Here is a 115,343-nt window from a genome sequence, read left to right as displayed (position 1 = left end):
CTTACCTGACAAAGCGCGTATAGTTTTTTATGGGAGTGATAACGATAAGACAGTACATTATTTCAAACAAGAAAGAGATGATAAGACGTGGCAAAAGTACTTTATATTACAGCTCATCCTCACGATGAGTCTCAATCATTCAGTATGGCAACTGGAAAAGCATTTATCGATGCTTACAAAGAGCACAATTCAAGTGACGAAGTTGTACATATTGACCTTTATAAAGAAAATATCCCTCATATTGATGCAGATGTATTTAGCGGCTGGGGCAAACTTCAGTCTGGCTCGGAACTCTCTTCTCATGAACAGGAAAAGGTCAATCGCCTTGCAGAATTGAGCGAACAGTTTGTAGGAGCGGACAAATATGTTTTTGTAACTCCTATGTGGAACTTTTCGTTTCCACCGGTTATGAAAGCTTATTTAGACTCTGTAGCCGTAGCAGGTAAGTCATTTAAATACACGGCCGAAGGTCCGGTTGGACTATTAACGGATAAAAAAGCGCTTCATATTCAAGCGCGCGGAGGCATTTATTCTGAAGGTCCTGCAGCTGATATGGAAATGGGGCATCGCTATATTGGAATTATGATGAATTTCTTTGGAGTCCCTTCGTTAGACGGCATTTTTGTCGAAGGGCATAACGCAATGCCAGATAAAGCTCAGGAAATTAAAGAAAAAGGAATAGCAGAAGCAAAAAAACTTGCCCAAACCTTTTAATATAAAGAGGCTGTAACAAAAATATTTTGATTGAAGGAAGATCCGAACGAGGGCTTGAGACTCTTAATGGAGCATCAACTTTGTTCGGATTTTTCTGTTGGTAAAGTGAACGTAGCTTTCATGCATGGTGGCTGCTTCCAGCAGTTAATTGGAGGGCAAGGCGCAGACTCCTGCGGGAAAAGCGGAACAGATGAGACCCCACAGGCGCGTAAGCGACGAGGAGGCTCATCGTCCGCCCGCGGAAAGCGAAGCCTTGCACGGAAATTAACTGCGATGTAACAAGCCATTCATACTAGATCATTTATCCCGTTTGTTCGTCTTTCGATGGAAGTGATTTCGTTATGTCTAAGTCTCTTTTCTACGCAAAAAAGCTTTCTCTTTCCCTTTCGATCCACCTGTCTATTTCTCGATCACTTTTTTCTACAAGTCTGTTAACGAGGATATCATGCCAAATATAGTTTTCAAGTAAATTAATGTTAACTCCGTTATTGGTATAGTAAGCCATTTCTTTATGACCATAAATCATTTCACTGCTGTCAACAGATATAATAAACCAGTTTTGATTCCCAATATTTTCGGTATAGCTTGTATGGCGGTGCCGGTCAAATTCCTCCATCGCTTCATCTTGTTCAAACACAATTCCTTTTAGTGTGACACTCTTCCTTAGCTGTAATAAAAGAGGCTTCAACTCATTATAAATATCAGGCCAAAGCGAGATGACAATTTTATTTTTTGCTTTTAGCAGCAGCGACTCACAAAAAGCAAGAATGGCTGTTTCTCCTTTCATCGTCATAACCCGGCTTTCTTCTATAGACTCTGCAGCTTCAAGACGTTTAAGCGTTTCGCTAACGTCTTCATACGTTTCGTTCCATTTTTTCTGCAGCGAATGCAAAAAAGCATCGACGGGTAGCGACGTGTACTGGGTGCCATCATTACTCTCTTCTTTTAACACCATGCCTTTTTCCTCTAGTGTTTGTAAAATATCGTATACACGCGCTCTTGGCACACCTGAATGTTTACTAATGCTATAAGCAGTGGAAGATCCTTTTTTGACAAGCGTCACGTATACTTTTGATTCATACTGATTAAATCCAAGCGACTGCAGCTGCTGAATAATATTTTCCATAAAGGAAACCTCCCTGTTTTTTAAGTTATTTGAAATTTTCATCATTTACATATTTACAACTGCTTTTTATATAGTTACTATTTAAGTAGTCACTATATATATATTATGACATGAGGAAGGTGCTTTATGGAAGAATTAAGTTTACAGATTGTTCTTTTGCTTTTACTCTTTGGTTTTTTAGCTGCATTCATTGACTCCGTAGTGGGCGGAGGCGGTTTAATTTCTACACCCGCTCTTTTATTTTTAGGCCTGCCGCCCGCTGCTGCCTTAGCTACAAATAAATTAGCTGGAACGATGGGCGTATTAACGAGTACCATTCGATTTGTCAAATCCGGAAAAGTCGATTTTCGCGTTGTGGGTAAATGGTTTCCTTTTGTATTTATTGGCTCTTTGGGAGGTTCAATCACCGTTCATTTTCTATCCTCTGCTTTTTTGAAACCTGTTATTTTGATTCTCCTTGTTTTAGTTGCTATTTATACAATCTTCAAAAAAAACTGGGGCACCACGTCCACGTATAAGCCGCTGTCTATTAAGAAACTTATTTTCTTTACTGCACTTATTTTTATCATTGGCTTTTACGATGGATTTTTAGGAGCAGGCACAGGTTCATTTATTTTATTTGCTTTTTTATTTATGGGATTTGATTTCCTGCAGTCAGCAGGCAGCGCAAAATTTTTAAATTTCGGCAGTAATTTAGGTGCTTTGCTTGTATTTTTGTATTTTGATTCTGTTGTATTTTCTTACGGATTAATTATGGGGTTTGCGATGATCGTGGGTTCTTTCGTTGGATCAAACGTCGCTTTATCAAAAGGCGTGACGTACGTCCGAACGCTTTTTATTCTTGTCACTTTAAGCCTTATTAGCAAAAACATATTCGACTATGTAAATCAGTACAAATAGATCAATGGTTTCTTTCGAACTATAACAATGAACCTATATATCTATTAGATTAATAAAACCACCTCTTACTATTTTCTTATTTTTGGGTAAATGTGTAAAAAGACACTAAAATTGTTGTATACTGATCGATGTTGTTTTACATAATTAGAAATATTATACAGAGGTGAACGTTTTGTTTAAGAAATTTAGGTTTTTATGGTTTATTTTGCTGATCTTTGCACTTATTTTTGTCAAAAATACGTTCTTTTCTTCTTCAGAGAACGCCGCTGAGACGCTAGCAACGTCAGATGTTCCACAAGCCGCAGCTACTTTCAAAGAGGGAAACAATCAGCAGGACGGAGTCATTATTCAAAAATATCGCAAACAGCTAGATGCAGCACAGAAAAAAAATGACGAAAAAGCTACTAAAGAAATACAAGAAAAAATTTATGAAGACGGAAGACAGGCGGCACTAAACTTTTTACCGCGCAATAAATTTCAAAGAGCTTTTTCTCAGCCTTCGAAAAAATCGGCCGATGACATTTATAACTTTCTAATTGCCCAAGTAGGGTTTGGAGGATATGATTCTCTTTATCAAGAAGCAATAGCCGCAAAAAAAGAAGCAGCTTCTTCTACTGATGAATTAAATATGAGTGGCATTCAAGCTAAAACCGCTGCACTTACATACGGCACACTCGCACAAAGAGAACAGCTGCTTGTTACAAGTCTTGCCTATGACTTAAGCAGCGTAGGCGTCATTTCTTCCGATACAGCTAAAGGTATTGATAAAAAAGCTACTCATATGCTAGAAGTTAGAAAAGAAGGAATAAATGCCGCGATGCAAGAATAAGCGAAACAGCTCTTTTCTTCTTCCTAATAAAAACGTGTCCGCCTGTTTGGCGAACACGTTTTTTTGTTTAATAAATAATAGCCTGTACGCTCATTATTGTAACGGTTAAAATAAGAATCACGTTCCCTATAATTAACCACGGCTTTGCGCTTCCTCTTCTACCTTTAATAGCCGTGATTAGTCCAGCAATGGGCAATAAAGCCATAATGATGACCCAAATTTTACGAAGAATGCTGGAATCCAAATAAAAACCAAACTGCATCATCGCAAATAACACGACTGTAATAAGGAAGAAAAGTGTAGGCACAGCTAAATGAATGCCTCTTGGTCTCATTGAGTAGTACACAACATCACTTTCTTTCTATGTAAAATCTTACGTAAAATAACGTTATCATTTACACAGAGTTTTGACAACTTTTTGAAGGATTTTGTCAACAAATTTTAATAATCCAGAAGAAATCACTTCTCATTCAGCTGCCCGAAGACTGCCGGAAGTGCAGAAATAACGTCACTTGCTAACATATCTATCATTGTATGCCCCTGATCGAGCAGCACATCCGCTGCTTTTCCATGAACATATACCGCATTGCTGATTGCTTCTTGAAGAGAATCATGCTGCATAATAAAAGCGAGGATGATTCCGGTTAACGTGTCACCCGTTCCACCTTTTGCGAGTCCTGCGTTTCCAGTGGTATTTACGTATTGTTTTCCATCCGGCGTTGTAACGATCGTGTTTGGGCCTTTTAATACAAGATACACACCATTTTCCACTGCGTATTGGCTAGATATCGAAAATCGATTTGCTTCTACTTCTGCGATTGTTGTATCCACGAGTCTAGCCATTTCTCCGGGATGAGGTGTTAAAACCGTTGCGTGTTCTCTTTCTTTTACTTCTTTCATCAAATCCGGCAGATGAAAAAGAGCATCTGCGTCGATTACAACAGAAACGGGCTGTTGAAGTACTTGTTCGACAACTTTCTTCGTTTCTTCCGTTCTCCCAAGCCCTGGTCCAACTGCAATTGCATCGTACTTTGCTTCTTCTAAAGGAATCTCGCCTGCAAAAAAGCCATCTTTGCTTGGGCATGGCTTATACATCACTTCTAACATGTGAGCAGCTGCAATCGCATGAATATCATTCGGAAGCGCAAGCGTTAAAAGCCCTGCTCCGCTTGTGAGTGCTGCTTTTGACGTTAGCATCGGCGCTCCGGGTGTTTGAAGTGAACCTCCTATTATGATTCCTTTTCCATGTGTACCTTTATTGGACGAAGCATTCCGAATGGGAAAAGATTTCTTAATATGCTGAGTTGACCATACCTCTTTAAGAGGTGAGCTTTTTTCAATTGCTAGCGGTGGGATACCGATATCTACTACAATCAATTCACCATAGCTTTCTTTACTCGGGTATGTAAATGCCGTGATCTTTGGCTGCTGAAGCGTAATCGTAGCATCTGCATGTACCGTAAGCTCTTGCTTCTGTTCCATTACTCCACTTGGGACATCAATGCTGTATATGTAAGCCTTAGAGTCGTTTATTTTTTTTATAATGTTATCATAAGGAGATTTGATGCTGCCTTTTACGCCTATACCTAATAAACAATCAATAAGGACCGTATACTTTTTCACAGAGAAGTTGTCTCCCGCCGATTGCCACGCCAATCCAGCATTTTCATAGATGATCATGGCTTTTTTAGCTGCGCCTTTTATTTTCTCCCGTGCAGGAACTACCCAGACGTCAACTTCATAGCCTTTTGACTTCAAAGCACGGGCAATAACAAAGCCGTCTCCTCCGTTGTTTCCCGTTCCTATAAGCAGCCCTATTTTTTCATATTTTTCGATTCGCTCACTCAGCGCGTTTGCAGCAGCCTGTCCGGCATTTTCCATAAGGGACTCTTCACTCATCCCAATTGTATTCGTCATATAATCATCTACTTGATACATCTCTTGATTCGTTACAATTCTCATTATGCTGCTCCTTACTGAAACGGAAATGGTTCGTCTGTATTTACCGTTCCTTTTATTTTCGTTATAGTTAATTGTTCTCCTTTCACCCAATCCTCAAACGAGAAAGTAAGAGGTTTTGCTTTTCGTCCAATTCCCACAATGACTTGCAGCGTCTCCGGTACATATGCCACTGTATGAAGCGTTCCAGCAGAATTCCGGTAATCTTCTTTAAAAATACCGTATTCATCCTCATTAAATAAAGAAAAAGCTTCAAGAGGCGATAGCTTTTTTTCAATATGATCTCGAATATGATCGAGCCTTTCCTTTGACTCTACCAAATGATGACGATTTTCTTCGACCAGCTGATTAAAATGGTTCGTACACCCCATCATCGTTCCTCTTTGTACATGAACGCCTCGTCCAGATGCTTCGACTACTGCTCCCTGTCCGCTGCGGTCGTAAATGGAATAATTAAACGCATGACGGTGCGGTGCCCTTTCTAAAATAGCAACAGCCTCTTCTGTTGTTTCACATGTTTCTAAAATAAACCGAGCAAGCGTACAGCAAATAAATCCGTTCGTTTGACGGCGGCGATTAACAAAATGATAGCCAATTGCTAATCCTTTTTCGTTCATTCCATCCATTCGCCCAATCATTCTTGTTCCAAACCCGACGCTTGCATATCCTTCATTTGGCTGAAAAAGCAAAAATCGACCTTCGTACGTTTTCGGATGATAATCGTAGTTCCGCACATACACACCGTGCTGCATAAGAGCAGAACATCCCGTTTTCTTCCACTCTTGCTGATATCCGCTGTACTCATGTATAACGTCTTCAAGAGGCCAATCTAAGCCTTCTGCTAAGCCCAATAGCTCATTCCACAGTCCGGGAGCAAATAAGTCGTAATAATGACGAGCTTCTTTTGCTATCGTTTGATAGCTTCGTAATGAACGTTTTCTTCTTTTTTGATGATTTTCAAACAGCTTTGTTCCTTTATGTAATTCCCCTTGCATTTTACCAAGCTCTCGGTAAGAGCCTCGCCCTTGAATAACTTCTACCTGTATTTCTTTCACTTCTATCACTCCAATTTTCCAGTACCTTTATTGTGCAGCAAGCGCTCTATTCTTTGCAACTTTCTCCTCTCATAGAACGCTCTTCCTTTGAATACAGTTATAAAGAAACAGGTCGAAAGATTGAAAAGCATTATCATAAGAGGTGATCATATTGCTAAAGGAAGTTCAGCTAGAGATTCAGCGAAGAATCGCCTATCTGCGCCCAACACAAAAAAATGACGGGTCATTTCGCTACTGTTTTGAAACAGGCGTTATGCCTGATGCGTTTTTAATTATGCTTCTTCGCACCTTTGATTTAGATAAAGAAGTGTTGATTAAACAATTAACCGAACGGATCGTTTCCCTTCAAAATGAAGATGGTCTTTGGACGTTGTTTGATGATGAAGAACACAACTTATCCGCTACTATTCAAGCTTATACAGCTCTTTTATATTCAGGCTATTACCAAAAAAATGACCGGATTTTGCGAAAAGCAGAAAGATATATTATAGATTCAGGAGGCATTTCTCGCGCTCATTTTCTCACAAGATGGATGCTTTGTGTTAACGGCTTATACGAGTGGCCAAAGCTATTTTACCTCCCGCTTTCTCTTTTGCTCGTGCCTACCTATGTACCGCTTAACTTTTATGAACTAAGCACCTATGCCAGAATTCACTTCGTCCCGATGATGGTAGCTGGAAACAAAAAATTTTCACTTACTTCTAGGCATACACCTTCTCTTTCTCATTTAGATGTAAGAGAGCAGAAACAGGAAGCGGATGAAGCTGCTCAAGAATCACGCGCTTCTATTTTTTTAGTCGACCATTTAAAACAGCTGGCTTCTTTACCTTCTTACATCCACAAGCTTGGTTATCAAGCAGCCGAGCGTTACATGCTAGAAAGACTTGAAAAAGATGGAACACTCTACAGCTACGCAACCTCTACTTTTTTTATGATTTACGGTCTTTTGGCTCTTGGCTATAAAAAAGATTCCTTTGTGGTTCAAAAAGCAATTGACGGTATTTGTTCACTACTTAGTACATGCAGCGGCCACGTGCACGTAGAAAACTCCACGTCAACCGTTTGGGATACCGCCCTGCTATCTTACGCTCTACAAGAAGCAGGTGTACCGCAGCAAGATCCCATGATTAAAGGCACAACTCGTTACTTAAAGAAAAGACAGCATACAAAGCTTGGAGACTGGCAGTTTCATAACCCCAATACAGCGCCTGGAGGCTGGGGATTTTCCGATATTAATACGAATAACCCTGACTTAGACGATACGTCTGCTGCTATTAGAGCTCTTTCTAGAAGAGCGCAAACCGATACAGATTATTTGGAGTCTTGGCAAAGAGGTATTAACTGGCTGTTGTCCATGCAAAACAAAGACGGGGGTTTTGCTGCATTTGAAAAAAATACCGATTCTATTTTATTTACTTATCTGCCGCTTGAAAACGCAAAAGACGCAGCAACGGATCCGGCTACTGCCGATTTAACCGGTCGAGTGCTTGAATGCCTCGGAAACTTTGCCGGTATGAATAAATCCCATCCTTCGATTAAAGCTGCAGTAAAATGGCTGTTTGATCATCAGTTGGATAACGGGAGCTGGTACGGCCGGTGGGGTGTTTGCTACATTTACGGAACGTGGGCCGCTATTACTGGACTCCGTGCTGTAGGAATTTCTGCTTCTGATCCGCGTATCATCAAAGCCATCAATTGGCTCAAAAGCATTCAACAAGAAGACGGCGGATTCGGAGAATCATGCTATAGCGCTTCTTTAAAAAAATATGTGCCTTTACCCTTTAGCACTCCTTCGCAAACGGCTTGGGCTCTCGATGCTTTAATGACAATATGTCCGTTAAAAGATCGAGCCGTTGAAAAAGGAATTAAATTTTTACTGAATCCAAATCTTACCGAGCAGCAAATTCATTATCCCACGGGAATTGGTCTTCCTGGACAATTTTATATTCAGTACCACAGCTACAATGATATTTTTCCTCTTCTTGCACTTGCCCACTACGCAAAAAAACATTCTTCATAAAGGGGTTGAGACATGACGAAATGAATCCAATCTAAAGACGAACATATAGGATACATGAGCTCCTATGGATCGCTTGTGACACGGCAGTTGATTTCCGTGCAAGGCTTCGCTTTCCGCGGGAGTCTTCGCCTTGCCCTCCAATCAACTGCTAGAAAGACTTACACACATGAAACCTATGTTTACCCTAACAAAAAAAACGAACCACGAATCAAACATCTTGATCAATGGTTCGTTTTTCACTTTGTCTAAAATCCTTTTATTCCAGCCTCTTTTTGTACATAAAAGCAGGTTTTTTTAGGAGACAAGTGGAATACCTTTTTAATGTTGGGAAAGAAAGGATGCATCAAATGAATAATGTTTCACCACTTTTAAAAGGAAAAAACGTGATACTAAGAAAACCAAAAGACAGCGATGTACATGACTATCTAGCGTGCAAGCAAACAAAAGAGCTTATTCGTATGTACGGAGGCGATACCCGAAACTTAAAACCTCTTACATTACAAGATGCCAAGCGGCACGTCGAGTACATAAAGTCTCAAAAGCTGAATTGGTGTGTTGAATATCAGCAGCAGTTTGTTGGAGAAGCCCGGCTGACCGTTAACGAGTACGACCGGCGCGCACGGTATGCTATTGGTTTATTCGATTCTTCCGTTTGGAATCAAGGGCTCGGCACTGAAGTTACAAAATTGGTGCTGGCCTACGCATTTGAACACCTTCACTTGCACAGAGTCGATTTACGAGTGCTCGAATACAACCATAGAGCCATTGCTTGTTATGAAAAATGCGGTTTTGTAAAAGAAGGAATAGAGCGTGAAGGTGCTTTTATTGAAGAAGCATTTCAGACAGATATTATCATGAGTATACTCGAACAAGAGTATTATCAGCTTTAGAGGAGAGAATCAGCTGTCATCATCGTACTTCTTTAAAAGTTCGTATAGCCCAAGCCTTTTGTGAATAAAGTAACATAACGATATAACCAAAGGAGCCAACGATGACAGCTTATGATTCCTCTTCTTTTGTATTTGTAACCATTGATAAACATGACATTGCTGCTTTTTTACTCATTGATATTATTTGCAGCACCACTATTTATGTAGCATGTAAACATTATCTCCACAATGAGCTTGTTTCCATTGCAAGCAGCGCTCTTTTTCCCATGGTATGTAAGAAGGTTTCTCGACGCTAGCTCAGCTTTTTACCGGTTCTTTTAATGACAGCCAAGTGCGGTCCTTCTGCTGCTGAATCTCTACGGAGTGATTAAAAAATTTAGAAAGATGCGGCTCAGTGAGCTGGTCTTTCGTTTTTCCAGAAGAAAACACTTCTCCTTGGCGCATACAAAGCGTATGAGTAAAGCAAGGCAAAATTTCTTCTACATGGTGAGTAACATAAATAAGCGTAGGAGCATTTGGCTGCTCTGCCATTTTTGCAATCAGCTGAAGAAGCTGTTCTCGGGCCATTATATCTAGACCTGTACATGGCTCATCAAGTATTAAAAGCTTTGGTGAAGCCATAAGAGCTCGAGCAATTAGCACTCGCTGGCGCTCTCCTTGAGAAAGTGTTCCGTAGGCCTGATTTTGTAAATCTTCGCAATTTAGCAGCTTCATTAATTCTATGGCTTGGTTCATATCTTTTTGCTCCACTTGTTCATATAACCCAATAGATGCAAATTTTCCGCTTAAAATCATTTCTACAACCGTATCGTCATCTCGAAACCGCTGTTGAAGCGAAGAGCTTACCCATCCAATTTCTTTTCTGAGCTCAGACAGATTTGTTTCTCCAAATTTCCTTGAAAGAACTTCTACTTCCCCTTTTGTAGGCCAAATATATCCGTTGATGATATTTAAAAGCGTCGTTTTTCCGGAACCATTTAACCCAAGCAAACACCAATGTTCCCCTTTTTCCACTGACCACGACACGCTTTTTAAAATTTCTTTTTCTCCTCGTTTTACCGAAACGTTGTTAATGTTGATCATGCTAACACTCCTTTACTCTCATTTTTCATTATATATACTATAAAAGAATAATGATTTATCCCATTTGTTAACTTGCTTTTCTTTTTTCATGCCAATTCTTTCAGCCACTTTAATCGATGGAAAATTGTGAGGATCTATCAATGATATAATCTTCTGAAATTTCAGCGTATGAAGACCATAATCTAAACAAGCTTTTGCTGCTTCACTCGCATAGCCTTTTCCCCAGCAGCTGCGTAAAAATAAATAGCCAAGCTCCGGATCTACCTTGCCGTCTACTTTTTGAAGAACCATGCCGCACTGCCCTAGAAACTCTCGATTCTGTTTATCTTCAGCGATCCACATGCTAATGCCATATGTTTGATAATGCTGCTTCATCCATTGAATCCAGCGATATGTGTCTTGTTCATTTTTAGTAGAAGAATAATACTTCATTGCTTCAGCATCTTCAAATATTTTCATTAAATTGCCTGCATCGCTTTCAGCCATAGCTCGCAGCGTCATTCGCTCTGTCTCAATAATCGTATAAATCCTCTCCTTTCTTCCATTCCAACATCTACTATCTTTATTATCCGCTACTATTTTCTTTTCGTAAAGTTTTCCTTTTTTGATTTAAATGAAACAGAAAAAGGCACCAAAAAAGGCTGCTACACACAGCCCTTTAATCTGGATCACACGTTTTCCCGTACCGTAATACGTTATATATAGCACGTCCATCACTTGCAGATGTTTCTGTATATTGAATTGGCAGCAGTGAAAAAATAACATAATAGACTGAAAAATAAACAAATTGATAGCAAAATATATCTTCAGGCAGAATATTAGCCATAATTAATCCATTTATTATAAAAATAGTAAGTAAATTAAACAGTACACCGCCCGCATACACCACTGCATGGGAAAAGCGACTGTCGTTCTTAAGATTTTCATATTTACAAAACGAGTCTAGAAAATAGACTGACTTAATTTTAAACTTCCCCATTTTAAGAATCGTTTTCCCCCGCCCAATAGTAAAATCGACCTTCCCTCCGAAAATAATTGCCATGACGGAATGCCCCAGCTGATGAACAAATGATACAAGTGGCAATACAAGACAGAATGACCACACAAACTTTGGAAGATCATTTAACCCAAACACGTTTATCCCTCCTTTTTGTTTCTTCTCTCTACTTTTCCTCCCCGTTTTTACTTAAAACTACATTTAAATTCTTTTTTTAAAACTCATACGAAATAACTAGCATCCACATCACTTCTTATAACCTAGATAAAACCCAATGTATGTAACTTATGAAAAATACATTTTCCGAAAAACAGTTGGAGTCACGTTTTCTTGTTCTTTGAAGCGCTTGATAAAATAGCTTGGATGTTCATACCCTACTTGTCTTGCTATATCTTGTACAGAGATTTGGTTGTTTTTAAGCAGCAGTTTCTTTGCTTTTTGAATTCGGACGCGCGTTACGTATTCAAACGGCCGGATACCAAGAGATTGTTGAAAAAGCAAACACGTATACTGCTCTGTTACGTTGAGCTGCTTCGCCAGTACTTCTAGCGTTAACGGCTGATGATAATATTCCTCAATATAGCGAAGGACTGGGTTTAGCTGAGTAATTTGCTGCAGGCGACTTTTGCTTTCTATATATACGCTGTCTTGGCGCAGTTTCAAAATGACGCTATATAGTAGTTCAGAGCACTTCATGGTGCTAGAGGTATGATTTTCTTCTAACAAATTCATTAGCTCTTGCAGCATCCTATAAAGGCTTTCAGCATGTGTAAGGACGATTTTTCCGGAATTAATAAATTGAAGAGAAAGCATGATATCATCAATTACACTTCCATTAAAAGAAACCCAGCATACTTGCCATTCGCTTGTAATGGGGTAGTATTCGTGCGGAACATGCGGCGTCAGAAACATTCCTTCATTTTCTTTTATAATATAAACCTCGTCGTTTACACGAAGCTCACCTCTTCCTTTTATACATTGAATCCATTGATAATCAGGAAACTCTCCCTGACGTTTAATATGCGTTTGATGTCTCCAGCTTCCAGCGCTTGTAACATAGAATGGCAGTTTCATATCTTCATCTGAAAGAGCCGGAAAGTACATACGGTCCACATTACTTCCTCCTTTTTATGTGAATATAGTTATATTATCATGAAAATAATTAGATTGATAAGGTTCTCAGAAAACGTTATCATTTTCATATAAACTAATAACCTAGTAATCTAGAAATGAGGGATCGACATGTTAAAAACCGGCAAAAAATTTAATTATACAGCACCTGCAAACGGATACCCTGAATGGAATAACAACCCTGAAATTTTTCAATTGAACCGTTCGAAAGCACACGCTTTACTAATGCCTTATCAAACGGTCGAAGAGGCCTTAAAAAATGATAGAAAATCTTCTGTTTACTACCAAAGCTTAAATGGAAGCTGGTACTTTCATTTTGCTGAAAATGCGGATGGTCGCGTCAAAAACTTTTTCGCTCCTGAATTTTCATATAAGAAATGGGACTCTATTTCAGTTCCTTCACACTGGCAGCTGCAAGGATATGACTATCCTCAATATACAAACGTGACATACCCTTGGGTTGAAAACGAAAACCTCGAACCTCCTTTTGCACCGACTAAATATAACCCTGTCGGTCAGTACGTCCGTACTTTTACACCTAAATCAGAATGGGAAAATCAGCCGGTGTACGTCAGCTTCCAAGGCGTCGAATCTGCTTTTTACGTCTGGGTTAACGGTGAGTTTGTTGGATACAGCGAAGACAGCTTTACTCCAGCTGAATTTGATATAACTTCTTATCTTCAAGATGGTGAAAATACAATAGCAGTAGAAGTATATCGCTGGAGTGACGCAAGCTGGCTTGAAGACCAAGATTTTTGGCGAATGAGCGGCATCTTCCGAGATGTGTATCTGTACTCTACTCCACCGGTTCACATCTATGACTTTAGCGTTCGTTCGTCGCTTGATAACAACTACGAAGATGGTGAACTTAGCGTTTCAGCTGATATTTTAAATTACTTTCAGCACGATACTCAAGATCTAACATTTGAAGTCATGCTGTATGACGCGAATGGCCATGAAGTACTACAAGCTCCGCTGCAAACAAATGTAAGTGTGAGCGATCAATATACAGCGTCCTTACGTACACACATTAAAAGCCCTGCAAAATGGAGCGCAGAAAGTCCTAATTTGTATACCCTTGTACTCAGCTTAAAGAATGCTGCTGGTTCTATTATCGAAACGGAAAGCTGTAAAGTCGGCTTCCGTACGTTTGAACTAAAGAATGGCCTTATGACAATCAACGGCAAGCGTATTGTACTTCGAGGAGTAAATCGCCACGAATTTGATTCAGTAAAAGGCCGTGCAGGCATCACACGCGAAGACATGATTCACGATATTTTGCTGATGAAACAGCATAATATTAACGCGGTGCGTACATCCCATTACCCTAACGATTCAGTATGGTATGAGCTGTGTGATGAATACGGACTGTACGTGATTGATGAAACCAATTTAGAAACGCACGGAACGTGGACTTATTTACAAGAAGGCGAACAAAAAGCCGTTCCAGGAAGCAAGCCAGAATGGAAAGAAAACGTACTAGATCGCTGTCGTTCGATGTACGAACGTGACAAAAACCACCCTTCTATTATTATTTGGTCGCTTGGCAATGAATCATTTGGCGGAGAAAACTTTCAGCATATGTATACTTTTTTTAAAGAGAAAGATTCCACGAGACTTGTTCATTATGAAGGAATCTTCCATCACCGCGACTATGATGCTTCTGATATAGAAAGCACGATGTACATTAAGCCAGCAGATGTAGAGCGCTATGCTTTAATGAATCCGAAAAAACCTTATATTCTGTGTGAATACAGTCATGCGATGGGTAATTCTTGTGGAAATCTATACAAATACTGGGAGCTGTTCGATCAATATCCAATCTTGCAAGGCGGTTTTATATGGGACTGGAAAGATCAAGCTCTTCAAACAACAGCAGTAGACGGTACTTCTTACTTAGCTTACGGCGGAGATTTTGGTGATACGCCTAACGACGGCAACTTCTGCGGAAACGGCTTAATCTTTGCTGATGGGACAGCTAGCCCGAAAATTGCAGAAGTAAAAAAATGCTATCAGCCTGTAAAGTGGACAGCAGTAGACGCTTCTAAAGGAAAATTTGCCGTTCAAAACAAACACCTGTTTACAAACTTGAACGCCTATGATTTTGCTTGGACTGTTGAAAAAAACGGTGAACTACTTGAAAAACATGCGTCTCTTTTAAATGTAGCTCCTGATAGTACAGACGAACTGACGCTTTCTTATCCTCTTTACGAGCAAGAAAACGAAACTGATGAATTTGTTTTAACTCTTTCTATCAGATTATCCAAAGATACAGTTTGGGCTTCAGCTGGATATGAAGTGGCGTACGAACAGTTTGTACTGCCTGCCAAAACCGCTGTACCCTCAGTAAAAGCTGTTTATCCTGCTTTATCAGTTGACCAAAACGAACAAACGCTGACGGTTACAGGAACTAACTTCACGGCTATTTTTGACAAGCAAAAAGGGCAGTTTATCTCTTACAACTATGAGCATACCGAGCTGCTTGCATCGGGTTTCCGTCCGAACTTTTGGCGGGCAGTCACCGATAATGACCTCGGCAATAAATTGCATGAAAGATGTCAAACGTGGCGTCAAGCAAGTTTAGAGCAGCACGTGAAAAAAGTAAGTGTTCAACCGCAAATTGACTTTGTTATCATTTCGGTTGAGCTAGCTTTAGACATCTCTCTTGCTTCTTGCTATGTAACGTATACGCTATATAACGATGGTGAAATGAAGATTGAACAATCTTTAGCACCTTCTGAGGCAATGCCTGAAATTCCTGAAATTGGGATGCTGTTTACGATGGATGCGGCTTTTGATTCTTTAACATGGTACGGCAGAGGCCCTCATGAAAATTATTGGGATCGTAAAACTGGCGCTAAGCTTGGCCTTCATAAAGGCAGTGTAAAAGAGCAAGTTACACCGTATTTACGCCCTCAAGAATGCGGAAACAAAACGGACGTTAGATGGGCAACTATTACAAACGATCAAGGACGCGGCTTTTTACTAAAAGGTTTGCCAACAGTCGAGCTGAATGCTTTACCTTACTCACCTTTTGAACTGGAGGCTTACGATCATTTTTACAAATTGCCGTTAAGCGATTCCGTAACCGTGCGGGTTAACTACAAGCAAATGGGCGTTGGAGGAGACGACAGCTGGGGAGCAAAAACACATCCTGATTACACACTATACGCCAACCGCTCGTATACAAACACGTTTACGCTAAAACCTCTATAAAAATAAAAAGGACTTTCATTTGAAAGTCCTTTTTACTTATGATGTCACCTCTGGCTTTCGCTGAGAAAGCAAAAATACCGTAGCGATAATAAGAATTGTACCTAGCCACTCCGTCCACCCAAAAGTCACATGAAGCCATAGAACAGATAGCGCGGCTGCTGACAAAGGCTCTGCTGACGCAAGAACAATGGCTTCAGAAGCGCTAATGTGCTTCAAACTTTCCAAGTAGCAATAAAAGGCAATGAGCGTTCCAAAGATAATCACAAATAGCACCGCACACAGCGACAATAGCGACCACTCACCGGCTATATGCCACGGCGGATGAATAAATGAAAAACTTACGCCGCCTATTACCATTCCCCAGCCTACTACTTCAACTGAGCTCCATTTTGCAAGAAGACGTTTAGGCTGAAGCGTATAAAAAGCAGACGTCACAGCTGCTCCAATCCCCCAAAACAACCCCCATCCTGTAATAGACAGCTCGTTAAAGTTTCCGCTTGTTGCAAGAAAAAATGTCCCCGTTATGACGAGCGCAACAGAAATCATTTCTACTTTCACCGGCCACTTTCTTGCTTGCACGGCTAAATAGCCAATAATAAATATTGGCGACGTATATTGAAGCACTGTAGCTGTAGCAGCGTTTCCTGCTTCAATAGCTGCAAAGTATGTATACTGCACGCCGAGCATACCGATTACACCAAACAAAAGCAGCGAAGTCCTCTCTTCTTTTGTTTTCCAAATTGCAAAAATATTGCGCTGCTTAGAGGCTATTGCCAAAAGCAGCAATCCAGATACTAACATACGAACGACGACCAGCCACTCTGCGTTAAAACTCTTATGCTGAAATAAATATTGAGCTACCGTGCCAGACACTCCCCACATCGTGGCACCAATGATTACAAGCAGCAGCCCCCACGCTCTTTTAGATGAAGTTTGAACTCCTTCCACTTACCATTCCTTCTCTCTTTTTCATATATATTTAACTTACCTCCCTCCGCATTAACGGTCAATAGCAAAAAAAGTCGAAGCAATATGCTTCGACTTTTTTAAATGCTTTTATGAAGTAGTTTCTTGAGTAAAGGAAATAGCACATCGGGAAGTTCTTCGATGTTTGGTACTAGAATACTATATTTCCCGTACATATTTTGAATGGTTTTCTTCTGTCCTTCATCAATTTCCCCGTTGGATAAAAAGACGTTGATGACTTCAATTCCGTGCTTGCGTGCTTCTAATACCGCTTCGTGCGTATCTACAATACCATTTTGTTCATATCCCATAGCGGCTGGTTCACCGTCTGAAAACACAAGTAAAAACTTTTGCTGCTCAGAACGCTGAAGCAAGCGACGTGTCATATGGCGAATGGCAAATCCATCACGGTTGTCTTCTTCAGGCTCAAGCTGCATAATTTCAGGACCGCTTTTACGCTTTAATGATGCTTGAAAGTCCATCACCGTCTGCAGGTAGTTAGGCTGGCTTGTTTCAGTAGCATCATTTGTATCTTCCCAAAATCCAACAATTTGATGAGGCACCATAACAGACTTTAACGCTTCATGAAATAGCGTAATCCCGAGCTTCGTTTCATCCATTTTGTCGTACATCGATGCCGAACAGTCAACTAGAAGAGAAAACACAGCATCAATTTGGGCAGAATCTTCATCTTTTTTATAAAACAAACGAGGATTATCATCCGTCCATAGTTTTAGAAGTTTTTTATTTAATCGGCCAAAGTGCAGCTCGCTTCTAGGGAGCGTTTTTTTATGTTCAAGCGTTTTTTCAATCATTTGCTTTAATTTTTTTTGATACGATGCAATGATTTTTTTATTCTCATCATACTGAACAACGTGATCGTCGCTTGGAAGTTTAGAATCTACAAACACAGCATAGGCATGCTTATTTTCTTTCCCATACTCATAATCCGCTTCCCCGTCTTTTTCCGGATGCGTTTGCTCCATGGCTTCGATTTGAGAATAATCGTTCCGTGATGTTTTTTGAGAAGATCCTTGCACCATGCCCATTGCTTGATCTCCATCGTCGCCTTCACGAACACCATCGCCTAGCATGTCTGTTTTTGAACCTTGATCCATATCAAACTGTAGAAAACTTTGCGTCGCTTCGCTTGTCTCTCGATGCCACATTTCCATTTTCTCTTCGTGAATGTCTTCATCTCCGTCTTTTTCATGCTCTAAAATATCATCGTTCACTAATGAATCTTTGCGTTTTAAATCTTCAAATGTTAACCCTTCTTCTAACTGATCATACTGAAGTTCAGCCAAGAAGAAATAAGTATTAAGCATATCTTTTTCGATAATATCATCAAAAACATCTACGAGTTCAAGGCAGATGCGCGATACGTCTTTTGTTGTTTTCGCTTCATATACATTTGTTAGCTGTCTGCGAATAAAAGGCATCGCTAAGTTAATCGATTCACTCATTGAAGGAATTTCTTCAAACGGATTTTCAGCCGTTAATAGCAAGTAAATGCCGTTAAAAAGTGCATCCGTGTACACGCTTTTTGTTAAATTTGCGCTCATTTGTGTAGCAAAATATTTTCTATAGAGCTGCCTTCTGACGGCGAAGGCTTTTTTCGTTCCAGGACGTTCGCGTTTGCATACTTCTTCTAAACGAATATCTTCAAACAGCATAAACAGCTGCTTAGCTAAGCTAGGTACCGACGTTTTATTTATTTTCTTTAAATATGCATTAATTTCTTTGAAGTTTGAATGCTTATAGCTTCCAATACTTCTTAAAAATACATCACTTTTTAAGCCGTACACTTTGTCTTCTTCTGGACGGTTATCCCAAAAGTGACTGAGATAAATAATGCCGTGTACAGGATCATAATAAGATGAAACGCGATACTCTACTTCAATTTCATCATTTTTTGTTAATGTTTTCGTTAAATCTGCCAGCTCCATATAGAGAAAGGAATCTACATTTTTGTCGTTAAATTTAATAAATCGCATAGCGCCACTCCTTACTCAAATAATGTTTCAGCAATATTTTGAATGGCGGCTTTTTCCCTTTCATCTTCTAGCTTTTCAATAATACCGCGTTTAATCGCGCGAAGAGGCGGCATATAAAGAGCTAAATCACACGTATCGATAAGCGCACGAATGGACGCAGCTTCTTCTGATACATGGCCGCTTTGAACTTGAGTAATTAAATCTGCGGAGAGCGTGACAAATTTATCAATTAATTTTTCGTCTTTTAACTGAGACTGAGACATTAGAACTTGCTTTAAGCTGCTCCCTTGAATATATGGCACTTCAATAACAACAAAACGATTTTTTAACGCTTCGTTTAATGGAACAGTCCCAACATACCCTTCGTTAATAGCCGCTACTACGCCGAATGTTTGCTGACCGCGCACTACATCTCCAGTGAATGGGTTTGTAATCATTTTTCGGTAATCAAGTACTCCGTTTAAAATAGGAAGCGTTTCAGGTTTCGCCATGTTAATTTCATCAATATATAATAAATGGCCTTTTTTCATTGCCTGAATAACAGGTCCTTCTACAAACTCGATACCTGTTTTCCCTTCTTGTTCAGAAATTGTTTTAAAGCCAAGCAGCGCTTCTGCATCTAAATCAACCGAGCAGTTAACGCTATGCATCGGCTGAGAAAATAAATGCGACAGCGTTTCAGCAAGCTTTGTTTTACCTGAACCTGTTGGCCCTTTTAAAAGTACGTTTTTCCCTAGTGATAAGGCAATAATGGCATCTTCTAAAATATCTGCTTCTTCTGCTGTATAGCCGCCTTTTCCGATTAATAGCTGATCAGCATGAGACAGATTTTCATATTTACGATTCGCTAAAAGCGAAAGAACCTCTTTTGGTAATGATAATTGTGATAATTGAATTGACATAACAAAAAATCCTTTCTTTCTACATACTTTCTATAGTTTACTAAAAAACATTCTTCTTCTCAAAGAATTGCTTTACCTATGCGTTTCTCTAAAGTTTCCGGTAGAAAAATCGCCGTCTTTAAACATATATTCAGTAAAAAAAAGTAGGTTATTCACCTACTTTTTTACGATTTTATAGTTTTTATGATTAACGACTGTTTTCATGGATTCGCCTGTTTCAGCATCTTTTCCAAAATCTACGATAACCGAATTGTCTCGCACTACCATAACAATTCCTTTAAATCCTTTATAGTCGCCTTTTTTAGGCTGAATCGTATCGCCAACTTTAGCTGCCTTGACTTTAGGTGCTTGTTCTTCTGTACCTTGTGTATTTTCTACGTCCATCATGACCCCACCTTTTCCAATTTACCGTGTTTTTTATAAGTGAAAACACAATTTAATTTACTTTTTGTTGAAAATACTTAGTTTATTTTCCCACAAACATCCATGGTTAAACACCATATGTTTGTCCATTTTCATTCTGCAAACAAACGCTGTATTTTTTATTATGTATGTAGCTGTTTTTTGTAAGAGCACATCCTTGTTCTATCATAACATTTTCTGTTTCCTTCGAACACCAATTACCCTTTAGTTTTTTAAAAAAATGACAAATTACACGGAATTATGTCGAATTTCATATGATTTTCTTTTTAGTATGATAAGCTATATATCGTATTTTAAGCATCTTTTATCTATTACATACGATTTTTGATAAAAAAACCGAAACTTTTATCCACAAATTGCGTTGATTAAATGAAAGGGGGAGAAAATGGCACAACAGCATAACTTTGAACACATTTATAAACAGCACATGCATGATTTGCTGCGCTATCTTCTCTCTCTTACTCGCAGAAAAGAATCAGCGGAAGATTTAATGCAGGAGACCTTTTACCGGGCACTTTTACACTTAGAAACGTATAAAGGCGAGGAAGTAAAGCCTTGGCTGTTCAAAATTGCTTATCACGCCTTTATTGACTGGTATCGAAAAGAAAAAAAACGCCCTACTGTCGAAATAGAAGAATGGCACTTTACTCCTCAGCCAAGTGCTGAAGAACAAGTGATGATTCAAAGTGAAATCGACGGCTGGCTTTCTGATGTATCTGCTTTGCCTCCGGCTAAGCAGAATATTGTACTGTTACGAGATTATCATGGCTTCACATATGAAGAGATTGCAGAAATGACTGGCTTTACTCTGTCAAAAGTGAAAATGGACTTGTATCGTGGTCGTCAACAATTGAAAAAAAGAAAGGAAGAGGACGGATGAGCTGTCAAGATATGAAGCATCAATGGGAAAAATATAAAAACGGCACTTTGACAGACAAAGAAGCAGAAACACTTGAACAACATACGGAAAATTGTGAAGCATGCTCAGCTCATTTAGAGCACTTGCTAACTGAAGATGAACCGTTATCGCCAACTCCATCAACTACTTCACTAAATGACGATACGATGTTGGATAATAAAAAAGTGAAAAAGTCCATTTATATGGCCAAATGGAAGCAGCGCCTTTCAAATGTGACAACTGTCATTAGCTCTGTCGTTCTGCTATGGATGATTGGCAGCTTTTTATCCATTGTATATTATCATCAATCAAAAACCGAATACATAAACAGCGTCAATCAAGCAGCTATCGAATCTGCTTTTCCGAACGTTCATATACGTGAAACCACTTCTGATACACAGTCCTTTTTCCGAATGCAGTCGCAAATGGAAGCTTATAAGCAAATTGGACGTGAAGAGCAGGCCATTGGGACGTTTACATTTCATCAGCTGTTTGATAAAACGAGCGGTGTAGAAAAAGAATTTTCTGGTGGTAAATACGACCTTAACCTTTCCTTTGTCTATCCTGATCCAAAAAAACTAAAGCTGCATGCAAAAGAGTATAAGGAATGGACGAATGAAACATGGAATGCATTAGAAAACCTACCAAAAGGAACGGTAAGCGAAGTGGCTATTTCTTTTGATAATACGTATTCGCTAAAAGAAGTTCAGCAAAAAATGAACGCCATCGACAGCCGTGATTTTTCTACCTCTTGGTATGCGCTTAATACAGGGAACGAACAAAAAACAAGCACAAAAGATGAGCCCTTAATTGACTTAACATCAACATTTGGTTTTCCAGAGTTTTTAGACTTGCCTTACGAGCACAAAGGAAATCAAACGCACTCTACTAGCAAGTCGAACGTTTTAAATATGATGAAACTATTAGCCGATAATGAAGAAACAGTCCAAAAAGTTCGTCAGCTAGACCATTCCGATTTGTTGCTAAAGCAGCGATATTCTTATGTAAAGAAACATGGAGTCGGTGTGTACGGCGTTGTGATTACAGGACCTACCAAAAAGCTGCTGAAATTAAAAAATGATCCGTCTATCACCTACGCGTCACTTGGAGATGTAGAGCTATGGAATTGGTTCAACCGCCCTTCATCCGGCACGTTAATGAATCAGTAACAAGCACTTGAAAACAAGTGCTTGTTTTTATTTCTTCGTTAATTCTTCAAACCTTTCTACAGCTTCGCTTTTATCAAATGAACTAAACCATCGATAGTCTTGGTCATCTAAAATACGATAGTGCTGACTAATCATATTTTGCTGCAGACGAAAAGAACCTTCTTTTTGAATCTCTTTCCACCATACTCTTCCTCCGAGCGTTTTATCTTTTGGAGAAGATACGCCGTTATGAGCAATGATTTCTACTACTTCTAAGGGGACGTCTCCTAAAACCGATTGAAGGATTTCACTGTCACGAAACAAACCGCATACTGCAACAGTGGTCGTCCACCCTGCTTCCGTGCGCCCTTTTTCAATTTGAACCAATGTTTTTTTTGAAATACCAATAACTTCAGCCATTCTGTCTTGTGAATAGTTTCTTTCTAAACGAATTAATCGTATTTTATCCGATACGGATTTAATCACTTCTTGTTTATCCATTTTTACAGCCCTTTCTTTCTATACACGCACATGTCTTTAGTGTAATATTACACCTAATTAAAGAAGAGTTTCAAGCGTTTCCCTTCATCACAAAACGGGGAAATATACTGAAATGGTTTTTGTATACTAAAACAATTAAAAGGAGTTGAGAATATGTACATCATTGTATGGACTATGCTTGTACTATACGCCTTTTTGCTAGCTCCGGGAGCAAGCGCCGCTGATGATATGCTGTTTAAAAACCTTGTCACAGGAAATTTTCAACAGGTAGATCCGCTCGTAGTTATGGTATTCTCTTTTTTAGGGCTTTTCCCAGTATTGTTCATGGTAATGATTTGTAAAAAAGATACGTACAAACTGCCTGGATGGCCATTTTCTCTCCTATCATTTGCGCTTGGAGCTTTTTCTCTTTTGTTCTATTATCATTGGAAAGGGCAAAAAGTTCGAACACGTTCGCGTATTCCTTCACGTTTCATTGCCATCATTTCTTCTCGTCTATGGATTGGACTATGCTTAGCACTCACGATTGCTGGTTACGTATACGGACTATCCATAGGTTCAATAAGAGCTTATGAAGATGCTTTTATGCAGTCACAGCTTGTTAGCGTGATGACCGCTGATTTTTTTGTTTTAACGTGGCTTTCTTATTCCGTTATGACAAAAGAAAAGATAGCATCCCGGCCTTACCTTCTCTTATGTTTCATTCCAGTTGCGGGCCCTTTTTTTATTTTGTTACGGCATAACCGCCAAGATGTTAGAGAAGAAAAACTTTAAATAAAAGTCTTGCGTTCCATTCATTATTCCGTTATAATCATTTCTTGTACGATGAAAGTTGATTAATTAGAAAACATTTATATATCGGCATTTTATTTACATTTGTTATACATACCTGCGCTGTGCGTATACTCATGTTGTCTTAAACCTTTGAGTGTTAAAAGGGAGCTCAAAATTTAGCTGCAGATAGCACGCCCTTCTTGGGACGCTAAACCCGGCTATGAGGGCACCCACCTAGTAGATCTGGGTATTTAAGACACTTAGGGTTACGGCAGTGCGGGCTTATTTTTTAGTTAGCTGTAGCTAGCTTTTTTTATTTTTTTATTTATTAGTTTACATAATTATTTTATTGTTAACTTATATTTTTTTTAGACATGTATGTTTTATTTATCTTCGATTGAGGAACATAAAAAGTAATAAAGGAGATGGATAAAATGAATGAACAAAAAATTGCTAAAAAAGTAAATGAAGTATTAGAAGGAAATCGTGTAGGAACATTAGCCACAGTTGTAAACAACAAACCCCACTCTCGCTATATGACATTTTTCAGCGATGAAGATGGTATCGCTCTTTACACACCAACAAATATCAATACACATAAGGCAGAAGAAATCGAAGCCAATCCGAACGTGCACGTACTATTAGGCTACAGCGGCGAAGGATATGGCGATCAATACTTAGAATTATCCGGGACAGCTGTTCTTCGTACCGGTGATCAATTAAAAGGACGTATATGGAACGATCACATGAAAGAATGGTTTGACGGTCCAAATGACCCTGAGTATGTTGTTCTGGAAATTACACCAAACGAAATTCGCTTTATGAATGAAGGCGAAGAAACTCCTCAAACCGTTCAGCTATAATAAAAAAGCGCACACTGTGCGCTTTTTTTATTTTCCTACCGCTTCTTTCAATTGAGCTGCTTTTTCTTTTGGAGACGCTGCTAAGCTAATCGCGGTAATAATAGAAACACCATCTGCACCTGCTTCTACTACTTGTTTGGCATTTTCAGGCGTGATGCCACCGATTCCTACAATTGGAAAGTCAATATTCTGGTTTCGCACTTCTTCAATTAATTTTGTACCTTGCACTGCTTTTGCGTCTTTTTTTGTAGAAGTAGGAAAAACAGGTCCCATTCCTACATAATCCGCTCCGTCTTTTATGGCTTGCTGCAGCTCTTGTATATTATGAACAGAGACGCCCACAATTCCTTTTCCTATTTTTTCTCGAACAATATGAGCTTTTTCATCTTCTTGTCCAATATGAACGCCATCCGCTTGTAAACGGATCGCTAAGTCAAGGTCATCATTCACAACAAAAGGAACGTTGTACTGCTGACAAATTTGCTGAAGTTCCTTCGCCAGCTGATATTTCGCTTCTCCTTTTAGTGCACCTTCGCCTTTTTCACGGAATTGAAACACGGTAACGCCGCCTTCAATTGCTTCTTTCAACACTTCTTTCGGATCTTTTGTACAGTTATTGCTGCCCATTATAAAATAAACTTGCAGCAGCTTTTTAATTTCTTCGTTTGTCATTTTCCCGCTCCTTTTAACGTTGATGTACTCTTGCATATGATTCAATATCCTGTCCAGATAAAAGATGAAGCTGATTTAACAGCTCAATTTGAAAGCTCCCCGGCCCTTCTTCACCTTTTTTCGCTGCGGCGATTTCACCTGCCACTCCGTAAAAACTTAAAGCAGCAACGCTTGCCTCGACATATTCTTTTTCTACAGCCGCGAAAGCTCCTATAATTGATGTCAGCAGACATCCAGTACCCGTCACCTTCGTAAATAACGGGTGACCGTTGTCTACTGTATACGTTGTGTTTCCATCGGTGATCACATCTTGTTTCCCCGTAATAACAATCACTGTATCTAATTTGTTCGCTGCTTTCTCAGCAAGTTCAATGACGTCTCCTTGCCCTTCTAATGAATCAACGCCTTTAATGAGCCATGACTCGCCTACTACATTCGCAACTTCAGCAGCGTTACCGCGAATAACGGCAATATTTAATTCTTCTACAAGCTGACGTGCCACTTCTGTACGAAACGGTGTCGCTCCGGCTCCTACAGGATCGAAAATAACCGGCACGCCGTTTTCATTTGCTGATTTTCCTGCTATTCTCATCGCTTCTACTTCTTGAGCCGTCAGTGTACCCATATTTAAGACAAGCGCTCCGGCGATTCGAGCCATGTCAGCCACTTCTTCCTTCGCATAAGCCATAACAGGTGACGCTCCTAGGGCAAGCAGTCCATTTGCTGTAAAATTGGTTACCACAACATTCGTAATATTATGAACAAGCGGACTTGTATCTCTTACTTTTTCTAATTGAGCTGAAATTTTACTAATATCCATGTTCTCTCACTCTTTTCATTTAGTTTTAACACTGCAAAAAAAAGACAAAAAAGCACCTTGCATGCGCAAAGTGCTTTGGTATGTACTCACATTCCCTGCGCTGGCATTATCCAACAGGTTCAAATGGTCAACAGGCGCCCCTGTACTCTCAGCCTGCCCCGCGCAAGCTCCCATACTATTCTTGTTACGTTTAAAGTTTACTATTAACCTTTTTTATTTGCAACCATTTCACTGTTTTGCCCATAAAATAAAGCTTCGCTATAGGCTGAGTGGTGTTGTAAATCTTACAGCTTTACTAAAAGCATCATTAAAAGACCTCCAGTAAACTACTGGAGGTCTTCTATCCCCTAAAAATTCTATCATTTCTCTTGAATCGCTTGATTTCTCACAGCTGTTTTTCGGTCCTTTCCTGCTCTTAAAGATAAAAGAAAACAAAGCAGCAGTACAAGTGCAGCTGATACGTACGGATAATTAATGTTTATATCAAAGAGAAAGCCTGCGACAACGGGTCCAATAATATTCCCAAGACTTGTATAAGCAGAATTTAGTCCGGCTACATACCCTTGGTCGTCTTGTGCCATCATCGACATTTGCGTGCTGATTGCCGGACGTAAAATATCTGTTGCTAAAAAGACGATAAATGTTACAACAATAATAAGCCAGTACGTGTGCACAAATAGCGTAAGTAAAACAAAAAGTCCCGTCATCATCAAGCAAAACGAAATCACTCTTTTTTCACCGAATTTATTTAAAATCCAGCCAAAAATCGTAACCTGCACAACAGCCCCTGCAATAGAGCCAAACGTAATAACAAACGCAATATCTTTTGGCGTAAAGCTAAATTTATGATCAACAAATAGTGAAAAGATCGTTTCATAATTGGATAATCCAAACGATGTCACAAAAACGATAATTAAACTTAAAAAATAAGGTTCTTTGTAGGAATTCATAAGCTGCAGTAGCAGCCGATCTTCTTTTGGATTCTCATTGTTTGAAACAGCATGACCTTGTACAGGACGAGACTCCGGCAAAACAAAAAGCGTAATCACTGCAGCCAAGCCTCCTGCTACTGCGGCCATGTAAAATGGCACGCGCATGCCGTATTCAGCTAAAAAGCCTCCAATACCGGGCCCGATAATAAATCCTGTTGTAATCGCTGCCGTCACATAGCCCATTCCTTTAGCGCGTTCTTTAGCAGACGTCACGTCCGCTGTATAGGCCATAACAGCAGGCATAATAAGCGCGGCCCCGACCCCACCTAGCATTCTGGATACAAATAATAAAAGAGGTGTACTCACTGAACCAAAGAACCATTCAGACAGGGCAAAAACAATCATTCCCGCTACAATAATTTTCTTTCTCCCTAACGAATCTGATAATCGCCCCGCCAAAGGCGAAAACAGAAATTGAGTTAGTGAAAACACCGCTACTAAAAGCCCCATCACGCTGCCGTTGATATGAAGCTCCGTCATATAGGTTGGCATAATTGGAATAACGAGACCGATTCCCGTAAAGATAATAAAAATATTTAGCATGAGCAGCAAAATCGCCGCCCGATTTCTTAACAATAATGACATATAAACCTCCTGATTACAAAAATACTGAACGTTCGGTCTATAAAAATACAAAATAATGAGGGATTACTCATTGCCGCAATAAGCATCCCCGCTTATTTAAGAAGACCTTGCTATAATTCCGTTTAAAAATACATCGATTGCTGAATGGTAAAGCTGCAGGGCATTTTCCGTACTCGTTTTTCGAGACATGCGGCTCATTCCAACAAACAACCCTTCTAAAATTACTGCAAGTTGCTCTGCATTTTTATGAGAAAACTCGCCTTCATCGATGCCCTGTTGCAAAAGTTCCCGGTTAAACTCCACGTGTCGTTTCACCATCTCATCAATTCGCTCTTCGATGTCGCTGCCCTTCTCCTCGTTGTTAAAAAACTCATCCGCAGCTTTCGTAAGAGGATGATTCAAATCATCTAAAATGATTTGCTCCGCTATTCCAAAAAGCTTATCTCTTGTTGTTTTGTAAAGAGACTCTCTTTCTTTCCAGTTTCGTTCCCACTCAAGATCCCATTCGTCTATTAAATAAAGAAAAAGCCCTTCTTTACTTTTAAAGTGATAATAAATATTCCCTTTACTGCTTCCCGTAGCTTCTACAATTTCCTCAATAGATGTAGCTTTATAGCCTTTTTGAGAAAACAATGCTTTAGCGGCATCTGCCACCTTTCTTTTGGTTTGTTCACTTTGAAGCTTTTTTTTATTCAAGCTATTTCCACCGCCCCGTACATTTATTATTTATACTGAACATTCGTTTTGTATTATCTGACACCTATACTACATAGGAAAAACCTTTTTGTCTAGTGAGAAAACCTAGTTTATACCTTTTTATATGAATCATGACCAAAACAAAGCCTCCTAAAAAGGCTTTGCCTAAAAAGCTTACTTGCTAACAGGATAAATGACAGCTGCTTGCCCGCACAGTTTGCATACAAATAAACAAATCATCTGCGCCTTCTTTCCTGTCTTTTACTCATTCAATTTCTTTGTCATAAACACACTGTATGGATCTTCTTTGTAGGTAGAAAACGGTTCGCACTCGTAAAATCCAAAACTGGCGTATAGCTTTCTAGCCGGTTCAAAAGCGGGTGCGGATCCTGTTTCTAAGCTTAAGCGTCGGTACCCTCGTTTTTGCGCTTCATTTATTATGTACTGCAGCAGCTCTCTAGCAATTCCTTTCCGCAAATGAGCGGTAGCTGTTCGCATCGATTTAATTTCTCCGTGGTGCTCATCTAACTCTTTTACAGCTCCGCACCCTGCTAGCTGACTTCCTTCCCACACGCTCCAAAACGTAATATTACGTTGTTTTAAACTTTCAATATCTAGAGCATGAATACTTTCAGGGGGGGAATGTAAGTTCATTCCTTGAAGGTGAGAACTTACTAGCTCAATAACTTCATTGTTCGTTAAGTGGTCTCTTTTTATTTTAATCATCTTCTCTTCCTTCCTGCTACTAAAGGGTGGTCAACTACAAACCAACTTATGAATACATTCACTGTCGACCTTTAAAAATCCTTTTATACACTCCCTTCTTTTTCTCCAGTTATTAAAAAAGACTTTGCCAAGCAGATGTTTCATACATTGTTAAACGGAGGTGAAATTCGTTGAAGAAAGTTTTATTTTGTCTTGTCCCTCTTTTGTTTTTATTATCCGCCTGCTTTAGTGATCCTGTTCAAGATGATTTAATCGATTATAACAATCAAGATTTAAAGAAAGCCGCTCAGCTTGAAAAAGAGGCGATTGACGCATACGATTCCGTTACAGGCGCTAACTACACAAGTGACGCTGTTATGTACGATACGATGACGAGTGAAGTCATTCCTACCTATCGTAAATTTGTTGACGAACTGGAAAACATCGATGTAGAAACCGACGATCTTCGAAAGGTTCATGAAGGCTATATAAAGGCTGCCAATACCCAGTATAATGCTTTTATTAAAATTGTCAGTGCTTTGGAAAAGCAGGACCGCAACCTTATTGCTGAGGCAAACGCTATGCTTGATGAAGCACGAAAAGGTATACGCGATTACAATGCAGCTATTAAAAAGCTGGCTAAAGAACATGATGTGAAAATTGAAGAACCAAAAACACAGCGCGAAAACAGCCTATAGTTCCCATGCAAAAAGAAGGTCTCTAAAAACAGTAAGAGACCTTCTTTCGTATGATGTTTCAATTTCTCCACGTTCGTTCAATAAATGAAAAAGAATATCAGGAAATATTGCTTAACGATGCATAATAAGAGGCAATAATTTCTTCATCTGAATGCGGAATTTCGTTTCCTTTTACAAGCTGAGCGCCGTTAATACAGCCGCTTGTAAGTAAAATAATATCATTCGCCTTTCCTAAAGAAAGCGACTTTAATACTCCTTCTGTTCGAGTAGGGGCGCGGTGAATATTGCTTGCGCTCGGATTCGAAAAACCTGTCATCACTTGATCTACAATTACGTTAGGATCATGATAACCTGGGTGATCAACCGTTACGATAATTTCATCAGCTTTTCCTTCAATGGTACGCGCCATTTTAGGCATTTTATTAAAATCTCGAATGCCGATCCCTGCAATCATGACAATCAGCTGGTTATACTCCATCTTTTTTACTTCTTCTACCAAACGCGTAAGGGCAACAGGCGTATGGGCATAGTCTAAAATCACTTTTTGGTTATTAGGACCTTCTATCACCTGAAATCGCCCTTCTGGACTTTCCAATTGAGGAAGCACGCTAATAATATCTTCAATGTGGTATTCAAAGTGAAGAGCTGTACCAATGGCCGCTAGCACGTTAGCAATGTTGTAATCACCATATACAGGCACTGCTACTTTGTATGACTGTCCTTTATAAAGTAAATCAAAGAAAGAGCCTCCTTCTTTGACGGTGATGTTTGTTGCTTGCAGAGTTGCCTCTTTGTTATTTAATAAACTATACGTGACTTTAGGTCCTTCAAATACCCTGCTTAAGTCTTTGCCCATGTCCTGATCATCTATATTAATAACGGCATGTTTGGCCTGTTGAAATAATTTCATCTTGCATTTTTTATAGTGCTCAAACGTTTTATGATACTCTAAATGTTCTTCCGATAAGTTTGTATGAATGGCTACATCAAAATAAATATTTTCTACTCGTTGCTGATCAATCGCAATCGAAGATACTTCCATCACTGCCGCTTCATCACCTCTTGTATACAAATCATAAAAAATTTTATGCAAGTCTACCGACTCAGGTGTTGTAGGCGTACTTTTTTTATAAACTAACTTCTGCTTTGATGACCAAATGCCGGTCGTTCCAATCGATCCTGTTGGCAATTTTAAAAGAGTTAAAAGCGACCTTACGTAAGCTGCTACGGTTGTTTTGCCATTTGTACCTGTAACGCCAATTGTCTCAATTTTTTCATCCGTATAATCAAAATACATTTTAGAAAAAGACGCCATTACTTTGCGAACGTCGTCAACAGCTAAAAACGTACAGTGAGAATACTGAGTGCTCAAAAGACGAAGCTCCTCGATGCTTGTCCCAAAGACTGCTACGGCTCCTCTAGCTATAGCTTCTTTAATATATTGATGTCCATCTTCATTTTCACCTTTTATACTAAAAAATACGGATCCGTCGTGAACTTGTTTTGAATGATATGTGAGATGGGTGATTGTTTGAGATGCAGGCCCAAAAATATGTTTAATTGATAAATTCGTTAATGTATCAAAGTGGATGTTCATAGCTATTCCTCACAGTGTATAAATTTTATTTTTAATATGTTCTAAAATCCCTTAAATAATCTTTGAAGGATATTTTTTCTTTATCTCCATTTATAAAGAGCTTTCTACAATTCAATCTTTTTATTTTGCTTTCATGTGTAGAACGAAAATAAAGAAAAGACGGATCACTATTTTTAAAAACTAAAAGCATGTAAAATATGGATGAACTGTGTATATCATACCAGTAGCAAAAGCGAAGTATTGTAGTAAAATATTCCCCCTACACGTGCAAAACGAAACCCTTCTTTAAAATAATTTCATAGAGTAAGTTGAATCATGATAAATACTTGAACGTGGGTAAGAAAGATTACTGTATGAATCAGTCCCTCCCTCCCTTTGCAAAATAACAAAGAAAACATCATAATAAAAGATGCGCAATAACAGCGTGAATGACTTTGCTTTGAAAGGATGGACTACAGCAAATGACGCGTTCTCTTTTAGCGATTGAACCACTTCCTCTTTCGTTTTATCAACAGCCTACGCTTGAACTAGCTCAGTCGCTGTTAGGATGTCTTCTTGTTCACGAAACGGCAGAAGGAGCTGCATCTGGTTTTATTGTAGAAACAGAGGCTTATAAAGGGCCTTTCGACCGAGCAGCTCATAGCTTTAACAACCGGCGCACAAAAAGAACAGAGGTAATGTTCGGTCCTCCTGGTCATGCCTATACGCATACAATGCATACACATTGTTTACTCAATGTTGTAAGCAGCGACATCGATTGTCCAGAAGGCGTCCTCATTCGAGCTATTGAGCCATTTAGCGGAAAAAATTTGATGAAAACTAGACGTCGAGGGATGGAAAATGAAATAAATTGGACAAACGGTCCTGGGAAACTAACAAAAGCACTAGGGGTTTCAATGGATTTGTACGGTCATGATTTAACCACCCCTCCTCTTTATATTGCTCGTGGCTTCACTCCTTCAGCGATTTCCGCCGGACCTCGCGTTGGCATTGATAATTCTGGTGAAGCGAAGGATTACCCTTGGCGCTTTTGGGTTACCAATCACCCGTTTGTATCGAAATTCAGGTGAACAAAAGGCAAATAATTTATCATCGAAAATAAAAGAAGCACCTCTTTTTAGAGATGCTTCTTTTTGCTTACGCCCACCACATTTGTGACGGAGTTTCTTCAATTAATACACTTTGTAAGTTTGTAACCGCGCGTTTAAATCCTTCTTCAATCGACATGATTGGATCTTCATGCTCAATGCTGACTACATAATCGTATCCGTATGTGCGAAGGGCACTCATCATATCAGACCACTCTTTTACATCATGTCCGCATCCTACGGATCTAAACGTCCATGCACGCGTTTGGACTTCTCCGTATGGCTGCATATCCGTCAGTCCATACATGTTAATATTATCCTGGTCCAAGTACGTATCCTTTGCATGGAAATGATGAATCGCATTTTCTTTTGCTAAAATTTTAATAGCTCCTACCGGATCAATTCCTTGCCACCATAAATGACTTGGATCAAGGTTAGCGCCAATCGCTGGACTTGTTTTTTCGCGAAGCTTTAGGAGCGTATACGGAGTATGAACTAAAAATCCACCGTGAAGTTCTAAACCAATTTTTACGTTATGCTCCTCCGCTAGTTCTCCAATTTCTTTCCAATAAGGAACAAGCTTATTTTCCCACTGCCAATTCAATACGTCTCCATACTCGTTAGGCCAAGGAGTAACAGGCCAGTTTGGGTACTTCGCTTCTTCGTGATCTCCTGCTGTTCCAGAAAAGCAGTTAACCACTGGAACATCTACTAATGATGCTAGTTGGATGGTCTTGCGAAGCGTTTCGTCAGATTCTTTTGCAAAACTTGCCTCAGGTGAAATAGGATTGCCGTGGCAGCTAAATGCGCTGATTGTAAGTCCGCGGTCTTTTATTTGCTTCATATATGCTTCTCTTTTTCCCTCATCTTCAAGCAGCTCATCTAGCGGACAATGGCTGTTTCCCGGATAGCCTCCCGTTCCGATTTCAACAGCATGAAGACCTGCTGATTTTACTTTATCTAACATCTCTTCAAAAGAAAGATCCGCAAATAAGACCGTGAATACTCCAAGTTTCATTTTAATTTCCCCCTGTGCGATATATTTCATCAATAATAGCTGAGACTTGAAGCGCTTCTTGTGGCTTTACTACTAATTCAGCATTTCCTTTACACGCTTCAACGAAATTTTTAGCCTGACTTAAGCTGTAATCATCTTCTCCATCTATCCAAGATGACGTACTGTTCATGAGCATACCGTTTTTGGACGTGTATAGTTCAAACGGAAACACGCTTAAACCGCCCTCTACCCCTGATATGCTTACGTGCTCTTCATCATCTTCGATATTAGCAGCCCAAGAAGTTTCTAAAAGAAGCGACGCTCCATTTTCAAATTTAATATAGGCCGTTACATGATCATCCACGCTGAATGATTCATGATCAAATGTTCCCCATTGATTTAATTGGTTAGGCGTTTTACTCAGGTCATTATATGTACTTCCCAGTACTTCAGTATGCTTTGGGTTTCCCATTAGCCAAAGCGTTAAATCAAGCAAATGGCAGCCGTAATCAATTAAGCTGCCTCCTCCTTGAAGATCTTTGTTCGTAAATACGCCCCAACCGGGAACCTTTCGGCGACGCATCGCTCTGACACGTGCAACTAATGGACGCCCTACCTCTGTCATCATTTTTTTCGCAGCCTGCGCTTCTTTCATGAATCGGTAGTGATACGCAATCGCTAACTGCTTACCTGATTCTCTAGCAGCAGCAAGCATTTCTTCACCTTGCTCTTTAGACATCGCCATCGGCTTTTCACATAGAACGTGAACGCCTGCTTTTAGCGCTTCTACTGCAAACTCGGCGTGAAATTTATTCGGTGTACAAATACATACAGCATCCACTTCTTTAAACATATCTTTGTAATCAACAAATACGTGAGGGATATTATGTTCATTGGCTACCTCTGTGGCTCTTTCACTATTAATATCGCTAAGCCCCCAAATCACACATTCATCACCCAGTTGTTTGAATGCCGGGATATGCCTGCTTACAGCAATCCCTCCTGCTCCGATTATGCCAATTCTCACGTTTTTCACCTCTTACACGCGCGTAATTTGTTTCGTTTGACTTGATTTTAAAGCTGCTAAAATAACAGCAAGTGATTTTAATCCTTCTTCACCAGGAACCGGAGATTCTTTATCTTCTGCAACTGCATCTACAAATTGTTCAATGACGTGAGAATTACTTTGTCCGCCTTCATCGTTCGACTGGATTTTTCCTAATTCATAGTTCACCACTTCACCCGTTGCATATTGTGCAACTAATGAATACGTCGGATCGTCCTCTAAACGAAGAATCCCTTTCTCGCCGTAAACAATCGTGGAGTTATCTTCTTTTCCATTGTAAGCCCAGCTTGCCGCAAGCGTCCCGATAATCCCGCTTTCCGTTTTTAATACGCACACAGCATTGTCGTCTACATTTGCAAAGTCTTTTGCATTGCTTTCCACGAATGCACCGACTTCTACAATTTCTTCATTTAATATGTAGCGGAGCATATCGGTTTTATGAACGCCTAAATCCCCCATAGCACCAATAAACGCTTCGTCTTTTTTGAAGAACCAGCTTTCTTTTCCGTCCACGCTCCAGCCTTCAGGACCACCGTGGCCAAAAGCCGTACGGAAACTATAAATTTTACCGATTTCCCCTTTTTCAATAAGTTCACGAGCTTTTTGATGAGAAGCTACAAAGCGCTGATTATGTCCGATCATTAGTTTTTTACCGTTTGTTTTTGCTGCTTCAATCATCGCTTTCGCTTCTTCTTCTGATGTTGCCATCGGCTTTTCACACAGAACATGAACTCCGCTGTTTAACGCTGCAACCGAAATAGGCGCATGAAGATAATTGGGCGTACATACGCTCACTGCTTCCACTGTACCGCTTGCTAAAAGTTCTTCATAGTTTGTGTACGCTTTTACACCGTACTGCTGTGCTACGCTGTTTGCACGTTCTGTGTTTATATCGCAAACGGCTACTAATTCTACTTGTTCATTCATCTTATATTCTGGTAAGTGACGGTGTTGCGCAATGCTTCCGCACCCAATAACGCCAATTTTTACTTTTGCCATCTTTCCTATCCCCTTTGCTTAAGCATTATTCATTAGTTTTTAACAGCGATTGATTCAAGCGGTTGCGCATTGCCGTAAACAGGACGTTTTCTCTCTGCCGGCTTCGCCCATTTAATAGCATTCATAATGACACGCTGAATGTCTTTGTTATGGTATGTTGGATATGTTTCATGTCCAGGTCTGAAATAAAATACTTTTCCGTTTCCGCGTTTGTACGTGCAGCCGCTTCTGAAAATTTCTCCGCCTTCAAACCAGCTCGTGAAAATCAGTTCATCAGGTGCTGGAATATCAAAGTGCTCTCCGTACATTTCTTCGCGCTCAAGCTCGATAAATTCACCAATACCTTCCACAATCGGATGGCTCGGTTCTACTACCCACAAGCGCTCTTTTTCATCTGCTTCACGCCATTTTAAGTCGCAGCTTGTGCCCATTAACGTTTTAAAGATCTTGGAAAAGTGACCTGAGTGTAAGACAATAAGCCCCATACCGTCTAGCACGCGCTGCTTTACTTTCTCAACGATGTCATCTTTTACTTCGTCATGTGCTAAATGACCCCACCATACTAAAACATCCGTTTGATTTAATACTTCTTCAGTCAACCCGTGTTCTACTTCGTCTAATGTTGCTGTGTGCGTACGAAATCCTCCTTCTTCTAAGAAAGAAGCGATGGCACCGTGAATGCCTTCAGAGTAAATTTCTCTTACAACCGGATTTTTCTGTTCATGACGATTTTCGTTCCATACTGTAACATTAATCATTTTCATATCCCCTTTTTTTGTGAATGCTAACTTATATCCCCTTTTTTTATCAATGCTAAACTTTGGTTAACCGGTTAACTTACTGTGGTTCACTCGCGCTTAGCAGTCGAATCTCGAATAACAAGTTCAACCGATAATTTTACATGCTGCAGCGTGCTGAAACGGTGTTCGATTGCTTGAATAACAGACGTCGCGGCGACGACTCCTTTGTTAAATACATCTTGACGAATGGTTGTTAGACTTGGAGATGCATAGCTGCTAAACGTGATGTCGTCAAACCCTACGATTGAATAGTCTTGCGGAATTCTTTTCCCCTTTTCTTGCAGTGCTTTCATAATTCCAAGCGCCAGCGTATCAGAGGATGCAAAAACCGCCCGAATATCCTTATGATCTTGCAGCAGCTTGCTCCCTAAATTGTAACCGTTATCAAAGGAACTTTCGTTCACTTCAAAAACAAACGTCTTTGATGGTGTAATGCCCGCTTCTTTTAATGCTTTCTCGTAGCCTATATACCTCTTTTTATCCACTGGACTATTGACGAGGTGATGAGCAACAAAGGCGATTTCTTTATGCCCTAAACTCACTAAATGTGTTGTAGCGAGATATCCTCCATACTCATCGTCTACAGAAATATGATGATAATCACGTTCGTACCTTTCGTATGTATCAACTAGCACAATCGGATTCGATAACGCTTTCATTTTCTCATACAATCGATGCGGGAAGGCTCCTAAAAACAGAAGACCATCAATATTTCTCGTTCGAATCCATTTTAGGCAATCAGCTGGGCTACTCACTCCAGATATGACTAGATCATAACCATGCTTACGGATTACATATTCAATTCCACTAATCATTTCACTGTAATAATGGTTATCTTTAAATATAGTAGAAAGTGAATCATCTGTAAGCGGGAACATCACGCCAATCATATTTGACTTTTGTTTCGAAAGACTAACGGCGGTTAAATTTGGTTCGTAGTTTAATTCTTTTACCGCTGTTAAAATTCGCTCTTTTGTTTCATCGGATACTTTGTTAATTCCGTTTAAGACGTAAGATACTGAAGCTGCAGACACCCCTGCATGCTTTGCTACATCACGAATCGTTATCTTTTCTCCCATAAAATCTCTCCAGTTAAACGGTTAACTATTTACTCGTTCATTATAATTCACTCCTTTATTGTCAGTCAACGTATTTTTCAAATTATCTGTTAACTATTATAATATCTTCCTAGATTGGTATGTTTTAAGCAGTGACAAGATGTATTGACACCTGTTAATCTTTGAAACGTACATATAAAGTTCGGTGCACAGCACGCACCGATCCGTGATAAAAGGGGCGTTCAAAAGGATTTCAGGAGGTACTTACTTTATGTTTAAGAAACTAGCAATTATTGGAGCACTAGCAGTTCCTATGTTCGGCATGAGTCACGGGGCAAATGCCGCTGAAACAACCCATCGCGTAAAAGCCGGAGAGACTCTTTACAAGATTGGCGCTGAATACGGCGTTACGGTTAAACAGTTAAAAGAAGCGAATCACAAATCTACCGACTCTATTAATGCAAATGAAACATTAACAATCCCTAACTCTATTAGCGAAAGCGATAAAGAATTGTTAGCTCGCCTTGTACAAGCTGAAGCAAAAGGTGAACCTTACGCTGGCAAAGTAGCTGTAGCAACAGTCGTTTTAAACCGCGTGGATAGCGATTCTTTCCCAAACTCTATTCATGATGTCATCTATCAAGGTACACAGTTTACACCTGTACAAAACGGTGAAATTAATAAAGCAGCGGATGCTGAAGCAAAAAAAGCTGTAAATGAAGCACTAGCGTTTAGAGGTCAAGGAAAAGGTTCGTTATTCTTCTTTAACCCAGATAAAACAAGCGATCAATGGCTTCGTCAAAAACAGGTTACGATTACAATCGGAAATCACGTTTTTGCAAAATAAACAAAAAAGCACTCAGATGAGTGCTTTTTTTAATATGCAACAAGTAAGCTTAACAGAACAGCTATAATAATAATAGGTAATACATATTTAACTAGAAAGAACCATGCGTTGAATAATTTAGCGCCTTTTGTACTTCCTGAAATAAACTCTTCATACACGGCTTCTTTTTTCATTTTAAATGTCACAAAAATTGCAATGGCTAAACTTCCAAGAGGCAGCATTAAATTGCTCACAAAAAAGTCAGCTACGTCAAATATACTTCTGCCAAAAAGTGAGACATGTTTTAGTACACCAAACGAAAGCGCTGACGGGATACCTACTACAAACACAAGAATCCCTGCTAAAGAAGCGTAGCGAGTTCGTTTTGTCTGATCGTCTTTGGTTAAAGCAGCTACGATAATTTCCAGCAGTGAAAAAGCAGACGTAAGCGTAGCAAATAGAAATAAAATTAAAAACAGTGCTAAAAAGACGGTGCCAAACGGCATTTTCTCAAATACTGTTGGCAAGACCACAAACAAAAGTCCAGGTCCTTCGGTTGGCTTTAATCCGAATGAAAAAACAGCTGGAAAAATAGCCAAGCCTGCAAGCAGCGAAACAAACAAGTTCAAAATAGCAATGGTGCCAGCTGAACGCGTCAAGCTTACTTTTTTCCCTAAATAAGAGCTATATGTCACCATGCAGGATAATCCTACGCAAAGCGAGAAAAACGACTGACCGAGCGCATAGAGAACAGATGACCCTGTAATGGCTGAAAAATCCGGTTTTAAAAAGAACTTTACTCCGTCCATAGCTCCGTCTAATGTTAAAGAGCGAACCACGATAATGATAAAACAGATAAATAACAGCGGCATCATGTATTTATTAGCACGCTCTATTCCTTTTTGTACGCCTTTTGAAATAACAAACACTGTAATTAATAAAAACAGCGCCTGTGCACCTAATACTACATAAGGTTGGCTAATGACGGCATTGAACAACGCGCCGTACTCTTTTCCGCTTAGCATACCGGTTACACTCATAATCGTATATAAAATCACCCAGCCGCCAACGACGCTGTAAAAGGAAAGCAAAACGACACAGCTTAGTACTCCCAGCCTGCCAATCCATACCCAAGCGGATTTTGGAGCAATTGCCTTATAAGCACTAATCGCTTCTTTTCCCGTATGTCTTCCAATGATAAATTCTGCCAACAGAAGCGGCAATCCCATAAAAATTGTAAATAAAATAAACAACGCAAAAAATGCTCCACCGCCACTGGTTCCGGTTACGTATGGAAATTTCCATATCGCTCCTAGACCAATTGCTGCCCCAGCAGATGCTAAAATAAAACCGAGGCGTGAAGACCACTGATTTCCTTTACTCATATAATGTTACTCTCTCCTCTTCTAAACTCAAAACTCACCTGATTAGTACTGTACCATAAATGCAGAAGAAAATCATTCCCGTTTTACTTTTTTCTATAAAACGATATCTATATAGAATAGAAAAAATGAAGAAGCAGCTGCCTCTTCATTTTGAGTTTGATGTTTCTATTCAAAAATTATTCTCTGTACGATGATTCGTCTCCACGGTAGGCTTCTTGATTTGATATTTCTTCAATATGCATATGCCCTTCTCTCTCTAAACGAAGAACCGTACGCTCTGCATCTTCATAACTCTCGCACGTCACTTGTTTATATTCCATATCGTCTTTATCTGTGTAAGCCACTAAATATGTTTCCATTTTAACTCCTCCTATATAAACTATATGTAACGTATGTTGCCTTTTTCGTTTATTTCTAAACATATAGGCTCCAAACATAAAGCCTAGCATACTATAATAGCGGAACTTCAATTTAAAAAGTTGAATTTTTCATTATGCACCGATGCAACATGGAGGTTACGCTTATGACATTTATTTTATCATTCGTACCAATTGTTGTTCCTTTTGGTATTTTAATTAGCTTAATTGCTTTTACAGCTGCTTTTTTACAATCAAAAGAGCATCATAAAAAGCTCTAGCTTACAAAAGCTAGAGCTTCTTTTTAAAAACGTCTATAGCGTTTAATCAGTCCCACAATAATAGCAATTGCTAATAAAACAATCGAGATGATAACAGTAATGACAATTGGCTGATTTCCACTTTGTTTCACCGCAATGGCAATATAAGCCCAAATAAAAACAAGCGGATAAACAGCGTCTCGGTTTTTTAATGTAAACATAATGCCCAGCGCAGCCCCTACCAGCAGCATAATAATCGTCCATGCTAATTCATTTAGGCCAAGCAAGTGCTGTATTCCATTTGCTTGAAATACGACAAATACATTAACAATAGTCGCAACAGAAATCCATCCAAGATAAAGCGAAATCGGCAGACGCATAAACCATGTCGTCATCCGAGAATGCTGAATAATGGAATATACAATCATTAATGTGCCTAAAATAAAGAGCATAACTAAAAGGGATAACTTATAGTAATCGTTTTGGAAAATAAAGATCCACGCACTATTTAACAAACAGTTTAGAAAAAACCAAATGCCTATACGTGCATATATTTCTTTTTGATCTTCTCTTGCAAAAAATTGGCGTATAACCCAAATGGTTAATAACAAATAAATAACGCCCCAGATAGCAAAGGCATAACCGGCTGGTGTAAACAACGTAGGAACTTGCGCAGAAGCCTCTGCCGTTGTTTTGCCTCCTATTGGAATCGCATTTGCTAAATAATTCACAAGAAGTGTAATAGCCAAGCCTACTGCATTTAATACAGCATACAAACGAAATTTTGCCATTTTGTTCTCTCCTTTCTTCTATTTATATGGGAATGTTTCGGAGACGAAAACGGCTCTTCCCTTCATTAATACCTCTTCTTCCCTAAAAATATGCATTTTTAAACAAAAATGATTAAAAATAGCTTCAAGAAGCTACCTCTTTAAGAGATAAAAACCGTTAGGGAACAATTTTCCATAACGCTTTCTATTTTTCAGAATATATGGTAAGTTAAACATAGACTAATAGGAAGTCCACTAGGGGTGCCGACCGGCTGAGACAAGTTTTCTTGATCCCTTTGAACCTGATCTGGCTCATACCAGCGTAGGAAAGTGGCAATGTTCAGTTTTGTACTGTCCTTTGCCACTCCGTTTATAAACGGAGTGTTTTTTATTTCCTTTATGTGCTTGTTTGTGACTTCCTCATATTAAAGGAGGATTTTGATGTCATTTTCATCTCAATTAAGACAAGAAGCAAACTATATTTACGAAGCCATTTTTAACCACCCTTTTATTAAAGGAATTGCTGAAGGAGACGTGCCAAAAGAGGCGCTTATTCACTACGTTTCTCAAGACTACGAATACTTAACAGCATTTGTCCGCATTTACGGCGCTGCTTTAACAAAATGCCGCACGCGTACCGAAATGGAAGCCTTTAATGCCGGCATTTCTACGGTATTACATAGTGAAGTACACCCTCATAATAATTTTTGTGAAGTAGCAGGCGTACGCTATGAAGACCTCCACACTGAGGCTCTTTCACCAACGGCCAGCCACTACATTAACCATATGACAAGCGTTGCGCATACAGGCAGCTTAGCGGAAATCATTGCCGTGCTTCTTCCATGTCCGTGGACGTACGTTGAAATTGGCCAGCGCATTACAGAACAAGTAAATCCATCTCCTTCTCATCCTTTTTATGAATGGATTCAGTTTTATAATAATGAAGAAATGAATGGCACAACACAATGGTTTTGTAACAAGCTTGATGAACTCGCCGAACAAGCGACTGAAGAAGAACGTAATCGTATGAAAGATCACTTTATCAAAAGCTGTGAGCTGGAGTATTTATTTTGGGAAATGGCGTATACACAAGAAAAATGGCCGCTTTCTCAGCTTTCACTTTCAAAATAACGAAAAAGCCTCCTATCAGGAGGCTTTTTATTTCAATAATTTTTTAATCATTTTCAAGTTTTGTTTCTCTGAAGGATAGCGGAATGACAAATCAAACTTCGTTGTTTGAGACAGCATGCTTTTAAAATGAGAAAATGTCTGAAAGCTGTCTTTTCCATGATATTGGCCCGTACCGCTTTCTCCAACTCCGCCAAAGGGTAAATATGGCGTAGCGATATGCATAAGCGTATCATTTATACAGCCTCCTCCAAATGAAAGACGCTCCGTTATGACATTTTGTACATTTGCACTTTCCGTAAACAAGTAAAGAGCTAACGGCTTAGCTTTTTCTTGAACTTTATGAATAACTTCGTCTAGCGTTTCGTATTCAATCATAGGAAGAATAGGCCCAAAAATTTCTTCTTGCATAACGTCTGATGTCCAGCTTACTTCACTTAACACCGTAGGTTCTATTGTGAGCGTACTTTTATTATACCCGCCTCCAACTATAGCGTTTCCGTCTTTTAAAAACTCAACTAGCCGAATAAAATGGCGCTCACTGACAATACGGCCGTAGCGCTCACTTTCAAGCGGATTACTACCGTAAAATTGATAAATCGCTTCGCGAAGTTTCTCCACTAGCTGCGCTTTTACCTTTTTATGCACGAGCAAATAATCGGGAGCAACGCACGTTTGGCCTGCATTCATTCCTTTGCCAAACATAATTCGCTTCGCTGCAAGATCTAGGTTTGCATCTTCATGTACAATGCACGGACTTTTTCCTCCTAGCTCCAGCGTGACGGGAATAAGCTGCTTCCCTGCTTCTTGCATAATAATTTTCCCTACATTTACACTTCCCGTAAAGAAAATATAATCGTGGGGCTGTTTTAAAAGCAGGCTCGTCGTGTCTACAGCGCCTTCAATCACCGTCACAAATGCGGGATCAAAAGCCTCAGCTAGTAATTCTTGTATAACCCGAGATACGCTAGGCGTTAATTCAGAAGGCTTTATAATCGCCGTGTTTCCAGCGGCAATCGCTCCTACTAAAGGAGACAGCGCTAATTGAAACGGATAATTCCACGGAGCAATAATTAACGCGACTCCATACGGTTCAGGCACAATTTTCCCTTTAGAGCCCACGTGTGTTAAAGCGGTTTTTACTTTTTTAGGCTTCATCCATTTTGCTAAATGCTTAAGCGTAAACCGAATTTCCTCTAGTAAAATCCCAATTTCCGACGTGTACGCCTCTACTTCAGATTTATTCAAGTCTTGTTTTAAAGCATCCATAATTCTCTGCTCGTTTTGTTTTACTGCGTCTCTGAGCTTATTCAGCGCTTGAATGCGGCTGCTGATGCTCTTTGTCTTTTGTGCATAGAAATACTGCTTTTGTGTAGAGACAATATGTTCAATGACCGTTTCATCTGTGATATAGAATTGCTCGTGGTTCATCTCTTTCATCTCCCTATAAACATTCAGCTTCAACTGTAGCAAGCAAGCTTTTTAATAGCTCAACTGCCTCGTTTAAAGCCAATGAATAATATCTCTGCGTTCCTTTTTGCTCAATTTGCACAAGCTTTTGATCACGTAAAATTTTTAAATGATGAGAAATTGCCGGTCGTGATAAAGTAGACTCGTTTGCAATTTCATTAACGGTTAAAGGCTCTTTTTCCGCGAGCAGCAAAATAATATCTTGTCTTGCTGAATCACTTAGAGCCTGAAAAATAGGAATGCTGGCACGAAATAACTCCACTGCTTTTTCACTCATAAATATTCTCCTTTATTTAATTTCTTGTGTTCTGCGGACAACGGATGAAAGCCACTTTCTTGGTACAAAGCGCGGGATGAAGGTGGCGAGACGAAACTGTACTCCTGGTACGATAACCGTCTGCCCTTTCATAAATTTTTTATAGCCCGCTTTAGCAACTGCTTCTACATCCATTGCACCGCTTTGAAAAAGCTTGGAATTGCTCAGCTGAGCCCGGTCGCTAAAACCCGTTTTAGTTGGACCCGGGCATAGAGCACTTACCGTTACATTGGTACCTCTTAATTCATTTTCAAGGGCCTCTGTGAAAGATAATACGTACGCTTTTGTTGCGTAATACACCGTCATAAGCGGACCCGGCATAAATGCAGCAACGGACGCAATGTTTAAAATTTTCCCGTGATTTCTTTTGACCATATCGGGTAAAAATAATTTTGTTAAATGAGTTAATGCTCGGATATTTAAGTCAATCATGTTTAACTCTTCATCTAAAGCTGTTTCAATAAATTTACCGTATAGTCCAAAACCTGCATTGTTCACTAAATAATCAACGTGCATTTCTTTATTTTTAAGTTCTTCATACAGTGACTGTATCTCTTCTTCTCTTGATAAATCCTTTAAAACCGTTATTACGTCAATATTATAAGTAGATTTTAAATTCTCTCTAATCGCTGTTAGTTTATCAGCACTTCTGGCAACTAAAATTAAAGAATGGCCATCCTTTGCGAATTGATAAGCTAACTCTTTACCTATTCCTCCGGACGCACCGGTGATGAGCGCATAATGCTGTGACATAGTGTTCACTCCTTATGTTTATATGTTCAAGAACTTAAACATTTAAACTTATCTTATAGGATTCATTTTTTCCCGTCAACTGTTTTCTATACTCTCCTTTTCTTTTATGTTTTCCATTTTTGCCATTTGCGCATTTCTGTACATTTTTTTACAAAATATGCGTTTTCTTTACATAGAAGGCTAATGTCGTCTAGTTTTGACAACCTTTGTCACCTAGCAGGAAAACAAGTGAAGATATGGTGAATACAACATACAACAAATAATCCATTACATAGTTGGATGAAAATAGATAAGGGAGGAAATGAAAAATGATGGAGACGTATACAATTAAAAAAGTAAGTGATCAATTAGAGGTAGAAAAGAAAACGTTAAAACAATGGGAAAAATTATTGGGCAGCTATTTAACAATTGAACGAGTAGATGGGGCCCGTGTCTATACAGAGGAACAAATTGAATTATTTAATGATATTAAACAGCTGTTTGATGAACAATGTACGTTAGATGAAGTCAAAGAATATGTTCAGCTGCTAATAAAGGAACAAGAAGAGCAGGAGCATTTAGTGATGGAATCAGAGGCAGCGGTTTCAAAAGAAGAAGAACCAGCAAAGTTGAAAACTGCTAAAAAAGAAAACGTCATTGATTTTCAAGAACACTCCAATAAACAAATGAAGCAAGAAAAGAAAAAAGCTGCTGAAAAGCAGGAAAGCATTTCAGAGAATAAGCAAGAGAAGACCCCTCCTATACCTGAAGCACGATTAGCTACTGAAGAAGAAAAGCAGGCTATTTCTGCTTCTATTGAAGAACCAAAACCAAACGACCTTGTCGTGAATGAAAAAGAGCTGCTTCAAGGGGAACTAGTAGAAGCTGTTCGCCGCTATGAAGATGTGTTTGAAGTACTTGATACGTTTAAAGCTGATTTGTTAAAAGAAATGCGAGAAGGAATGCGAAATGAAGTTCGGGAAGAAATTGTCGGAGAAGTAAAAAAAGAGCTTGAAAAAAGTGCTACTCAAACTGTAGAAATGGTGGAGTCGGTCGGGGCATATATCTCTGAGTCTTCAGAACGCAGCGCAAGAGATGTAGAAAATATGTCTAAAAAAATTATCCGTTCTAACGAAAAATCGTTTGATGAAGTCACTTCTTTGATTGAAGATTATTCAACAATTGCGGAAGAAAAAACAGAGGATATGCGCCTGTTCATGAAAGATGTCATGGAGAATGCGGATGAATCCTCTAAAGAAATGCAGTATTTATTAGACCGATTCTCAAGCAATTCTACCGTTGCAATGAATCAAGTAAAATTTATGGTTGAAAAATTAAATAATTCTTCAACTAATACGACAGAAGAGCTTCGTGATTTAATTGATTCGATGAATGAAGAACGAGTCTATTATTTGAAAGAAATGGAGAAAGAGCGTAAGCTTCATCGTCAAAGCGTAGCTGAACGCGAAGAAATGTTTAGTGATTTTGTCCAAACCTTTAGACAAACCGCCGCTGCTGATATGAAGCGAAAACGGAAGTGGTGGAAGCTGTTTCTCTCCTGAAAACACCGGCCCTATGGTAATAGGGCCGGTGTTTTTTGATGGTATAAGCACTAGTAGTTTGTCTGTACGAAACGTTAAGGTAACCTATGCTGATGAGACGTTATACTTTGAAAAGCATGATAGCCGCTTACCGATACGCCTATAGTTCCCGCTCCCGGAAACACTGTATCTCCGCACAGCCACAGCCCTTGTAAGCCAGATCGATGCGAAATGCTGTTGAACAAAGCATGATCTAACGTTTGCGGAAAGCCTCCCACTCCGCCGTTTGGGCGAGAAGTGAACCTTTCCCATGCTTTAGGAGCTCCTGAAATTTGATGCTCTGCTTCTTCAATGTTAGGAATGATGGTTTTAATTCCTGCTATCATTTTTTTCTCAAGAACTTGTTTTTGAACATCATAGGTTTCCTTGTTACTCCACTTGCTAAGCTCAATGTGAGTAGATGCTGTAATTGTACGTTTGCCTTGAGGCGCACGAAAACGATCGTCAGGATGAGACACGGAGATAAATAAATGATTTCCTTCCGTCATCTCGCCTTGTTCGGATTGAAGCACTTGCTGAAACAACTCTACCTTCTGCGGAAGATCTCTTTCATCAATCGCAACATACATCGAAAACGTTCCCCACTGCGGAAGCTCGCTTTTTTCTTTGGCCCTCTTATGGATATGTTGGTAATCTTCATCATGCAGTAAAGACTTTAAACTTTGAATTGGCGCGTTGCATACAACGTCTGAAGCGCGGTAGCGGTTACCTCTATGATCATGCACGATCCACTCGTCGTTATCACGCTCTATCTTTACTACTTTCCTTCCTAGAGTCGTTTTTCCTCCGTTGGCTTTAATAGATTTTTGCAGGGCTTCTGCGACTTTGTATAAGCCACCGTTCACATAGAAAGCTCCTTCGTGATAAATATCCAACGCTAGACATCCGATAAGCATTGAACAGTTCTCACTCGTTGTCTGCATGCTGTCTATTAATTGACCATCAATAAAATGAATAAAGTCCGTTTCGTCTAGCAACCTGTGTTTTTTTAGTAAATGACTAAACGATTGATGAAAATAAGGTAATAACTTCACAGACCCAAGATTTAACGAACTTACCAGCCGACTCCACTCACCGATGGTGAGAGGAGGAAGAACCGGCAGCGGCCGCATGAGCTTGCGAATTTCTTTTGCAACTCTAAAAATACTTTCATAGAAGCTCCTAATATTCTTCGCTTTATGAGGAAATTGTTTTTGAAGATACGAAATATGCTGATACCGGTCTTGATAATAAATTAGTGTACGATGTGGAAGATGAACTTTCATGATTTTCTCAAGAGAAATCTTTTCAATTTCTAGGCCCAGGTATGTGCTGATTCGCTCATGTATCCCTCCGCGCTCAAATCCCATTCCAAGCGTCGCTCCGACAGGAAATGTATAGAGATGGCGCTGGAATTTCCCGGCACAGCCTCCCCACTCTCGAGAAGCTTCTAAAACCGTCACTTCATAGCCATGTTTAGCTAAAAGCGCTCCCGCTGTTAACCCACCTATTCCTCCACCTATTACAACAACTTGCTTATGCATGTTTTCACCTTCTTTAACTCTTTCTTCTATTGTGCAAAAAAAAGAAGCTCACCGCAATTTAGAAGCGGCTCGTTACGGCAATAAAAAAGCTGTGAATGATCTCACAGCTTTTTGGCTTATTTCGTAATCACTCCACAAACAATTCGATCTCCTGAGTTTCCTGAAGGATCTGTTGTGTAATCGTCTACTTTATCATGTATCACTAATGCCGACCCATCCATATCTATAAGAGAATTCGGCTTTCCTTCTTGCAACGTCACAAGAGAAGCAAAAATTTCGGTATCTACTTTTCCATTTGGCGCAACTTCTAAGTTGGGCAAGTCACCCGCATGCGGGCCTTTTGTATTTTTAAAGCCGTGTTCACGTTTAAAAGGATTGAAATGGGCCCCTGCTGTTTTGAAATCCGGCACCTCACATTTTCCTATTTCATGAATATGAAATCCATGTCTCCCGGGTGAAAGACCTTGAGCAGTTAATTTAATTTGCACACCGTTCTTTGCTTCTGTCAGCGTAGCCTCTCCTACTTTTTTGCCTGACGTATTCGTTAAATCTACTTTAACAGGTCCTACCGATACCTCGCTCGTTTCTTTCGCTTCCTCGGTTTTCAGGTGGTTTTCATGAGCGTTATTTTGCTCTTTTACCATGCTGCATGCTCCTAACAATAACAGAACAAAGACTACGCATCCGTTCATTATCAACTTTTGCATCCGTGATTCCTCCTTTTGCTTATTTATCACCATCCTTTCACTATTTTCCTTTTTTTAGACATCAAAAATAAGATTGAGACATACGTTCACCTTACCAAAGAAAAAATCCGAACGAGTTGGATTCTTAATGAAGAACCTCAATTCATCGTTCGGATTTTCCTTCAACTAAAATACTTTGTTTTAACGTCTTACTTTTGTTTAAAGTTGTATTCTTTTTCCGTTCCGTTTGAAAAACGAACTTCTAATTCAAACGACTGAAAATCTTTTTTTAGGCCAAACGCATCGATTACTTCCTTTTTTACATCTTCATCGGGGGTGCGCTGATCAAAATTTAACTTTTTAAATGTTGAAGATAATTTATTAAACGCTTTGTCTCCGTTCAAGTGCTCATCGTTAATATTATCATCCACTTTGGCTTCTATCTCATCGTTTTCATTTTCATAGTCGGCTTCATAATCATTATTAAGCCCCTTGTAGTCTACTTCTAAATCAAATTTTGAAAAGTTAAAAGATGTGTTTTCACTTTGATTATCATAGCTCATCGGCGTTCCGCCATTTGTCAAGCCTTGTTTATTTTGAGCTTCTCTTGCGGGTGCCGCATCATCATTGTGGCATGCTGAAAGTACGCTCATACCTATAAGGGAAAAGAATATGAAAAAGGGTCTTTTCTTCACTGTGTTTCCTCCTTTGACTTCACTCTTCCTTCCCTTTATGTCCACAAATTCAATTTATATACGCCTTCACTAGAAAACCCCGCTCTCTAAAAAGAAAGCGGGGTTTTTCGTCTTGTTTATTTTACATTAGAATAAGAAATACTGTACATGCTGTTAAAATACGTATTATAAAGAGCTTGAACAGCACGGTCTAAAGCGTCTGCTTTCACACCAAACATCATGCTTACCTCAGAAGAACCTTGGTTAATCATTTCAAGATTCACTTCAGCACGAGCAAAAGCTTCTGTAGCTTTCGCAGCAATTCCTACTGTGCTATTCATTCCCTCTCCTACTACCATAACCATAGCAAGATCACGTTCAATAAAGATTTCATCTACTTCAAGTTCTTTTTCAATTCGAGCAAATACGCGTTTTTCCACATCTGGCGTAAGCTGATGCTCGCGCATGATGACAGAGATATTATCAATTCCTGAAGGAGTATGTTCGTATGAAATACCTTCATCTTCTAAAATTTCAAGCAATCTTCTGCCAAAACCAATTTCACGGTTTAATAAGTATTTGCTCACATGAATATTGCAAAAACCTTTGTCCCCAGCGATTCCAACTACTGGCGTATCGCCGTGAGGGCGCTCAGCTACAATGAATGTACCTTTTGCTTCAGGATTATTTGTATTCTTTACACATACAGGAATGCCTAGTTTATAAACCGGCTCTAGCGCTTCATCATGGAAGACAGAAAAACCTGCATAGGATAGTTCACGCATTTCTCTGTATGTGACTTCTTTCATTTCATGAGGCTTTTCCACAAGTCTTGGATCTACGCTGTAAATAGCATCTACGTCAGTAAAGTTTTCATACAAGTCAGCTTTTACTCCTGCTGCTACAATTGAACCTGTAATATCTGACCCACCGCGCGAGAACGTAACCATGTTCCCTTCTTCAGAGTAGCCAAAAAATCCTGGAATCACCAAAATGCCCGAACGCTCTCTTAGCTGCGGCAGTTTTTCATAAGACAGTGGAAGCACTCTTGCTCTTCCTGGTTCATCAGAAACAAAAATACCTGCTTCTTTTGGATTTACATAATGAGCTTCAAACCCTAAATGGTTTAAATAAGCAGCCATTACCTTTGCGTTATTATCTTCTCCACTTGCTTTGAGACAATCTAATAAGCGAAACGGATCGTTTTTATGTAAATCAATAAGTGATTGTAAATTCGCAATAATATCAGTAATAATCGTTTCTGGCATAGACAAGTCAACCACGATTTCACGATAGCGATCGATTACTTGCCCAAACTCATCGACGTAATCTTCTCCAAGCTGTATTTTGGCAGAAAGTGCGATTAACAAATCTGTCATTTTTGTATCTTCTCCGTATCGCTTGCCCGGAGCTGATACAACTACCAGCTTTCTCTCTTTATCAGACGTTACAATATGCGCAACCTGTTTAAATTTCTCTGCGCTTGCAACTGAACTCCCGCCAAACTTCGCAACCTTCATGTTTGAGACACTTCCTTACTTTGTTTTTAATATTCGATTATTGTACCATATTTTATCAAGTAGAAAAGCTTATCTATCTAACTTTTCTAAAAATTAAAGGAATACTACCGTAATTGTACTCTCATAAAGAACAAATGTCTACCACAAAAACACAAAAAGACTGATTTTACATGATGTAAAATCAGTCTTTATTTGTTATTCTGCTTTTGGTTTTTTTAATACACCTACAAGGACCGCTGTCACAATGGCACCAATTAAAATTGCTAGTGCATATAAAAGAGGATTTCCTTGTACAATTCCGATAACGAATACACCGCCGTGTGGTGCTGGTAAACCGATGTGGAACATCATTGTTAAAGCACCTGCTACTGCAGCACCGATAACCGATGCGGGAATAACACGGCCTGGGTCAGCTGCTGCGAATGGAATCGCACCTTCTGTGATAAATGAAAGACCCATTACATAACACGTTTTACCTGTTTCACGCTCTTGGCGAGTAAATTTGTTTTTGAACAAAGTTGTCGCAATAGCCATACCTAGTGGCGGAACCATACCGCCTGCCATAATCGCTGCGTGTGGAGCATAGTTTCCAGCATCAATCATTGCGATACCAAATGTAAAGGCTGCCTTATTAATAGGACCACCCATATCAATAGCCATCATACCGCCTAAGATAATACCTAATAATACTAAGTTACCCGTGCCAAATCCACTTAACCAGTGCGTTAACCCTTTGTTAATTGCACTAACTGGCTCATTTACAACATAAAGCATAATCAATCCTGAGATAAAAATCCCAAATAGCGGATAAAGAAGAACTGGCTTAATTCCATCAAGAGCTTGCGGCAGGACGCTGAACAATTTCTTTAATCCCACTACTACATAACCCGCTAAGAAACCAGCGATTAAACCACCTAAGAAACCGCCTCCCCCAGAAGCTGCTAAAAGACCTGCAACCATACCAGGAGCTAAACCAGGACGATCAGCAATACTCATTGCAATGAACCCTGCTAGTACCGGTACTAGTAAAAAGAATGCATTATCTCCGCCAATTGTTTTTAGCGCCGCTGCAAACGCATTGTACGTTGGATCTTTCGGTTCTGCTGAGTGAATACCAAACATAAATGAAATGGCGATTAAGATCCCGCCCCCTACAACAAACGGAAGCATTGCTGATACACCGCTCATTAGGTGTTTGTAAAACCCTGTACGCTCTGATCCTTTACTTTCTCCGCCTTCTTTGCTGCCACCGCCGCCGCTGTATACAGGAGCGTCTCCTTTTAACGCGCGGTTAATTAATTCTTCGGGCTTACGAATTCCTTCAGCTACTGGAACTTGAATAACTTTTTTACCTGCAAAACGTTCCATTTCTACTTGCTTGTCCGCTGCAACAATAATAGCGGTAGCGTTTTCAATTTCTTCCTTCGTCAACGCGTTTTTAACACCGCTGGAACCATTTGTTTCAACTTTGAGCGTCACGTTCATGTCTTTCGCTTTTGCTTTTAGGCTATCCGCTGCCATATACGTGTGGGCAATTCCCGTTGGACAAGCCGTTACAGCAAGCACTAATTGATCTGAAGCTGTATCCACTTCTTCTTCCGGCGCTTCATTTTCAGTTTCTTTATCATCAATTGCTTTAATGACTTCATCAATTGATGATGCTGTTAGCAACGTTTTTCGGAACGATTCGTCCATTAATAACGTAGACAAACGAGATAATGTTTCTAAGTGAGCATTATTCGCGCCTTCACTCGCTGCAATCATGAAGAATAAATGTGCAGGCTGTCCGTCTAATGATTCATAATCAATACCTTCTGTTGAGCGTCCAAATGCAATGGCCGGTGTTTTTACCGAGCTTGTTTTTGCATGCGGAATGGCAATGCCTTCCCCAATTCCCGTTGTACTTTGAGATTCACGATTTAAAATTGCTTCTTTATAGCCAGCTCGGTCGCTTAAGCGACCAGCTTCGTCTAATTTTCCAACTAACTCATCAATAACATCAGCTTTTGACGTGCTTTTTAAATCAAGAATGATTGTATCTTTTTTTAATAGTTCTGTAATTCTCATTCTCGGTTCCCCCTACTCTACCTTTGTGATTGACACTTGTTCACGAAGCGTCTTTACATCTTCTGCTGTACATAATTCAAGTGAGAATGCTGTGGCACTTCCTGAAGCAACTCCTGTTTGAAAGGCTTCTAATAAATCCCCTTGCTTTACATAAGAAGCAATAAATCCAGCTACAAGTGAATCGCCAGCTCCAACAGAATTTTTCACTGTTCCTTTAGGGACTGTGGCACTGTAGACACCGCTTTCGTTAATAAGAAGTGCTCCATCGCCTGCCATGGATACAACGACGTTTTGCGCTCCTTGTTCCACAAGCTTTTTACCGTATACTAGCGCATCTTCTGCACTGTTTACTTCTACATCAAACAATTCTGCAAGTTCATGATGATTTGGTTTGATAAAAAACGGCTTGTGAGACACGACGTCTAGCAAGGTTTTTCCACTTGCATCTACTACTACTTTTACTCCGTTCGCTGCTGCTAGTTCCGTTAACGTTTCATACACAGAACTTGGAAGCGTTTTCGGTATACTTCCTGCTAATACGAAGATATCGCCTTCAGTCATTTGCTTTACTTGAGTCAATAAAGACTGAAGCGCTTCGTCTGTAATAGCAGGTCCTTGACCGTTAATTTCTGTTTCTTTTTCCGTTTTTAACTTTACGTTAATGCGGGTATCTCCATCAACTCTTGTAAAAGCTGTTTCAATATTCTCCGCTTTTAAGTAGTCTTCGATATAGGTTCCTGTAAAGCCGGCTACAAAACCGAGAGCTTTATTATCAACATCTAATCGCTTTAAAACGCGAGAGACGTTAATGCCTTTCCCTCCTGGAAACTTGGCTTCATTCGTTGTGCGGTTAAGTCCGCCTTCTTCGAATGCTGAAACATGTACTACGTAATCAACGGATGGGTTCAACGTACATGTATAAATCATGATTTCACAACCTTTATGTCTGTTTTGTTTGCATACTGTATAAGTACATCACTAGGTACGTCATTTGTTATAATTTTTGCTTCATGTAAATCGGCTATTTTCGCAAAACTTGTTTCAAAAAACTTAGTAGAATCTGATAAAATATAAGATTCTCTAGAAAGCTTCATTGCCGTTTGCTTGATCAATGCTTCTTCTGGATCAGGAGTTGTATATCCATATTGATGATGAATCCCATTCGCTCCCATAAAGCACTTATCAAAACGATACTGCTCAAGACTTAAAAGAGCTCCATTGCCAATTAAAGCGCCCGTTTTATGTTTAACAGATCCTCCAATTAAATAGAGGGTGATACCTTGTTCTAACATCGGGTTTAAATGCATTAAACCATTTGTCACGACAACTACATCTTTTTGCTTCAAAAAAGGAATCATTTCATACGTTGTAGTTCCTGCATCTAAAAAAATACAGTCACCTTCATTTATAATGGAAGCCGCATACTCTGCAATGTTTCGTTTATCTTGAATATTTTTAGCAGATTTTTCGATAACGCTCAGTTCGATTCGTTTACTGCGAATAAGCGAAGCGCCACCGTGAACACGTTTGAGCATTTGCTCTTCTTCTAGTTGACTTAAGTCTCTTCTAATTGTGGATTCCGAAGCGCCTGTAACTTCGATAAACTCTTGCACTTTTACAAGTTCTTTCTCTTTTAAAAGTTTTAAGATTAGTTGATGTCTCTCCGGCGTTAACATGTTCTAGCTCCTTTTTCAAAAAAGCGTTTTCATTTATTTCATGTACTTACTTTATCACGGTTTACATTCAAAATCAATCATAAAAAATCAAAAACATTCATTTTTTTAATTACAAAATAAAGTTTTTTGAACGAACAATTAGATTTGCATTTGTTTTGATAATAGTTTATACAAAAGGAAATAAGTTGGTAATTCAAGAATTTGTCTACTTTTCTCATTATATGTAAAGGTTTTCTTACAACTAATTAGCTATGACTGTTTTTGACTATTTCTTGACCGATTTAATTTCTCTTGACTGAATTATGTTTAGCTTGTCCTGTTTTAATGAGAGCCTATACATCAAAAAAGTTGTCCACCTTTTTGGACAACTCAAAGTGACCCATCATTTAAATAAAAACAGAAGCATATATAATATAGAAGCAAGGGCAGAAGAAATAGCCAAACTTGAGATAAAACGAACGAGTCTTTTCTTAATGAACTGCGTTAATTCAATTTCTCTTACTTGAGTTTTTTCATTTTGCATACAATATCCCTTCTTTAATCAAAATTTCCTAGTAGCTAAAAGTGACTACTCGCAGAATATGCTTTTATGTATTGTATGCAAGCGTTAAAAAAAAGATACAAATTCAACAAAAAAGCTACTCTTAGCTAGAGTAGCTTTCATCTTTCCATACATCTGCTTCAATTACTGCATCCGCTCGAATCGAATATGTATAACAAGGCCCTGTCACCATCAGCGTATTCGACTGCAGAGAAACTTTATCGATTGTCACTCGTTCATATCTTTGAATATGTCCTGCTTCATAGACGTGAAGGGTTACTGGATGATGCTCCGAGTAACTGTTCATAATGACATTTTCAATATGCTCAATCTTTTCTTTTTTCAACCCTAAAGACTGCTTATGCGCCTCGGGACTGTACATTTTCTTCATTTTCTCTAAATGCTCAGGCATTACTAACTTCGCATACTGTTTTAATTCATCTTGATACACGTTCATTCTCCCCCTTGACTCTTGCTTCTATTTTACCGAACGAACATTCTCATTGCAAAACTTTTTAATCAAAATAAAAGCAAACAATTCATTTTTTCATACTCCATAAAAACTGTCAAAAGATTTTATGTTGATAGCAGAAATTGATTTTTTAAAAAATAATAATATCCCATCTTTAATTCAGCCTCTAGAGTTGGTATAATACATTGTCATGACTGTGTTTTCGGAGTTTTTGATGATTGGAGGTAACGTTCATGATCAATAAAATAAAAGAAATTATCCTCATTATTCTAGGAAGCCTCATTTTCGCACTGGCCATTAATTATTTTGCTATTCCAAATGAATTAGCAGAAGGCGGCGTAACCGGTGTAACAATGATTACCTATTATGTACTAGGCTGGTCTCCTGGTATCACAAACTTTATATTAAACGGTTTGCTGGTACTGATCGGATACAAATTGCTTCACAAACGTGTGATTGCTTACACAATTATATGTATTATTTTCACATCTCTATTCCTACATATAACTGAAGGACTGGGAAATCCTCTTGACGATACGCTACTGGGGGCTATTTTTGCTGGTATTTTAGCCGGTGTAGGACTCGGGCTTGTGTTTAGAGGTGGCGGAACTTCCGGAGGCTCGGCAGTTATCGCCCGCTTAGCTAATCAATATCTAGACTGGAATATTAGCAAAACGATGCTAGCAATTGATTTATTAGTTGTAGCAAGCGCCTATTTTGTCATCGGTGGAGAAAAGACGATGTACACGGTTATTTCTCTTTATATCGGAACAAAGGTGCTTGATTATATTATTGAAGGACTCAACCCCCGCAAAGCAATCACTATTATTTCACACCGTTCAGCTGAAGTAGCCGAACAAGTTAACAAAAAGATGCAGCGAGGCGTCACTGTCTTTTCTGCTCATGGAAGCTATACAAAAGAAGCAAAAGACGTATTGTACGTAGTTGTGAACAAACAAGAACTATTAGAGTTAAAGCGCATTATTCATAAAGTCGATGAACAGGCTTTTGTGGTTGTCCACGATGTGCGAGACGTCTTTGGAGTAGGTTTTACTATTCCAAAGGCCAGCTAAAAACCCGCTGTAAAAAAGCGGGTTTTTTCTATTATATATGTTTGCGCTGGAAATACAGTAAACCTGCTGTTATAAAAAGAAAAAACTTTCTTGTAACGATAATAAAAAAGCGCTTCAATGAAAGCCTAAAAAACTAAAAGGCGATGCCTTTTAGCTTTTTTCTTTACACGTCCATTTAATTAACAAACCGCAATGCGTTAATCCTCCTCCAAACCCATAGAGAATAAGAAGGTCATTATCCCGTACTTTTCCTGTCATTATTCCTTCGTTCAAGGCAAGTGGAATAGAAGCTGAAGATGTATTTCCGCAGTATTGTACACTCGTTAACGTTTTATCCATTGAAACACCTGTTTTAGCACAAATAGCTTCAATCATCCGAAGGTTTGCACTGTGCGGAATAAACCAATTTACATCAGAAAGAGAAATGGAAGTACCCTTTAACAATGCTTCTACTCCTTTTGGAATCGTTCGGACAGCAAAGCGGTATACTTCACGCCCATTTTGAACTAAATTTCCGCTCGCGTTAATTTCTTTTCCTGAAAGAGTATCAGATAAATTAGAACGATATAAATTCACCCCTCCGCTTCCGTCCGTTCCGTAGTTACATCCTAAGAAACTTGGATTATGCTCATCGTATTCTACAAGCATAGCTCCCGCTCCGTCACCGAACAGCACGCAGGTAGCCCGGTCCTTATAATCTGTAATTTTCGACATGACTTCAGCACCAATAACTAAAATCTTTTTATGCAATCCCGACGTCACTAAGCCGTTCGCCACGTGAAGTCCATATGTAAAACCGGCGCATGCGGCACTTAAATCAAATGCAGCAGCTTGATTAATATGAAAGTAATCTTGAACCTGACATGCTACGCTAGGAAAAAAGTGATCGGGCGTTGTTGTCGAAACAATAATTGCATCTACATCTTCTATTTCTACAGCATATCGGTTGAGCAAATTTTCAACTGCTCGAATGGCAAGCGTAGACGTGTATTCGCCTTCACCAGCAATTCGCCGTTCTTTCATTCCCGTGCGCTGTACAATCCATTCGTCACTTGTATCAACCATTTCTTTTAAATGGTCGTTCGTTAATTTTTGCTTTGGTGTATATATCCCCATTCCTGTGATTCTAGCTTTTGATTGCATCATTTCTCCACCTCAAATCAGTTGATACTTAATTATAACACCTACTTTTAATATCTGGTACTAATTTATTAATAGATAAAAAGCGCAAAGGTATACCCTTCACGCTTTTTATCAAATAGAATAATCTTCTGGAATAAATACTTTTAGCTGCTTAGGCTTTACATACACCTGCTCTCCTACTTGAAGGCTGAGTGTTTTATAATGCTCTTTGCTTAATTCAGCTTCTAAAAATTCTTCTGCATCTTCTCTTTTTAATTCAATTTGCACGATAGGTCCTATCACATGAATATGGCTAACGGTTGCAGAAACGGCATCTGCGCTTGTTTTTACTTTTTCAAGGTGAATATCATGAGGTCGCACATATCCAACAGCTGCTTCTTCATTTCTTCCGCTAAATTCTGGAACATCCATTTCAAAGCTTCCCTGTTTTAGCCTGCCTTTATGAATGCGACCCTTAAATAAATTGACGTTTCCTAAAAAATCGTACACAAATGGACTGTTAGGATGATCATATACTTCCTCAGGACTTCCAATCTGCTCAATTTTCCCGTTGTTCATCACAACAATACGATCAGCTACATCTAAAGCTTCTTCTTGATCATGCGTAACGAATATACTCGTAATATGAAAGTCATTATGCAATTTACGCAGCCATCTGCGTAAATCTTTACGAACTTTCGCATCCAAAGCGCCAAAAGGTTCATCTAATAGCAGTACTTTCGGTTCCACTGCTAACGCTCGAGCAAGCGCTACTCGCTGGCGCTGTCCTCCCGATAATTGAGAAGGATAGCGATTTGCAAGCGGCTCTAGTTTCACAAGCTGCAGCAGCTCGGTTACTTTCTTGTTAATGTCCATTTTAGAAGGTCTTGTTTTTTTAGGTCGTACTTTTAAACCATACGCAATGTTATCAAACACAGTCATATGCCTGAACAAAGCATAGTGTTGAAAAACAAACCCTACATTCCGCTCTTTTGGATTTACGTGCGTAATTTCCTTTCCATCAAATAAAATAGCTCCTTGGTCAAGATGTTCAAGACCGGCAATGATGCGAAGCAAAGATGTTTTTCCAGAACCGGACGGACCGAGTAAAGCTACTAATTCACCCGTTTGAATATCAATGTTAATAGAATCCAGCGCTTTAAAATCACCAAAGTTCTTTGATACGTGCTTAATATGGATACTCATCTCATAAGCTCCTTCCTTTTTAAATATGTTTGGCTTTCCACTCAATAATATTTTTTACAATTAATGTAAATATAGCTAAAACTGACATTAAAGATGCTACCGCAAACGCTGCTGCAAATTGATATTCATTGTAGAGAATTTCAATATGAAGAGGCATCGTATTTGTCATTCCTCGAATGTGCCCCGACACAACGGAAACAGCTCCAAACTCTCCAATCGCCCTCGCATTACATAAAATGATTCCATATAATAAGCCCCATTTAATATTAGGTAATGTCACTAGAAAAAAAGTTTTGAAACCGCTGGCTCCTAACGTTAACGATGCCTCTTCTTCGGCTGACCCTTGAGCTTGCATGAGTGGAATCAATTCTTTGGCAACAAACGGAAGCGTTACAAAAAGGGTAGCTAATATAATACCGGGAATAGCAAAGACAATTTTGATGTCGTGATTAAACAGCCATTCTCCGAACAACCCTTGTGCACCAAATAATAAAATAAAAATCAATCCAGCAATAACAGGCGAAACGGCAAATGGTAAATCAATAAGCGTAATTAAAATATTCTTTCCTTTAAAATCAAACTTCGTAATTAACCATGCAGCTACCACGCCAAAAACGGCATTTAACGGAACGGTAATCAGCACAACGATTAACGTTAGTTTAACAGCAGCCAGGGCATCTGGATTTGTAATCGCAGCGAGATATGTTTCCCACCCTTTTTGAAAGGCTGTTATAAAAATCGTGATAAGCGGAAGCACTAAGAATAGAGCTAAAAAAGCCAGTGCAATAAATGTAAGCAGCCATCGGACGACTTTGGGCTCTTTTAAACTAGAATGAGTGATTTCAACAGTCGTTTTTGCGTGCTGCATTGGAACATGTCCTGCCAATGTCATCCCTCCTTAACTATGTATAAATTTACGATTTGTCCACCATTGAATAATATTAATAAGTAATAACAGAAAAAATGATACAACGAGCATGACTGATGCAATAGCAGTAGCTCCCGCATAATCGTACTGCTCGAGTTTTGTCATAATAATAAGCGGCGTAATTTCAGTTTTCATCGGCATATTTCCAGCAATAAAAACAACGGACCCATATTCTCCAAGCGCTCTTGCGAATGAAAGAGAAAAACCTGTTAAAACAGCCGGCACCAGCTCCGGAAAAATAACTTTTCTGAACGTTTGCATTCGGCTGGCTCCTAAACTAGCAGATGCTTCTTCGATCTCTGCATTAAAGTTTTGCAATACCGGCTGCACCATTCGGACGACAAACGGCAGACCGATAAACGTAAGAGCGATAATAATTCCGATAGGCGTAAATGCGATTTTAAACGTAAATAATTGACCAATCCATCCTTTCGGAACGTAAAGAGTGGTCAAGGCAATGCCGGCAACAGCCGTTGGCAAGGCAAACGGCAAATCCACAAGTCCGTCAATAAACCTCTTTCCAGGAAAATGATACCTCACTAATACCCACGCAATAATGGTTCCAAAAATAACATTAATGATGCCGGCTGCAAATGCTGCTCCAAAACTTAATTTATACGACGCTACTACTCTAGGTTCTGTAACAGTTTTAATAAAGTCGCTCCATCCCATAGATGCCGTATTTAAAAAAATCATAGCTAACGGAAAAAGCACAAGGATACTTGCATAAAACATCGTAAAACCTAAAGAAAGCCCAAATCCAGGTAAGATGCTTTTCTTTTTTTTCTGTCGTTGTAACACGCTCACGTCTTACACCTCTCTCTGCTTTCAAGATACATGTACACGGAAGATACGAATCACCATTCGTATCTTCCTCGTTCTACTTTTTTAATGAATCATATTACTTTGGCTGATAAATCTGATCGAATGTTCCCCCATCATTAAAATGCGTTTCTTGAGCTTTTTTCCAGCCGCCAAAATCTTTAATAGTGACTAGGTTAAGCGAAGGGAATTGATCTTTGTGTTTCTCTAATACTTTTTTATTTCGAGGACGATAGTAGTTTTCCGCTGCGATTTCCTGACCTTTTTCTGTATATAGGTATTTTAAGTATGCTTTTGCTACCTTTGTCGTGCCTTTCTTTTCAGCTACTTTATCTACTACAGCAACAGGTGGCTCTGCTAAAATACTTAATGACGGTGTTACAATTTCAAATTTATCTTTTCCTAGCTCATTTAACGATAAGTAAGCTTCGTTTTCCCATGCAATTAACACGTCTCCAATGCCTCGCTCTACAAAGGTAGTGGTAGCTCCGCGTGCGCCTGAGTCTAACACTTCGACATTTCCATAAAGCTTACTCATGAAGTCTTCAATCTTTTTGTTATCGCCGTTATATTTATCCTTCGCATATGCCCATGCAGCTAAATAATTCCAGCGCGCGCCTCCAGAAGTTTTTGGATTTGGCGTAATAACAGATGTACCTTTTTTCGTTAAATCATCCCAATCTTTAATTCCTTTTGGATTTCCTTTACGAACTAAAAAAACAATCGTTGATGTGTATGGTGTAGAATTATGAGCCAATTCTTTTTCCCAGTCTTTGTTTAATAATTGACGAGTTTGAGCGATTTCATCAATATCGTAAGCAAGCGCCAGCGTTACTACATCCGCTTCTAAACCGTCAATAACTGCTCGGCCTTGCTTACCAGAGCCACCGTGTGATTGCTGAATAGTGACGTCTTGCCCTGTTTTATCTTTCCAATAAGACGCAAAGCTCTTATTGAACTCCTGATAAAGCTCACGTGTAGGATCATATGAAACGTTTAAAAGTTCTACTGGTTTTTTTGAATCGTTTTTACTCGCAGAACTATCTTTCCCTGCTGTTTCAGTAGATTTTCCATTGCCGCAACCTGCTAGCACCACGAGCAGTGCTGTCAGCACCATTAAAAACTGAACTGCTTTTTTCTTCATGTTTTACTCCCCTTTTTATAAAAAAATACAAAAAGGCCGCTATCTCTTTAAAAAGAGAAGCAGCCTTCAGTTAGTCTGATCAGCGTATGTGCTCTTAAATTATTCTTATTAAATTTATTCGTAAGAATAAAAAGAAGATACTTTCTGAAAAGACAATTTATTCTTGTTTTTATAATAAACACACTTTACCCATTAGTCAACTAGGTTTTGGATCTTTTTTACACTTATTTTAGTTCTTTTTACGTATTTTCCTTACTTACTGCGTGCCTGATACTCTTTTTCTAAGTCAGAGAGTGTGAGTTCAAAAAGATGATGATTTTCTTTTTTATAAATCCCTTTTTTCAGTAACTCTTCAATGAGGTATTGTTTTCTTTGGCGCACCGCTGCTCGTAATAAATTTTCCATCTTTTCTCCTCCTATTATATTAATTTAAGAATAAAAAAAAGACTCCTAACACAGGTCAGAAGCCTTCGGTAATCCGATCAGCACAGGAATGAAACTGTCAGATCTTCATAATTTTAAAACGTATAAAGCTGCTGCTTTAGTAGCTTTACACTTTTCATCGTCATACTCATACAACCTCTAACTCAATTTTAATTCGAAAAATTCTAAATCTTCGACCGAAAAGAAAGTCAATTCTTCTTCGAATGCGCACGTTTTCTATATTTAATACAGTACTTGCTTGCTCCGCCGTCAAGCGTTCGCTATCTAGACAGGCCCTTCAGTTTCTCTAAATACGTATTGAAATAAGCTTATTTGTGGCTTGCTACTTTGCTTTTAGCTAAAAAGCGGTTTTTTTCCGTGCTGTCCACTTGAGTAATTTGTCCGTCGTGAAGAGTAATTAGTACAGATCCATAGTTGATTTCAGTTAGTAATTTAACAATATAATCTAATTTTTCTTGTGTAATTGAAGCCATTTTATCATTCTCCTATCCATAGATAAATTTATATTTTAGTTGCAGTTGAATAAACAAAGCGAACAACATCTATAAGTACTTGTATAATGTGCAGAAGATAAATACATCGTAATCCTCCCCATATGTTCAGTTGAAGATTGAGATTTTAATGACCACAACCAATGTACAGAAAAGGCCCACACCAGTAGCGAACAAGTATGAGCCTTCGGTTGACCGATCAGCTTCTTTAGCATCCCAATTTTTTCAAAAGATTTATACTATCTATATTATTTACACTTTACCTATATGTCAAGTAGGGATTAAAAAAATAAATAGATATTATTAATTTTTTTTATATCTTTGACCTAATAAAAAAGACTCATCTGCATGAACTTACACAGACGAGTCTTTTTTATTCCTATTTTTTTTGATAGGCAAAGTTACCGTAAAGATGCTTCCTTGTTCTTTTTTGCTTTCAACACGTATTGCGCCCTCATGCAGTCGCACAATTTTTTTTGTAATAGCTAGACCGAGGCCGCTTCCTTTTAACGTTCTGGATTTATCTACTTTATAAAAGCTTTCAAAAATATATTTTTGATCTTCTTCCATAATACCAATTCCATTATCCTTTATTTTCACGTCTATTTCTTCGTTTTTTTGATGAATGGATATTTTCACAAATCCATTTTCAGGCGTATATTTAACAGCATTTGTTACTAAATTTAGCCAAACTTGCTCTAACAAATCTTTATCTGCTTCTATTTGAACATTGGATAAATCAAGGTCAATTTCTATATTCTTTTTTATCCACTGAGGTTCTAAAGCCATGACCACATGCCTGATTTGTTCATCTAACCGGTATTGCTGCAGCATTAGCGTTTGATGTTCAGAGTCAAGAGAAGCAAGCTTTAGCAAATTGGAACTAAGCTGAGATAGTCTTGTACTTTCTTTTTCGATAATCGTTAAATATTGTATCTTTTTATCTTCACTGACGATATCATCTTTAAGTGCCGCTGAAAAACCGCGAATAGAGGTCAGCGGTGATTGAATTTCATGGGAAACGCTAGCAATAAACTCTTGCCTCATCGTTTCTATTTTGTTTAATTCTTTAGTCATTTGATTAAAGTTTTTAGTTAACAGACCAATTTCATCATTCGCTGCGTGCTCGACTTGCACATTGTATTCGCCTTGTCCGACAACTTTCATCGCTGTACTGAGACGCTTAATCGGTTTAATAATAATCGTTGAAACATATGCAAACAATACAATACCTACTAATAAAATCGTAATAAGCTGGATATTTTGAACATCTTGAATAACTGAAAATTGCCGCTGTGGATGAGACTGAATAAATAGAGCATACGACCGTCCATTTTCTTTAAAAGGGAGACCCACTACGTTTGGCTGTGGACGATCACCTTTTTCCTCGTTTAAATTAGAATAACGCTTCCCACCTAATACTTGATCTACTTCTTTCGGTGTAATTGGAATAGGCGGTCCCGGCTGTCCTAATACTTTCTCTTTATGCTGATCATCAATAATAATAAACGAAAAATGAATGAATGATGAATTAGATAAAAACCTTGCAGCTTTATCGGAGTCTTCTGCTCCGTACAAATCGATAAAATCTTCTCCCATCTTCACCATATCCTGACCTAATCGCATTTCGAGCTTCTGCTTGCTAAGAAATGTCGTGACAACAACGGTAATCACAACGCTCAATAAAATTGTAATGATGAACGATAGAACCAGCTTTACATAAATTGATTTCACGTTAACACCCTTCTGCTCTATAGCCTAGTCCGCGAATTGTTTTGATTTCCATACCGACGTTTTTCATATGATTAAGCCTCTCTCGCAGACGTTTTATGTGAACGTCTACCGTGCGCTCATCACCTTCATAATCATATCCCCAAATTAATTGAATAAGCTGATCACGAGTAAAAATCTTTCCTGGAGAACTAACTAATGTGAACAGTAATTCAAACTCTTTTAACGGCAGCTGTTCGCTTGTTTCTCCTGCACTCATCTCTAATTTGGTACGGTCCAATTTTATATTCCCCATATAAATTACATTGTTAGCTTCTACTCGGTACCTGCGTAAAAGGGCCTTTACACGAGCAACCATTTCCTGAGGATCAAAAGGCTTCACGACATAGTCGTCTGTTCCGATATCAAATCCTTTTAGTTTATCATGCGATTCGCCTCTAGCTGTTACCATCAAAACCGGTATATCAAAATACTCCTTAATTTCCTTTGTTAGTTCCCATCCGTCTTTAAATGGCATCATGATATCAACGACCGCTAGATCAATTCGAAACTCTTCCATTTTCGCCCACGCTTCTTCACCATCTGCTGCTTTTATAATTTTAAATCCTTGATTTTCTAAATATAATGATATCAGCTCTCGAATGTGTTGATCATCATCTGCAACTAATATTTGAATCATACATGTCTCTCCCTATTCCTAAGTTTGTCCAGCTTTCACGCACAGTAAGCTCTCTGTTTATACAAAACAGAGAGCCACATAAGATCATACAATGATTTTATACTTCAAATATGAACTGAATATGAACAAACTGATTAACTCTTATTAGCTGAAGTTGTTTGCTCGTTCTTTTTCTACAATCCCTTCCAAATACGATAAAAACGTTTGACGTAAATCTTTACGCTTTAACCCCACTTCTACCATTGCTTTCATATAGCCTACCTTATCTCCAATGTCAAAGCGCTGCCCTTCAAGTTCAAGAGCAAACAATCGCTCTTTTTCACATACCACGCGCAGTGCATCTGTTAATTGTAATTCATTTCCTACCCCTCTTTCAATCGTTTTTAGATAAGAAAAAATAGAAGGGTTTAAAATGTAGCGGCCCATAACGGCAATCGTTGACGGAGCTTGTTCTATTGATGGTTTTTCAATCAAGTCATTCACTTCATGAAGGCTGCCAGATTTATTTCTCGGCTGAATAATGCCGTATTTTGATACTTCTTCCACATCCACTTTTTGAACTCCAATAACTGATTGATTAGTCGTTTCATACGCTTGAATCATCTGTTTGAGCGCAGGTTCTTCAGAAGTCATAATATCGTCTCCAAGAAGAACGGCAAACGGCTCATCTCCAATAAATTGCTCAGCACAAAGAATAGCATGACCAAGTCCTAACGGCTCTTTTTGACGAATATAGTGAATACTGGCCATTGATGAAATCGTTTGTACTTCTTTTAACATTTCGAACTTGTGCTTTTCTTCAAGCATTTGCTCTAGTTCAATTGATTTGTCAAAATGGTCTTCAATTGATTTTTTATTTCGACCTGTAATAAAAATAATACTTTCAATACCTGATTTCACAGCTTCTTCTACAATGTATTGTACAGCAGGCTTATCGACAATTGGCAGCATTTCTTTGGGCTGCGCTTTTGTCGCTGGCAAAAATCGAGTTCCTAAACCGCCTACTGGAATAACTGCTTTTTTTATCGTCATATATGAATCCCTCTTTCTTTTTTAGTAGTAAATACAAATAATTTGGTGCCAATAAAATTGATACCGACACTTACGGTTGTAATTAAAAGTTTACTGATTAGCAGTGGTATACCCCATTTATTATATAGAACAGTCAACAGAAAAGATGTTAGGGATAAAGTGATTAAATTCACAATCACGAATGAAATCACTTCACGCTTACTGCTTTTTTCTTTTTTCTCAAACGTCCATTTACGATTCATGACATAACTGTTTAAAATGCCCGCACTGTATGAAATCCACTGCGCTAGTATGTAGTTCACACCGATTGTTGTTAAAAGTGCGTATACTGCAAAATCAATCAGTGTATTTACAACTCCTACTAACGCAAATTTAATCAAGGGTATCCATTTGTTAGTCACGAAGTGATACTTCCTTGCGTGTTTCAAGCTGATACTTTTCACGGACGATATAGAGTGGACGATTTTTTGTTTCATCGTAGATGCGGCCAATATATTCTCCGATCATACCAAGAATGATTAAAATGATGCCGCTAAAGAATAGCTGAATGACAATTAATGACGACCACCCTGTGATGGTGCTGTCTGTAAATAACTTCAAATACAGCACCACTAAAAGATAAATAAAACCAACACCTGATAGCGTTACACCAGCATAGCTAGCTAGCTTCAGCGGTTTATAGGAGAAAGACGTAATGCCATCCATTGAAAGCTTCAGCATCTTTTTCAAAGGATATTTTGACTCCCCGGCCAAACGCTCGTCTCGCTCATATTCTACTGCTATTTGCTTAAAGCCAACCCAGCTTACTAATCCGCGAACAAAGCGATTTTTTTCTTGAATGCTATTCATTTGATTGCACACTTTACGATCTAGCAAACGAAAATCCCCTGTATCGAGCGGAATATCAATATCGGTCATCGCACGTAAGAAACGATAAAACATAGCCGCTGTTTGCTTTTTAAAATATGTTTCTCCTTTTCGCTTTGTACGCTTAGCGTATACAACGTCAAATCCTTGCTTCCATTTTTCAATCATCTCTAAAATTAATTCGGGCGGGTCTTGCAAATCAGCATCAATCACAACGACCGCCTCTCCTCGTGCATAATCCATACCAGCTGTAATAGCAATTTGATGACCAAAGTTACGGGCAAAATCTAATAAAACAACCGCTGGGTCTTGCTCACTGTACTCTTTAATAATTTCTGCCGTTCGGTCTCTACTGCCGTCGTTCACGAAAAGAAGCTCGTAAGCTTCTTTCGTTGAACGCATCACTTCTGTTAGACGGCGATAGGTTTCATGAATCACTTCTTCTTCGTTGTAGACAGGAACAACAATAGAATATTTAATAATTGAACTCATGTTCATGTCCTCCTTATTTAAACGTTATTTCGTATAATGTTCCGTTTCCGGATGGTCCTTGCTGAGAACTTGATGAAGTAGACTGCCATTTGGAAGAAGGGATCTCCTTACTATTTTCTTTAATCCACGTGATAACGTCAGATTGGCCTCCCTTACCCATTCCAGACAGGTAGAAATATTTCACTTCACCTTTTTTAATCATAGATTTTAATTTACTCACCGTTAGAATTGGATCTGAACCGCTAAATCCTCCCATTGCCATGACTGGCTTGCCCGTTTTGATAATGTAAGGCGCAGCTGAAGTTGAATCCGTTGTGGCAAATAAATATTTTTCGCCTGTATTATTTTTTGTTAAATAGTTTAGTAGCTTTGTGTTTACTTCTGCGTTCATCCCTCCACTTTTTCGTTTTGAAGATGATAATTTGCTTGAAGAGCTACTTGGCATTTGCATTTGACCATTATTTTTGGACGAGCCTCCTGGCATTTGAACGCTGTTTGACGATCCGCTTGGCGGCTGCATTTGACCATTATTGGACGAACCGCCCGGCATTTGCATTTGACCGCCGTTCGATGAACCGCTTGGCGGCTGCATTTGATTGTTTGAAGATGAATTGTTGCCAGAGCTTCCTGGAGGCTGCATGCCGTTAAAGCCAGACTGTTTGCTATTTGTAGCTGTGCTTGGAGGTCCTCCCATACCGCTTGAAGAATCAGGACCTGCTGCTGGAAGCATGCTATTTCCACCATAAATAATTGGTGTCATCGCCCAGTACGCCGGCATTGCAAGCAAGACAACCATTGCTGCTACTCCTAAATAATTCGTTACAGAATTTTTACGCTCTTTACGAATAGCTAAAACAAGAGCTAAAATGACGCCCAGTGCCCCTACACCTGCAATTGGCGCTACGCCGATTGAGCTGACATAAGGAGACATGATATATACTTGAAGCGCTGCTGTTGTTAAAATACCACTCGGCAGCAGCCATGATTTCCAGCCATTATGCTGTTTGTACATACTCCATAAAGCTACTGCTCCCGCTCCTGCAAATGCTGCGATTGGAGGTGCCAGCATAATTAAATAATACTGATGGAAAAATCCTGCGATACTAAAGAAAACAGCTACCGGCAGCAGCCAAGCTAACCAAAATAAACTTTCTTTTTGTTTTGCCGTGTAAGGCCCTTTAAATTTCACTCCAGCAAATAGACCCACGATTGAAAAGATTACAAATGGTAATAACCAGCTGATTTGATCTGATAACCCTTTTTGGAACAGTCGGAATGGACCAGGGTTCCCCGTGTTGAACATTCCGTTTTGATTTCCTCCATCTGGAGCCTGCATCTTTTGAGAAGAGCTGCTCTTGCTTTGATTTGAGCTTTGTGAAGACTCAGCATTTGAATTACTCGTTTGTTTTGTTTCACTGCTTGCTGTTTGCTGCTGAGCTTGAGCAGGCTGTTTATGACTGCTTCCCGTCACGCTTGTATTTCCAGTTAAACGATTGATACCGTTATATCCAAAAGCAAGCTCTAGAACTGAATTTGTTTGACTGCTTCCCATATAAGGACGCTTATCAGCCGAAGTTGAATCTACTACGACTGCCCATGAGACAGAAACAGCAAGCATCAGTGCAGTTGCTGTTGTTAAAAAAGCAATTTTCTTTTTCCACGTAATTTTGGTTGCCACTACATAGAAAACATAGAATGCTGGTAAAACCATGTATGCTTGAAGCATTTTCATGTTAAATGCAACACCAATCATCGCAAAAGCCGCTAACACCCAGCCAAATTTAGCTGTACGCACAGCACGAAACAACATCCACGTTGCTACTAATAATGTAAACACAAGCATACTATCAATATTATTTGTTCGGCTTACCGCGGGCACAATTGGCGTCAGAGCCATCGCAAGAGCAGCAAACCTCCCAGCCCATACGCCAAACGTACGTTTCACGAGTACGTATAGTAAAAGAACTGAACCGATGCCTGCTAATGCTTGCGGTAAAATGACGCTCCACCCGTGAAATCCAAATATTTTGGCGCTAATTGTCTGAATCCAAAACACAACCGGCGGCTTATCAATGGTTACATAGCCTCCTGGATCAAAAGATGCGTAAAAGAAATTATGAAAACTTTGAAGCATACTTTTGACAGCTGCCGTGTAATAAGCGTTGGCGTATTCATCTGTCCAAATTTTAAATAAGTTCAAAAACGCTGCAATTAAAACAATTGGAACTAAAAATAAGTCTATTCTTTTTTTGTTTGAAGTCCGTTCTTCTTTCACTTCACTGTTCATGTGTTTCATTTCACTCCTTCGTAATTTCTGACTTTAGTCTAACAAGCTTATGTGAACTGATTATGAACAGTGAAAATAATGTTTTTATTTTTTAAAAAGCTATTTGACCTCTTACGCTCAGCAATGAAATATTTTACAATTAAAGAATCAAGTACATGAAATGAAAAGGATCTTTCTTGGATGCTGCAGCTTCTATGAAACATTCTTATCAACACTTCATCCACTTCTTGCTGAGAAAGGAGACAACTTTATGATTCAAGTAAAAGATATATACGGAAATTTACCCACACTAGAAACAGAAAGACTCCGCTTGCGGAAAGTTACCAAAAAAGATGTGCGTGACATGTTTGAATATGCCTCAAATGAAAAGGTAAGCAGATATGTAAATTGGGAAAAGCACCGAAAGCTTCAAGATACAAAAGAGTTTGTTTCCTTCGTTTTAAAGCAGTACAGCAACCAATCCATTTCTCCTTGGGCTATGGAAATCAAAGCCCTGAAAAAATGTATTGGCACCATTGACTTTGTCACTTGGAACCCTACTCATCGCATTGCGGAAATTGGCTATGCGATTTCTGAAGCATATTGGAATAAGGGATTTGTTACGGAAGCAGCTGAAAAAGTAATTGCGTTTGGATTTGAAGAAATGGATTTAGTGCGCATTCAGGCGAGGTGCTTTGTTGAAAATGCCGCTTCTGAGAAAGTGATGAAAAAAATCGGTATGTCTTATGAAGGAACAATTCGAAAAGCCATGTTTATTAAAGGAGCTCATCAAGACTTAAAGTTATATTCAATCTTGCGAGAAGAATACACGCGCAACGCGTAGAAAATGTATAGAATACTTTCCATAACACAGGCTAACTTCAACACTAACTCTTCCTTTTGAGGTGAACAATGTTGGAGCAAGCAATTCAGCATTTAGACTTATCTGCACACGGTTTGTGGTTTCCGATTACCGTTAGTTTATGCTTATTTATTCTTGCCCTTGTTTTATTTAAACGGCTGGTTTTTTATCTATTCAATAGCGGTATACTTCCTCGTTTATGCTTTTGTGCTGCCATGGCATATCGCATTTATTAAGTAAAAAAGCGGATGTTGATTAACATCCGCTTTTTTACTATGCACTTACTTTCTATATGCTGAAATCCATATTTATGGCCGGTCATTTTATGCGCCGCGATGACACATGCGTGCGGCTATGCTCTTCAGGACGTGTAAACCCAATTTTTAAAAGCGCCGCTTCTAAATTTGCTTCTGTTTTAATTTGATTAAAATCAATTCCTAGTTTCACTACCGTTTGGGCAATTTCCGGTCGTATCCCCGTTATAATAGCTTCCACTCCCACCAATTTAAGCGATCGATGAATTTTAAAAAGATTGTCTGCTACCATTGTATCAATAATCACGACACCTGAAATATCTAAAATAAGATAAGATAATTGAAGGCTTGTCCCTTTTTTCAAGCAGGTTTCCATAATAACTTGCGAGCGGTGGGTATCAATTTCTCCAATAATCGGCATAATAGCAATCCCTTTTGTGACAGGTACGAGTGGAACTGAAAGTTCTTCTAGTGACGTATAAGCTAAATTCATCATATATCGATTATGCTCGTCATAAATTTGACCAAAAACACATGTTACCGTATCTAAAAGTGGATCAATTCGTTCACTGACATGCAGCATGGTAATTGCAGCAAACTGATGCTCCTCTAGTTCTCTTGTAAATACATCCCAAATAACGCTGCGATAGATTGGAAGGATACCTAGTGCTTTTTCTAAAGGAATATTTTTTTCCACTGCATATTTACCCGTATCAAGTGCCCATTCTTTAACAAGTTTAAGTACAGCCTCCTGTTCTTCAAATAGAGCTCTCCCAAAGTATTCCATAATTGACACTCGCCACTTCAGAATTTTCTTTTCTTTCAATTCCTCTAGACTTAGCGTATGTGTAGCATCTAAACGTTCGGCTAATTTTTCTGACAAGCTATATTTATGTTCAAGAATCTTTTTTCCTATATACACGAGCTCCTCTTTCATAAAATACGTTCAGCTCCTCTTTTCTGCTATTTTTACTGCGTATATAACCTTGACTAAGCCTACTTATCCATCCGAAAATTGACTAGCCTTCCTAAAAATAACAAAAAAGCGGTTATTTTATGAATTTTCTTTCTTTTTATTATAGTACCAGAGTAAGAGCCGCACAACTTAAAATTTGCTTCGGAAAAAATTTATGCTTTTATATAAAAAGCGAGATGGGGGCATAACGAAATCAACAGTTAGAAGCCAGTACATACATTAAATCTACGTTTACGATGAGCATAAAAAAACACGAACTATCCATCACCTTTCAATAGATCGTTCGTGTTCAACTTTAACTAACATACTTTTGTCTCAGCCTCGTTTTTTATATTCACTTTCTTTTATCTCGCCTTACACTTGGAATAGCCAGACAACAATTGGCCCAAAAACGGATCCTAATACAGCGCTTAACGTCATTGATACTGAACTCATCGATACCGTTAGCTCACCGTATTCAAATGCTTTAGAAGTTCCTAGCGCATGAGAAGCACTGCCTAATGCAATTCCTTTTCCTAAAGAACTCTTGATCCGAATCCATTTTAAAAGTAGCGGTCCAAGGATTACTCCAGAAAAACCTGCAATCATAACAAATACCACGGTCATCGATGGAACGCCCCCTAGTCCTGTGGCGATCTGAATCGCTACCGGAGTAGTAATAGACTTAGGAATAATGGATAAAATCAGGCTTCGATCAACGCCAAATACTTCAGCAAACACAAGTCCGCTGATCATGCCTGCGAATAACCCTACAAATACCCCTCCAATAATAGGAACGCTGTATTTTACTAGCATCTCACGCTGTTTATAGAGTGGATACGCTAATGCAACAACCGCTGGTCCTAGAAGTGAATTAATCCATTTGCCTCCAATCATATACTGATCATAGGAAACATGAAAAGCAAGCAAAAGAAGAATAACGAATATGGTTGTAGTTAAAACAGGAATAAGAATCGGATAGGAGAACCGCACGTATACTTTTGCCATGACTAGATACAAAGCAACTGTAGCTACGATTATAAAGACCGCGATAAAGAATTCTTGCACTGTTGTTTCTCCTTTCGTTTGTTCGCTTTCTTTTCCAAAAGTTGGCTAGCAGTCCCTGCGGCGGCCATCGTAACAATCGTACTAAGCACAATAATTAAAAATAAAACCGCTCCGCTGCTTGAAAGAAGCGAAGGATAATTCATCACACCTGCCATAGCTGGTATGAATAATAGCGGTAAAAAAGATAACAAGAAACTTGCTCCGTCTTCAATTATTTTGATGGGAACAACTTTGCACGTTAAGCAAATGAGCATTAAAATTAAGCCTATAATACTGCCTGGAATAGGTAGATGAAGCATATGGTGAACAGCTTCGCCAATCATAGAAAAAGCATAAAGAATCGCAATTTGTAAAATGATTCGTATCACTTTCATTATAGGTCACTGTCCTATAAATAAAGAACAGCTGCCCTCCTCTCTTTATTTTGTCATGTTGTCTAACATTTAACTATATAAACACCTTTACTTTACCTACTTTTACTTGTACTATACAACTATATATACATTTGTATTATACAAGTATATATTTCTTTGTCAATGAATGATTTTGTAAGGGGCGATTATAATGCAAGAAAAGAATTCAATTGAATTGATTGAATATGAACTTACTACCTTTATTAGACGAGCGGTCTATCTTGATAATTCCGAAAATAAAATAGGAAACCTAGAAAGATCAGCTTATTTATTGCTGCGGCAATTAGATGAATTTGGACCAGCTCGTGTAAAAGAACTGGCAGAAGCATTTAAACTCGACATTTCAACTCTTTCTAGACAGGCTGCTGCTTTAGAAAATAAAAAGCTTATTTCTCGCTCCTCTGATCCTTCGGATGGACGAGTCAGCCTATTTGACATCACAACACGCGGGAAACAAATGCTGCAAACTGATAAGCAAATGCGCCTTGAACGCTATCATAGTATGTTAAAAAAATGGTCAAGTGAAGAAAAGGAGCTATTTGGCAAACTATTAATGCGGATGAATGACGCATTTATCGATTAAATAGAAATTCATGAAAATTAGGCTACTGCTGCAAGGTGTTTGTCCCTTTCTCTTTTCTCTTTTTTGCATTTAATGTAAAGAGACTATTGAAAAGGATGTATGATTATGTCTGTTCCGAATAAACGGAAAGCCACGCCCTGCCTCTTCCCCGGCTATAAATGGTGTGGCCCCGGATGCAGTGGTCCGGGATGTCCTGTAAATGATGTAGACTGCTGCTGTAAATACCATGATTTATGCTATGAAGATTACGGATCATGCCGCTCATGTGATGAGCAATTTCTTGAGTGTCTTTGCTCCAAAGCAAATCCGTACAGTTTAAAAGGAAGACAGGCATACGCTATGTATACCTATATGCGGCTGAAGTTAGCTTTAAAACAATATGACTAAGCAGAAAAGAGGTGAATTAAAAAATTCATCTCTTTTTTATGCCATTTTATCCGTATGAATCCAAAAGCGTTGAACAATAGCCCCGTCCTCTTCTATATAATCCTCGTCTTGTATACCACCGTTTGCCAGAATAGTTCGACGAGAAGCAGTGTTCCAATCATCACACACAACTAATGCCTGTTGGACTCCCAGCTTTTTAATTTCTTGAAGAGATAACCTCAGTAGCAGCTTGGCATATCCTTTTTGTCTTTCACTTGGCCGAATACCATACCCTATATGTCCTCCGCTGTTTCGAAGTATTTCACTTAGCTCATGGCGGATATTAACTACGCCTATTACTCTTTCGTGATGCATTAGCCAGTAGGTGGAATCGGGTACAAATCCTTTTTTTAATCCGATCCCTTTTTCTGCATCTAATAACTCTTGAACCATTTTTTCAAAGTAAGCAGGATCTTTAGCAATGACCCACGGAATCATTTTTTCTCCGCTTGCTTTCCATTCATGATAAAAGCTCATATAAGCCTTTTTATAAGCTGCATCTGGTTTAATTAAAACAGCGGTTTCCACGTACCTTCCTCCTTTTTGTTTATTATGTTTATACTACCGATTTTTCCCAATAAATAAAAGAGGATAATTTACGTGATGTGATCGTTGTATGAGCTTATTTATAAGGTATGTAACAAAAAGCGCTCAATGAATGTTCATTGAGTGCTTTTTGTTCTACTGCCGGTTATTTAAATAAACTCCTTAAAAAACCTCGTTACTTTTGCAAGGGTATACAGTAAGGTACGCTTCATAACAGGCTCTTCTTTCTTTTGGATTTCAGGAGGTTTAACCCAGCGCTTGTGATTGGCAATAAGAATACTTTTATCCATTTTGTTTTCCATCGCCATCGTCAACTCTTTTGCAAATTTTTGACTATCGATAATGACCATTGATTCGTTATTCAAAAATGTAGAACGGGAATCTAAATTAAAAGAGCCTACGGCGCTAAGTCTTTGATCATAAATCACAGACTTTGCATGGATCGAATAAGGCCCTTGGTATTCGTAAAGCTTTACACCTGTCTTCATAATCGTATCACGCATACTAATATATCCGGAAAAAGCCAACACATTGGGCGTAGATGTAACTGAATTTGTGAGTAGCGTCCATTGAACGTCTGGCTTCTTTTTCATGGCTGTATACTTTCTCATCGCATTGGTGGGCACCACATAAGGACTTTGAATAAGAACAGAGCGGTTAGCTTCTTCTGCTAGGTTAATAAACGTTTTCCACATAAAAGGTCGTTTATTAAAGCGTTCAATTGGATTATGAATAAAAGAAACACGCTTTGTAGAAACGGTGGAAGCATTCCAATTAATCTTGGGGGTCGCAAACGTTTCTCCTACTTGCTTAGCTTTATCATATTGCTGCAGCAGCAAAGCTTTCATCCTCTTCCCCTGATCAACCTGGTACTGTGTGAGATGATGAAAAGCTTTTTTAGTGTAGGGATGAGCCCATAATTCATTTATATAATTTTGCATTTGAGTGATGACGCTATCTTGTTTATGTTTACTGTTTGTAATAAAGACATCACGATCATAGACGAAGTCTGGAGGAGGCTTTTTAGCCAAATATTTGTCCCCTATATTCCGTCCCCCTATTATGCCTAGCTGTCCGTCTACAACCATTATTTTGTCATGCATACGATTTTGCCACGCCCAAGGTTTAAACAATTGAAACGGTTCGTAATACTTCACTTCAATATTAGGATGTGAAGCTAATGCATAGAGCACGCCCCTTCGGTTTCCCCGTAAGCCGTTAGCTATCCCATCCAAAAGAACGCGAGTATGGACGCCTCGATCAGCTGCTTTAAAAAGAGCGGCCATAATTAAATCAGTTGACTCTCCTTTTCCTATTGAGTAATAAGCAATATCAATCGATTTCTCAGCTTGTTGAATCATTTGAATACGAACTCTTCCTGCCTCATAACCATCTTCAAGAAGTCTCACTCGGTCCGTAGACTCACTGTGACCAAAAAAGCTAGCCGGTTTAATTGAGGTCGTTTCCTCTCCTATTTTTAAAGGTACATAAAAGAGAACCACCGCCGTTATAACCACATACAGAATATATAAAGATAAAATAATAAGTAATCCTTTGAATGCTATTTTTATCATCGCAACTCCAGCTTTTTGTCTTTTTCTGTTATCGTTCACAAATAATGATCATTACATGCAAGAAACTGCTTCCTTGATTACTTTTCGCTTTGTTCTTTTGACACATTTATTTTTTCTGATTCACTATTTGTATAGTATGCTAGTACATATCATAGAAAAAAGGATGATGGTGATGGAGGAATATTCTTTTCGTTTTCATATTACAGATTCTTACCCTTTGCAAAATGAAAACGATAAAATAGAAGCTGTTGTACGCACCAAAATCAAGCATGCGGAGCGAGGATGCTTGTACGAGGGTTATCTTCGCGTTCATATCACTAAAATCGGGGTGTTTCCTGTAGCAAAAGATATTGCTGAAGCGATTGGCGTTCGTTCGCTTCGTCAGCAGTTAGCGGCCGAATTAAAAAGATACGTACGGCCGCACCGCAATTTTTTATAACTTTATCCAAACATTTGTCCAAGTGGACTTTCATCTGCAATAATATCTTGAATAGCATAGATAGAAATTGGAAAGTAAGGAATTCCATATGCGTAAGGAACCAGGTCATACAGCTGATAAAATAGTACAAGTGATTTATCGGCGATATAAAAATCCTGATCTGGTTTAATTCCTTTATATTCTCCAAGAACCATAATATCGCGCTCTTTTATTTGCGCTCCTACTATTTTAGAAAGAACACTTACGTAATTACTGTCTTTTTTAAACAAATCTTTTAGTTGATACGTTTTTCCAGTCAGCACATTAAACGTTAACGGAACTACCACGGTCAATCCGTGCGCTCCCCCGGAATAAGCAAAATTGACAAGCGTTAAGCTGAGCACATTTCGCTCGTTTGTTTTCAACTCATAATAACCCGTTTCTTCTGTATCCGGATTTTCTCCATATCCCTGCTGACGAATTAATTCATTCGTACGCTGCAAGATCTTACTGTTAATGCTGTGCTGAACAGCTGGATTAGTCAAATGAACAGCTGGATAGTAAACGTTTAACTTTTTCTTCACTATTTGTTGAGAATATACCGTTGCAGGTAACGTAACCATCGCTTCCTCCTCTTTCTATACAGAATGTTACATTCTATTCTTTTAGCTTTCATTCCATTACTGAAGCAAAAAAATCCCGTGCATATACGCACGGGATTTTTAACTTTCTATTATTTTACGTTGTTAATTGTTTTAGCAGCGTCTACCGTATTTTTTAATAGCATTGTGATGGTCATCGGACCAACGCCGCCTGGTACTGGTGTGATATAACCTGCAACTTCTAAAGCCGCTTCGTAATCAACATCACCAACGAGTTTACCATTTTCCATTGTGTTACCTACATCAATTACAATGGCACCCGGCTTAATATCATCTGCTTTGATAAGTCTAGGTTGTCCTACAGCTGACACAAGAATATCAGCTTGTTTTGTTAAAGCAGATAAATCTTTTGTGCGAGAGTGAGCAATTGTTACCGTTGCACTTTCTTGAAGTAACAGCATGGATACTGGTTTACCAACAATATTGCTTCGTCCAATTACTACCGCATGTTTACCTGAAATTTCTTCACCTGAACGTTTAATTAACTCAACGATACCGTGTGGTGTACATGGTAAATAGCACTCATCGCCAATGACCATATTCCCTACGCTTACTGGGTGGAAGCCATCTACATCTTTTTTAGGAGATACAGCATTTAATACTGCTTTTTCATCAATATGTTTTGGTAATGGAAGTTGAATAAGAATACCATGAACAGATGGATTTCCATTCAAGTGATGGATTTCGTTTAAAAGCTCTTCTTCCGTAATCGTTACGTCACGTTTGATAATTTCAGACGCAACACCGATTTCTTCACAAGCCTTTGCTTTTGCTTTTACATATGATTGGGAAGCAGGATTTTCTCCTACTAAAATTACGGTTAAACCAGGAACGATACCTTTTGTTTTTAATTGAGCTACCTCTTCTTTTAATGCGGCGCGCAGTTCTTGCGCTACTTCTTTTCCTTTAATTACTTTCGCTGTCATGATGTTTTTTGCTCCTTTCAACTGTAGCCATTTAATAAATGTACGAATTATAGTTATTAATCTAACACAAAAGTTCGGTTTTGTTCAATGTTTTTATTGTTTTTATTTTAAATAGATAAAAATAAATAACAAATAACGTATATTCTATTCTTATCGCACTATAATATTTTGTATTCATAGAAGCTGTTTTTATTCAAATGTTGCTTTTCTAAATTAAAAACCGCGCCTTCGGCACGGTTTTCGACGATTTATTTTTTTGTTGATATGCTTTTCTTTGTAGTCAACGGCAGCACGTCTTCCTCTGTTTTTAGATCCTTTACATGCATTTCCTTGAGAGGCACACTTATTTTCTTATTTTTCGGAGGTTCTTCAAAATTCTCCACCCAATCACATAGCAGTTCAAATCCTTGATACACATAAGGAAGGAGAGGCTGAAGCTTTCGATCTGGATCAATTTGATGATTCCATACTAAGCTATCAATATGGTTTCCATTTTCAATTACGTAGTGACGATGAAGGTGCTGCTTACCAGAATCTTTTACCAGTTGTTCATAAGGATAAGCATGAATATCCGGAAAAATAAGAGCATCTAACGACCCTGTAATGCTTATCAACGGAACGGAAATATCACCTGTATTTTCAATTTCACGAACTTTTTGCTTAACATCTTGTGGTCTTTCTTGATAATCATACTTTTTAAAAATAGAATCTAACGAACGATCTCTAACTCCGTTTTCAAAAAGCGTCAAGTATTTTTGCCACTGAATGCTTCCAGGTGCTTGACTGTCAAACTCATCTCTATATATATTAAGTGTTAAAAACCAATAATACTGGTCATGATATGGCCATAAAAACTCAGATCCTTTTGGCAACCCTGCTTGATACAACCGGTGCAAAGCTTCTTTTTGCGATTCACCTACCGTATACAGTGCTTCTTCGGCATGATTTACAACAGGTGTTAGGGAAGTGATCAAGTTATCGTGATCAGCTCGCCACATAACCCCTTCCCATTCAACCCCTCCATTAAAAAGCTGAGGCTCTCCATTTTTCCCATCGTTTTCTAAAGCATAGCGAACAACATAACCCCCATTAGAAATACCTAAAGCATACGTTTTTATATCAAAATATTCTGTCACTTCTTTCTGGAGTTTGTGACGATAATTTTCAAACAAAAATCTCTGAGCAATTTTTGTCACTTCTCGGTATTGAATATGCCATTTTCTAATGGAGTCTTCTTCTTTGACTAGAGCGTTTTTTGCTTTAGCAAATGGATCATCTCTCACTTCTTCTCCCTGTGTCCCTTTATCAGAAGCAGCAAACGCAAACCCTTTTGCCAACACATAGTCGCTGAACAGTAAATCCGTTGATTTCTCATCTCTGGTAGCTGGAACTCCCGACATAACTAACTTTCCATTCCAGTCATCAGGAATTCGAATGAGAAATTTACCACCATCAACTTCACCTTCTACTTGAACGCCCGTTATTTCTTCAGGCTGATACATGTAATACCATCCATTTTTTTCTTCTTTTGTTCCCCAATAGATAGGAGCCAGCCCAATGTTCCCATAGGCAGTCGCTGCTTGAAATTGAAGAGGGTTTTTAGTCGTTAACCAGTTTCCATACTTACCGTCAAACGTTGTGATATTCAAGTGATAACCTCCATTCACATTTGCTTTTGAAGACAATCTTCGGGGACTGTACACGCATAATTTTAGTTAAATATTACCATTCATTTCTCAAAAAGTACATCAAAACGCCTTTGTTGCAGAAAGAAAGTAGACATTTATCACATCTGAGCCCATAGCGCCGTATAATATTGAAATTTATTCAAAAAAAGGAGTGTCAATGACTATGAGTTCGTTTAATTCTTCAAAACTCTCTACGACTCTCATTCCCCCTGCTACTTCCTCCTATCCGGTTTCTGGAAGAAAATATACTCTTACTCATTCTGATACAACCGGTCAGCTTTTTTTAAGCATCGGATGCTCATATAACAACAAGGCGATAGATAAAAATATGCGTGATGAAGTACTAGCTGCTCTTCACGTAACAGACCGACAAGCAGTTATTCAAGGCGAAGTTTTTGTTAGCGGAGGTGAGTTCAGCCGCGAGCAAGCACAGCTTCGTTATCACATTTTCCGCCGGGAGCTTCCGCTTGCTTTAGAAGCAATATTTTACGGAGACCAAGCGTTTTTTCAACATTATCCAGACTTGCTAAATACACCGATTTACATTTATTTCGTATCGACTTATCAAGAATTTAGAGGGTGGTCCTATTATCAAACCCCTAAATTTTATTTAAAACAAACATGCAGCAGCTAGCACGCTAGTGCATAAACTAATGGGAAATGAACGAGGAAGGTGTGAATATCTCATGTACAGTCAATGGGTTTACCCCTATATGCCGCGCTACTACCATCCAGTGGTTCCTACTACGAATGAAAATTATTTAGAACCTTATAGATACAATGAAGACTTATTTTCTTATATCCTGCATGAAGAAGAGGAAGTTAGATCTACACGCGATGTAGACAGAGTGATGAAAATTTTAAAACGCCAGTATCAGTCCATCTACAGAGATGCTCAACGAGGCGGGATGGATAGCAAACTAACAGAATACTTATTTCGTTCCATTGTAAGATTTGTTGATGATAACTATAACAATTACAGCGGATCTATTAACGAACGCGTCGAAAAAGCCGCGCGACAGCTGAAAAAACGTGATCCCTGGATATTTGAACTTTTTAACTTATACAGCGTTTCCCCTGTTTCACAAGTTCGAATTACTAACACGATTTTAACCGTTTCATTTGAAAATTTACGTAGAGGAAATGAAGTGCCAAATCCTAGATAAACAAAAAACCGCCACAATTGTGACGGTTTTTTGTTATGGTAATACAGTTGCTCCCATTAGATGGCTATCAACTTGTTTAGCTACTTCACGACCTTCATGAATAGCCCATACGATTAAACTTTGCCCACGACGAGCATCACCAGCAGCAAAAACACCTTCAACATTTGTTTTGTAATTTCCATACGCTGCATCTACGCGACGATTTTTCGTTTCAACACCAAACGCTGATAGAACCGGATGCTCTGGACCTTCAAACCCAATCGCAATAAAGACAAGCTGAGCTGGCCATACTTTTTCTGTTCCTGGAATTTCGGTAAAGATGTACTGTCCATTTTCACCTTTTACTTTTTCCATTTGAACCGTATGAAGTTCTTTTAGATTACCTTGCTCATCTGCCACGATTTTTTTCGTTTGAATTGAATATTCACGTGGATCGTCCCCAAATTTCGCCTGTGCTTCTTCATAAGCATATTCAAGATTAAATACATGTGGATATTCAGGCCACATATTATCTGCCGTACGCTCAGCAGGAAGCTGAGGATGTTTACCAAACTGAACAACGCTGCGGCATTTTTGACGAAGAGCAGTAGCTACACAGTCAGCTCCCGTGTCTCCGCCTCCAATAACAATAACGTCTTTTCCTTCAGCATCAATAAATTGACCATCTTTGAAGTTAGAATCTAAAAGGCTTTTTGTTGAAGTTGTTAAATAGTCCATTGCAAAGTGAACTCCTTTTGCTTCACGACCTTCTAATACTAGATCTCTTTGCTTCTGAGCTCCTGTACACAAAATGACAGCATCATATTGTTCTTTTAACTCTTCAGCAGTAATGTCTTTTCCAACTTCGGTATTCGTTACAAAATCAATACCTTCTTGTGTCAATAAGCGAACACGTCTTTCCACTACTTCTTTATCTAGCTTCATATTTGGAATTCCATATGTTAATAAACCACCGGCACGATCTGCTCTTTCATATACCGTTACTGAATGACCCGCTTGATTCAGCTGATCTGCGCTCGCTAAGCCTGCTGGCCCAGAGCCAATAACAGCAATTTTTTTGCCTGTTCTTTTCTCCGGAATACGCGGAGTAATCCACCCATTCTCAAAGCCTTTATCAATAATAGCGCGTTCGATATTCTTGATCGAAACCGCTGGATCTGAAATAGCAAGCGTACAAGAACCTTCACACGGAGCAGGACAAACGCGCCCTGTAAACTCCGGGAAGTTGTTCGTTTTCATTAAACGCTCTAAAGCTTCTTTCCAGCGTCCTTTATAAACTAAATCATTCCACTCTGGAATTAAGTTATAGATTGGACATCCAGAAGTAAAAGCATTAATATCCATTCCCATGTGGCAAAAAGGTGTGCCACAATCCATACATCGTGCTCCTTGACGGCTTAGCGCTTCATCAGATAAAGGAGCAGCATACTCTTTCCAATCACCTAAACGTTTTAACGGGTCACGTTCCTTCCCTTTTTCACGTTTGATTTCCATAAATCCTGTTGGTTTTCCCATCGTACTCTCCCCTTTCTTACTGAGCTACCGCTTCTTGTTGTTTTGCCGATGCTTTCTTTTCTTGTTTTGCATTTTCCTCAAACGCACTCATAGCTGCTTCTTCTTCCGTTAACCCAGCTGCTTTTTGCTCTTCAATGCGATTCATCATGCGTTTATAATCATTCGGAATCACTTTTACAAATTTCGAAAGCGATTCTTCCCAATTTTCTAATACAAATGCTGCTTTATGACTGTCAGTATATTTTAGGTGATTTGCAATCATCTCTTTTACTTCTTCTGCTTCTTCTCCTTTTAAGCTCTCAAACCCAATCATGTCTTTATTACAAAGGTTTTTGAATGCTTCTTGATCATCAGCAAATACGTAAGCAATACCGCCGGACATTCCCGCACCGAAGTTTTTACCTACATCACCTAATACGACAACGCGTCCGCCAGTCATATATTCACAGCCATGATCGCCAATTCCTTCAACCACTACGTTCACACCGCTGTTACGAACCGCAAAACGTTCTCCTGCTAGCCCGCTAACATAAGCTTCACCGCTTGTTGCACCGTAAAGTGCCACGTTCCCGACGATAACATTTTCACCTGACACAGCTGTTGTTTCCTTAGGTGGAGCAACGATGATTTTACCTCCTGATAACCCTTTTCCGATATAATCATTTGCATCTCCAGTTAGATACATAGACATTCCTTTTGGAACAAATGCACCAAAACTTTGTCCTGCAGAGCCAGTGAATCGAAGAGTAATCGTATCTTCTGGCAGACCTTTCTCACCGTAACGTTTTGTAACTTCACTTCCTACAATTGTTCCAGCTACACGGTTAATATTAGAAATTGGCAGTTCTAACTCGACTTGATACTTATGCTCGATTGCTTGCTGTACCGCTGGCAAGATTTTTTGCATATCAAGAGATTCGTCAATTTTATGGTTTTGAGGTGTTTTAAAAGTACGTACACCTTCAGCTTGATATAAAAGAGTTGTTAAGTCTAAGTGCTGCGCCTTCCAGTGATTTTTTGCACGTTCGCTAACGCTTAATACGTCTGTACGTCCAACCATTTCATCTACTGTTTTAAATCCAAGTTCAGCCATAATTTCGCGTACTTCTTGTGCAACAAATTTCATATAGTTAACGATGTGATCCGCTTCTCCTAGGAACTTTTTACGAAGCTCTGGGTTTTGCGTCGCCACTCCAACTGGACATGTATCTAAGTGACACGCACGCATCATGATACAGCCTAAAACAATTAAAGGCGCCGTAGCAAAACCAAACTCTTCTGCTCCTAAAAGTGCTGCCATGACTACATCTTTACCCGTCATTAATTTCCCGTCTGTTTCAAGCACTACCTTTTCGCGAAGACCGTTTAACATAAGCGTTTGATGAGCTTCCGCTAAGCCCAGTTCCCACGGTAGTCCCGTATGTTTAATACTTGTTTTTGGAGATGCTCCCGTACCTCCGTCGTAGCCGCTAATAACGATAACGTCCGCTACTCCTTTTGCTACTCCGGCAGCAATCGTTCCTACTCCTGCTTTTGAAACGAGTTTGACGCTGATTCGTGCATCACGGTTTATATTTTTTAAGTCATGAATAAGCTGTGCTAAATCTTCAATCGAGTAAATATCGTGGTGTGGAGGAGGTGAAATTAAGCCTACTCCTGGCGTTGATCCACGCACATCTGCTACCCATGGATATACTTTGTTTCCTGGAAGCTGACCGCCTTCTCCGGGTTTTGCACCTTGTGCCATTTTAATTTGAAGCTCATCCGCATTCACAAGGTAATGACTTTTCACTCCAAAACGGCCAGAAGCAATCTGTTTAATCGCACTGCGGCGATTATCTCCATTTTCATCCACAGTGTAGCGGCTAGGGTGCTCGCCACCTTCTCCACTGTTACTGCGTGCGCCTAAACGGTTCATCGCAATCGCTAATGTTTCATGAGCTTCTTGACTTAAAGATCCAAACGACATAGCACCTGATTTAAAACGTTTTACAATCGAATCAACTGATTCCACTTCATCAATGGAGATAGATGAACGCGTTCCATTAAACGAGAATAGGTTGCGCAAGAAACCGATGCGTTCTTCATTAGCCGATTCAGAGAATTTTTTAAATAAGCTGTAATCTCCCTTACGGCAAGCCCACTGCAGCGTGTGAATTGTTTTTGGATTAAACGCATGATGCTCGCCCGTGTGTCTCCACTGGAAGTCGCTTCCTGACTCTAACGTTTGCTCAATTGTTTCAACATAAGCATTGTCGTGACGCGTTTTCGCTTCTTTTGCAATAACATCTAAACCGATACCGCCAAGTTGCGAGGCAGTACCTGTAAAATATTGCTCGATAACCTCTGCACTGATTCCAACTGCTTCAAAAATTTGTGCGCCCCGATAACTTTGCACCGTTGAAATGCCCATTTTAGACATTACTTTTACAACACCTTCAGTAACGGCTTTTACATATTTCTCAACAGCATAGTCATACGATACGTTCAACGTACCTGCGTTAATTTCATTTTGATATGTTGCAAAAGTAAGATATGGATTAATTGCGTCTGCTCCGTAACCAATCAGTGCTGCAAAATGGTGCACTTCGCGCGCTTCTCCTGTTTCCACTACAATGCTCGCCTTTGTACGGTTTCCTTTTCGCACTAGGTGCTGGTGCAGCCCGCTGACCGCTAATAAAGCTGGAATGGCTACAGAGTGAGCTCCCGCTTCACGGTCTGTCAGAACAAGAATGCTAGCGCCTGCGTTAATTGCCGCTTCAGCTTCAGCAAATACGCGATCAAGATCTGCTTTTAAATCATTTGTGAACACCGCAGAAATAACAGCACTTTTGAAATCTGGATGAATGGCAGACTTCAGCTGATGAGTTTGATCGTTTGTTAAAACCGGCGTCTCAAGCTGAATTCGATGAATGTTTTCTTTGGTTGGATGCAGTAAATTCCCTTCTGCACCAAGCAACGTCATTGTTGATGTAACCAACTGTTCACGAATAGCGTCAATCGGTGGGTTCGTTACTTGAGCAAACAGCTGCTTAAAGTAATTGAACAGCGATTGAGGACGATCAGACAACACGGCTAATGGAGTATCATTACCCATTGAACCAAGCGGATCTTTTCCTTCTGTAATAACTGGAACTAAATATTTATGAATATCTTCATACGTGTAGCCAAATGACTTCTGGCGAATGACCAAATCATCGAAGTATTCAGATTTTTCTTCCTGCACTTCTGGCAACGTTACCAGCTGTTCATCTAACCATTCTTGATAAGGCTCAGCCTGTGCCATTTCAGATTTAATTTCTTCATCTGAAATAATTCGGCCTTCTTCTAAATCGATTAGAAGCATTTTACCTGGGCTTAAACGATCTTTATATAACACATTTTCATCTTCAACATCAATGACGCCTACTTCTGATGAAAGTATGATGTAATCATCTTTTGTAACATAATAGCGAGCTGGACGTAAACCGTTACGGTCTAAAATAGCACCGATTTGCTTTCCATCCGTAAACGAAATAGCAGTCGGACCATCCCATGGCTCCATTAATGCGCTATGATACTCATAGAAAGCACGTTTTTCTTTTGACATGTGCGGATTCTCAGACCAAGGCTCTGGAATAAGCATCATCGCTGCATGGGCTGGCTTGCGGCCGGCCAATACAAAAAACTCTAGCGCATTATCTAACATGGATGAGTCGCTTCCTTCAGCATCTAAAATTGGAAGAACCTTCGGCAAATCCTTACCAAATGCGTCCGAAACAAACTGCTGTTCACGCGCTCTCATCCAGTTTTGATTACCGCGAAGCGTATTGATTTCACCGTTGTGAATTAAATAACGGTTTGGATGTGCTCTTTCCCAGCTTGGGAACGTGTTTGTGCTAAAGCGAGAATGCACTAAAGCAAACGCTGAAGTAAAGTCTTCATCTTGTAGGTCAAGATAAAAAGCATCAACTTGTTCAGGTGTTAACAACCCTTTGTACACAATTGTTCTGCTTGAAAGACTTGTAAAATAAAAACGGTTTTGACGTGCCTGCGCCCAATTTTCCGCTTGCTTACGAATAACATATAGCTTGCGTTCAAACGCTAAGTCATCTTGAATACTGTCATTTGCCCCAATAAATACTTGTCGTACGTATGGACAGCTTTCTTTTGCAACTTTTCCGATTTTTCCGACATTTACAGGCACAGTTCTCCAACCTAATAACGTTTGTCCCTCTTCTTCAATTAATTTATTAATATAAGCTTCAATTTCTCGACGCTCGTCTTCATTATTTGAGAAAAAGATCATTCCAACTCCATAACGACCGTTTTCTGGCAAGTTCAGTTCAACGCATGTCTTTTTAAAGAACGCGTGTGGAATTTGTACCATTAATCCAGCTCCATCTCCTGTTAGCGGATCACTTCCCTGTCCGCCTCGATGGTCAAGCTGGCAAAGCATGTTTAGTCCTTTTTTAACGATATCATGTGACGCTACGCCTTTCAATTGAGCGTATAGTCCGATTCCACATGCATCGTGCTCAAATTCAGGACGGTAGAGACCTTGAGCTTTTGGCATTTGATTGTATGTCATCTTCTTCTCCCCCGTTCGTTTTCTTTATCTTTTTAAGATCACCTGTTTACATTGTAAGTTTTCAAATCAATATAAACAATATATAATTTAGATAAAACTAATCTAATTTTGATATATATAGATGGAGGACGCTTATGGAACTGCGTCAATTACGCTATTTTATGGAAGTTGCAAAAAGAGAACACGTATCTGAGGCCGCAGAATATCTGCATGTAGCTCAATCAGCAATCAGCCGTCAAATCGCGAACCTGGAATCTGAGCTAGGTGTTAGTTTATTCAAACGTGAAGGAAGAAATGTCAAGTTAACAGCAATAGGAAAAGTCTTTCTTGAGCATACGGATACGGCCATGAAAGCTATTGACTATGCGAAAGAACAAATTGATGAATACTTGGATCCCGAAAGAGGAACGATTAAAATCGGATTTCCAACAAGCCTTGCTAGTCATCTTCTTCCTACTATTATATCAGCCTTTAAAGAAGAACACCCAAATGTTGCTTTTCATCTTAGACAAGGTTCGTACAAATTTTTAATTGAATCGGTTAAAAAAAGAGATATTAATATCGCTTTTTTAGGCCCTGTACCTGTAGAAGATCAGAGTATTGAAGGGCATATTCTATTCACTGAAAATCTTTTAGCCCTTGTTCCCTCTCATCACCCGCTCGCTGAACGGGATAACATTCGGCTGCGGGATTTAAGAAATGAAGATTTTGTGCTATTTCCAAAAGGATTCATTTTACATAAAATGGCCTTTGACGCTTGCAAACAAGCAGGATTCATGCCCAACATTTCATCTGAAGGAGAAGATTTAGATGCGATTAAAGGTCTTGTATCCGCAGGAATTGGCGTAACGCTTCTTCCTGAAAGTACAGTGTCTGAAACGACTCCTCGTTTTACGACTAAACTTCCTATTCATACGCCGCAGCTTCAGCGGACAGTCGGAATGATTATTCCTAGAAATCGTGATTTAGCACCTTCTGATAAAATTTTTTATAAGTTTGTCAAAACCTTTTTCGAACGTTTGGAACAGTATAAATAAGAGAGGCCCCCTGCCTCTCCTATTCTTTGCTTTATACACTATTCCTCAGCTGATCAATTGTATAAATAGATCTTTTTCCCCTAAAGCTAACAGGCATTGACGCTTACCGGACTCTTTCTTATACTGAAGTAACTGACTAAAAAGAAACAAGGTGACTGCTATGGATTTTAAAATTAATTTTTTATCATTTTACGTAATACAAGTAGAAGGAAAAGAAGAACAGGCCTCTAAACAATATAAGCATTTTCAAACGCTTGATACGGAAGAATATGAAGAAAGTTCCATTAAAGATTTTTTAGACGGTGAATTTAAAAAAATTGTAAAGCGCAAAGTAGAGCGACACCCCAAAGCAGAACAAGTGCCTACAAAGCTCGGGTATTTTATAGTTGAACCGGGACACGCTCTCGACTCAAACCCTAATTATAATTTATTTCACCGCACTCGTTTTGCCACAACCAAAGAAGAATTTGAAGAAAATAGCGAACAGTTTATCAATGCATACCTTGATACTGCAGCCGTTCGAGGAGGAGCATTTTTAGTGGTATCTGCTGTTCCAAGAAAATATTTCGATCATGCTTTTGTGTTTATTTTAAAATGTGACTTCGAACCAAAAGTGGCTTCAATTTCAGATGAATCAACCCTTATTCGTCACGTGGAAATGGCGATTACTACTAAAAACATGAAATCCATTCAATACCCATACATGCCTGAAGAAGGCATGGTGGAAGAAAGCGAACTCGTTATCCACCAAGCGTCTCACGCCCGTTATTTTGAAGACTTTTTGAAATTCATTGATTACAACGAGCCGATGCCTGAGATTATGAAAACACAAGTGATGGATATGGTGCGTGAACACGTCAGCGAAACGTTTGAAGCAGAAAGCGTAGAGCTTGAACAGTTTGAATCAGACATGGAACTGTGGGCAACAAGTGAAAAGCGTGAGCTTCAAGAACGTTTAGATACCCATCAAGTCATGGAAGCCGCTGCTCATATCGTCGAGCATACGCCTGATGCCGAGCTAAAAATGAAGCTTGGCGAAACAGAGATTAAAGGGCTGCTAGCTGATTTTGGGGAGAATATTCACTTAGCGAAAGTGAACGGACGCTACGTGGCGTTAATTGAAGCGGAATCGATTCTGTTTGAAAAAGGCGCGTCTCCGATTGAGTTTCATAAGCCTGGTGATTTGCACGGAATTATTGAGAAAATCAACAGTAAGAAATGGGAAGAATAAATAAAAGGAAGAGAGCTGTGTATTTGCTCTCTTCCTTTTATTTAACTGAACTAGTAGCTCTATTTATCCACCTTAATTCTCTACTAATTGACTCACCGCAACATTTTGTTCATTTTCCGGCTGACCTAGCGGATAAATTCTTGCCGTATCATTTTCTTCGCTTACATGTTGAATATAAACGGCCGTATCGTTATACGTAACGTTAGCCATAACGGGTGAATCAGCAATTTGTTTTGCTCGCTGCTTGTCCACGTTTCTTCCCCCCTCTATGCTGATATACATATAAGGTTTGCTTAAAGAATGGATGATATTCGCCGTTTAGAATCGTTCTAGCGCTTTTTAGCGGTGCGGTAGCCAAGGTAAAAGATGAAAGAAGTATAGATAATAAATGCAGCTCCAGCTAGCAAGATCATTTTGTGATGATGCCAAAGGTCTACGTATGTTTTGATGAAGACCCCTTTTGTAAGTAAAATATATTGATACACAATAAAACCAACCGCCAAAGCAAGAAACAGCACGCGAAACAAACGAATGAAATCAATGTTAGATAAAACGGAAGCAGCTTTTACCCAGGGCGATGTAGGAGGCGGAGCTTTTTTGGTACTGCGGCTCTTCGGCTTTTGTTTCTTTGCAGGCGGAGCTTTTGATTCTTCTATTTTAGGTGCTGGTTTTTGTTTCCCTTGAGCCATCGGTCACTTTCCCTCTTTCTTAAATAAAGTGTCTAAAAAAGAAGCTTTTCTATTTTGCATATTCAAGAAAGGGTTTGCTATCTCCTTTTTCCTCTTAAAAATACTTTCCTTTTTTAAAATACAGAATGTCTTTAGGTATGTGCCTATAGCATTTTTCTTATCTTCGCATACGTTATATCGTGTTTGATTTGAAGTTACTATTTAAAAGGAGCGGTGCCCTAATGAACCCTTATTATTTCAACCCTGGATATATTCCTCAGCAAGTTGATTACTCAGTTCAACAATACTATCCCCCTTACGTACCACAGCATGAAGAATACGATGAAAGACAGCAGCTTCAAAATCTTGGAGGATTTGAACGAAGAATTCGTGCTCTTGAGAGACAAAATGAGGAGCAAGTCAGAGAAATTACTCGCTTAAATCGAGTTGTGGAGCGACATACTGACCGTATAAACAGATTAAATCAGCGCTTACGCAATGTAGAAAGAAGACTTAACATTCCATTTACAGCAAGCCAGGACGGATTTTAAACTTACCTTAAGCATTCCCGTTTCTTTTGAGCGAGAATGCTTTTTACATATCTTCCGTCGTTTTTGATAGCACGAAGGATATTTGATTAAACTTTACATAAAATAAAATTCGACTATAAAAAAGAAAAGGAGAAAATCACATGAAATCCCCTGTTGTTATTTGTCCTAACTGTCATTCTCAAAAAGAGCTCGCTACCGTTTTAACTGCTCAGTCCAATCAAAACGTTATCTATATATGCTCAGCTTGCGGCTATAAGCTGACAAACATTAAAACAAGCAAAGGATAACCAGTATCTCTCCCCTCACTTAGTACCTATACTTAATACGTTCTTCTGTCCACATACAAAAATTAACGTTTACGTAAATGTTATTATTTTTGTATACTGATAGTATTATGGGAAAGGGAGTTGAAGAAGTTGAAGTTTAAAATGAAGGAACGCGGGCAGCTGCATTTGAGTCCAGAAGGAAAACAATTGATTTTAGACTTATACGAATCAAATATGATGGAATCTGTAAATGAAGCTTTGGATGCTGAAACAAGAAGCTTTCACAGCGGAAAAGCCGACGGGATACAGGCTATTCTACTTCTTTTAGGGGTACAGCTAGAAGAAAACTCTTCACAATCATAAATAAATTCCCTATAAAACACATAAAAGCAGACGCACTCTTCTGGTGAATGCGCCTGCTTTTTATGATTCTTCCTGCTCGAATTTTATAATTGCAGCCTTAGCACGATCTCTCAGTGACAGAAGGTCAGACTCTACTTTTAAGATGTTTTTCTTTTTCTGTTCAATCAGCTTGAGCTGCTCTTCTACCGTATGTAACACTTGCTCTAACTTTTCTTTTTGTTGACTTGTTCCTTTCACTTGCCTATAATCCATCTTTTGTATTTCAAGAGTATCACTTAAAGCAAGAAATTCCTGTAATTCTTGAAGTGAAAAACCCATGACTTCTTTGGCATTCGTAATTTTCTTTAAGAATTCTACGTGTTCTTCCGTGTACAGACGAAATCCACCTTCACTTCTTGGAGGTGCTGGCATCAGTCCAATTTGTTCATAATAACGAATCGTACGTTTTGTTAAACCGCTTTGCTTCGCTACATCATCTATTTTTAGTTCACTCATTTTTAAATCCCCTTTAATCAATTAACAATGTCAACTTTTCGTACTTTTTACTATTATACACTAACGCTAGATATCTCAAAACAAATCTGAACAGCTGTGCACTTATTTAAAAATAAATAAGCAATTTCTTCACCCTTTTTTAGAGTAAAAAAATTGCTTATACAGTATATGCTGGGTTCTTTTCTCTAAAACCTTATCATAAATGCCGTTTCTGTTAATTTACGATTTAGCATACAAATTAATAAATTTGTTTTTGAGACTTCTTATTTCTATCGACTAAATGTTTATTAACTTGTATGTAGCCTTCTCTTTCTGTACTAGCCCCGCCTGCGCTGAGTACACCGATAGCCACGCATGCTATCCAACCTAGTTTCATTATAACAGAAAGCGCTTACATAATAAAGTGTTATGCTTTAATTTCTAAAAAGTTATAAATAAAATCAGCAGGCCTTTTTCTAGCCCCTGCTGATTTGTTAAATAGAACGAGCGACGATACACCTTTATGAAATAGTAAATAAGTCGTCTTAATAAGCTACTTTATAAATCAAAAACCGTTCATATGGATTTTTACGATTCAACTCTGGCAGCATTACCTCTTCTTTTAAAATGAAAGAAGGGTGTTTTTCGAGATGATGAAGATAATCCTCTGAACTATAATACAAAATTAAATCAATCTCGCGCTTATTCTCTTCCCACGAAAGCAAAATATTGTTCACTACTTGGATAAAAATTTGAACTGAAAAAGGATTAAAAAAATAAAAGCAGTTGTCTAGTGGGTGAATCTTATATTCCTGGGCTAAACAACACTGAAAATAAATATGACTTTTTCGGCCCTTGGCTTTTTTTAAATAGCGCCTCTGATTATCTATGGCCTGCTCATAGAAGTGCTCATTCATTTCTATCCCTACAGCGGTGGCATTACATAGGTAGTTCACATAAAAATTCAGCCTTCCTTTCCCACACCCGAAGTCGACAATTCTATCGCTGCTTGTTAGCTCATACTGACTGAAAAGTGCTTCTAATGCACTATAAGGCGTGGGTTCATAACGATGGTAATGAAATGAATCATTAAATCCCTTTTGTTCTCCCGTTGTTTTTATATTTAATAAAGCGTCATAATATTGTTCATTCATGGCCAATCTCCTGTTTATAGTTGTCGAAAAAGAGAAAGAAGGACAGATGTCCTTCTTTCTCTTTTTACTCACTCTACTTTTACGCGCATTTCTGATATTTTAAGACCAATCTCTTCGATTAACTGCACAGCTTCCGCTCGTTTTTGATCATCTAATGTGCTGATTTCTGGTATGTCTATGCTTTTTAAATATCGATAAGAGGCTTTAAGTCGTTCTAGGGTATCTTCTTGGTCAAACTTTTTCATGATTATCTCCTCCAGTTTATGTAGTTACTATATGTATACCACAAACATGTCCGTAATAAATCTAACCTGTTTAATAAATACTAAACGTATCTGATTTATCTAAGAGGAAATGCACTTCTAATAGCTGATATATACTCAAAAAATTCCTGGGTTTTAGAATTTTTACGTTCATTTCTCGTGTTAGTTGAAAAAAAAGCTTCTCTTTGCGCTTTACTTATCTCAATTTGCACACCCATCCGCCTAGCTGTTTTATTGGTTATATTTCTAGGGCTTGTACCGGAAACAGGATCTTGATCTGATAAAATTTCTGTACTAAAGCCTTTAGAAACAAGCGCTTCATGTATTTTGGACCTTAACGCTTTGTCAGCACCGCCAATTTTAGTATGCTTTTCACTTTTGTCGTTGTATCCATGAAAAGATACTGCATAGTCTTCTTTTGATATAATCGTTAACGCATGAGGTTCATCAAAATGAGTGGATGTGATATGAAGATCGGCATTTCCTGATTTCTTTAACCCTTCAAATATATAGTACGAGTATTCGTTGCCCGCTAGGCCAACAGCAAGTTCGGATGTTCCAGTTTCGATACCTCCGCCGTGTATCGCGAGCATAATAATGTTAGAAGGTCTGATTTCAAATTGAATTTTATAGTCTTGGTTGTATACTTCATAAGAGGCAAGTTCAGAGAAGCTAGCATATTTATCTGGCATCATATATCCTCCTTGTGAATAAGACATAGTAAATAAACTTATTAGTTCTTTCTTTAATGTACCACATCTTTTCTTTCATCACATACTATGTGATTGCAATTACCAATAAATATGGTACGATTAAGTTCGAGTTTCTTGCTCGTTAAAAGTTCACCAGATAGTCAAAATTTTCGTTTTTAAGCATTCCATTTTTATCTTATAATAAAGGATGTACTTATTTTCAGTCCGAAATTCGACATTTTTCTTTGTTTTTTTAAAAAAGTTCAAGGAATGTTAACAAATTTTACGAGCAACCTTGATGTAATTACGATATTTTTTTGTTAAAATAGTTTAGTTGATTAATAAAGATTAGGTTTATTCATGTAAGAATAAGCTCAAAAAGGAGAATTGCTGTGAAAAATACCGAAGTTATCACAAAGGAATCACTTCCTATCAATCAGTATTTTTCCCGGGAAGTAATCAGTGCTATTATAAAAACTGGGATTATTAAATCGAACTCACTAGGAATGGTTGCTGGGCTTTGTCTCGCAATTGCTGTTAATGACTTAAGCTTTGTGACACAAATTCCTATCATTATTTTGGCTTTAATTGGGACATCCTTTGTCGTAGGAGGAGCTGGGGCAGTTAATAACTTCTATGACCGTGATATCGATGCAATCATGAAACGTACAAAAGACAGACCGACGGTAACAGGAGCGGTCAACCCTAAATTTGCTCTATGGTTAGGACTGGCTTTATTTGTTATTGGTGTAGGTATTTTATTTTTAGTTTCTAACATGGCCGCCATTATGGGTATTTTAGGATTTTTCTTTTATGTAGTGCCTTATACTATGCTTACAAAACGTACAACCATTTATAATACCGAAGTCGGAAGTATTTCTGGAGCTATGCCTCCAATCATTGGCTGGGCCGCTATTTCACCAGACTTATTTCATCCGGTAGCAATTGGATTGTTTGTATTTATGTTTTTATGGCAGCCTCCTCACTTCTACGCTATTGCGATTAGAAGACTTGAGGAATATAAAGCCGCAGGTGTACCAATGCTTCCTGTAGTAAAAGGTATCCGTCGTTCCAAAGTCCAAACGCTTGTATACCTAGTTATTTTACTAGCGGCATCGTTCTTATTTTTATCGTTTAGTAAAATTATCGCATTTACAATGTTCGGTTTAACACTCGTGTGGATGCTTCTTGGAATTGTTGGATTTAAAAAATTAGAAGATACAAAATGGGCTACTTTAATGTTTGTGTTCTCATTGAACCACCTTACGATTATTTTTGCCCTTATGATTATACTGTCATTTTTTAAATAATAAACGTTCAAAAGCAGGTAGCTATCAGCTACCTGCTTTTATACTAGATACTTCTTTTGCTTTCAGTGAAATTATTCCTCCGTATCTCGCCGAAACTGCTCCACCTAACGCGTTGGCAAACATTGTGTACTGCTTACATGACTCCTCACGTTCAGGCAAACCTTTTTCGTGAATACACCAGAGAATTCCTGCCATAAATGCATCCCCCGCTCCCGTCGTGTCTATCGCCTGTACTTTTTTTGCACTCACATGAAGCGTTTGATTTGCAGTAACAGCTACTGCGCCCTTTTCTCCTTGAGTGACCCATACGAACGGAATATGATACGCTCTCATTTTTTCTAGGCTTTCTGCCAGATCTGTTGAATTCATCAAAAATAGGAGCTCATCTTGAGAGATTTTCAAAATATCTGTTTCGTACAAAAACGATGTTACAATATTTCTACATGCTGCTTCACTTTCCCATCTTTTCATTCGAATATTCGGATCAAAAGCTACCAGCATACGATATTTTTTTGCGAGCCTCACAGCTTCTCTTGTAGTTTCCTGGGAAATCGGATGAAACAAAGTGCCTGATCCAAAATAAAAAATCGCTGCCTTCTCAAATAGAGCTTCCTGCAGCTCATATTTATACACTTGCTCATGAGGGGTAGAATCTATGTAGGAATGAAAGTAACGATCTCCTTCTTTACTTTTATGTACATACACTTCACAAACTTTTTTCGTCACCGAAGTTACACAGCCGCTTTGGTTTACTCCTTCAATTAAAAGCTTCTTTCTTACAAAATCACTTGTTTCATCACTCCCTAACTTGCAGATATAAGATGCTTTTGCTCCTAGCTTCTGAACTCCAACTGCTACATTAACGGTTGTGCCTCCTAAAAAAGGGTCAAAGTCAGTGTTAGATTCATTTTTGGCGATAAAATCAATAAATGCCTCACCGTATGAAATAATTCCTTTTTTCACGTTAATCCCCACCTTCTTCCTTCTGTCTCGCAACGCATTTGACGCATACACACGCTTTCCCTCTGCTTTCTAAAGGAATTTGTTTAAACAGATCAGGAGTAAAAACTTTCTGCATGCACCAACACTTTTCTATTTCTCTGCCTTGTACAGAAGCACAGTTATTTTTCTCTCCGCAGATAGGACATCTGCTATCATCGCCTGAAAATGCCATAAATTCCTCTCCTTTTTTCTATGCAGTTGTATAAGTTATCTTTATTAGTATACAAGAGGCAGTTAAAATGCGCTTTCTGCTTTTTGATATTTTCGTTTTCAACTTCTTCTATTCTTGATACTATACATATAAAGGAAATAACATATTGAGAAAGGAGCCTTTATGACGATACATTTATTTCACCAAAAACCCCTTGCTACATGGATCCGTGAATATCCTTTATTAACACCTTTAATCAATAAACAGGAAATACTTTGGATAAATCCTTATTTAAAACCTGCTCAAGAAGCACTTTCGTCTCTTTCTTTACATACCAAAGATATAAAAGATGCAAAAGAGCGACTTTCTCGCTTTTCTTCTTTTCTTCAAATCGCTTTTCCGGAGCTAAAAGCATCAAAAGGAATCATTGAATCACCTCTTCAAGAAATTGCATACATGAAAGACTATTTAAATCAACAAATGAATAACGAGCTGCAAGGAAAATTATTGATGAAATGCGATCACGATCTTCCTATATCAGGTTCTATTAAAGCAAGAGGCGGCATTTATGAAGTATTAAAATTTGCTGAAAGTCTTGCTATCAAAGAAGGGCTGCTTACCGAAGAAGACAGCTACGCTCTTCTAGCTGAAGAACGATGTAAAAAGTTATTTTCTTCTTATTCTATTGCAGTAGGATCTACCGGTAATTTAGGTTTAAGCATTGGTATTATAAGCGCCGCTCTCGGCTTTAACGTCACCGTCCATATGTCAGCCGATGCGAAGAAATGGAAAAAAGATTTGCTTCGTTCGAAAGGCGTAACCGTTATTGAATATCAGTCTGACTACGGAAAAGCCGTGGAAGAAGGACGAAAGCAAGCCGAAGCAGACCCCGCCTGTCATTTTATTGACGATGAGCAGTCTAGAGATTTATTTCTTGGTTATTCCGTCGCTGCCTTACGCTTGGAAAAGCAGCTAGCCGAGCTGCAAATTCAAGTAGACGCTGAACATCCTTTATTTGTCTATTTACCTTGCGGAGTAGGCGGAGGTCCTGGCGGTATTACGTTTGGATTAAAAGCAATATACGGTGGTCATGTTCACTGCTTTTTTGCTGAACCTACTCACTCTCCTTGCATGCTGCTTGGATTAATAACCGAGCTGCATGATGGCATTTCCGTTACCGATATTGGACTTGATAACATAACAGCTGCCGATGGACTAGCTGTAGGAAGGCCATCTAGCTTTGTAGGCGAAACGATAAAATCGCTTATTAGCGGAATTTATACTGTAGAAGATGATCAGCTTTTCCGATTTATTTATGAGCTAGCCAATCGTGAAAATATGTATATAGAACCTTCAGCAGCGGCTGGTTTACAAGGGCCTCTTCACCTGATGGAAAGCGGGTCTTCCTATATACAAGCGCAAGCACTAGAAAACGATATGTCAAAAGCTACTCACCTTGTATGGTCAACTGGAGGCAGTATGGTGCCCGCTGACGTGATGAATAGCTATTACGAGCAAGGAAAAAAGTTAATGAATAGATAACGTCAAAAGGCATGAAGAACAATGATGTTCTTCATGCCTTTTTAGAAGAAGTAGCTTGCAGAAAGATAGGATGCCAAATTTCAAATGGAAAATATCCCGATTTATAGCTGCCGCTTGTACCCATAGTTGAAATTTTTATTTTCCTGTATCCTTTTTTCCATAAAAAGGTGCCTGCAAACACCTCAATTTGTTCCACTTTCTTCCTTCTAATAATCGTGGTTTTTCGTGTTAAAAACTGTGAGCGAATAGCGACAAATACCTCGTTCATCATTAAGCCGCCTTGGCGATAGCCCAACCAGTGAATAAGTACATACGCAAGGCATAGCACAGCAATAACCCACACGAACATTGATTTCCAAAAGCTGATGCCAATCCCTGCCGCTGCAAATAACAAGAGCGGTAATAGTAATGGGTACCATGCATATTGAATAGCTGTATTTCTTGGACACTTTGTATATTCGTAGTGCGGGACATATACGTTCATTAACGCTGAAATCTCTTTTTGCTGGATAAACGGGTGTAAATAGACCTTTTCTTTTAAATCAGAGGTTACGACATTTAACGAAACGGAAGACCATCCAAATAAGCGTCGAACCAACCCTTCCTCTATCGTAACAGCCTGTATTTTATGAAAAGGAATCGTAAGGGATTTCTTATTTAATAGTCCGTATTTAATATGTAGATAATGATCGTAGCGTTCCACTGTGAAACCGCCAAATCGTATCACATATAAAACGATAGACAGCAAATAAGCAAGCACCACAATTGCAGCCACTAATACAAATAAACCAAGCATCGATTGATGAATCACTTCTTCGTAAGCTGTCTTCACCCAGCGGTTGATATACGTATCAATATACTGATAGAGAAAACCAAGAGCAGCAAATATATAGCCAAAATTCCCGGAAAACGCAGCAGCTAACGCCAGCTGTTTCACCGACACTTTCATCATACGTTCAGGACTTTTTTCTGTTATTTCCGGCTGACTCCCTGACAGCTTTAACGTATCTTTAAGATGGTGCGCTTCTTTTAGTGAAATACCAGATAAATCAATTTCAGCATCCGTACCGCTGCTGGCCGTGTCAATACGAAGCCGAGCTAAGCGAAGAATTCTAAAGACAAACGGCTGATCTAACTGAATCGATTGAATGCGATTTCGTTGAATAAATCGTTTTTCTTTTTTAAAAATCCCTTTATACAGACGCACTTCCGTTTCCGTTACTTCATAACGAAATTCCCTCCAGGTAAAAAAAGCAAATAAAGCGACTACGCCTCCCGCTAATAGCGTTGCCCACCAATATGTAAACAACAGGTGCCGATTGACGATAAATACAAACACAAAAGGCAGGATATTATTTTTTATATGTTCAGTAAATGCTATTGCAATATATAGCGGATGCAGCCGCTTACTCATCTTCATCATCTACCTCTGCTAGTCTAGCAATATACTCTCGCAGTGCTTCAGCATCTCTTTGTACGAGTGCAGGAATTTCGACGCTTCCAGCTGCTGTGATGATTTTAACAGATGCCAAGTCAAATTTTCGAAAAATCGGCCCTGTCAACGTTTCAACGTGCTGTACTTTCACAAGGGGAATTTTCGTATGATACCAGATGAAGAGCCCTCTTTGCACATCAATTTGAGTATCTGTTACTTCATATGAATATACATTCATATATACATTTGGAGCTATAATTGTATATACGATAAAGCTCACGACTAATAGTCCAGCTGATATCCATCCAATAATTGACCACCAATCAAAAAAATGAACGAGTAGAAAATAACCCGCTGTTGCCAGAAGCCACAGGCTATGCGTAAAAATGGATTGCCAGCGCATCGCTTTTTTAGCCTCGAGGGGCAATTTGCCCTTTAAATGTTCAAACTCCATAAAAACTCCTTTCTCTACCTTTTTTACTATTTCTATTACTATATTACGTTAAAAAAGGAAAAAAGTTTCATCGTTTACTATTTTCTTATTATTTTTTGATAAAAAACAAACAAGGCTGCCTATTTCGAGGCAGCCTTGTTTGTTATCGATAAACGCCGTCTTTCTCTCCGTGTGCAACAGCCGCTCTTTCAACTGCTTCAGATACTGCTTCGTGTACAGCTAGATTAAGAGGGTGAGGAACTAAATCGCCTGGACGCGTTGAATTTGCAATGGCTTCAGCTGCAGCTACAAGCATCGTATGCGTAATATCACGCACTCCCGCATTTAATACTCCTCTGAAAATACCTGGGAATCCAAGCACATTATTCACTGACCTTCCGTCAGTAGCATAAATAGCTCCTGCTTCAAGAGCATCTTCAGGTTCAATTTCTGGTTTTGGATTAGAAAGTGCTAAAATGATTTGCCCTTTTCGAATCCATTCTTTCTGTATTAAGCCAGGTACACCTGTTGTCGCAATAACAATATCACAGTTCTCCATAAGCTCTTCTAATGAATCCGCTACTTTTCCACCGTAGCTGACCAAGCGCTCATTCGCTTCAGGAGACTTATCAGCTCCTATCACTTGTTTGACACCGTAAGCCATGAACATTCTGCAAGTAGCGATACCAGCAGCTCCTAAACCAATCTGCCCTACTTTTGCTTCTTTCAAATTCACACCTGTGCTGCGACAAGCTGAGATAGCTGCTGCTAGCGTCACAACTGCTGTTCCGTGTTGATCATCATGCATAACTGGAATATCTAGCTCTTCTTTTAAACGTTCTTCAATTTCAAAGCAGTGAGGCGACCCTATATCTTCTAGTAAAATACCGCCAAATCCTGGTGAAATATTTTTAACCGTTTGAATGATTTCTTCCGGCTCATTTACATTCAACAAAATAGGGATAGCGTTTACACTGGCAAGCTGATCAAATAACGCAGCTTTTCCTTCCATAACAGGCATTCCTGCAACTGGACCAATATTCCCTAGTCCTAGTATAGCGGTACCATCCGTTACAATCGCAACCGTGTTTCCAATGCTCGTATAAATTTTAGCTTTGTCGGGCTGTTCTTGAATAGCACGGCAAACGTTTGCTACACCTGGTGTATATACTCTTCTTAAGTCAGCGATCGACTCAATTTTCATTTTGCTTTTCATTTGAATTTTACCGCCTTCATGTGCATGAAGAACTTCATCTGATACTGTATGTAAAGTAATGCCTTCTAAACTGCGAACCGCTTCAAGCAATTCCTCAAGCTGGTCTTCACTTTCTACTTGAACCGTAATACTTCTCATCGTGTAGTTATGTCCTACTTTAACGGTTTCAACCTCGCCAATGTCTCCTCCTACATTTCCAATGGCTGTTGCTACTCTTCCTAAGTTTCCTGGTACAGTCGGTGTTTGTACCATTAATGTGCGTATTAAATTATTCATCATATCCCCATATCCCCCTTGTCCTAATCCTGCAAGTACGTATACTTACTAATGAAGCGTTTAAAACGGTCCAATTTCCCATAAGTTCATATTATCTACTTATCTTACAAGTAGATCTATGCGTACTCTCTTTTTCATCAAAAGAAAAGAAATAGATAACGCTTTCAAACAGATGTTTCGCTTTGATTATAAGCAAAGTTTTTAGAATAATCAAGCGATGACATTGTGAAAATTCATAAATTATTAAGAAGGATTTTGTTGTTCATAAACAGAAAAGACTTATATAGAGAAGAAACAAAGGAGTGAAGAAATTGAAATCAATTTGTGTGTTTGCAGGATCAAGCGCAGGAATAAAAACAGAATATAAAGAGGCCGCCGTCTCGCTAGGACGCTACATGGCCCAAGAAAACTACCGGCTGATTTACGGAGGCTCACGAATGGGCCTGATGGGAGAAGTCGCAAATGAAATGCTTGAACATGGGGGCGAAGTCATTGGTATTATGCCCCGCGGTTTGTTTAGCGGTGAAATTGTTCATACCGCGCTGACAGAACTCATCGAAGTAGAGAGCATGCACGAGCGAAAAGCAACTATGCACGAGTTAGCAGATGCTTATATTGCCCTTCCTGGAGGTTTCGGGACATTTGAAGAGCTGTTTGAAGCTCTTTGCTGGGCTCAAATTGGCATACATAAAAAACCAGTGGGGTTATTAAATGTAAACGGCTACTACAACCCGCTTATGCAAATGGTTCAGCATGCAGTAGATGAAGGATTTTCTACGGATTCTGCTATTCGTCTCATCAATATTTCTGATACTCCCGAACAGCTTATCTCTTCAATGGACACCTATACGTCTCCTTCAGAGGACCAAAAATGGAAGACTGAACGCTAAAAAGCAAGCGCATCATTTGCGCTCGCTTTTCAGGCGTTATCAAAAGTAATTTCATATTTTTTTACCCCAAAAACAAAAGGGCTATCTATTGGCTTTAAAGACTGATTCTCAACTTTGGAAAATTCCCCTTTTTCTAGTAATTTAGCAAAGGCAATTTTCCCTTCCATTCTTGCTAACGGTGCTCCTAAGCAAAAATGGATGCCAAAACCAAAGCTTACGTGAGGATTTGTTTTACGACGCACGACAAAAGTGTTAGACCGTTCAAACTTAGCTGAATCTCTATTTGCACTTGCTGCCCAGCTAATTACCTGCTGCCCTTTTTTAATTTTACACTCTCCAAGTTCTACATCTTCAGCGGCTATGCGTCCAATCGCTTGAATAGGAGGATAATAGCGGAGCGTTTCTTCCACGAGATTCGGAACTAGGGATATGTCTTGACGAACTTCATTCTGTATGTCTATGTCTTCTGTCATATACCGGACTCCGTTCGTAATTAAGTTTGTTGTTGTTTCATTGCCTGCTACTAGCAATAGAATACAAAACCCTAGTACTTCCCCTTCTGTTAAATGTTCGCCGTCAATTTCTGCTTCTAAAAGCAGCGAAATCAGATCTTCTTGTTTCTTTCTCTGACGCTCAGCGATAATTTCTTTAAAATACCCTTGTAAAAAAAGCACCCCTTCATTACGCTTTTGCATCATTTTCGCAAAAGCTTCGTCTGAATTATTTTCAGCACCGCTCACTAAGTCATCGGAGTACTTTTTAAACAGTGCTCGATCTTGTATAGGTACTCCTAGCAGCTCAGCTATTACAATAATCGGCAGTGGTCCAGCAAAATCTTCTACTATATCAAACTTTTTTTTGCTGCTTACTTCATCTAATAAATAATCTGCAATCTCTTCAATATGACCCTCCAAGTGCTGAATAGCTCTTGGTGTAAAAGCTTTATTCACTAAGTTTCGTAATTTTGTGTGTTTTGGAGGATCCATCATTAAGATACTTTCTTGGCGTTCTTCCATTGCTCGTTTGGATGAAAAAAGCGACGGGTTTTTTAAAATATACTTTACTGTTTCATAATCAAATACATCCCAGCAGTTTCGGCTTTCATCGTAACGAATAGGTGCTTCTTGACGCAGACTGTTATAAATATCAAATGGGTAAAGCTGCTGTTCAACGGATTTAATTTCTTGCATAGGAATTAAGTTAGCATAACGATTTTCTCTTTTCACTGCTTTTGGATTCATCTCGTCTTCCTTCTTTCGTTTAAAAGTGACCTCATTAAGTTTTTTGACCTTCTACAGATGAAAGAATTTTTTTCCATCTTTATATCTTTTGATCAGACTATCACAAGGTTTTTTCACTTTCAACGGAAATAATCAGAAAATTTTGTCAATTATACAGAAGACTTATTTTATTTAAGGTCTAAATCAGTGATTCTTTTCCATTTTTTTAGTTCTTTTATCTTGTTTCATAATAATCACATAGATGGTTACACTACAAATAAGTACGCAAGAAAGTAGGGATCTCATGTGATAGATGCCCTTATGTGGGGTGGTGTCTCAGGCTCAGCTGTATTAATTGGAGCTATTATAGCTATTTTTGTACCTTTAAAAAAACAGTTGACTGCTTATATTATGGCTTTTGGCACGGGCGTTTTGTTAGGAGCTGCTGCTTACGAGCTCATTCAAGATTCGGTAAAAGAAGCGGGAATTATTGCTTCTTCTTTAGGCTTCTTAACAGGCGCAGCACTTTTTACTCTTCTTGATATGTCTTTAGCTAAAAAAGGTGCTCACAAAAGAAAACGTTCAAACCACCTTGTCCCAGCTAGCTCAGGACTAGCCATTTTTATTGGTACCATTATGGATGCTATACCTGAATCACTGATGATTGGCGCAAGTTTGATTGAACAGCACCACGTTAGCTGGCTGCTTGTTGTTTCTATTTTTATCAGCAATATACCGGAAGGAATCTCCGGGACAAGCGGACTACTAAAAAGCCAATATAAGCGAAAGAAAATTTTTTCATTATGGCTTTCGGTCTTCTTTATATCAGCTCTTTGCTCTTGGATTGGATATCTATTTCTTCAAGACGCTACCCCAAACATGATGGGCTTTATTGCCTCATTTGCCGGTGGTGGAATTGTGGCCATGGTTGCTTCTACGATGTTGCCGGAAGCTTTTGAAGAAGGTGGTCCTGTTATTGGTTTTATTGCTTCATTAGGGTTATTAACTTCTATTATTTTGGATTATCTGTCTTTTTAATGAATAAATTTATATTTTGTATGAAACAAAAAGTGTAGGTCTTTCGTCTTTACAAGTAGATATAAACAAAAGGAGTTACCATTATGAAAAAAATAGATGCTTCTCTTACACTTTGTATAGTGCTCACTTGCCTATCAGGGTGTGCCTATGCACCTCATAATAATCTGTCTGCTGAAAGAGTCTCTGCTTCTTCTATTCATCATACTTCTTCTTTAGAACGTGATACTTCAATAGAAGAAATAACAAATAAACTTCCAGGACACGTTTATTTAAAAGGTATAACTTTTCAAAATGCGCAAAAACCTTACTACTTAGCAATTAACTACGCTGCAACAGATAATCAGCATGCGTTTGAAAAAAGCTGGACGTCTGTTAAAACTAAACGTACACTTTTACATAACGCAACCATTTTACTTTCTGCCGTACAAAATGTTGACAGCGTTCACTTTACTATTAACACGACTGTTCCTCAGACAATCACGATTACTCGAAAAGAGTTAACCGACTTCTACGGAACAGATCTGCGCAATTATAAGGACGGGACTCAAGCATGGAAAGCAAAATACGAAGGGCAGCAAGAAAAAATCGAGGAATTTTATGATGCACATCCAATTACGGAAATGCAGTAAAAGCGGCCCATTGCCGCTTTTTAAAGTTGTTTTTTCATAAACACCTGCTCAAGTTTGATTCCTTCATCTGTATATAAATCTTGAAAACCAAAGGATTTTAACATTTTCACGAGTAAGCTATTTCCTTTTTCAGGTACATTATGTGTATTGTAAGCAATTGGTCCATACATATTAAAAATGGTTGCTAATAAAAAGTCCAGAACGTCCTCTGAATTTGAGATATGTTCCTTAACGCTTCCTTGATAAAAAGTAACGGAATTCACGATGCCTATGGAAGAAAAATTCTTTTGAAATAATAGATAGCCAACTTCTTCGTTTCTTTCATTCAACGCAATAAACGATTCTCCATCACAAATACAGTCAAATTGATTTTTCCACGGAACGTCGTATGTATAAAAGGGTAGGTTCTGAATATCTTTTGCAAGCCTTCGCTTTAACGAATATGCAAGCTGATTCTTCTTTTTAAGTAAAGAAGCGGGAAAACTACCTCTATGCTTTAGAAAGAAAAGCGTATCTACAATTTCATATCCATATTTCTCATAAAGGTGAATGGCTTTTTTATTGACTGTAAATGCTTCCAGACTGGCTTCCACTACTCCTTGCTGCTGATATTTCTCAAGTGTAGCTTTTAGTAAGGCTTCACCAATTCCCATTTTTCGGTAAAGGAATGCTACACTTGTACCTCCATTCCAAGCATGTTTCTTTCCTTTGACTCTTTTTATTCCATTTAACATAATTCCAGCTGGTATGTCATTATAAAAAGCGACAAAAGAATGCTCGACAGATAAACGATCCACACCAAACCTACAAATGAATTGATCTAGTGACATCTCAACCGGAATGTAATAATCTTCAAAACCCTTATTAAATGCTTCTAGCGCATCAGAAAAAGAACACTGACTTAAAGGCTTAATTATAATCACAGGACATTCCTTCCTTTTTTAAAAAGATAATAAGCTAAAAAACCATTATAAGGAAAAATCATCAATAACATTCTGAATTTTTGTGGTTTTAAAAAGGAAAGGAAGAGACAAACCCTTTATACACCCTGTCTCTTCCTTTCTTTTAACACTCTATTCTATTGTTTTTTAATCTCTACATCCGAAGCTTTCACAAACGCATAGCGGTGATTAAAATAAATTTGATAATATTCATCTTTTCCCACAATCATTTTGTGATCGTTTGGATTTGTTGTAAAAGTGGGTGCATAGTAATAGTCACTCTTTACTTTTTCTACCCTTACGTACACCTGATCCGGAGAGATTGTATACTGAAGTGGGACCATGTCTTTAACCGGGATATCAGAAGGATAGGCTGAAGCTTCCGGGAAAGCTCCTCCGTACACTTGAATGCTTTCTTTTCCTGCTTTTGGCGTTAATAATATGCCCGTACCTTTACTCGTATTTTGATTATGTGGATTATAAAACCACGCTTTTTGTCCTCCGTACCAAATCGCTGTCCATTCTCCTTTTGTCTCAGCCAGTGCGTACGTTTGGCCCGTTACAGCTTTGCTTCCCCAGTCTAACGTTTGTTTCGTTCCTGGCCCTGAAGCTGCAGGCTCATTCAGTAGCGGTGAATCATTGCTAGGAGCTTGATGCAAATACACAAAGTTGGCCGGCTGCTTTGGTGCATCTGATACCTCTGGCTGATTGTTTTCAAAGACGGGATTAATTGTAACGGCTAGTTTGCTTGTATGCTGGCGCTCGACTGGGCTTCCTACTAAATCCATATAGTGCCCCCAATCCCAAAACGGCCCGGGATCCGAATGCATACCTGATTGAGCCTTAGGAGACAAACCCGGTACCTCGTCATGACCGATAATATGAGCTCGGTCTAATGGAATATGATATTCTTTGGCAAGGTGGCGTACAAGTCTTGCTGAAGAACGGTACATTTCTTCTGTAAACCACGTGGATCCTTCAAGGGCGAACCCTTCATGTTCGATTCCAATACTGTGCGTATTAAAATACCAGTTTCCTGCATGCCATGCTACATCTTTGTTATCAATCATCTGTGCAATGTGGCCATCACTTGAACGTATGACATAGTTTGCAGCTGCTCTGTTAGGGTTAGCAAACAAATCAATGGTTCCGTCATAACTTACTTCTGTATCGTGAATAACAATATAGCGAACATCTGATTTTTGACGATTTGCAATATCATAGTTTCCGTAATCTGAAGGACTTTCGCTGAATTTCCCGTAAAAAGCAGGAATGTATTCACATTTTAAAGATCCTGGACAATCCGCTTTATTCGTATTGGAATTTTCAGCACGAGGAATCGACATATCTATATGTTGAGGAGAAATTTTAAGATGCTGTCCATCTGATGTTGTACGCTCTGCCCCTTTTTCCAGCGTTTCATATACATCATCGGCAAATACTTGAGCGTTTTCTTTATCTTGAGAAGAACTGTAAGCGGCGACTGCGTCGTACCATTTCTGATCAGTAGACGGTACGTTTCCATTTTTGTCTTTTGCAATAAAAGCTAGTACAGCAGCGCCACCACGAATATTTTGCACAGGGTCATTTTTTAATCTTTCTTTATCTGACTTAAGCAGCTTAGCAGCTAAGGAGAGCGTTTGCTGTTTGTCATATGCTGGTTGTGAAGACGCAGTTCCGTTTCCTTTTCCATCTTCTAAAAAAGGGATGTCTGTTAAATGCATGAGGCCGTATCCCCCGGCTGCGCTAGGTTTCCCATTATGACTTTCCCAGCGCGACTTGTTGTAGGAAATTGCTTTTAAAAGCGAAGCTGGCACACCAAATTCTTTAGATGCTTGTGCAAATGCTAGCTCCAAAGAGTCCGACTGATTCTCTGCAGCCTGAGCGACTAGAGGCGCTTGTAGCATATGAATAGGCGTATAACCTGTACATATAACCCCAGCCGCAAGCATGGCTGCCCCTATCTTGTTTAGTTTTAATCGTTTTTTTAGTTTCAAACGTATTCCTCCCCCGTAAAGTATGTAAATGAGGTAAATAAAGACATAATATGACTTTACCTCGTTCTCAACCATTTCGTCTTCTTTCTTTCTATTCCCTTGAGACAATAGTCTAGAAGATTCGACAGAGTTACTAGGAGGAAAGATGTGGTAGGAGGAAAAAACGATAAAAACCATCCCTCTTCTTTAAAGCTGCGCTTTCAAAAATGGTGAGTACAAAGGCGGTATATTCATCCCTTTGGCTGCCTTTTTAATAAAGCAGCAATATTGTAGATAATGACATTACTTCTATAATTCAACTATTACTAAACCAAATTTCTTAATTTACCAGTTTTTTAACAGACTGTACGTTCGACATTTTAGTAACTTTTCACCATAGTTAACCATGGAAAAGGTTGCTATTATTAAAGACAAGAGAATGTTTACATATGATTGAACGCAGCAAGAACTGCTCTTGAAAGGAGATACCTTATGAGAGGACACAGCATTCCAGCAATTAAGTTGAATGAAGAAGAAAAAGAAAAATTAGAGGAACTTATTGAACACTATAATTTAAAACGAACGTCTCTCATTCGAAAATTTATTATGGACGGAAAAGTTAAGCCGCCTTTAATCGGCAAAGAAGCAGGTGTGGAACTATTAGTTAACCTGCGAAAAATTGAGTCTGAGCTAAGCCGGCTAAGCAATAATATGCATCAAATCGCAAAGTATTTACATAAACCAAAAGATAAGCAAAATCATTCACAGAACCTTGAACAAATCCTGTTAGAAATGATGAAAAAACAAAAACATGTGCAAGAAGATGTAGAAACTATTTCAGAGCAGCTTAGCGATCATTTATACGTTAAATAGAGAAAAAACGCTCTTTTCATTTTAGAAAAGAGCGTTTTTTTTAAAGAAGTAGGGATTTAAATACTTTTTTTCATGCCGCACTTTGCGCATGTACGGATAAAAATAAAGTCTTTTACTAAGCTTTTAAATTTCACATGTCCACAGTTATCGCATCTGCCTGCAACTTTATCCGGAAACTCCTCATATACATATACTTTTGTTAAATCAATCGCTTCTTGTTGCTCTTCCATTTCCATCACACCTTTATGCATCTTTACGATTCAGCTCTTTATATTCTATCAAAAATAAGTAAAATTACTAGGGTGAAAGCTTCAAAAAAACAAGCAGGTTTCTTCACGATGTTTTTATCCGTTCAGCTTTGTACCACCATTTTTCTCTATCTAAAAATGCTTTTACATTCAATATTTTTTTATCGTGAAGTGTAAAGATGGCTACCGCAGCTCCTTCTTCAGAAAAGGTTACCGCTGTTTCTAACTTTTCTTTCGTCACAAACACTTTTAATGTTTCCATATTCTCTTTTGTTAATTCCGCAGTTGTGATAGTTTCTCCTTCAATGATTGTATCTTTTTTTTCAATAAAATGTTCTCCATCAATTATCCAGGCTGCATGCGTTTCACTATCAACTTGAAAGAGGGTATTCTTTTTTAAATAACCTGTTCTCTCTGACATATTGGTATACTTATACGTCTCCGTATCCTCGGTTGTTTTTATCCATAAAGGTTTATATAAAAAAGTAGGCTTTAGAAACCCTTCCTCGTCAGGATCTCCCACAGAATCTGTAGATTTAGGCTCCAAGTTTAAAAACTGCGCAATCCCTTTTGCATATGCCACCCCCATATCTTTTAGGAATTGAGGATTTTTTAAGAGCTTTGCATCGTGTTCTGTATCAATAAACCCAATTTCAGTTAATACAGACGGCATATATGAACGCCTTAACACACTATAATTAGCTAATTTCCTGCCTCGGTTAGAGTGATTGTATTTAGCGAGAACAAATTTCACATGATCGTGAATATCGTTTCGTAACACAATGGTTTGGTTATTTATATTTTTGCTATAAATAAAATCTTCATATCCCGTTTCGCCACCTGAATTTATATGAATAGATAAGTATACATCAGCCCCCCACACATTGGCTTTGTTGACCCGTTCATTTAATGACAAAAACACATCGGTTGTACGCGTTGTCCAAAGAGAAAATCCTTGATAGTGAGTAGAAAGAAAAGAGATGATGTACTGCTGAACAGCTAACACTACGTCTTTTTCATATAACCCGCTGGCGTCAGCCCCTAGATCTGCCCCTCCGTGACCTGCATCTAAATAAATTTTTTTCATGTAACCTGTCTCCTCCTTATCCGTAGCATATGCATGAATAAGCGAAGACGTTTGTTATACAAAACTACTTTTATGTATAAAGCTTTTTGCTATAGCTCATTTAGAAGTCTTTACAACTGATTTACCATAGCTGGTAACATTAAAATATGTATTTGATCCATCGTCTTCATTGATCACAACATCTAAGTCATGAAAATAACGATGAAGTTCTTTTAACAGTGCTTGATCTTTCGTCTGCTCTAGCTGTCCAGCAAGCTTCTCCATATGCTGAAAGTCTTTCTTTAAAACAGAATCTTTTACTTCAATCGTGCCAATGGTATTTTTAATGGCTGCCGCTTCTTCTTGTACGGCAGGCCAGTCTGGGTGCTCAATGGCACTCCACCCCGTCAAATCATTTAGTACGTCATGATGTTCAGCTATAAAATCTTTTGCCTGCTGATCGTTGCTTTCCAGCTTATCAACTTTTTGTTGATTCACTTTAATGGCACTTGCCTTTATACTTTGCTGTGATAAAAAAGGAATTTTTCCGTTTTGGTACAATATCCATCCTGTCGCTCCTCCCCCGACTAAAAGAACGGATAAAGATATCCACATAATCATACGCTTCTTCTTACTTTTATGTCTTTTTTCCATTTGACTCCTTTCCGGGTATTCAAAACCCTTTAGGCCTTATGAACTGAAACGAATAACCTACAAAAATAATTTTACCATATTTTTAATATTAAAAATATTAAAAAAAGAGACTCCTTCGAGTCTCTTTTAATCCACTTCAGTTAACTTTCACCTGTGTGTAACGATTTTTAGGAACATTCAATTGCAAGTTACTTCTTAACGTACTCCCTTCGTATTCTGTACGATACAGGCCTCTTTCTTGCAGTATCGGTACGACGTGTTCAACAAAGTCATCTAAGCCATGCGGAACGCTTGAATGAATAATAAAGCCGTCAGCTCCTTTTTCTTCAAACCACTGTTGCATCAAATTAGCGATATGCTCTGGCGTCCCAATAAATTGTGTTTTAGGTGTAGCAATTCGCAGCGCCACTTCTCGCAGTGTCCACTTATGTTTTTTAGCGTTTTCTTTGATTTTATCAGTTGTACTGCGGAAACTATTACTTCCGATATCCCCTAAATCAGGAAACGCCTCATCTAATGGAAACTGTGAAAAATCAAAATGATCGAAAAAACGTCCTAAATAGTTGAGCGCATGTTCAATTGTTACCAATTGAGCAAGTTCTTCATATTTTCTTTCGGCTTCTTCGGTTGTACTGCCAATGATAGGACCTATTCCCGGGAAAATTAAAAGTTCGTTTTCATTGCGTCCTTGCGCTACGGCTCTTGATTTTACATCTTGGTAAAAAGCTTTCGCTTCTTCTAAATTATCTTGTCCCGTAAACACTGCGTCAGCCGTTTTCGCTGCTAAATCTTTTCCGCTTTCAGAGGAGCCTGCTTGAAACACTACGGGCTGCCCCTGAGCTGAGCGGCCAATGTTTAACGGACCTTCTACAGAAAAAAATTCCCCTTTGTGGTGCAAGCGATGCAGCTTTTTCTCTTCAAAAAATTGTCCGGTTTCTTTATTTCGAATAAATGCATCATCTTCCCAAGAATCCCATAATCCCTTCGTTACTTCTAGAAACTCTTCAGCTATTCTATAGCGTTTATCATGAGTGGGGTGCTCTTTTCCATAGTTAAGCGCAGATCCTTCCAATGGAGATGTTACAACATTCCATCCCGCTCGGCCGCTGCTAATATGATCAAGTGAAGCAAATTGTCTAGCCACCGTAAACGGCTCGCTATACGAAGTCGATAGAGTGCCAACTAAACCAATATGAGAAGTGACAGAAGCAAGTGCTGATAGAATAGTGAGAGGTTCAAAACGATTCAAAAAATGCGGAAGCGATTTTTCATTAATATATAACCCATCGGCAATGAACACTAAATCAAATTTTCCTTCTTCCGCTTTTTGAGCCTGCTGCTTGTAAAAACCGAAATTAACGCTGGCATCTGACAAAATTTCAGGGTGTCTCCATGCCCCCATGTTTCCTCCCACTCCATGAATAATAGCCCCTAGCTTTAATTGTCTTTTTATTGTCATATTACCATTCTCCTTTTTCATATCCATTCATAAATTCTCGTAGTTGATTGGTCAAACCGCCTGCTCCAAAGCGAAGGACTCCTTCTTTTTCTGTCTTTCTTTCATTTCCTTCCTGTGCAAATTGCAAAAAAGCGATAACGTGAACTCTTCTAGGGTGAATATTTTCAATTCCTTCGTCATAAAACCATTGATCAATTGTATTGTAAATCCCTTTATTGACTCTGAATTGGCTGTGGCACCAATTAAAAAACTGTAGATCAGGCAGATTTAAATATCTCGCTTGCCCTAGCTTGGAAGCTGTATGTTCACTAGATACATAGCCCATATGTTGAAATCTTTGCTTAACTTGTAGTGTATCGGCTTTAATTTGATGTTTTAAAAACTCAATGGAAGGGAACTTTTTCTCACCTCGCACCCGAAAGATAACGTCGCATTGAACTGTCTCTCCATAAATAACGTCGTTAAAATCCAAAATATGAACCTCAAATGTTTTAGATAGTTCCGATCCAAATGTCGGCTTAACGCCTACATTCATAACTCCTATATGTTCAAGTCCCCGCAGATGAACGAGGACACCATACACGCCATTTTTTAATTCCTCATGCTGAGTATCTATATTAGCTGTCGGAAAACCCAAATGTCTTCCTTGCTGCCTTCCAGGTACAACCTGGCCTTTTATAATAAGTTTTTTGCTTGTTTTAGCTTTTAATGCTCCTCGATTCACTACGTTCACCCTTCTTCCCTTAAGTCTAGTAAAAAATAAAAGGTTCTTTGCACAATGCGTGACATTGTGCAAAGAACCTCTAGTGATCTAGTCGGTTTGTTTAATTTGATGATTTTATCATATACTTATTATTCCTATGAGTCAAGTGGGTTTTAAATTAAAATATTAGATTGTTTTTTCATAAACATAAGAGTAAGGCGAATGCGTTGGGTTAATACGCTTGAAAAATTGCTTTGTTCGATCTTCTTTTGGATTTAAAAATATTTCTTCAGGATGACCTTGTTCGACAATCTTTCCTCCGTCCATAAACACCACGTGATTAGAGACTTCACGGGCAAAACTCATTTCGTGCGTAACAATAATCATCGTAATTCCTTCTTCAGCAATTTTACGAATAACAGACAGTACTTCACCCACCAGTTCAGGGTCCAAAGCAGACGTTGGCTCATCAAATAAAATGACTTCAGGATTTAAAGCAAGCGCCCTAGCGATACCCACTCGCTGCTGTTGACCTCCTGATAACTGACTTGGGTACGCATTTGCTTTTTCAGCAAGCCCAACTTTTTCAAGGACGTCTAAACTTCGTTGTTTTGCTTCTTCCTTTGGCAGCTTTTGAACAATAACTAGCCCCTCCATAATATTTTCAATAACGGTTTTGTGTTTAAACAAATTGTATTGCTGAAAAACCATCGTTGTTTTTTGTCGAAGAGTTAAAATATCTTTGCGGTTTGGCTTTTGGCACTGAACCGTAAATTGATCGATTGAAACTTCTCCTTCATCTGCTTTTTCTAAGAAATTAATGCAGCGTAAAAACGTAGTCTTTCCAGAGCCACTCGGCCCTAAAATGGTCACAACGTCCCCTTTTTTAACAATTAAATCAATACCGTCCAATACTGTATGTTGACCAAATGTTTTTTTAATATTTGTTAATGTAATCATACAACCCCTCCTCGATTATAAACCGTTAATTTTCGTTCAAGCAGCGCTGTTATTCCTTCTATTAACATCGTCAGCATCCAATAAATAAGGGCAGCAGCAATATAGGCTTCTAAAAACTTAAGATTATTTGAAGCTACGATATTAGCTGCACCGTTTAACTCTTTTTGTGAGACGATGAATGCGATAGAAGACGTATGCAAAAAGCCGATGAAGATATTGCATAAATTTGGTAAAGATAAAGCAAACGCCTGAGGGAAAACAATTCGTTTCATCGATTGAAAACGATTCATTCCAATGGAATACGCAGCCTCAATTTGTCCTTTTTCTACCGCTAACAAACCAGAGCGAATGATCTCTGACATATAAGCCCCCGCTGTAAAAGACAAAGCGATTAATACAAATACGACAATAGGAATGCTGTTTGCATTGAAGCCCCATCCATAGTAGCTTGATAGTTTATTAATCAATAGCGGGAACCCTAGGTAAATAACCATAATATGAAGAATGGCAGGCGTTCCTCGAAAAAATGATACGTATACGTTGGCAATAGGCGTTATTATTTTTACTGAATTAATTCTCACAGCCGCAACAGCAATACCAATAAGCAATCCGCCTAGTAATGGACCGATGGTAATAAGGAGTGTTAAAGGTAATGCCTTCAAAATTTCTACAAATGCTGTCCATATAAACGGTACGTCAATAATCATGTTTACACCTCTTTTAGTAAGCTCGTTTTATACATGAACAGGCTGATCGTGTTTTTGCAGCTTCTGTTCGGATTTCATAAAAAATTTCTCTAATATAATGGCTACCAAATAATAAATAATGGCAAGTGCAATATATACTTCAACTGCATGAGCCGTTGCTGCGATAATGGTATCTCCTCTTCCCATCATATCCATGACACCAATGGTAAAGGCTAAAGACGTATCTTTTAAGGAACCAATCACAAGGTTTCCAAAGTTAGGAAATGCTACAACGAGAGCTTGCGGCAGCACAATTCGAGTGAACGTTTGTTTTCCGGTCATTCCTACACTATACGCTGCTTCAGTTTGCCCTTTATCTACACTATTAATGGCACCGCGCATCATTTCAGAAAAAGACGCCGCCGTGCTCAGTGAATATGTGATAATCACAAATACGAGCGGAGCCATTCTAGAAACGTCAATATGAATCAATTGTAAGAGGGCAGGTACCCCGTAAAAAACTAAAAATAATTGAATTAAAATAGGCGTCCCCCTCATAAAAGAAATATAAACTGCTGCTAATTGACTTAACACCGGTACTTTATAAATACGAGGCAAGGCAATAAACAATCCCAAGGTACTGCCAATCAAAAGTGAAGCAACCAAAATCCAAATTGTAATATGCAAATAAGATAATAATTGAGGAATAGAGGTGAAAATCAGCTCTATATCAAATGCTTTTCCCATCTTTTTCTCTCCTTTGTTTCCCTCTACAGGTAGCGAAAGGACCCAAGTTCAAGGCTTGGGTCACAGTAAGTGATTTAGTTATTTCCAGCTGCTTTTGT

120 protein-coding genes, 1 other RNA gene and 2 riboswitches (1 of these 123 only partly in view) are annotated in these 115,343 nt (G+C 38.8%); of the genes, 36 read left to right on the top strand and 85 right to left on the bottom strand.

What is annotated here, in order from left to right:
- Positions 1–87: 87 nt before the first annotated feature.
- Together MKX72_RS10940 and MKX72_RS10935 are read left to right on the top strand one after the other, a co-directional pair.
- On the top strand, positions 88–714 hold the full coding sequence (locus tag MKX72_RS10940; RefSeq protein WP_028413489.1) for an FMN-dependent NADH-azoreductase: 627 nt from the start codon (positions 88–90) through the stop codon (positions 712–714).
- 66 nt (positions 715–780) lie between these two features.
- Positions 781–993 (top strand): hypothetical protein, encoded by a 213-nt coding sequence (locus MKX72_RS10935; protein WP_034265776.1) that lies wholly within the window; start codon positions 781–783, stop codon positions 991–993.
- A 79-nt stretch (positions 994–1,072) separates the two neighbouring features.
- Here the strand turns inward: MKX72_RS10935 and MKX72_RS10930 are convergent, their stop codons facing one another.
- Positions 1,073–1,840 carry a TrmB family transcriptional regulator gene (locus MKX72_RS10930; RefSeq protein ID WP_155008146.1) on the bottom strand — a complete coding sequence of 256 codons (768 nt, stop codon included), beginning with the start codon at positions 1,838–1,840 and terminating at the stop codon, positions 1,073–1,075.
- 126 nt (positions 1,841–1,966) lie between these two features.
- Here MKX72_RS10930 and MKX72_RS10925 point away from each other — a divergent pair, with 126 nt between their 5' ends.
- Together MKX72_RS10925 and MKX72_RS10920 are read left to right on the top strand one after the other, a co-directional pair.
- Positions 1,967–2,740 (top strand): sulfite exporter TauE/SafE family protein, encoded by a 774-nt coding sequence (locus MKX72_RS10925; protein WP_013056888.1) that lies wholly within the window; start codon positions 1,967–1,969, stop codon positions 2,738–2,740.
- Between the two features lie 163 nt (positions 2,741–2,903).
- Complete coding sequence (locus MKX72_RS10920; RefSeq protein WP_223260154.1) at positions 2,904–3,569, top strand: hypothetical protein; 666 nt, start codon at positions 2,904–2,906, stop codon at positions 3,567–3,569.
- 67 nt (positions 3,570–3,636) lie between these two features.
- Here MKX72_RS10920 and MKX72_RS10915 read toward each other — a convergent pair whose 3' ends face one another.
- The 3 genes from MKX72_RS10915 to MKX72_RS10905 form a co-directional block, all read right to left on the bottom strand.
- Positions 3,637–3,915 (bottom strand): hypothetical protein, encoded by a 279-nt coding sequence (locus tag MKX72_RS10915; protein WP_223260155.1) that lies wholly within the window; start codon positions 3,913–3,915, stop codon positions 3,637–3,639.
- 113 nt (positions 3,916–4,028) lie between these two features.
- Positions 4,029–5,531, bottom strand: coding sequence for an NAD(P)H-hydrate dehydratase (locus MKX72_RS10910; protein ID WP_155008147.1), 1,503 nt, complete (start codon positions 5,529–5,531; stop codon positions 4,029–4,031).
- Positions 5,532–5,542: 11 nt separating this feature from the next.
- Complete coding sequence (locus MKX72_RS10905) at positions 5,543–6,583, bottom strand: C45 family autoproteolytic acyltransferase/hydolase (protein WP_099330901.1); 1,041 nt, start codon at positions 6,581–6,583, stop codon at positions 5,543–5,545.
- A 142-nt stretch (positions 6,584–6,725) separates the two neighbouring features.
- Here MKX72_RS10905 and MKX72_RS10900 point away from each other — a divergent pair, with 142 nt between their 5' ends.
- The 3 genes from MKX72_RS10900 to MKX72_RS10890 all read left to right on the top strand — a co-directional run bounded on the left by MKX72_RS10900 (position 6,726) and on the right by MKX72_RS10890 (position 9,789).
- A complete protein-coding gene (locus tag MKX72_RS10900; RefSeq protein WP_048021135.1) occupies positions 6,726–8,603 on the top strand; it encodes a terpene cyclase/mutase family protein in 1,878 nt (625 codons plus the stop codon).
- Between the two features lie 347 nt (positions 8,604–8,950).
- Entirely contained in the window at positions 8,951–9,493 is a 543-nt protein-coding gene (locus tag MKX72_RS10895; protein WP_028413495.1) for a GNAT family N-acetyltransferase, read from the top strand.
- Between the two features lie 101 nt (positions 9,494–9,594).
- Entirely contained in the window at positions 9,595–9,789 is a 195-nt protein-coding gene (locus MKX72_RS10890; protein ID WP_013056879.1) for a hypothetical protein, read from the top strand.
- 1 nt (position 9,790) lies between these two features.
- Here the strand turns inward: MKX72_RS10890 and MKX72_RS10885 are convergent, their stop codons facing one another.
- The 4 genes from MKX72_RS10885 to MKX72_RS10870 all read right to left on the bottom strand — a co-directional run bounded on the left by MKX72_RS10885 (position 9,791) and on the right by MKX72_RS10870 (position 12,677).
- On the bottom strand, positions 9,791–10,576 hold the full coding sequence (locus MKX72_RS10885; protein WP_034265762.1) for an ABC transporter ATP-binding protein: 786 nt from the start codon (positions 10,574–10,576) through the stop codon (positions 9,791–9,793).
- Between the two features lie 18 nt (positions 10,577–10,594).
- Positions 10,595–11,077 carry a GNAT family N-acetyltransferase gene (locus MKX72_RS10880; RefSeq protein WP_154991393.1) on the bottom strand — a complete coding sequence of 161 codons (483 nt, stop codon included), beginning with the start codon at positions 11,075–11,077 and terminating at the stop codon, positions 10,595–10,597.
- A 157-nt stretch (positions 11,078–11,234) separates the two neighbouring features.
- Positions 11,235–11,711: a site-2 protease family protein gene (locus MKX72_RS10875; RefSeq protein WP_028413498.1), complete on the bottom strand. Its 477-nt coding sequence runs from the start codon at positions 11,709–11,711 to the stop codon at positions 11,235–11,237.
- Between the two features lie 147 nt (positions 11,712–11,858).
- Entirely contained in the window at positions 11,859–12,677 is an 819-nt protein-coding gene (locus MKX72_RS10870; protein WP_224980575.1) for an AraC family transcriptional regulator, read from the bottom strand.
- Positions 12,678–12,815: 138 nt separating this feature from the next.
- Between MKX72_RS10870 and MKX72_RS10865 the strand changes: the two genes are divergently transcribed.
- On the top strand, positions 12,816–15,920 hold the full coding sequence (locus MKX72_RS10865; protein ID WP_155008148.1) for a glycoside hydrolase family 2 TIM barrel-domain containing protein: 3,105 nt from the start codon (positions 12,816–12,818) through the stop codon (positions 15,918–15,920).
- A gap of 36 nt (positions 15,921–15,956) precedes the next feature.
- On the opposite strand, the gene MKX72_RS10860 is transcribed toward MKX72_RS10865, so the two are convergent.
- The 4 genes from MKX72_RS10860 to MKX72_RS10845 form a co-directional block, all read right to left on the bottom strand.
- Positions 15,957–16,868, bottom strand: coding sequence for an EamA family transporter (locus MKX72_RS10860; RefSeq protein ID WP_033578861.1), 912 nt, complete (start codon positions 16,866–16,868; stop codon positions 15,957–15,959).
- Between the two features lie 98 nt (positions 16,869–16,966).
- Complete coding sequence (locus MKX72_RS10855; RefSeq protein WP_028413502.1) at positions 16,967–18,883, bottom strand: vWA domain-containing protein; 1,917 nt, start codon at positions 18,881–18,883, stop codon at positions 16,967–16,969.
- A gap of 11 nt (positions 18,884–18,894) precedes the next feature.
- Positions 18,895–19,785, bottom strand: coding sequence for an ATP-binding protein (locus tag MKX72_RS10850; RefSeq protein WP_014460283.1), 891 nt, complete (start codon positions 19,783–19,785; stop codon positions 18,895–18,897).
- 156 nt (positions 19,786–19,941) lie between these two features.
- Positions 19,942–20,172 (bottom strand): YkvS family protein, encoded by a 231-nt coding sequence (locus tag MKX72_RS10845; RefSeq protein WP_013056869.1) that lies wholly within the window; start codon positions 20,170–20,172, stop codon positions 19,942–19,944.
- Positions 20,173–20,593: 421 nt separating this feature from the next.
- Between MKX72_RS10845 and MKX72_RS10840 the strand changes: the two genes are divergently transcribed.
- Both MKX72_RS10840 and MKX72_RS10835 read left to right on the top strand, forming a co-directional pair.
- Positions 20,594–21,088: an RNA polymerase sigma factor gene (locus MKX72_RS10840; protein WP_013056868.1), complete on the top strand. Its 495-nt coding sequence runs from the start codon at positions 20,594–20,596 to the stop codon at positions 21,086–21,088.
- Complete coding sequence (locus MKX72_RS10835; RefSeq protein WP_047751062.1) at positions 21,085–22,275, top strand: anti-sigma factor; 1,191 nt, start codon at positions 21,085–21,087, stop codon at positions 22,273–22,275. The genes MKX72_RS10840 and MKX72_RS10835 overlap by 4 nt, the downstream gene beginning before the upstream one ends.
- Positions 22,276–22,302: 27 nt before the next feature.
- Here MKX72_RS10835 and MKX72_RS10830 read toward each other — a convergent pair whose 3' ends face one another.
- Positions 22,303–22,755 (bottom strand): helix-turn-helix transcriptional regulator, encoded by a 453-nt coding sequence (locus MKX72_RS10830; protein WP_033578859.1) that lies wholly within the window; start codon positions 22,753–22,755, stop codon positions 22,303–22,305.
- Between the two features lie 153 nt (positions 22,756–22,908).
- Here MKX72_RS10830 and MKX72_RS10825 point away from each other — a divergent pair, with 153 nt between their 5' ends.
- The 3 genes from MKX72_RS10825 (at position 22,909) to MKX72_RS10815 (ending at position 24,392) form a co-directional block, all read left to right on the top strand.
- A complete protein-coding gene (locus MKX72_RS10825) occupies positions 22,909–23,529 on the top strand; it encodes a hypothetical protein (protein ID WP_034265740.1) in 621 nt (206 codons plus the stop codon).
- A 109-nt stretch (positions 23,530–23,638) separates the two neighbouring features.
- A non-coding RNA gene (gene ssrS, locus MKX72_RS10820) (6S RNA) lies at positions 23,639–23,816 on the top strand.
- A 147-nt stretch (positions 23,817–23,963) separates the two neighbouring features.
- A complete protein-coding gene (locus MKX72_RS10815) occupies positions 23,964–24,392 on the top strand; it encodes a pyridoxamine 5'-phosphate oxidase family protein (RefSeq protein ID WP_013082985.1) in 429 nt (142 codons plus the stop codon).
- A 27-nt stretch (positions 24,393–24,419) separates the two neighbouring features.
- Here the strand turns inward: MKX72_RS10815 and thiE are convergent, their stop codons facing one another.
- The 5 genes from thiE to MKX72_RS10790 form a co-directional block, all read right to left on the bottom strand.
- Positions 24,420–25,064 (bottom strand): thiamine phosphate synthase, encoded by a 645-nt coding sequence (thiE, locus tag MKX72_RS10810; protein WP_155008149.1) that lies wholly within the window; start codon positions 25,062–25,064, stop codon positions 24,420–24,422.
- Positions 25,065–25,077: 13 nt separating this feature from the next.
- Positions 25,078–25,884 (bottom strand): hydroxyethylthiazole kinase, encoded by an 807-nt coding sequence (thiM, locus tag MKX72_RS10805; protein ID WP_013056862.1) that lies wholly within the window; start codon positions 25,882–25,884, stop codon positions 25,078–25,080.
- A gap of 75 nt (positions 25,885–25,959) precedes the next feature.
- Positions 25,960–26,068: riboswitch (TPP riboswitch) on the bottom strand.
- 175 nt (positions 26,069–26,243) lie between these two features.
- Positions 26,244–27,461, bottom strand: a complete 1,218-nt coding sequence (locus tag MKX72_RS10800) for an MFS transporter (RefSeq protein ID WP_155008150.1) — start codon at positions 27,459–27,461, stop codon at positions 26,244–26,246.
- A 96-nt stretch (positions 27,462–27,557) separates the two neighbouring features.
- Positions 27,558–28,157, bottom strand: a complete 600-nt coding sequence (locus MKX72_RS10795) for a TetR/AcrR family transcriptional regulator (RefSeq protein WP_028413510.1) — start codon at positions 28,155–28,157, stop codon at positions 27,558–27,560.
- A gap of 261 nt (positions 28,158–28,418) precedes the next feature.
- Positions 28,419–28,880 carry a GNAT family N-acetyltransferase gene (locus tag MKX72_RS10790; protein WP_234943124.1) on the bottom strand — a complete coding sequence of 154 codons (462 nt, stop codon included), beginning with the start codon at positions 28,878–28,880 and terminating at the stop codon, positions 28,419–28,421.
- Between the two features lie 173 nt (positions 28,881–29,053).
- On the opposite strand from MKX72_RS10790, the gene MKX72_RS10785 reads away from it, so the two are divergent.
- Complete coding sequence (locus tag MKX72_RS10785; protein ID WP_013082979.1) at positions 29,054–29,560, top strand: hypothetical protein; 507 nt, start codon at positions 29,054–29,056, stop codon at positions 29,558–29,560.
- 97 nt (positions 29,561–29,657) lie between these two features.
- Here the strand turns inward: MKX72_RS10785 and MKX72_RS10780 are convergent, their stop codons facing one another.
- Positions 29,658–31,157 (bottom strand): UDP-N-acetylmuramoyl-L-alanyl-D-glutamate--2,6-diaminopimelate ligase, encoded by a 1,500-nt coding sequence (locus MKX72_RS10780; protein WP_034265732.1) that lies wholly within the window; start codon positions 31,155–31,157, stop codon positions 29,658–29,660.
- 461 nt (positions 31,158–31,618) lie between these two features.
- Between MKX72_RS10780 and MKX72_RS10775 the strand changes: the two genes are divergently transcribed.
- Positions 31,619–32,227, top strand: a complete 609-nt coding sequence (locus MKX72_RS10775) for a DNA-3-methyladenine glycosylase (protein ID WP_155008151.1) — start codon at positions 31,619–31,621, stop codon at positions 32,225–32,227.
- A gap of 67 nt (positions 32,228–32,294) precedes the next feature.
- Here MKX72_RS10775 and MKX72_RS10770 read toward each other — a convergent pair whose 3' ends face one another.
- The 5 genes from MKX72_RS10770 to MKX72_RS10750 all read right to left on the bottom strand — a co-directional run bounded on the left by MKX72_RS10770 (position 32,295) and on the right by MKX72_RS10750 (position 37,186).
- The gene (locus MKX72_RS10770) at positions 32,295–33,263 is read right to left on the bottom strand and encodes a sugar phosphate isomerase/epimerase family protein (RefSeq protein ID WP_028413514.1); all 969 of its coding nucleotides are present in this window, start codon (positions 33,261–33,263) and stop codon (positions 32,295–32,297) included.
- A gap of 1 nt (position 33,264) precedes the next feature.
- Positions 33,265–34,269, bottom strand: coding sequence for a Gfo/Idh/MocA family protein (locus tag MKX72_RS10765; RefSeq protein WP_155008152.1), 1,005 nt, complete (start codon positions 34,267–34,269; stop codon positions 33,265–33,267).
- 12 nt (positions 34,270–34,281) lie between these two features.
- Positions 34,282–35,307, bottom strand: a complete 1,026-nt coding sequence (locus MKX72_RS10760) for a Gfo/Idh/MocA family protein (protein WP_033578851.1) — start codon at positions 35,305–35,307, stop codon at positions 34,282–34,284.
- A 32-nt stretch (positions 35,308–35,339) separates the two neighbouring features.
- Complete coding sequence (locus tag MKX72_RS10755; RefSeq protein WP_028413517.1) at positions 35,340–36,065, bottom strand: ThuA domain-containing protein; 726 nt, start codon at positions 36,063–36,065, stop codon at positions 35,340–35,342.
- A gap of 89 nt (positions 36,066–36,154) precedes the next feature.
- On the bottom strand, positions 36,155–37,186 hold the full coding sequence (locus MKX72_RS10750) for a LacI family DNA-binding transcriptional regulator (RefSeq protein WP_155008153.1): 1,032 nt from the start codon (positions 37,184–37,186) through the stop codon (positions 36,155–36,157).
- Between the two features lie 250 nt (positions 37,187–37,436).
- Here MKX72_RS10750 and MKX72_RS10745 point away from each other — a divergent pair, with 250 nt between their 5' ends.
- Positions 37,437–38,012, top strand: a complete 576-nt coding sequence (locus tag MKX72_RS10745) for a cell wall hydrolase (protein WP_028408694.1) — start codon at positions 37,437–37,439, stop codon at positions 38,010–38,012.
- A gap of 29 nt (positions 38,013–38,041) precedes the next feature.
- Here the strand turns inward: MKX72_RS10745 and MKX72_RS10740 are convergent, their stop codons facing one another.
- From MKX72_RS10740 to MKX72_RS10730, 3 genes are all read right to left on the bottom strand, one after another.
- Entirely contained in the window at positions 38,042–39,376 is a 1,335-nt protein-coding gene (locus MKX72_RS10740) for a sodium-dependent transporter (RefSeq protein ID WP_155008154.1), read from the bottom strand.
- A 176-nt stretch (positions 39,377–39,552) separates the two neighbouring features.
- Complete coding sequence (locus MKX72_RS10735; RefSeq protein ID WP_013056847.1) at positions 39,553–39,735, bottom strand: hypothetical protein; 183 nt, start codon at positions 39,733–39,735, stop codon at positions 39,553–39,555.
- Between the two features lie 301 nt (positions 39,736–40,036).
- A complete protein-coding gene (locus MKX72_RS10730; protein WP_033578849.1) occupies positions 40,037–40,783 on the bottom strand; it encodes a TspO/MBR family protein in 747 nt (248 codons plus the stop codon).
- 226 nt (positions 40,784–41,009) lie between these two features.
- Positions 41,010–41,108, top strand: a riboswitch (TPP riboswitch).
- 95 nt (positions 41,109–41,203) lie between these two features.
- Between MKX72_RS10730 and tenA the strand changes: the two genes are divergently transcribed.
- Complete coding sequence (tenA, locus tag MKX72_RS10725) at positions 41,204–41,893, top strand: thiaminase II (RefSeq protein WP_028413521.1); 690 nt, start codon at positions 41,204–41,206, stop codon at positions 41,891–41,893.
- Positions 41,894–41,920: 27 nt separating this feature from the next.
- Here tenA and MKX72_RS10720 read toward each other — a convergent pair whose 3' ends face one another.
- Genes MKX72_RS10720 through MKX72_RS10710 form a run of 3 tightly spaced genes read right to left on the bottom strand, consistent with a single transcriptional unit; the run spans position 41,921 to position 44,429 of the window.
- A complete protein-coding gene (locus MKX72_RS10720; RefSeq protein ID WP_047751068.1) occupies positions 41,921–43,321 on the bottom strand; it encodes an aldehyde dehydrogenase in 1,401 nt (466 codons plus the stop codon).
- Positions 43,322–43,334: 13 nt separating this feature from the next.
- A complete protein-coding gene (locus MKX72_RS10715; RefSeq protein WP_033578848.1) occupies positions 43,335–43,637 on the bottom strand; it encodes an ArsR/SmtB family transcription factor in 303 nt (100 codons plus the stop codon).
- Between the two features lie 12 nt (positions 43,638–43,649).
- Positions 43,650–44,429 (bottom strand): SDR family NAD(P)-dependent oxidoreductase, encoded by a 780-nt coding sequence (locus MKX72_RS10710; protein WP_154988900.1) that lies wholly within the window; start codon positions 44,427–44,429, stop codon positions 43,650–43,652.
- A gap of 308 nt (positions 44,430–44,737) precedes the next feature.
- On the opposite strand from MKX72_RS10710, the gene MKX72_RS10705 reads away from it, so the two are divergent.
- Positions 44,738–45,970: a helix-turn-helix domain-containing protein gene (locus MKX72_RS10705; protein WP_028413525.1), complete on the top strand. Its 1,233-nt coding sequence runs from the start codon at positions 44,738–44,740 to the stop codon at positions 45,968–45,970.
- Between the two features lie 74 nt (positions 45,971–46,044).
- Here the strand turns inward: MKX72_RS10705 and MKX72_RS10700 are convergent, their stop codons facing one another.
- The 9 genes from MKX72_RS10700 to MKX72_RS10660 form a co-directional block, all read right to left on the bottom strand.
- Positions 46,045–47,532 (bottom strand): FAD-dependent oxidoreductase, encoded by a 1,488-nt coding sequence (locus MKX72_RS10700; protein ID WP_155008155.1) that lies wholly within the window; start codon positions 47,530–47,532, stop codon positions 46,045–46,047.
- A gap of 116 nt (positions 47,533–47,648) precedes the next feature.
- A complete protein-coding gene (locus tag MKX72_RS10695) occupies positions 47,649–48,239 on the bottom strand; it encodes a superoxide dismutase family protein (RefSeq protein WP_028413527.1) in 591 nt (196 codons plus the stop codon).
- 188 nt (positions 48,240–48,427) lie between these two features.
- Positions 48,428–48,913: a YusW family protein gene (locus MKX72_RS10690; protein ID WP_154988903.1), complete on the bottom strand. Its 486-nt coding sequence runs from the start codon at positions 48,911–48,913 to the stop codon at positions 48,428–48,430.
- Between the two features lie 116 nt (positions 48,914–49,029).
- Complete coding sequence (locus tag MKX72_RS10685) at positions 49,030–50,412, bottom strand: aspartate kinase (protein WP_028413529.1); 1,383 nt, start codon at positions 50,410–50,412, stop codon at positions 49,030–49,032.
- A 195-nt stretch (positions 50,413–50,607) separates the two neighbouring features.
- Positions 50,608–52,479: a PTS fructose transporter subunit IIABC gene (locus MKX72_RS10680; RefSeq protein WP_028413530.1), complete on the bottom strand. Its 1,872-nt coding sequence runs from the start codon at positions 52,477–52,479 to the stop codon at positions 50,608–50,610.
- A gap of 12 nt (positions 52,480–52,491) precedes the next feature.
- Entirely contained in the window at positions 52,492–53,406 is a 915-nt protein-coding gene (gene pfkB, locus MKX72_RS10675; RefSeq protein ID WP_028413531.1) for a 1-phosphofructokinase, read from the bottom strand.
- Entirely contained in the window at positions 53,403–54,155 is a 753-nt protein-coding gene (locus MKX72_RS10670; RefSeq protein ID WP_028413532.1) for a DeoR/GlpR family DNA-binding transcription regulator, read from the bottom strand. Before MKX72_RS10670 ends, pfkB begins: the two co-directional genes overlap by 4 nt.
- Positions 54,156–54,537: 382 nt before the next feature.
- Entirely contained in the window at positions 54,538–54,678 is a 141-nt protein-coding gene (locus tag MKX72_RS10665; RefSeq protein WP_013056833.1) for a hypothetical protein, read from the bottom strand.
- Positions 54,679–54,799: 121 nt separating this feature from the next.
- Complete coding sequence (locus MKX72_RS10660; RefSeq protein WP_033578844.1) at positions 54,800–55,153, bottom strand: YolD-like family protein; 354 nt, start codon at positions 55,151–55,153, stop codon at positions 54,800–54,802.
- Between the two features lie 248 nt (positions 55,154–55,401).
- Here MKX72_RS10660 and MKX72_RS10655 point away from each other — a divergent pair, with 248 nt between their 5' ends.
- Positions 55,402–56,241 carry a YitT family protein gene (locus MKX72_RS10655; RefSeq protein ID WP_028413534.1) on the top strand — a complete coding sequence of 280 codons (840 nt, stop codon included), beginning with the start codon at positions 55,402–55,404 and terminating at the stop codon, positions 56,239–56,241.
- A 150-nt stretch (positions 56,242–56,391) separates the two neighbouring features.
- Here MKX72_RS10655 and MKX72_RS10650 read toward each other — a convergent pair whose 3' ends face one another.
- From MKX72_RS10650 to MKX72_RS10590, 13 genes are all read right to left on the bottom strand, one after another.
- The gene (locus MKX72_RS10650; RefSeq protein WP_034265711.1) at positions 56,392–57,387 is read right to left on the bottom strand and encodes a ketoacyl-ACP synthase III; all 996 of its coding nucleotides are present in this window, start codon (positions 57,385–57,387) and stop codon (positions 56,392–56,394) included.
- A 108-nt stretch (positions 57,388–57,495) separates the two neighbouring features.
- Positions 57,496–58,569, bottom strand: coding sequence for a sulfate/molybdate ABC transporter ATP-binding protein (locus tag MKX72_RS10645; protein WP_033578842.1), 1,074 nt, complete (start codon positions 58,567–58,569; stop codon positions 57,496–57,498).
- A 19-nt stretch (positions 58,570–58,588) separates the two neighbouring features.
- Entirely contained in the window at positions 58,589–59,455 is an 867-nt protein-coding gene (cysW, locus tag MKX72_RS10640; RefSeq protein ID WP_034265709.1) for a sulfate ABC transporter permease subunit CysW, read from the bottom strand.
- A gap of 12 nt (positions 59,456–59,467) precedes the next feature.
- Positions 59,468–60,304: a sulfate ABC transporter permease subunit CysT gene (gene cysT, locus MKX72_RS10635; protein ID WP_033578840.1), complete on the bottom strand. Its 837-nt coding sequence runs from the start codon at positions 60,302–60,304 to the stop codon at positions 59,468–59,470.
- Between the two features lie 94 nt (positions 60,305–60,398).
- A complete protein-coding gene (locus tag MKX72_RS10630; protein WP_028413544.1) occupies positions 60,399–61,463 on the bottom strand; it encodes a sulfate ABC transporter substrate-binding protein in 1,065 nt (354 codons plus the stop codon).
- Positions 61,464–61,715: 252 nt separating this feature from the next.
- On the bottom strand, positions 61,716–61,868 hold the full coding sequence (locus tag MKX72_RS10625; protein WP_013056825.1) for a Fur-regulated basic protein FbpA: 153 nt from the start codon (positions 61,866–61,868) through the stop codon (positions 61,716–61,718).
- A gap of 347 nt (positions 61,869–62,215) precedes the next feature.
- Complete coding sequence (locus MKX72_RS10620; RefSeq protein ID WP_013056824.1) at positions 62,216–62,380, bottom strand: YezD family protein; 165 nt, start codon at positions 62,378–62,380, stop codon at positions 62,216–62,218.
- Between the two features lie 372 nt (positions 62,381–62,752).
- Positions 62,753–64,132 (bottom strand): sensor histidine kinase, encoded by a 1,380-nt coding sequence (locus MKX72_RS10615; protein ID WP_033578839.1) that lies wholly within the window; start codon positions 64,130–64,132, stop codon positions 62,753–62,755.
- Between the two features lies 1 nt (position 64,133).
- Complete coding sequence (locus tag MKX72_RS10610; protein ID WP_013056822.1) at positions 64,134–64,808, bottom strand: response regulator transcription factor; 675 nt, start codon at positions 64,806–64,808, stop codon at positions 64,134–64,136.
- Between the two features lie 144 nt (positions 64,809–64,952).
- Positions 64,953–65,840, bottom strand: coding sequence for a UTP--glucose-1-phosphate uridylyltransferase GalU (gene galU, locus MKX72_RS10605; protein ID WP_033578838.1), 888 nt, complete (start codon positions 65,838–65,840; stop codon positions 64,953–64,955).
- Positions 65,837–66,241, bottom strand: coding sequence for a GtrA family protein (locus MKX72_RS10600; protein ID WP_033578837.1), 405 nt, complete (start codon positions 66,239–66,241; stop codon positions 65,837–65,839). The genes galU and MKX72_RS10600 overlap by 4 nt, the downstream gene beginning before the upstream one ends.
- The gene (locus MKX72_RS10595) at positions 66,234–67,199 is read right to left on the bottom strand and encodes a glycosyltransferase family 2 protein (RefSeq protein ID WP_033578836.1); all 966 of its coding nucleotides are present in this window, start codon (positions 67,197–67,199) and stop codon (positions 66,234–66,236) included. Before MKX72_RS10595 ends, MKX72_RS10600 begins: the two co-directional genes overlap by 8 nt.
- A gap of 13 nt (positions 67,200–67,212) precedes the next feature.
- Positions 67,213–69,495, bottom strand: a complete 2,283-nt coding sequence (locus tag MKX72_RS10590; RefSeq protein ID WP_155008156.1) for an ArnT family glycosyltransferase — start codon at positions 69,493–69,495, stop codon at positions 67,213–67,215.
- A 241-nt stretch (positions 69,496–69,736) separates the two neighbouring features.
- Between MKX72_RS10590 and MKX72_RS10585 the strand changes: the two genes are divergently transcribed.
- Complete coding sequence (locus MKX72_RS10585; RefSeq protein ID WP_014460341.1) at positions 69,737–70,309, top strand: GNAT family N-acetyltransferase; 573 nt, start codon at positions 69,737–69,739, stop codon at positions 70,307–70,309.
- Positions 70,310–70,645: 336 nt separating this feature from the next.
- On the opposite strand, the gene MKX72_RS10580 is transcribed toward MKX72_RS10585, so the two are convergent.
- From MKX72_RS10580 to MKX72_RS10570, 3 genes are all read right to left on the bottom strand, one after another.
- Positions 70,646–71,518: an STAS domain-containing protein gene (locus MKX72_RS10580; protein WP_033578835.1), complete on the bottom strand. Its 873-nt coding sequence runs from the start codon at positions 71,516–71,518 to the stop codon at positions 70,646–70,648.
- Positions 71,519–71,911: 393 nt separating this feature from the next.
- Positions 71,912–72,544, bottom strand: a complete 633-nt coding sequence (locus tag MKX72_RS10575; RefSeq protein WP_260506564.1) for an LrgB family protein — start codon at positions 72,542–72,544, stop codon at positions 71,912–71,914.
- A 29-nt stretch (positions 72,545–72,573) separates the two neighbouring features.
- Positions 72,574–72,978 carry a CidA/LrgA family holin-like protein gene (locus MKX72_RS10570; protein WP_033578834.1) on the bottom strand — a complete coding sequence of 135 codons (405 nt, stop codon included), beginning with the start codon at positions 72,976–72,978 and terminating at the stop codon, positions 72,574–72,576.
- Between the two features lie 190 nt (positions 72,979–73,168).
- Here MKX72_RS10570 and MKX72_RS10565 point away from each other — a divergent pair, with 190 nt between their 5' ends.
- Both MKX72_RS10565 and MKX72_RS10560 read left to right on the top strand, forming a co-directional pair.
- Entirely contained in the window at positions 73,169–73,600 is a 432-nt protein-coding gene (locus tag MKX72_RS10565; RefSeq protein WP_028413554.1) for a MarR family winged helix-turn-helix transcriptional regulator, read from the top strand.
- Positions 73,601–73,699: 99 nt separating this feature from the next.
- The gene (locus MKX72_RS10560; protein WP_306460855.1) at positions 73,700–73,987 is read left to right on the top strand and encodes a phospholipase; all 288 of its coding nucleotides are present in this window, start codon (positions 73,700–73,702) and stop codon (positions 73,985–73,987) included.
- Positions 73,988–74,023: 36 nt separating this feature from the next.
- On the opposite strand, the gene MKX72_RS10555 is transcribed toward MKX72_RS10560, so the two are convergent.
- Together MKX72_RS10555 and MKX72_RS10550 are read right to left on the bottom strand one after the other, a co-directional pair.
- Positions 74,024–74,503 carry a GNAT family N-acetyltransferase gene (locus MKX72_RS10555; RefSeq protein ID WP_186808527.1) on the bottom strand — a complete coding sequence of 160 codons (480 nt, stop codon included), beginning with the start codon at positions 74,501–74,503 and terminating at the stop codon, positions 74,024–74,026.
- Between the two features lie 218 nt (positions 74,504–74,721).
- Positions 74,722–76,146, bottom strand: a complete 1,425-nt coding sequence (locus tag MKX72_RS10550; RefSeq protein WP_048021499.1) for a phospholipase D-like domain-containing protein — start codon at positions 76,144–76,146, stop codon at positions 74,722–74,724.
- Between the two features lie 172 nt (positions 76,147–76,318).
- Between MKX72_RS10550 and MKX72_RS10545 the strand changes: the two genes are divergently transcribed.
- On the top strand, positions 76,319–76,585 hold the full coding sequence (locus MKX72_RS10545) for a hypothetical protein (RefSeq protein WP_028413557.1): 267 nt from the start codon (positions 76,319–76,321) through the stop codon (positions 76,583–76,585).
- A 2-nt stretch (positions 76,586–76,587) separates the two neighbouring features.
- Here the strand turns inward: MKX72_RS10545 and MKX72_RS10540 are convergent, their stop codons facing one another.
- The 3 genes from MKX72_RS10540 to MKX72_RS10530 form a co-directional block, all read right to left on the bottom strand.
- Positions 76,588–77,187, bottom strand: a complete 600-nt coding sequence (locus MKX72_RS10540; protein WP_155008158.1) for a DUF3298 and DUF4163 domain-containing protein — start codon at positions 77,185–77,187, stop codon at positions 76,588–76,590.
- Positions 77,188–77,297: 110 nt separating this feature from the next.
- Positions 77,298–78,152 (bottom strand): bifunctional methylenetetrahydrofolate dehydrogenase/methenyltetrahydrofolate cyclohydrolase FolD, encoded by an 855-nt coding sequence (gene folD / locus MKX72_RS10535; RefSeq protein WP_028408722.1) that lies wholly within the window; start codon positions 78,150–78,152, stop codon positions 77,298–77,300.
- 248 nt (positions 78,153–78,400) lie between these two features.
- Complete coding sequence (locus tag MKX72_RS10530) at positions 78,401–79,801, bottom strand: tannase/feruloyl esterase family alpha/beta hydrolase (RefSeq protein WP_155008159.1); 1,401 nt, start codon at positions 79,799–79,801, stop codon at positions 78,401–78,403.
- Between the two features lie 202 nt (positions 79,802–80,003).
- Between MKX72_RS10530 and MKX72_RS10525 the strand changes: the two genes are divergently transcribed.
- Together MKX72_RS10525 and MKX72_RS10520 are read left to right on the top strand one after the other, a co-directional pair.
- Positions 80,004–80,474 carry a staygreen family protein gene (locus tag MKX72_RS10525; RefSeq protein WP_028413560.1) on the top strand — a complete coding sequence of 157 codons (471 nt, stop codon included), beginning with the start codon at positions 80,004–80,006 and terminating at the stop codon, positions 80,472–80,474.
- 52 nt (positions 80,475–80,526) lie between these two features.
- Positions 80,527–81,006: a hypothetical protein gene (locus MKX72_RS10520; protein WP_047751087.1), complete on the top strand. Its 480-nt coding sequence runs from the start codon at positions 80,527–80,529 to the stop codon at positions 81,004–81,006.
- A gap of 33 nt (positions 81,007–81,039) precedes the next feature.
- Here MKX72_RS10520 and gltD read toward each other — a convergent pair whose 3' ends face one another.
- Positions 81,040–82,521 (bottom strand): glutamate synthase small subunit, encoded by a 1,482-nt coding sequence (gltD, locus tag MKX72_RS10515; RefSeq protein WP_013082931.1) that lies wholly within the window; start codon positions 82,519–82,521, stop codon positions 81,040–81,042.
- Positions 82,522–82,537: 16 nt separating this feature from the next.
- Positions 82,538–87,091: a glutamate synthase large subunit gene (gene gltB / locus MKX72_RS10510; protein ID WP_155008160.1), complete on the bottom strand. Its 4,554-nt coding sequence runs from the start codon at positions 87,089–87,091 to the stop codon at positions 82,538–82,540.
- A gap of 134 nt (positions 87,092–87,225) precedes the next feature.
- On the opposite strand from gltB, the gene MKX72_RS10505 reads away from it, so the two are divergent.
- Complete coding sequence (locus MKX72_RS10505; protein ID WP_034265681.1) at positions 87,226–88,128, top strand: LysR family transcriptional regulator; 903 nt, start codon at positions 87,226–87,228, stop codon at positions 88,126–88,128.
- Between the two features lie 160 nt (positions 88,129–88,288).
- Positions 88,289–89,359, top strand: a complete 1,071-nt coding sequence (locus MKX72_RS10500) for a DUF3900 domain-containing protein (protein WP_033578829.1) — start codon at positions 88,289–88,291, stop codon at positions 89,357–89,359.
- Positions 89,360–89,431: 72 nt separating this feature from the next.
- Here the strand turns inward: MKX72_RS10500 and MKX72_RS10495 are convergent, their stop codons facing one another.
- Both MKX72_RS10495 and MKX72_RS10490 read right to left on the bottom strand, forming a co-directional pair.
- On the bottom strand, positions 89,432–89,611 hold the full coding sequence (locus MKX72_RS10495; RefSeq protein ID WP_028413564.1) for a small acid-soluble spore protein H: 180 nt from the start codon (positions 89,609–89,611) through the stop codon (positions 89,432–89,434).
- A gap of 77 nt (positions 89,612–89,688) precedes the next feature.
- A complete protein-coding gene (locus MKX72_RS10490) occupies positions 89,689–90,048 on the bottom strand; it encodes a hypothetical protein (RefSeq protein WP_034265678.1) in 360 nt (119 codons plus the stop codon).
- 221 nt (positions 90,049–90,269) lie between these two features.
- Here MKX72_RS10490 and MKX72_RS10485 point away from each other — a divergent pair, with 221 nt between their 5' ends.
- The 3 genes from MKX72_RS10485 to MKX72_RS10475 all read left to right on the top strand — a co-directional run bounded on the left by MKX72_RS10485 (position 90,270) and on the right by MKX72_RS10475 (position 91,207).
- On the top strand, positions 90,270–90,578 hold the full coding sequence (locus tag MKX72_RS10485) for a flagellar hook-associated protein FlgK (RefSeq protein WP_013056797.1): 309 nt from the start codon (positions 90,270–90,272) through the stop codon (positions 90,576–90,578).
- A gap of 140 nt (positions 90,579–90,718) precedes the next feature.
- Positions 90,719–90,865 (top strand): hypothetical protein, encoded by a 147-nt coding sequence (locus tag MKX72_RS10480; RefSeq protein ID WP_098626789.1) that lies wholly within the window; start codon positions 90,719–90,721, stop codon positions 90,863–90,865.
- Between the two features lie 129 nt (positions 90,866–90,994).
- Positions 90,995–91,207: a hypothetical protein gene (locus MKX72_RS10475; protein WP_028413567.1), complete on the top strand. Its 213-nt coding sequence runs from the start codon at positions 90,995–90,997 to the stop codon at positions 91,205–91,207.
- A gap of 60 nt (positions 91,208–91,267) precedes the next feature.
- On the opposite strand, the gene MKX72_RS10470 is transcribed toward MKX72_RS10475, so the two are convergent.
- From MKX72_RS10470 to MKX72_RS10455, 4 genes are all read right to left on the bottom strand, one after another.
- A complete protein-coding gene (locus MKX72_RS10470; RefSeq protein WP_116072632.1) occupies positions 91,268–91,702 on the bottom strand; it encodes a MerR family transcriptional regulator in 435 nt (144 codons plus the stop codon).
- A gap of 524 nt (positions 91,703–92,226) precedes the next feature.
- The gene (locus MKX72_RS10465; protein ID WP_028413569.1) at positions 92,227–92,835 is read right to left on the bottom strand and encodes a methyltransferase; all 609 of its coding nucleotides are present in this window, start codon (positions 92,833–92,835) and stop codon (positions 92,227–92,229) included.
- 68 nt (positions 92,836–92,903) lie between these two features.
- Positions 92,904–93,080, bottom strand: a complete 177-nt coding sequence (locus MKX72_RS10460) for a hypothetical protein (protein ID WP_165573411.1) — start codon at positions 93,078–93,080, stop codon at positions 92,904–92,906.
- A gap of 95 nt (positions 93,081–93,175) precedes the next feature.
- Positions 93,176–93,790: a poly-gamma-glutamate hydrolase family protein gene (locus tag MKX72_RS10455; protein WP_230624623.1), complete on the bottom strand. Its 615-nt coding sequence runs from the start codon at positions 93,788–93,790 to the stop codon at positions 93,176–93,178.
- Positions 93,791–94,182: 392 nt separating this feature from the next.
- On the opposite strand from MKX72_RS10455, the gene cyoE reads away from it, so the two are divergent.
- Positions 94,183–95,100, top strand: coding sequence for a heme o synthase (gene cyoE / locus MKX72_RS10450; RefSeq protein WP_013056789.1), 918 nt, complete (start codon positions 94,183–94,185; stop codon positions 95,098–95,100).
- A gap of 24 nt (positions 95,101–95,124) precedes the next feature.
- Here cyoE and MKX72_RS10445 read toward each other — a convergent pair whose 3' ends face one another.
- Entirely contained in the window at positions 95,125–96,063 is a 939-nt protein-coding gene (locus MKX72_RS10445) for a carbohydrate kinase family protein (protein WP_155008161.1), read from the bottom strand.
- 1 nt (position 96,064) lies between these two features.
- Positions 96,065–96,274, bottom strand: coding sequence for a cysteine-rich CWC family protein (locus MKX72_RS10440; RefSeq protein WP_033578825.1), 210 nt, complete (start codon positions 96,272–96,274; stop codon positions 96,065–96,067).
- A 162-nt stretch (positions 96,275–96,436) separates the two neighbouring features.
- On the opposite strand from MKX72_RS10440, the gene MKX72_RS10435 reads away from it, so the two are divergent.
- The gene (locus MKX72_RS10435) at positions 96,437–97,795 is read left to right on the top strand and encodes a D-serine ammonia-lyase (RefSeq protein WP_155008162.1); all 1,359 of its coding nucleotides are present in this window, start codon (positions 96,437–96,439) and stop codon (positions 97,793–97,795) included.
- A 31-nt stretch (positions 97,796–97,826) separates the two neighbouring features.
- On the opposite strand, the gene MKX72_RS10430 is transcribed toward MKX72_RS10435, so the two are convergent.
- The 3 genes from MKX72_RS10430 to MKX72_RS10420 all read right to left on the bottom strand — a co-directional run bounded on the left by MKX72_RS10430 (position 97,827) and on the right by MKX72_RS10420 (position 101,158).
- On the bottom strand, positions 97,827–99,209 hold the full coding sequence (locus MKX72_RS10430; RefSeq protein ID WP_230624622.1) for a PH domain-containing protein: 1,383 nt from the start codon (positions 99,207–99,209) through the stop codon (positions 97,827–97,829).
- Complete coding sequence (locus MKX72_RS10425) at positions 99,202–99,684, bottom strand: PH domain-containing protein (RefSeq protein WP_033578823.1); 483 nt, start codon at positions 99,682–99,684, stop codon at positions 99,202–99,204. The genes MKX72_RS10430 and MKX72_RS10425 overlap by 8 nt, the downstream gene beginning before the upstream one ends.
- Before the next feature lie 142 nt (positions 99,685–99,826).
- Entirely contained in the window at positions 99,827–101,158 is a 1,332-nt protein-coding gene (locus MKX72_RS10420; protein WP_034265658.1) for an NAD-dependent malic enzyme, read from the bottom strand.
- Between the two features lie 308 nt (positions 101,159–101,466).
- Between MKX72_RS10420 and MKX72_RS10415 the strand changes: the two genes are divergently transcribed.
- Positions 101,467–102,045: an LOG family protein gene (locus MKX72_RS10415; protein ID WP_028413576.1), complete on the top strand. Its 579-nt coding sequence runs from the start codon at positions 101,467–101,469 to the stop codon at positions 102,043–102,045.
- Positions 102,046–102,074: 29 nt separating this feature from the next.
- Here MKX72_RS10415 and MKX72_RS10410 read toward each other — a convergent pair whose 3' ends face one another.
- Positions 102,075–103,286 carry a cytochrome P450 gene (locus MKX72_RS10410; RefSeq protein WP_155008163.1) on the bottom strand — a complete coding sequence of 404 codons (1,212 nt, stop codon included), beginning with the start codon at positions 103,284–103,286 and terminating at the stop codon, positions 102,075–102,077.
- Between the two features lie 285 nt (positions 103,287–103,571).
- Here MKX72_RS10410 and MKX72_RS10405 point away from each other — a divergent pair, with 285 nt between their 5' ends.
- Both MKX72_RS10405 and MKX72_RS10400 read left to right on the top strand, forming a co-directional pair.
- Entirely contained in the window at positions 103,572–104,303 is a 732-nt protein-coding gene (locus MKX72_RS10405) for a ZIP family metal transporter (protein WP_028413578.1), read from the top strand.
- An 83-nt stretch (positions 104,304–104,386) separates the two neighbouring features.
- Positions 104,387–104,932, top strand: a complete 546-nt coding sequence (locus MKX72_RS10400; RefSeq protein WP_034265654.1) for a DUF4825 domain-containing protein — start codon at positions 104,387–104,389, stop codon at positions 104,930–104,932.
- Between the two features lie 20 nt (positions 104,933–104,952).
- On the opposite strand, the gene MKX72_RS10395 is transcribed toward MKX72_RS10400, so the two are convergent.
- Positions 104,953–105,855 (bottom strand): GNAT family N-acetyltransferase, encoded by a 903-nt coding sequence (locus MKX72_RS10395; RefSeq protein ID WP_155008164.1) that lies wholly within the window; start codon positions 105,853–105,855, stop codon positions 104,953–104,955.
- A 155-nt stretch (positions 105,856–106,010) separates the two neighbouring features.
- Positions 106,011–107,870 (bottom strand): N-acetylmuramoyl-L-alanine amidase, encoded by a 1,860-nt coding sequence (locus tag MKX72_RS10390; RefSeq protein WP_155008165.1) that lies wholly within the window; start codon positions 107,868–107,870, stop codon positions 106,011–106,013.
- A 471-nt stretch (positions 107,871–108,341) separates the two neighbouring features.
- Between MKX72_RS10390 and MKX72_RS10385 the strand changes: the two genes are divergently transcribed.
- Positions 108,342–108,722: a plasmid mobilization protein gene (locus MKX72_RS10385; RefSeq protein WP_028413582.1), complete on the top strand. Its 381-nt coding sequence runs from the start codon at positions 108,342–108,344 to the stop codon at positions 108,720–108,722.
- Between the two features lie 56 nt (positions 108,723–108,778).
- Here MKX72_RS10385 and MKX72_RS10380 read toward each other — a convergent pair whose 3' ends face one another.
- From MKX72_RS10380 to MKX72_RS10340, 9 genes are all read right to left on the bottom strand, one after another.
- Positions 108,779–108,958 (bottom strand): hypothetical protein, encoded by a 180-nt coding sequence (locus MKX72_RS10380; protein ID WP_025752091.1) that lies wholly within the window; start codon positions 108,956–108,958, stop codon positions 108,779–108,781.
- 97 nt (positions 108,959–109,055) lie between these two features.
- Positions 109,056–110,057, bottom strand: coding sequence for an N-acetylmuramoyl-L-alanine amidase family protein (locus MKX72_RS10375; protein WP_034265645.1), 1,002 nt, complete (start codon positions 110,055–110,057; stop codon positions 109,056–109,058).
- Positions 110,058–110,153: 96 nt separating this feature from the next.
- Positions 110,154–110,657, bottom strand: a complete 504-nt coding sequence (locus tag MKX72_RS10370) for a hypothetical protein (RefSeq protein ID WP_230624621.1) — start codon at positions 110,655–110,657, stop codon at positions 110,154–110,156.
- Between the two features lie 169 nt (positions 110,658–110,826).
- Positions 110,827–112,149, bottom strand: coding sequence for an LLM class flavin-dependent oxidoreductase (locus MKX72_RS10365; protein ID WP_033578807.1), 1,323 nt, complete (start codon positions 112,147–112,149; stop codon positions 110,827–110,829).
- 1 nt (position 112,150) lies between these two features.
- Positions 112,151–112,873 (bottom strand): riboflavin kinase, encoded by a 723-nt coding sequence (locus MKX72_RS10360; RefSeq protein WP_047751101.1) that lies wholly within the window; start codon positions 112,871–112,873, stop codon positions 112,151–112,153.
- 165 nt (positions 112,874–113,038) lie between these two features.
- Complete coding sequence (locus MKX72_RS10355) at positions 113,039–113,812, bottom strand: amino acid ABC transporter ATP-binding protein (RefSeq protein WP_034265635.1); 774 nt, start codon at positions 113,810–113,812, stop codon at positions 113,039–113,041.
- Positions 113,809–114,519 carry an amino acid ABC transporter permease gene (locus tag MKX72_RS10350; RefSeq protein ID WP_014460395.1) on the bottom strand — a complete coding sequence of 237 codons (711 nt, stop codon included), beginning with the start codon at positions 114,517–114,519 and terminating at the stop codon, positions 113,809–113,811. Before MKX72_RS10350 ends, MKX72_RS10355 begins: the two co-directional genes overlap by 4 nt.
- A gap of 27 nt (positions 114,520–114,546) precedes the next feature.
- Positions 114,547–115,245, bottom strand: a complete 699-nt coding sequence (locus tag MKX72_RS10345; protein WP_033578804.1) for an amino acid ABC transporter permease — start codon at positions 115,243–115,245, stop codon at positions 114,547–114,549.
- A 74-nt stretch (positions 115,246–115,319) separates the two neighbouring features.
- Positions 115,320–115,343, bottom strand: the final stretch of a protein-coding gene (locus MKX72_RS10340; protein WP_033578803.1) for an amino acid ABC transporter substrate-binding protein. The gene runs 798 nt beyond the window's last position; 24 of the gene's 822 nt are visible here — the last part of the coding sequence; the start codon falls outside the window, past its right edge; it ends in the stop codon at positions 115,320–115,322.

This window comes from Priestia sp. FSL R5-0597 (assembly GCF_038006305.1).
Classification (GTDB): Bacteria; Bacillota; Bacilli; order Bacillales; family Bacillaceae_H; genus Priestia; species Priestia zanthoxyli.
The sequence above is the reverse complement of the archived record's forward strand: the minus strand, read 5'-3'. Positions and strand labels throughout refer to the sequence as shown.

What these genes read in the sequence shown, in the direction of transcription:
- MKX72_RS10935 (WP_034265776.1), top strand. Translation starts at nt 781, where the DNA reads ATGGAGCATCAACTTTGTTCGGATTTTTCTGTTGGTAAAGTGAACGTA.
- MKX72_RS10930 (WP_155008146.1), bottom strand. Translation starts at nt 1,840, where the DNA reads ATGGAAAATATTATTCAGCAGCTGCAGTCGCTTGGATTTAATCAGTAT.
- MKX72_RS10925 (WP_013056888.1), top strand. Translation starts at nt 1,967, where the DNA reads ATGGAAGAATTAAGTTTACAGATTGTTCTTTTGCTTTTACTCTTTGGT.
- MKX72_RS10910 (WP_155008147.1), bottom strand. Translation starts at nt 5,531, where the DNA reads ATGAGAATTGTAACGAATCAAGAGATGTATCAAGTAGATGATTATATG.
- MKX72_RS10895 (WP_028413495.1), top strand. Translation starts at nt 8,951, where the DNA reads ATGAATAATGTTTCACCACTTTTAAAAGGAAAAAACGTGATACTAAGA.
- MKX72_RS10890 (WP_013056879.1), top strand. Translation starts at nt 9,595, where the DNA reads ATGACAGCTTATGATTCCTCTTCTTTTGTATTTGTAACCATTGATAAA.
- MKX72_RS10885 (WP_034265762.1), bottom strand. Translation starts at nt 10,576, where the DNA reads ATGATCAACATTAACAACGTTTCGGTAAAACGAGGAGAAAAAGAAATT.
- MKX72_RS10880 (WP_154991393.1), bottom strand. Translation starts at nt 11,077, where the DNA reads ATGACGCTGCGAGCTATGGCTGAAAGCGATGCAGGCAATTTAATGAAA.
- MKX72_RS10870 (WP_224980575.1), bottom strand. Translation starts at nt 12,677, where the DNA reads ATGTACTTTCCGGCTCTTTCAGATGAAGATATGAAACTGCCATTCTAT.
- MKX72_RS10865 (WP_155008148.1), top strand. Translation starts at nt 12,816, where the DNA reads ATGTTAAAAACCGGCAAAAAATTTAATTATACAGCACCTGCAAACGGA.
- MKX72_RS10855 (WP_028413502.1), bottom strand. Translation starts at nt 18,883, where the DNA reads ATGCGATTTATTAAATTTAACGACAAAAATGTAGATTCCTTTCTCTAT.
- MKX72_RS10850 (WP_014460283.1), bottom strand. Translation starts at nt 19,785, where the DNA reads ATGTCAATTCAATTATCACAATTATCATTACCAAAAGAGGTTCTTTCG.
- MKX72_RS10845 (WP_013056869.1), bottom strand. Translation starts at nt 20,172, where the DNA reads ATGATGGACGTAGAAAATACACAAGGTACAGAAGAACAAGCACCTAAA.
- MKX72_RS10840 (WP_013056868.1), top strand. Translation starts at nt 20,594, where the DNA reads ATGGCACAACAGCATAACTTTGAACACATTTATAAACAGCACATGCAT.
- MKX72_RS10835 (WP_047751062.1), top strand. Translation starts at nt 21,085, where the DNA reads ATGAGCTGTCAAGATATGAAGCATCAATGGGAAAAATATAAAAACGGC.
- MKX72_RS10830 (WP_033578859.1), bottom strand. Translation starts at nt 22,755, where the DNA reads ATGGATAAACAAGAAGTGATTAAATCCGTATCGGATAAAATACGATTA.
- MKX72_RS10825 (WP_034265740.1), top strand. Translation starts at nt 22,909, where the DNA reads ATGTACATCATTGTATGGACTATGCTTGTACTATACGCCTTTTTGCTA.
- MKX72_RS10815 (WP_013082985.1), top strand. Translation starts at nt 23,964, where the DNA reads ATGAATGAACAAAAAATTGCTAAAAAAGTAAATGAAGTATTAGAAGGA.
- thiE (WP_155008149.1), bottom strand. Translation starts at nt 25,064, where the DNA reads ATGACAAACGAAGAAATTAAAAAGCTGCTGCAAGTTTATTTTATAATG.
- thiM (WP_013056862.1), bottom strand. Translation starts at nt 25,884, where the DNA reads ATGGATATTAGTAAAATTTCAGCTCAATTAGAAAAAGTAAGAGATACA.
- MKX72_RS10800 (WP_155008150.1), bottom strand. Translation starts at nt 27,461, where the DNA reads ATGTCATTATTGTTAAGAAATCGGGCGGCGATTTTGCTGCTCATGCTA.
- MKX72_RS10780 (WP_034265732.1), bottom strand. Translation starts at nt 31,157, where the DNA reads ATGAACATCCACTTTGATACATTAACGAATTTATCAATTAAACATATT.
- MKX72_RS10775 (WP_155008151.1), top strand. Translation starts at nt 31,619, where the DNA reads ATGACGCGTTCTCTTTTAGCGATTGAACCACTTCCTCTTTCGTTTTAT.
- MKX72_RS10770 (WP_028413514.1), bottom strand. Translation starts at nt 33,263, where the DNA reads ATGAAACTTGGAGTATTCACGGTCTTATTTGCGGATCTTTCTTTTGAA.
- MKX72_RS10760 (WP_033578851.1), bottom strand. Translation starts at nt 35,307, where the DNA reads ATGGCAAAAGTAAAAATTGGCGTTATTGGGTGCGGAAGCATTGCGCAA.
- MKX72_RS10755 (WP_028413517.1), bottom strand. Translation starts at nt 36,065, where the DNA reads ATGATTAATGTTACAGTATGGAACGAAAATCGTCATGAACAGAAAAAT.
- MKX72_RS10750 (WP_155008153.1), bottom strand. Translation starts at nt 37,186, where the DNA reads ATGGGAGAAAAGATAACGATTCGTGATGTAGCAAAGCATGCAGGGGTG.
- MKX72_RS10745 (WP_028408694.1), top strand. Translation starts at nt 37,437, where the DNA reads ATGTTTAAGAAACTAGCAATTATTGGAGCACTAGCAGTTCCTATGTTC.
- MKX72_RS10740 (WP_155008154.1), bottom strand. Translation starts at nt 39,376, where the DNA reads ATGAGTAAAGGAAATCAGTGGTCTTCACGCCTCGGTTTTATTTTAGCA.
- MKX72_RS10735 (WP_013056847.1), bottom strand. Translation starts at nt 39,735, where the DNA reads ATGGAAACATATTTAGTGGCTTACACAGATAAAGACGATATGGAATAT.
- MKX72_RS10730 (WP_033578849.1), bottom strand. Translation starts at nt 40,783, where the DNA reads ATGGCAAAATTTCGTTTGTATGCTGTATTAAATGCAGTAGGCTTGGCT.
- tenA (WP_028413521.1), top strand. Translation starts at nt 41,204, where the DNA reads ATGTCATTTTCATCTCAATTAAGACAAGAAGCAAACTATATTTACGAA.
- MKX72_RS10720 (WP_047751068.1), bottom strand. Translation starts at nt 43,321, where the DNA reads ATGAACCACGAGCAATTCTATATCACAGATGAAACGGTCATTGAACAT.
- MKX72_RS10715 (WP_033578848.1), bottom strand. Translation starts at nt 43,637, where the DNA reads ATGAGTGAAAAAGCAGTGGAGTTATTTCGTGCCAGCATTCCTATTTTT.
- MKX72_RS10710 (WP_154988900.1), bottom strand. Translation starts at nt 44,429, where the DNA reads ATGTCACAGCATTATGCGCTCATCACCGGTGCGTCCGGAGGAATAGGT.
- MKX72_RS10705 (WP_028413525.1), top strand. Translation starts at nt 44,738, where the DNA reads ATGATGGAGACGTATACAATTAAAAAAGTAAGTGATCAATTAGAGGTA.
- MKX72_RS10700 (WP_155008155.1), bottom strand. Translation starts at nt 47,532, where the DNA reads ATGCATAAGCAAGTTGTTGTAATAGGTGGAGGAATAGGTGGGTTAACA.
- MKX72_RS10695 (WP_028413527.1), bottom strand. Translation starts at nt 48,239, where the DNA reads ATGCAAAAGTTGATAATGAACGGATGCGTAGTCTTTGTTCTGTTATTG.
- MKX72_RS10685 (WP_028413529.1), bottom strand. Translation starts at nt 50,412, where the DNA reads ATGAAGGTTGCGAAGTTTGGCGGGAGTTCAGTTGCAAGCGCAGAGAAA.
- MKX72_RS10680 (WP_028413530.1), bottom strand. Translation starts at nt 52,479, where the DNA reads ATGAGAATTACAGAACTATTAAAAAAAGATACAATCATTCTTGATTTA.
- pfkB (WP_028413531.1), bottom strand. Translation starts at nt 53,406, where the DNA reads ATGATTTATACATGTACGTTGAACCCATCCGTTGATTACGTAGTACAT.
- MKX72_RS10670 (WP_028413532.1), bottom strand. Translation starts at nt 54,155, where the DNA reads ATGTTAACGCCGGAGAGACATCAACTAATCTTAAAACTTTTAAAAGAG.
- MKX72_RS10665 (WP_013056833.1), bottom strand. Translation starts at nt 54,678, where the DNA reads ATGCAAAATGAAAAAACTCAAGTAAGAGAAATTGAATTAACGCAGTTC.
- MKX72_RS10660 (WP_033578844.1), bottom strand. Translation starts at nt 55,153, where the DNA reads ATGAACGTGTATCAAGATGAATTAAAACAGTATGCGAAGTTAGTAATG.
- MKX72_RS10655 (WP_028413534.1), top strand. Translation starts at nt 55,402, where the DNA reads ATGATCAATAAAATAAAAGAAATTATCCTCATTATTCTAGGAAGCCTC.
- MKX72_RS10650 (WP_034265711.1), bottom strand. Translation starts at nt 57,387, where the DNA reads ATGATGCAATCAAAAGCTAGAATCACAGGAATGGGGATATATACACCA.
- MKX72_RS10645 (WP_033578842.1), bottom strand. Translation starts at nt 58,569, where the DNA reads ATGAGTATCCATATTAAGCACGTATCAAAGAACTTTGGTGATTTTAAA.
- MKX72_RS10630 (WP_028413544.1), bottom strand. Translation starts at nt 61,463, where the DNA reads ATGAAGAAAAAAGCAGTTCAGTTTTTAATGGTGCTGACAGCACTGCTC.
- MKX72_RS10625 (WP_013056825.1), bottom strand. Translation starts at nt 61,868, where the DNA reads ATGGAAAATTTATTACGAGCAGCGGTGCGCCAAAGAAAACAATACCTC.
- MKX72_RS10620 (WP_013056824.1), bottom strand. Translation starts at nt 62,380, where the DNA reads ATGGCTTCAATTACACAAGAAAAATTAGATTATATTGTTAAATTACTA.
- MKX72_RS10610 (WP_013056822.1), bottom strand. Translation starts at nt 64,808, where the DNA reads ATGATTCAAATATTAGTTGCAGATGATGATCAACACATTCGAGAGCTG.
- galU (WP_033578838.1), bottom strand. Translation starts at nt 65,840, where the DNA reads ATGACGATAAAAAAAGCAGTTATTCCAGTAGGCGGTTTAGGAACTCGA.
- MKX72_RS10595 (WP_033578836.1), bottom strand. Translation starts at nt 67,199, where the DNA reads ATGAGTTCAATTATTAAATATTCTATTGTTGTTCCTGTCTACAACGAA.
- MKX72_RS10590 (WP_155008156.1), bottom strand. Translation starts at nt 69,495, where the DNA reads ATGAAACACATGAACAGTGAAGTGAAAGAAGAACGGACTTCAAACAAA.
- MKX72_RS10585 (WP_014460341.1), top strand. Translation starts at nt 69,737, where the DNA reads ATGATTCAAGTAAAAGATATATACGGAAATTTACCCACACTAGAAACA.
- MKX72_RS10580 (WP_033578835.1), bottom strand. Translation starts at nt 71,518, where the DNA reads ATGAAAGAGGAGCTCGTGTATATAGGAAAAAAGATTCTTGAACATAAA.
- MKX72_RS10575 (WP_260506564.1), bottom strand. Translation starts at nt 72,544, where the DNA reads ATGGCAAAAGTATACGTGCGGTTCTCCTATCCGATTCTTATTCCTGTT.
- MKX72_RS10570 (WP_033578834.1), bottom strand. Translation starts at nt 72,978, where the DNA reads ATGAAAGTGATACGAATCATTTTACAAATTGCGATTCTTTATGCTTTT.
- MKX72_RS10565 (WP_028413554.1), top strand. Translation starts at nt 73,169, where the DNA reads ATGCAAGAAAAGAATTCAATTGAATTGATTGAATATGAACTTACTACC.
- MKX72_RS10560 (WP_306460855.1), top strand. Translation starts at nt 73,700, where the DNA reads ATGATTATGTCTGTTCCGAATAAACGGAAAGCCACGCCCTGCCTCTTC.
- MKX72_RS10555 (WP_186808527.1), bottom strand. Translation starts at nt 74,503, where the DNA reads ATGAGCTTTTATCATGAATGGAAAGCAAGCGGAGAAAAAATGATTCCG.
- MKX72_RS10550 (WP_048021499.1), bottom strand. Translation starts at nt 76,146, where the DNA reads ATGATAAAAATAGCATTCAAAGGATTACTTATTATTTTATCTTTATAT.
- MKX72_RS10545 (WP_028413557.1), top strand. Translation starts at nt 76,319, where the DNA reads ATGGAGGAATATTCTTTTCGTTTTCATATTACAGATTCTTACCCTTTG.
- MKX72_RS10540 (WP_155008158.1), bottom strand. Translation starts at nt 77,187, where the DNA reads ATGGTTACGTTACCTGCAACGGTATATTCTCAACAAATAGTGAAGAAA.
- folD (WP_028408722.1), bottom strand. Translation starts at nt 78,152, where the DNA reads ATGACAGCGAAAGTAATTAAAGGAAAAGAAGTAGCGCAAGAACTGCGC.
- MKX72_RS10525 (WP_028413560.1), top strand. Translation starts at nt 80,004, where the DNA reads ATGAGTTCGTTTAATTCTTCAAAACTCTCTACGACTCTCATTCCCCCT.
- MKX72_RS10520 (WP_047751087.1), top strand. Translation starts at nt 80,527, where the DNA reads ATGTACAGTCAATGGGTTTACCCCTATATGCCGCGCTACTACCATCCA.
- gltD (WP_013082931.1), bottom strand. Translation starts at nt 82,521, where the DNA reads ATGGGAAAACCAACAGGATTTATGGAAATCAAACGTGAAAAAGGGAAG.
- gltB (WP_155008160.1), bottom strand. Translation starts at nt 87,091, where the DNA reads ATGACATACAATCAAATGCCAAAAGCTCAAGGTCTCTACCGTCCTGAA.
- MKX72_RS10505 (WP_034265681.1), top strand. Translation starts at nt 87,226, where the DNA reads ATGGAACTGCGTCAATTACGCTATTTTATGGAAGTTGCAAAAAGAGAA.
- MKX72_RS10500 (WP_033578829.1), top strand. Translation starts at nt 88,289, where the DNA reads ATGGATTTTAAAATTAATTTTTTATCATTTTACGTAATACAAGTAGAA.
- MKX72_RS10490 (WP_034265678.1), bottom strand. Translation starts at nt 90,048, where the DNA reads ATGGCTCAAGGGAAACAAAAACCAGCACCTAAAATAGAAGAATCAAAA.
- MKX72_RS10485 (WP_013056797.1), top strand. Translation starts at nt 90,270, where the DNA reads ATGAACCCTTATTATTTCAACCCTGGATATATTCCTCAGCAAGTTGAT.
- MKX72_RS10480 (WP_098626789.1), top strand. Translation starts at nt 90,719, where the DNA reads ATGAAATCCCCTGTTGTTATTTGTCCTAACTGTCATTCTCAAAAAGAG.
- MKX72_RS10470 (WP_116072632.1), bottom strand. Translation starts at nt 91,702, where the DNA reads ATGAGTGAACTAAAAATAGATGATGTAGCGAAGCAAAGCGGTTTAACA.
- MKX72_RS10465 (WP_028413569.1), bottom strand. Translation starts at nt 92,835, where the DNA reads ATGAATGAACAATATTATGACGCTTTATTAAATATAAAAACAACGGGA.
- MKX72_RS10460 (WP_165573411.1), bottom strand. Translation starts at nt 93,080, where the DNA reads ATGAAAAAGTTTGACCAAGAAGATACCCTAGAACGACTTAAAGCCTCT.
- MKX72_RS10455 (WP_230624623.1), bottom strand. Translation starts at nt 93,790, where the DNA reads ATGCCAGATAAATATGCTAGCTTCTCTGAACTTGCCTCTTATGAAGTA.
- MKX72_RS10440 (WP_033578825.1), bottom strand. Translation starts at nt 96,274, where the DNA reads ATGGCATTTTCAGGCGATGATAGCAGATGTCCTATCTGCGGAGAGAAA.
- MKX72_RS10435 (WP_155008162.1), top strand. Translation starts at nt 96,437, where the DNA reads ATGACGATACATTTATTTCACCAAAAACCCCTTGCTACATGGATCCGT.
- MKX72_RS10430 (WP_230624622.1), bottom strand. Translation starts at nt 99,209, where the DNA reads ATGAGTAAGCGGCTGCATCCGCTATATATTGCAATAGCATTTACTGAA.
- MKX72_RS10425 (WP_033578823.1), bottom strand. Translation starts at nt 99,684, where the DNA reads ATGGAGTTTGAACATTTAAAGGGCAAATTGCCCCTCGAGGCTAAAAAA.
- MKX72_RS10420 (WP_034265658.1), bottom strand. Translation starts at nt 101,158, where the DNA reads ATGATGAATAATTTAATACGCACATTAATGGTACAAACACCGACTGTA.
- MKX72_RS10410 (WP_155008163.1), bottom strand. Translation starts at nt 103,286, where the DNA reads ATGAATCCAAAAGCAGTGAAAAGAGAAAATCGTTATGCTAACTTAATT.
- MKX72_RS10400 (WP_034265654.1), top strand. Translation starts at nt 104,387, where the DNA reads ATGAAAAAAATAGATGCTTCTCTTACACTTTGTATAGTGCTCACTTGC.
- MKX72_RS10385 (WP_028413582.1), top strand. Translation starts at nt 108,342, where the DNA reads ATGAGAGGACACAGCATTCCAGCAATTAAGTTGAATGAAGAAGAAAAA.
- MKX72_RS10380 (WP_025752091.1), bottom strand. Translation starts at nt 108,958, where the DNA reads ATGGAAATGGAAGAGCAACAAGAAGCGATTGATTTAACAAAAGTATAT.
- MKX72_RS10375 (WP_034265645.1), bottom strand. Translation starts at nt 110,057, where the DNA reads ATGAAAAAAATTTATTTAGATGCAGGTCACGGAGGGGCAGATCTAGGG.
- MKX72_RS10370 (WP_230624621.1), bottom strand. Translation starts at nt 110,657, where the DNA reads ATGATTATGTGGATATCTTTATCCGTTCTTTTAGTCGGGGGAGGAGCG.
- MKX72_RS10365 (WP_033578807.1), bottom strand. Translation starts at nt 112,149, where the DNA reads ATGACAATAAAAAGACAATTAAAGCTAGGGGCTATTATTCATGGAGTG.
- MKX72_RS10355 (WP_034265635.1), bottom strand. Translation starts at nt 113,812, where the DNA reads ATGATTACATTAACAAATATTAAAAAAACATTTGGTCAACATACAGTA.
- MKX72_RS10350 (WP_014460395.1), bottom strand. Translation starts at nt 114,519, where the DNA reads ATGATTATTGACGTACCGTTTATATGGACAGCATTTGTAGAAATTTTG.
- MKX72_RS10345 (WP_033578804.1), bottom strand. Translation starts at nt 115,245, where the DNA reads ATGGGAAAAGCATTTGATATAGAGCTGATTTTCACCTCTATTCCTCAA.